Consider the following 106373-nt stretch of genomic DNA (forward strand, 5'->3'; position numbering starts at 1 on the left):
GTTGTCATTAGGTTGCCATTCTTCATCAAGGTTAACCAATTCGCTTGGTAACCATGCACCTTTATAGTCACTCGGGATTGGTTTTATTTCTACTTGCTGATCATCGCCAAGAGCAGATACCTCCAGTTGGCGGTAATTTTGCTGTACTCGCCCTTGAAACGCAGGGCCTGCAATCGTGTAGGCACCACTTTTTTGTGGCTGAATCAAATACTCACGAGTAATAACAAGGTAGCGTTTGCCATCAACTAGCTCATAACTCTCAGTTTGTTTACCTAGTTGGGTTAGCTGAGCATCTTCCATACTTGGTGTGCTTAAGCTGCCATCAAGCAGTTCTTTGGCAAGGTAGAGCTTAACAGTGTAAACACCGGCTTCTTGCACAAATAATGAATTACTTGAGAGCGACGTTTTTAAAAATATTTCGTTATTTTTATCTGCATCAACTGAGCGTTTTGCCACTTTTAATTTAATAGGTTGTGAGGTTAACCCTGCAACGCTAAATGCCGGTATCGTGTAATCACCCTCTGTACGGGTCATTAGTTTAACTGACCACGTAGTTTGTTTATTAATACTGCCATTAATAATGTTGGTACGAGAGCTTAAGCTCGTCGGGCCTACAACAAAGTCTTTTAACAGCGATGAGGTGTCTGGTTGCTCGCCTTTAACTGTATCGTCTACCGATATATTAAGCATAAAAAATTCACCCGCTAATACAGGGTTTTTATCTATGCTGGCTTCTAATTTGGTGGCAGCCCACGAAGGCATCGCACTTAATAGCAATAAACAGCAAAATAATCGCATTACCATGATTTTTCGACTCCTGTAGGGCGACGTTTATATTGTCTTTTTTGGGCTTCTAATTGCATTTTATTCCGTAATAAAATAGCCGGATCGTCCGGGACTTTTCTAAGTAGTTGATTAAGCTGTTGTGCTTTTTCTTTTTCTTCATTAGTGAGCTCACTTGCTTGGGCTTGCATCGCTTGTTGCTGAGCACTTTGTTTTTGCTCATCAGTGGCAGGTTGCTCACTTATTGCTTGTGGCTTACTTTGTTGCTGCTCATCCTCTTTAGGCTGATCAGCGTCTTTATTTTGCCCTTGTTCGCTTTGTGGCTGGGCTTGCATATCAGGTTCATTTTGCTTATCTGATTGCTCGCCAGGCTCACCTTGTTGATCTTTTGATTGTTCAGATTCTTTATCTGATTTTTCATCGCTTGAGCTTTGACTTTCGTTTTCGCCTTTTTCAGAATCGCTTTTATCACCATTTTGTTGCTGATCCTGTTTTGACTCATCAGAATTTTGCCCTTGGTTTTGCTCATCTTTTTTCTGACTATCATCTTGGTCTTGAGAGTCGTCGCCGTCGCTTTGCTGATCTTGCTGGTTTTGTTGCTCTTGTTGATTTAGTAATTGCTCAACTAAGGCTTGGTTATCGGCTGCTTGTGTAAAGTCATCTTGTAAGGTTTGGGCCTGTTTGTACGCCTCAATTGCGTCCTCAAGTTTGCCAGCTTTGGCAAGGGCATTACCGTAGTTGTATAATCCGGTAGCCGACTTATCATTACTAAACTCATTAAGTGCAGCATCAAAATTACCTTGCTGGTAAAGCGCCGCGCCTTTTAACTCACTCGATTGCGCCTGTGTTGCTGCATCGTATTCTTTATTATTGTAAGCCTCTAATGCACGTTGATCTGCATTTTGCAAAAGAGTAGGGAGCTCTACGGCATACGCATTTTGCTGCGGTAAAAAACCAAAAGCTAAAAATGCGCCTAATAAGGCAGCGCGTCTAAATAAATACAAACCAAATGGCAGTAATAACAAGAGTCCGTAAATACCTGCATCTATTCGCCAAAGCGCATGGCTTTGTTTTTCGTCTTTCAATAATTCACTCTGTGCATTTGGGGCAAACGTATTTATGTCGTTATTGCTAGGTTGGTAACTAGCAAATTTACCACCGCTGCTTGATGCTAAATTTTTAAGCTGAGAGGCATTAATTGTAGGTACTACAATTTGGCCGTATCTGTCTTTCAAAAATCCGCCTTCAGGTAACTTAATTGGTGCGCCTTGAGCGGTACCTACACCATATATATTTAATCTATATTGGGTGTTACTGGTAAAGCTACTCACGTCGCTTTGTTCTTGTTGGTCAATACCGTCGGTCACTAAAATAATGTCGCCATCAATATAACCCGCTTGCGTTAATAGCTCTTTGGCCATATCAAGACCCGCTAAAACGTTTGAGCCTTTGTCTGGCATAATTTCAGGGCTCAAGCTTGGAATTAAATTACTGAGTGTTGTGGCATCGTTTGTTAGTGGTGAAATTACATAGGCCGTGCCTGCGTAAGCTACAAGCGCGGTATCACCTTCTTTAAATAGCTCAATCATATCAAGCGCTTTAAAGCGTGATTGCATTAAACGATTTGGCAGAATATCGGTGCTGTACATTGAGTACGACATATCCATAACAATTACACGGGCACTTTTACTTTGAAATACAGGAACTTGTTTTTTCTCAAAGCTAGGCCCAGCACTAAATAAAATGCCAAGGCTGCAAAATAAAGCAACTAGCCAAAGTGGCTGGCTGGCTTTAGTGTTTGCTTCGCTCATTATAAATTGTGCTAAATGCGGTGCAATTAGCTGCTCACTGGTGGTTTTTTTATGCTTAATTAAGGCAACAAAAAATAATGCCACAGCAGGTATGAGTAACCATAAAAGAGCGGGGCGAATAAATTCAAAATCCATTAGTTTGGCTCCTTTAATGCACGCAGAGTACTAAGCATTACTTTTAAGCTAATAAGTAAAATAGCGATAAGTAACGGGTAGTAAAATAATGAGCTTTGTGGGCGAAATGTTTGTTCATCAGCGCTAATAGGTTCAAGCTTATCAAGCTCTGCGTAAATTTGTTGAAGGCCAGCTACATCTTTGGCTCTAAAGTATAACCCGCCAGTTTGCTCGGCAATCTTTTTAAGCAAGCTTTCATCTAAATTACTGCCACTAGAGCCTCCCACATTAAAGAGACTAAAGCCGCGCGGATTATCTGAGCCAACACCAATGGTGTACACTTTAATACCTTCTTCGCGAGCTAGCAGTAGGGCATCTTCTGGGTTTAAATTACCAGCGGTATTTTGTCCGTCGGTTAATAGCACCACAATTCGGTTACTTTCATCTTTATTGGCAAAGCGTTTTACCGAAAGACCCAATGCATCACCAATGGCTGTTGCGCGCCCCACTAAACCAATTTGGGCTTCGCTGAGCATTTTACTTACTGTTTTAACGTCGCGCGTGAGCGGGGTTTGTAAAAACGCGGTGTCGCCAAATAATATCAGCCCAAGCCTGTCGCCTTGACGTTGCTCTATAAAATCACTGAGTACAGCTTTTACCATGGTAAGGCGGTCAACATATTGGCCATTATAAGCCATGTCTTGTTCGGTCATCGAGCCTGATAAGTCAACTGCTAACATTATATCGCGTCCTTCATTTGGTAATGAGATTGGCTCATCTAACCATGTTGGATTGGCAGCGGCAGTCACAAGTAATAACCAAATTATCCACTCGAAAGGGTTTAAACGTCGTGCGTGTGGCTCAATGCTTTGACTGGTTAAATTGTGCTTTGCAAAACTGGGTATACGTAAACGCGTACTGGCATTACTTGCAGCGGGTTTTAATAGTAAAAGTAATAAAGGCAAGGGGAGTAATAAAAATAACCATGGCCAGCTAAATTCAAACATTTACTGACTCCTTTATTTTAAATTGCTTAATACCTTGGCGAAATTTTTCGCACAGGGTTGTATCTTTTTGGCTGGGGTTATACAAGCTTAGTATTTCTTGTTCTGTAAAGCTTAAACCGGTAATCGTATTAAGTGTTGTGCACCATTTAGAGGTAGATTGCGCAGCAAGTCGCTTGTCGTAATATTCAATCACTAAACGTTTTAAAATAATATGCAGTTGCTGAGGGTTTTGCTCACTTTGACTCAATTGTATTGCGTAGCGTTTAGGCTTTTTAAATTTATGTTTTTTATAAAATATATAAATAGCTGCGCACAGTGCTAAAAACAGCAGTGCAATAATAACCCACCAAGCAGGGGCGAGTGGCCACCAATTAACTTGGCTTGGCGCTATTATATCGTGCAGGCCATCGAGTGGATTGGTTTGCATGGTTATTTTCTCACTAATTGCAGCTCAAGCGGGGTTGCTGCATTGAATGATATTAAATTAAGACCCGATTTAGTTAGGCGATTAAAGCGTGCGCTAAATGCTTGCTCAGCATTTTTAGCAAAACGCTCTCTAAAGCTGTTATCCATTAATGGTAGGGCAAAGTCCTGACCATTTGCATTAACCGTAACGGCTTGCTTAAACGCAGGTAACTGATGCTCAAAAGGATCGCTTATGTGGCAACCAATCAGCTCGCAGTGGCGGCTTAATATTTCAAGTTGCTTAAAGCTGGCATCATCCAGAGCATTAAAATCAGACACTAAATACACTAAGCTGCCTGGTTTTGCTAAATGGTTAAGGCGCTTTAGGTTATCGCTAAAGTTGTTAGTGGCTGTTTTATCAATATTGTTAAGCGCTTGCTGGTGGTTGTCGCATAAATTATGACAAAGCTTAAGCACTGCTTTTTCACGGGCGCTGGGTTTTAGCTCTAAATGCGAATGCTGATTAAACACAATACCGCCAATTCTATCGCCGCGCTGACACGCCGACCATGCAACAAGAGCGCTTATATGCGCAGCTTGCACCGACTTTAACAGTAACTTTGAGCCAAACAGCATTGAGTTTGAAAAATCAGTGAACACAAACACAGGGCGCTCTTTTTCTTCTTGAAAGAGCTTTGTGTGAGTCTCGCCGGTACGCGCAGTAACTCGCCAATCAATAGAGCGAATATCGTCACCTTGCTGATAATGTCGCACTTCGGCAAATTCCATTCCTCGGCCTTTGTGCGGTGCAAGGTATTGTCCTGTTAAGGTATTTTTTATTTTTACCTTAGGGGCAAGTTCAAGCAATTGCGCTTTGGCTTTGTAATACATCAGCTCTTTGAGTGCTAAATTAACACCGTGGCTATGGCTCTGTTTGAGCCATGCTTGGGTTTCTAATTGTTTTTGCATAACTTATGGTACGGCTACAAGTTCAACTATACGGCTTATTACTTGATCTTTAGTAATGCCATCGGCTTGGGCTTCGTAACTTAAAATAATGCGATGACGCAGTACGTTATGCACAACAGCTTGAATGTCATCAGGTGCTACAAAGTCACGGCCTTGAAGCCATGCATGAGCACGAGCACATTTATCAAGTGCTATTGTTGCACGCGGACTTGCACCAAACTCAATCCAGCTACCTAGTTGCGCATCTAATTTAGCGCCTTCACGGGTGGCAATAATAAGTTGTACTAAATATTGCTCAAGCGGCTCTGCTAAATAAAGGCCTAATATTTCTTTACGCGCTGAAAATAAATCGCTTTGACTAATTTTTTGCAATACTGGTTGTTGTTCATTAAGCGCTTCGCCGCGTGTTAAACGCAGTATATCAAGCTCATGCTCTGCGCCTGGGTAGCCAATACTTAGGTGCAGTAAAAAGCGATCCAGCTGGGCTTCTGGTAGCGGGTAAGTCCCTTCTTGCTCTAGCGGGTTTTGCGTTGCCATAACTAAAAACAGTTCGCTAAGCGGATAGGTATTTTTACCCACGGTAACTTGTCGCTCTGCCATGGCTTCTAATAGTGCTGATTGTACTTTGGCTGGTGCGCGGTTAATTTCGTCAGCTAAAATTAGGTTATGAAAAAGAGGGCCTTTTTCAAATACAAACTCGCTAGTTTGTTGGCGGTAAATATCGGTACCTGTTACATCAGCTGGTAATAAATCTGGCGTAAACTGTACGCGCTGAAATGAGCCTTCAATGCCTTTAGCAAGTGCATTAACTGCACGTGTTTTTGCAAGCCCAGGAGGGCCTTCTACTAATAAGTGACCATCAGCTAAAATAGCAATAAGTAGCGCTTGTGTAAGCTCTGGCTGGCCAATGATTTGTGTATCTAAGTACGTTTTTAATTGTGAAAATGCGTTAGCTGCCATAATAAGTGGACTGTCCTCGTCAGCTGGGTTTGTACCTAATAGTGTTAGGTGATAAATACTGACCTATTTATAAGGTTTATAATTGGGTAACTCAAGAGTTAGACTGTATTTTTTAAAATAGTTCGTTATTTTTTAACGAATTTTAGCGTACCACAAAACTTTGTAAATGCGTCTAAAAAAGCCTATTGTGATAGTCGTAATTAAACACTGTTTATATAAATTTGTGTTTATCTATTGGCTTTAGGGCACGGGTTGTTTAGAATCGAGGAAAACAAACAGGTCAGACCTGTCAGCGGGAGAGCATAAATGTCTGAGCAAAACATACTAAAAACACCAAAGGGCGACCGTATTGCCATCGTTAGCGGCTTACGTACACCTTTTGCAAAACAAGCAACAGCGTTTCACCATGTACCAGCACTTGATATGGGTAAATTGGTGGTTAACGAAATGCTTGAACGATTAAATTTCAATAAGTCAGAAATTGATCAACTTGTATTTGGTCAAGTAGTACAAATGCCAGAAGCGCCAAATATTGCACGTGAAATTGTATTGGGTACAGGTATGCCAGTATCGGTTGATGCATATTCTGTATCGCGCGCATGTGCTACCAGCTTTCAGGCTATTGCTAATGTAGCTGAGTCTATTATGGCGGGATCTGTAAGTGTAGGTATTGCAGGTGGCGCAGATTCGTCATCAGTATTGCCAATTGGTGTAAGTAAAAAGCTAGCAGGCAGCTTAGTTGATTTAAATAAAGCGCGTACGCTTGGTCAACGCTTAAAAATATTTTCAAAACTGCGCTTAAAAGACTTATTACCAGTGCCTCCTGCAGTTGCAGAGTACTCAACAGGCCTTTCAATGGGGCAAACTGCTGAGCAAATGGCTAAAACACATAATATTAGCCGTGAAGATCAAGATGCATTAGCGCATCGTTCTCACTCACTTGCAACGCAAGCATGGGCTGATGGTAAGTTAAAAGATGAAGTAATGACGGCGCATTTACCGCCATATAAAAGCTTTATTTCAGAAGATAACAATATTCGTAAAAACTCAACGGTTGAAGGCTACGCCAAGCTTAAACCTGTTTTTGACCGTCAGCACGGTACTGTTACCGCCGCAAATGCAACACCATTAACTGATGGTGCAGCGGCCGTACTTATGATGAGCGAAAGCAAAGCAAAAGCACTTGGCTATGAAATACTAGGTTACGTACGTAGCTTTGCATTTTCGGCAATTGGCGTAGAAAAAGACATGTTAATGGGCCCAGCTCATTCAACGCCTATTGCACTAGATAGAGCGGGTATTACGCTTGCTGATTTAGACTTAATTGAAATGCACGAAGCGTTTGCATCGCAAACACTTGCCAATATGAAAATGTTTGCCTCAGACAAATTTGCACAAGAGCATTTAGGTCGCAGCAAAGCAATTGGCGAAATTAACATGGATAAGTTTAACGTTAACGGCGGCTCTTTGGCATATGGTCACCCATTTGCAGCAACAGGTGCACGCTTAATTACGCAAAGCTTACACGAGCTTAAACGTCGTGGTGGCGGTTTGGCATTAACAACAGCGTGTGCTGCTGGTGGTTTAGGTGCAGCCTTTGTATTGGAGAGCGCGTAATGACTGATTCAGTATTTAATTTAGCGGTAGATGAAAACAAAATTGCCGTAGTAACGATTGATGTGCCAGGGGAGAAAATGAATACCCTGCGCAGTAGTTTTGCCGATGACTTAAAAGCATTATTAGAAGACGCTAAGTCGCAAAATGTAAAAGGCATGGTATTTATAAGCGGAAAAAGCGATAACTTTATCGCGGGCGCCGATGTAAAAATGCTCGATAGCGTTCAAAAGCGTGATGATGCTTTAGCTATTAGCGAACTATGCCATCAAGCATTTTTTGATATGACAAAACTGCCATACACTACAGTAAGTGCGATTCATGGCGCTGCATTAGGTGGTGGTTTAGAGTTTGCTTTAGCGTGTGACTACCGTGTTGGTACCGACAGCGATTTAACAAAAATTGGCTTACCAGAAGTGCAGCTTGGTTTACTTCCTGGTGGTGGCGGTACGCAGCGCTTAACTAAAATTGTTGGTATTCAAAAAGCACTTGAGTGGATGCTAACAGGTAAACAAATTCGTCCTAAGCAAGCTAAAAAAGCAGGCGTGCTTGATGACTGTGTACCACACAGTGTGCTGCTAAAAGTTGCAAAAGAATTTGCGACTAAGAAAAAGCCACAAGCAAAAGAGCCAAAGCTCGACAATATTAGTAAATTACTAGAGTCAAACCCGTTTGGTCGTAACTTTATCTTTAAAAAAGCTAAAGAAAACGTACTTAAAAAAACGGGCGGGCACTACCCAGCACCACTCGCTATTATTAAGGCTGTGCGTGCTAGTGTAGAGCTTGATGAGCTAAAAGCGTATAAAACAGAAGCTGAAAGCTTTGCAACACTTGTAATGAGTGACGAATCGAAAGCGCTTCGCGGTATTTTCTTTGCAACCACTGAAATGAAAAAAGAGTGGCGCAATGATGACGCACCCGCAATTAGCAAAACTGCTGTTTTAGGTGGTGGACTAATGGGCGCAGGTATTGCGCATGTAAGTGCTGTTAAAGCTAAAGTACCGGTACGTATTAAAGATGTAGCAGAGCAGGGCATTAGTAATGCAATGAGCTACACCTACAAAATTTTAGACAAGCGCCTTAAGCGCCGTATTATGTCTAAAGCTGATATGCAGTTAACAATGAACCGTATTACAGGTACAACAGACTACAGCGGCTTTAAACACATTGATTTAGTAATAGAAGCGGTGTTTGAAGATCTTGCGCTTAAGCAAGGTATGGTTGCAGACGTAGAGCAGCAATGCCAAGAAAATACAATTTTTGCTAGTAACACGTCATCATTACCAATTTCGCAAATTGCAGCGCAGGCAGCTCGTCCTGAAAATGTAATTGGCTTACATTACTTTTCACCAGTAGAAAAAATGCCATTAGTGGAAATTATTCCACACGAAGGTACATCTAAAGAGACCATTGCTCGCGTTGTTAACTTTGCACGTAAGCAAGGTAAAACGCCAATTGTTGTAAAAGACATGGCCGGTTTTTACGTAAACCGTATTTTAGCGCCTTACTTAAATGAAGCTGCTAACTTAATGCTTGCGGGTGAGCCAATTGAAAAGATTGATGCAGCCCTAGTTGAGTTTGGCTTTCCGGTAGGACCGCTGGCTCTACTTGATGAAGTAGGAATTGATATTGGCTCTAAAATTGCTCCAATTCTTGAAAAAGAATTAGGTGAGCGTTTTAAAGGCCCTGATGCATTTATGCGTATGATTGATTCAAAACGCCTTGGCCGTAAGTCGGGTCGTGGTTTTTATGAATACGACAAAAAAGGCAAAAAGGTTGATGAGTCAGTTTACGAACTATTGGGTGTTACCCCAGCTCCACGTTTAAACAAAAGCGAAATTGCTAAGCGATGTGTATCAAAAATGCTTAACGAAGCAGTACGCTGTTTAGATGATGGCATTATTGCAAGCCCTCGTGATGGCGACATTGGTGCAATATTTGGTATTGGTTTCCCACCCTTTTTAGGTGGCCCGTTTAGCTATATGGATAAATTAGGCGCAAGTAAAATAAGCTCTGATATGTCTACATTGGCTAACAGCGATGCTAATTTTGCTCCATGTGAGTCACTGGTAACAATGGCAAGCTCTGGTACTACTTTTTATAATGCAGCAACTGTTGAGGTTGTAGCTCCTGAAGTACAAAGTACTGAGCCACAAGAGCAAAGTGTCACTGAGCCTGAAGTTACTAAAGAGATTGAAACAAAAGAATAAAGTTTCTACTGTTTATAAAAACCGCATTTAAATGCGGTTTTTTTATGATTTTTAATATTTAAATGAGGAGCTTAATGACATTATTTACACAAAGATTGAGCATGTACCAAATAGAAGAGTCTGATTGGCCTCTTTTTCTAGCGCTTCATCGCGATCCTCAAGTCCTTAAGTATTGTTTTGATATGCCAATGGAGTCACTGGTAAGAAACCGCTTTGAGATACGCTTACCTAAGTGGAATACTAAATCACGCCACCCACTGTGCTTACTCATTATTAATAATAAAACAAAACAACCAGTGGGTGTTACAGGCTTTGCCTATGACGGAGAAACCGCAGAGCTTGGTTATTTATTATTGCCAGAGTATTTTAATAAAGGCTACGCGACAGAGTCGTTAAGAGCTGTAATTGATTGGGCTTGGAAAGAATGTGGTATTAGGCAGTTTAAAGCAGTCGTAACGCGTGGCAATATTGGTTCTGAAAAGGTGCTTAGTAAGTGCGGCTTAACCCATACCGATACACTTTTTAAAGTGCATACAATAGGCGAAAAGTTATATGACGATTTAATTTATACGCTTAAGGTTTAAGGTTTTAATGGGCTAGTAGCCTAGCCCAAAAAGTGCTTACAAGTGAAGTGAGATAGCTTTGCGGTCTTTTTCTGGCATATTTTCTACGACTAAATTAAATGAGTTATCAATCATTCTCTCAATTTCACCTTGTGCAATTGTGCCGTCTAAAATTACTGTGTTCCATAAGCGTTTATTCATATGGTAACCAGGGATCACTGCCGGGAAAGTATCACGCAATGATATTGCTTCATCAGGATCGCATTTTAAGTTAAGCCACCAAATAACCTCACCATCATCATTAGTTTGACCGTCATTGCCAATAGCAAGAGTCGCAAACATTTTATGATTCACTTTATATACATCAACCTCTTGCGCAAATGGTTTTGTAACCTGAACAAGTGGTTTTTTAACTAAATACTCATGTACTTTTTTCTGGTCCATGATCCATTCCTTGAAGTCATACTCGGTAAAGCTACCATAGCAGTTTTTTTCACATTTGATTATATGTATTTTAGTATAAATTAAAATTTTACAAGCTAATACAACATGTAGCGTAAAACCAACGTAATTTTAGTTGAACAAAATCCAGTTCGTGGTATGTTTCTGCCAATCAAAAAAATAATAGGAATTCACACATGCCAAAGGCGAGTGATGTTAAAAAAGGTACTGCTATTGACTTCAATGGCCGCGTTTTAGTTGTAAAAGATATTGTGCGCTCTGTGCCGCAAGGTCGTGCTGGTGGTAGTTTATACCGTATGCGTTTATACGATGTGGTAACCGGTGGTAAAGTTGACGAAACATTTAAAGACAGTGACATGCTAACGCTGGCTGATTTAACACGCCGTGAAGTAATGCTATCGTACATTGATGGCGACGAGTATGTGTTCATGGATAATGAAGATTACACGCCTTACAACTTAAACAAAGATGCTATTAGCGAAGAAATTTTATTTGTTAATGAAGAAACGCAAGGCGTACATGTAATTGTTATTGATGGCGCGCCAGTAGGACTTGATTTACCATCAAGTGTTGAACTTGTTGTTGAAGAAACAGACCCATCTATTAAAGGTGCATCTGCAAGTGCTCGTTCAAAACCTGCACGTATGTCTACTGGCTTAAATATCTCTGTGCCAGAGCATATTTCAACAGGTGACCGTATCCGTATTAATACTGTTGAACACAAATTTATGGGTCGTGCTGAAAAGTAACTTGTAATACCAACCTGCATAAATCCTTGATCAATTTAACGAATTAAATTGCACTATAACGTCGTTAAAAGTTTTTTATTTACGACTGCATGGATGCAGGAGGTAGAGCAATGCAGGGAGCAATTGCCGAGAACAACTAGATATAAAAACTTTTGCCTAGTTCTAGCGTAATTTTCTTAACGTTAAATAGACCCCATATATAAGCAGATTGGTATAAATTATAATTTTAAAAGCCGAATCTGTGTTTAACAGGTTCGGCTTTTTTGTGCGCGCGGGGGATTTGTTGCTTTAAATTTAATCACGTTAGCGTTAGAATAAGCGCCGTATTTTTGAGCAACTTTAAGGCGTGATTTTGTTTATAGTTTTACTAAGCAGTGCATTTATAGCTTTAATGTATTTAGAAACCATTAAAAAAGGCATGCCAATTAAGCGATGGCTGATTTTAGGCGGTTTACTTGGACCTGTAGCCTGGTGCTTGTTTAATCTACATTATCGTCGTGCTTTAGTTAGAAATGTAGGAATAAATGCGTGTATATGGCGCCCTTAATTTATCGATGCCACATTTTTATTTTTTCTAATTAAACTTGGGGCTGCTTTAGTTTGTTGTTGCTTTAAAAATTCAGTAAATTCACTTTTTGATAGAGGCTTGGAATAATAATAACCTTGTACTGTTTCGCAATTAAGCTTTTTGAGTATATCAATTTGATGGGCTTGTTCTACACCTTCAGCAACTACATGTAAATCAAGGTTATGTGCAATAGTGACTATTGAGTCGACCATGTTACGGCCACGTTCGTTGGTCATGTCATCTATAAATGCTTTATCTACTTTAAGTGTATTAAGTGGAAATTGCTTTAAATACGCTAATGATGAATAACCAGTACCAAAATCATCCATTGCTAAATGAATACCTCGGGCACTTAACGAACGCATAATTGCAATGGCTTCTTTAGGGTCATCCATTACAGTACCTTCTGTTATTTCAAGCTCTAAAAAGTAAGAAGGTAATTCATTTTTTTGCAAAATAACGTCAATACGAGAGGTTAAATCGGGGAGGCTAAATTGCTTTGCTGATAAGTTGACAGCTACTCGGCCGCTAAATAAACCGCTATCTAGCCATTCTTTTACGTCTCTGCAGGCTTTGTTTAATACCACCTCACCAATTTCAATTATTTGGCCCGTTTCCTCGGCTATAGGTATAAAAACTCCCGGACTAATAATGCCTTTTTTGGGTGTAATAAAGCGAACTAATGCTTCCATTCCGGTTAGCTTGCCTGTTCGAATATTCATTTTTGGTTGGTAGTACACTTCAAAATGGTCTTCTTTTAAACCAAAGCGCATGAGGTTTTCAATTTGCAGTCGTTTAACGGCTTGGCGGTTCATCGTGTCGTTAAAGAATAAGTAGCTGTTACCTTTCTTTTTAGCATGATACATCGCGGTATCTGCATTTTTTAAAAGCAGTTCAGGCGTATTACCGTCTTCTGGGAATAATACAATACCTACACTTGAGGTGATTGCCAGTTCGTGGCCTGCCATTTTAAATGGTGTAGCAATGGCTGCTAAAAACTGTTTAGCCATGCGTGTAATTACATGTATGTCGTTAGTGTCAGACATTACCAGAGCAAACTCATCGCCGCCTAAACGATAAAACACATCATTTTCACGGGTTAGTTTATTTAAGCGCATTGCTAGTTTAGCTAATAAGCTGTCACCTAGCTGATGTCCTAACGAGTCATTTATTTTTTTAAAGTTATCTAAATCGAACACAAGCAAGGCGTGATGCGAATTGAGTTTTACTAGTTTATGCAAATCAGTAAAAAATAAATTTCGGTTAGGCAGACTGGTTGTGCGATCTCGATTCGATAAGTTATGTAATTGCGATTCGGCTTTTTTACGCTCTGTTAAATCTGAATATACAACGACATAATTAGTTATTTGATTTTGATCGTTTTTAATTTCATCTATGGATATTTCTATCGGTAATAAAATACGCTCACTATTACGAAGCTTCACTTCTTGTTGAATATGTTCGCGCTCTTTTACTATTTCAATAATTCTGTTTGTGTAGCTTGGCTCATACCCAGATAGGCTAAAATCTTTTCCTAAGTATTGTTCGCGTATGCCACCAAACAAGGTTAAAAAGCTAGGGTTTATATCAACCAGTTTAAAGTTTTTATCGTAAATTGCTAAGGCGTCAGTAAGCGACTCAACACATTTTGCAAAAAGGTTTAAGCGCTCTTCAGTTGATTTTAACTGTGATATATCGCGAACGGTACCTGTCATTCTAAGGGGTGATAAGTTTGCGTCTTTTTCAATTATTTTTCCGCGATCGAGCACCCAGTGCCAACGACCAAAAGTATCTTTGATTCGGTAGGTAGCTTCAAAAAAAGCAGACTGCTCTGCAAAGTGCACTTTTAGCAAGTGCTCAACGTTATTAATATCGTGAGGATGGATAAGGCCTTTATTTGGTGGAAACCCCATTAACGTAGTTGAGTCCATTAAATACTTATCGTTAATACGAATAACTTCGCCTGTTTTTATGTTCCAGTCCCAAAGTGTATCGCCGCTACCTTCTACAGTACTTTTAAGGCGTTTTTCCGAAAGTCGGAGTTGGCGGCGTGAACGTCTAAGTTTGTGGATTACAAATAACAGGTAGGGCAAAGCAAGCGCTATAATGGCGCTTGCTAGTATAAGTATATTGTCTGAGTTGTAATTAAGTGATGACTCAAAGGCAAAAAGCTCAAATGAGTAAGCAAGTACTACAAGCATGCTTAGTTTTATTATTGTTTTTATCATTTTTTGATTACTTCTAATTTACAAATGATAATTTAAAACAAGCTAAACCTAGTGTCAAAGAGATTGAGAGTAAACGGGCATATTTTGAGATTTACTGACTTTTGCCGAGCTTAAAAGCTCATATCTTGGTCTATTATCATCAAATAGGCTTAGTGCATAAACTTTTACTTCTTTTAGTGTTAGTGCGTTTAGGGCATCTAAAAGTCGCTGCTGCATATGAAATTCGTGATCTCTGTTACCAATAGCAAGCCATAACCGTTGTGAGCGCAGGCGCAAGTTTTTATCTTTTTCTGCAATATGAGTACTAAGGCCATGTTTTTGCTGTTGCCAATCGTTTTCATCAAGTGCATCAATGTTATCAAGGTATTTTTTAATAAAGCTGTTATGACGATGCAATAATGTTTTTGCATCAAACTTAGGTGACTGCACATAAAATGCTATTCCAGCACGAGTATTGAAAGGTGCATAACCTGCGCCCACTAAATAACCTAGCTGTTGTGTTGTTCGTAATTCGTTAAAGTAATCTTGATTAATTAAATGATTTAACGCCATCATTTTTACTTTTTCGGCCACGCAATCCGTTTGCGCTTGATAGTAAACTACCATGGCATGGTCGCTACAAGGAAGTTCTAACTCGTAGCGAGTTACTTTTTTAATTTCAAAAAGAGGGCGTCTTAAATCTTCAATTATGGCTGCGTTTTTTAGGTGTTCGGCGACCTTTTTTTGAAAGGCTAATGCATCACTTTGCTGCCAGTTACCATGTAAAAATGATTCAACATGTAGTGCTTTAAAAAAGTCTGTTCTGAACTCATTAAATTGCTGAAAACAAGTGTTTTTTAATGCCGATGCAAGCTCCCCAGGTTGAGGGTTCCAAGGCATTATTTTTGCGCCTAAAATACTAAACAACTCACTGACTGGTTTGTTTTGGTTGCTATTGCGCCAATGCCTTACAAGTTGTTTTTTATATTCAGCAAAGCGTTTTGCACAAATTTCTACATTAAATAAAGCATCTATTAATTGATCAACAAGCTCTAACTGGCTAGATGAAAGCCCAGCGGTATGTAGAGTTAACCCACCTTGATGCGAGGTTAAGTGGTAGCTAAGACCTGCAAGTTCTGCAGGATAAAATTGCTCGCCCACGCTATCCATAAATAAATCAGTAAATAAGCGGGTGAGTGCCATATGTTTAACATCTTTTACGGCAAAATCAGAATCCATGGCCAAATAAAAATGACCTTTAGCAACACGAAATGTGTTGTCTTGTTTAAACCAAAAGTCAAAACCGGGTTCTTTTACTAATAACTCGGGTTTCGTTTGTGGTTTTATGACATCAAATAACACCACTTCTTTTGTTAAATAAGGATTAGCGGTAGGCAGCAGCATTTCGCTCAGCGGTTTATTTATCTCGCTAAGTGCATCAAGCCAACTAGGTGAAATATGTTCTACTTTATATGGTGTGTTGTACCATGCGGTTTTATGTTCAGGCTCTACATCTGGATGTATAAGTACGATGCGCATATTATGTGGCGTTAACCACTGCATGGCCATTTCGTGGGTCGCTTTTTTAAAGCCTTCCATTAAATAGTCGCCTTGCACGTAATTTGCTTCGTCGTAATGCTGCATATTAATGCTTAAATTACTGACCCAATCAATCAAGCGTGACTTTTCTTGGTTATCGAATGCTATTTGTAATAGATTTTTTTTATCTTGGTATAAGCGCGGCAATTTTTCGGTGTTATCGTTAATTAAGCAAATGTATTCAAACACCATTTCAATAATGTCTTCGAAGTATTCAATACCTTCATCGGTAAGCGCTAAGCTAATATTAAAGTCTTTAAAGTTGCTGCCATTAATACCACCGCCAGCAGAAAGCGCGTTTATCCAGCCTTGCTCTTTTAAAATAGAATAAAGAGAACCCGCGCCTTCATAGCCAAGTAAATGGGCAATAAAACTCACTGTTTTGTGGCGATAAAAGTCGTCAATATTAGGCATAGCAAAACTTATGATAAGTTTTTGCATATGCTTATGCGGCTCAATATGGAGTATTTTTCCTATGTCTTGTTTGCGATAGAGGGGCTCACTGATCTCTGGCTTTTTGAGGTTTTTATTACCCTTAATTGCGCCAAAGTAAGTTTGTGCCCAGCTTTGTAGTGTGTCTAATGTTTCGTTTGCGCAAATAACTAAAGTCATCCACTGAGCTTGGTACTGACTATTAAAAAAGTCGCGAAGCTCATCACTAATACAGCGCTCTCTGTCAGCTAAGGTTTGTAGGTTTCCTACAGAAAATTTAGCAAATGGATGAGCTGGATTTACCGTTTCTTTGTGGGCTTGATAAATACGGCGACCATCGTCTTTTATTTTTAGTTTAAACTCGGCTTCAATTGCGTTGCGTTCTTTTTCTGTTTCGGCTGAATTTAAAAGTGGCGCAATAAAAAAACGGCTAAATTGGGTAAGCGCCTGTTCAAATTCTTGGTTATTAATATCAAAAAAGTAACAGGTATGCTCAGTGCCAGTCCACGCATTAGTGTTCCCGCCAGCTTGTGAAACAAAATTATTAAAACTGCCTGAATCTGGGTATTGGTCAGTGCCTAAAAAAAGCATGTGCTCTAAAAAGTGTGCTAGGCCTTGCCTATCAAGAGGATCGTCAAAATGCCCGGCGTTAACTGCCATTGATGCTGCCGCTTTTGTAGAATCTTTATCTTGCACTAATAGTACTTTTAGACCATTGTCCAGTGTAAAGGCGCGGTATGCTCTGTTATCATTGCGGCTGATATTCAAATGATGCTCCTGAAACTAAACGTTTACTTGTTAACAACAGATGATGGCTTCAGGAAAGCGAAATACAGCTTAAAGATTTACCTGAATCTCATGAAAGAATTATTTAGAAATAAATAGATTTATGTTGTTAATATAGCTGACAAATGGGCAAACTGGCTACTGTTTTATATTCTTTAATCGGTTGATTTTTTATGAAAACAATCCTAATAATGCGCCACGGCGAAGCAACACCCATGCAGGCTGATGATGCAGGTAGAAATTTAACCCAAGCAGGGCACGATGAAGCTGAAAAAATGGGCCTTTGGCTCAGTAAAGCACATTGTCCTGATGCACTGTTAGTTAGTCCTTACATTCGTGCACAGCAAACAGCTGCAGGTGTGGCTAAAAATAACGTATTTAAATTTAGCGAAACCACGTCCGATATTATCCCCGAAGGCAAACCTCAAATTGCTGCTGACTATCTTGAAACGCTTATTGCTACTCATCCCCAATGCAATACATGGCTTATAGTGGCACACATGCCTATTGTAAGTTATTTAGTGGATCAATTAAGCCCTGGTAATATGCCAATTTTTAATACAGGTGCTGTTGCTGTTATTAGTTATGATGAGCAAACCCAGCGTAGTAGTTATATAAGTATAAATGCCCCAGAAAACCTTTAAATAATTGAGAAAAGTAATATGACGATAGAACGCTTACAAACAGGTGCGCGCATGAGCCGCATAGTAAAACATAATGGCACTGTGTATTTATGTGGGCAGGTATGCGCCGACGCGCAAAAAGGTATTAAAGAGCAAACTCAAACTATGCTTGATAAAGTAGAGGCGCTGCTTGATGAAGCAGGGAGTTCAAAAGAACACATGCTTAGCGCGACTATTTATGTAAAGATCATGGAATACTTTGCTGATATGAATGCAGTATGGGATGCATGGGTACCCGAGGGTTATGCACCAGCACGTGCCTGCGTGGAAGCTAAAATGGCACGTGATGCACTACTTGTTGAAATTTCAGTAGTCGCAGCTTTAAAAGAATAATAGCTTTAATGAATCGCTCCCCCGTTGTACTTATCACAGGCTCTAGCCGAGGTATTGGCGCAGCTACCGCACTATATTTTGCAAAGCATGGTTATGATGTTTGCATTAATTATAAAGCTGATTTAGCTAGTGCAATATTGGTGGCAGAAAAAGTAAAGCAATTAGGAGTTGAGGCTGAAGTAATTCAAGGTGACGTGTCACTAGAGGCTGACGTTTTAGCTTTATTTATGCATATAGATAAAGTCTTTGGTCAACTTGATGTACTAATAAATAACGCCGGTATTTTAAAACCACAAATGCCTTTGTTAGGAATGAGTGCTGAGCGCATAAACGAAGTTTTGACTACAAATATTACCAGTGCTTTTTTATGTAGCCGTGAGGCAATAAAGCGAATGGGAAATAGTGGTAGTATTGTTAATGTTTCATCGGGGGCCGCTAAAACGGGCTCTCCTAATGAGTACATTGATTATGCAGCATCTAAAGGTGCAATGGACACATTTACTATTGGCTTGGCAAAAGAGGTGGCAAGTAAAGGTATTCGAGTTAACTCGGTTAGACCTGGGCTTATTTACACTGATATGCATAGCGATGGCGGTGAAGAAAATCGAGTCGATCGTCTTAAAAGTAAACTACCCCTTGGCAGAGGCGGTACACCCGAAGAGGTTGCTGCAGCAATTTACTTTTTAGCTTCAGAGCACGCTTCTTTTACAACGGGTAGCTTTGTTGATGTAGCCGGCGGTTTGTAAGCTAAAGTAATAAAGCTAGCCAAAACGTAAAGCTAATAACACTTAAGATAGTAGAAAGTACGACAGCCCCAGCAAGCGTGGCTTCATGCTGCTTTATTTGAGTCGCAATAAGATAAGCATTTACGCCAACAGGGGACGCACTTAAAAGTACCAATACATTAAGTATTTGCGTGTCTAGCTTAAATACATAAGTGCCTACCAATAAAACTAACGCAGGCAATAAAAATATTTTTAAAACTGATGCTATTAACGCCGGTTGCCAATTTGCAGCTATTTTATAAAAAGCTAAATTTGCACCAAGTACAAATAGCGCACAGGCAATTGCTGGTTTAGCTAATAGCTCCAAACTATTTGCTAAGTCGGTAAACAGTGTAACTCCTAATATGTTTAATATAAGCCCGCATCCAATACTCAGTACTATTGGGTTTAACACCATACTTTTTCCAAAGTGCGACCACGAAAATTTATCGCTGCTACCTTTAGCGCCTATTAAAAATGTAAGTGCAAATAACAATGTGCTATGAAAAGTAATGATCATAAATGCAATGGCTATCATTTCTTTGCCAAGCGAGGCAATAACAATAGGAATACCCACTAACACCATATTTGAATAGCTAGAAGCAAGTCCAAATACACCGTGTTGTTGGTAGTTTTTTAAATGTTTTTTACTTAAATAAAAGCGATCAATTAATATACCCACCCCAAATACACTCAAAACAGGTATGTAAAAGCTCAAAAATGCAAAAAGGCTAATACTTTGCTGTAAGTTAATTTGCGACATATTTAATAATAAAAAAGCAGGCAAACTAATATAAAAAGTAAACTTACTCAGGCCTGCGATATGCTGCTTGTCGAAAAATTTTAATCGGCAACAGCTATAACCAAGCGCAACAATAAAAATGAGCGGAAAAATAATTGAAAAAATATGCACGTAGTTACATCCTGGTAATAGCTAAAGTTAGCGTCTAAATTCATCACTTTGCGGTAAATTAATTAGTATGAGTACAGCGCCTCTTCCACCATATTCGAGAGGGGCTTGGTGCATCGCTATTACGTCAGGGTGTTGTACTAAGTACTGAGGCACTTTGTGCTTTAGTACGCCGCCACCAATACCATGCACTACACATGCACAATAATAATGCTGCTTTTTACATTCGTGAATGAGCCCAGCGAGTTCGTCTTTAGCAAGTTCTTTATTTAAGCCGTGTAAATCTAGCGTCAAATCGGGTGCAAAGTCACCACGGCGAAGCTGTTTAGCTAGGAAAGTATCTTGGCCAGGTTTTACATATTTAACCGTGCCGTGGGTGTCTATATCGGGAATATAAACGTCTGAGAAGAAAAATTCAGATTGAGCCTGCTTTTTTTGCTGGGCAAATTGCTTAGCTTGTGACACCTTAGGCTTTGTATCAAAACGATGAGTATCTTGTTTAAATACTTTGGCGCCTGTGATCGTTTGACGAAATAAGCTTATGTCGTCATTGCTTAGGGACGAATGTGATGGAGTGTCTTTTTTCATAACTATTACCTAAACAAAAAAACGTAAAAACGCAGCGCAAAAGGCGGTACAATACTTAAATGAGGGGCAATTGTAATTTGCCCAGCGCAGATAGGCAATGCAATCGTCTTAAAGACTCAAAACAGTCAGTAAGCTAATACAGGTAAAAATATATGAGCGATTTACAAATAGAAGAAGCAACACTCGAAGAAGCCGTTGCAGAACTGTCAACTTTACATGACTGGTTACGTTGGACTACAAGCCAATTTGCAAGTAGTAGTATATTTTTTGGACACGGTACAGATAACGCATGGGATGAAGCTGTAAGCTTATTACTGCCTGCGCTTAGCTTGCCTGTTGATGCGCCAAAAGAATTAATGCACGCGCGTTTAACAAGCACAGAAAAAAACCGACTTGCGGGTCTTATTGCAGAACGTATTAACGACTGCACACCAGTCCCTTACTTAACAAACATTGCATGGTTTGCGGGTATGCCGTTTTATGTGGATGAACGTGTACTTATACCTCGCTCACCATTTGCCGAGCTTATTAGTAATCGCTTTACGCCGTGGCTTGAAGAGCCACAATCGGTAAACCGTATATTAGATTTATGTACGGGTTCGGGTTGTATCGCAATTGCACTTGCGCAAGCTTTTGAGCAGGCACAAGTTGATGCGGTAGATATATCGTATGAAGCGCTTGAAGTGACAGACATAAACATTAACGATTACATGTTAACTGAGCGCGTGTTACCTATTCAATCTGATGTATTTAGCGGTGTACCAGGTCAAAAATACGACCTAATAGTAGCAAACCCACCATATGTTGATGCAGAAGATATGGCTGACCTGCCACGTGAGTTTCATCATGAACCAGAGCTTGGGCTTGCATCAGGCCACGATGGTTTAGATGTAACCCGTACTATATTAAGCGAAGCGAGTGAACATCTAACTGATAACGGTTTGTTATTTGTAGAAGTTGGTAACTCTATGGTACATATGGATGCACTGTATCCGGGCGCGCCGTTTGAATGGATTGAATTTGAACAAGGCGGCTTAGGTGTATTTGTAATTAGCAAAAAGCAGCTAGACGAGTATTTTGCAAAATAAGTAAAAAATGAATAGCCAAGCCCTGTGCTTGGCTATTGGTAGTCATTAGGAATGAGGAAAGTTAATGGCAGGTAATAGCATTGGGCAGTTATTTAAAGTGTCCACCTTTGGTGAGAGCCACGGCGTTGCATTAGGCGGCGTTGTTGATGGTACTCCCGCAGGTCTTGAAATCACAGAGGCCGACTTACAAATTGATTTAGATCGCCGAAAACCAGGCCAAAGCCGTTACACAACGCAGCGCCGTGAAAGCGATCAAATAAAAATATTAGCAGGCGTTTTTGAAGGTAAAACCACAGGTACCAGCATTGGTTTATTGATTGAAAATACCGATCAACGCTCGCAAGATTACGGCAAAATTAAAGATGTATTTCGCCCAGGTCATGGCGATTACACGTATTGGCATAAGTACGGCTTGCGCGATTATCGCGGTGGCGGTCGTTCATCTGCACGCGAAACCGCGATACGCGTAGCGGCAGGTGCTATTGCTAAAAAATACTTAAAGCAATTTCATGGTATTGAAGTTAAAGCATGTTTAAGTCAGCTTGGCCCTATTAAGGCGGAAACGTTTGACTGGGATGAAGTGGAAAATAACTTATTCTTCTTCCCTGATGCAAGTAAGCTTGAAGCGCTTGACGAATATATGCGTGACCTTAAAAAGCAAGGTGACTCAGTTGGCGCTAAAGTAAAAGTAGTGGCAAGCAATGTACCTGTTGGTCTTGGAGAGCCAGTATTTGACCGTCTTGACGCCGAACTTGCACATTCATTAATGAGTATTAACGCTGTTAAAGGCGTTGAGATTGGTGATGGCTTTGATGTGGTTGAGCAAAAAGGCTCTGAGCATCGTGATGAACTAACCCCTGAAGGTTTTACATCAAACCATGCAGGTGGCGTACTTGCGGGTATTTCGACAGGGCAAGATATTATTGCTTCTATCGCGCTAAAACCAACGTCGAGTATTACTATTCCAGGTAACAGCATTAATACAAGCAACGAAGCGGTAGAGATGATCACTAAAGGTCGTCACGATCCGTGTGTGGGTATTCGTGCAATCCCGATTGCTGAGGCAATGATGGCTATTACATTAATGGACCATTTACTGCGTCAACGCGGACAAAACCCACATGTAAACCACGGACACGGACCAATTAACGGCTCTGTGTAAGTATTTATTGTAAGCGCGGTTAAACCTTATGAGGCGGCCGCGCTCCTTTTAATTTAAATAAGATCAATAGCTTGTTTTGCAACCATGTAAAGCTTTTTGATCATCAAACCGAGCACCCATCTGATGAATTGCTTACTTAGCTCCTTAACTTCGTAAGTTTTTTTCCCTACAAATGCAAGCATATGACCAATTAAGCCTTTTAATTCTTCCGTTAATTCTACAAATTTGACGACAGAATCAAATAAACATCGGGCAAGAGTGTCATAGAAAGTTAGTCCGAGACCTAATCCTGCTTGGACTGAAATAAAAGCGTACTGTCCTGTTTTCTTTAAAAAAGTTATTAGGCCGTCTGTAATTATTCGTTGCCATTTGAGTGAAAAGGTTACGTTGTAACGAGATGAATATTTTAAAACAGTATGATTATGATGTAGGGTCTTCAAAGAATTTTCCATACTCGCATAATCACTGTATGCAGCAACTGTATTAACGTAACCAGGTTGACTTTTTTCCATAGAGTGTGCGGCAAGACTGAAAAAGGATCCTTCATTCATGGCTGTTTGATATTCATTAGAGGTATGGCTGAATGGCCAGGCTGGTACACAAGGTACAGGATCGGCGCCATGAGTAACTCGATATTGACCGATATTAGTTGCTGCTGAGTGTATTGAATTATTTAATACTACTCTAGGCGCACCAAAGGTATACAAATTCGTAGGTATACCTTTTTTACTAGCCCAAATAGCCGTAAGCTGAGCAATAGCACCACCTAAACTATGCCCCACAATATGCAAAAATTCTGGTTTATGTTTTTTTATATAAGAATTAAACATAGGCTCCATACTAGTGAAAGCTTTTTCAAAACCTGAATGTACCTCCAAGTTTTTAGGGCCAAGGGTTGTTGCAACATTTAAGTTGGTTAGCCAATCTGCACAAGATGAGAAAACAGTACCACGAATAGCAATAATATGGTGATTTTTGAATTGTGGTGAAGCACCTTCAGCAGTCAGAGCGAAGCCTGTCGTACGGTTTAGAAGTTGGTTTATTAACCCACCACTAACGCCCTGAATTTGATTGTTAGTCACTTTAAAGTTTCTGACAAAGTCATTATGAAACTCCCCGCTGAAGTCATAGCTTTTTCTTATGTCATAAACTCTATTTGCGACAGAAGCTGCCGTACTTGGTGATATTGTTTTATTATTCATAGCTCAACCTTTTTCCCTGTGAAACGTTCTGTTAAATCATTCAAATCGCCATTATGGACTTCGTACTTCTCTTCACCGTTTTCCATAACCCACGTTGGGTTGTAATCTTCATTCCATCTGCAAATACTTGTCGCGGTTCTATTGAGATATTTGTTGGTATTATTTTTAAATTCAAATCTGACTAATTGATTAGTTATTTCACAGTTTAAAAACTTAAGCTTTTCGGTGAATTCAGGTAGCTCTGAAATGCCTGGTTGTGTGGCCCCCCACAAACCAATAATTAAGTTGTTACCTTTCCTAATAAAAATCTTCTGGTGGACGCGATCTTCGGAAATTAATTTATTAGGGATAGAAGAAAGTATAGTTTTTCGTGGTAAATGAAAGCGTCCGTCATCACTTGTTATTACGGAATCAAGTCGTTCAACGCCATCAATATATGTTAATGAGCGTATTATTTCTAAGTCAGCAATTGGTATGCCGTTTTCTGTAACGATGCCGTTGACATCAGGACTTAAAAATACTTCTTTCTTTTTTCTGAACCAGCTAAACATATCTTCTCCTTGACTAAGGGCTGGAAAAACAATAGCACAAATAAGAATTAACAAGATGGCGAATCGAGGTAAATAAATAGATTTATTCATAGGCAATCCTTGCATAATTTCCTAGATTTTAACTAAGAAAAAAATGTATGTAAAGCAAGGGGGACTTGTTTTTATAAAGTGCTTGATAGCTATTGAAAATAAGTAATCCCCTCTCAAACTTTCCTTTTATATACATAGTCTGTATAGATTATTGATCCCGAGGTTGTTTTATTTGTTAGGTCGATTTTAATGTACTTATCATGCGGGCTTGCTAACGATTTTAATCTTAAAACCAACTTTAAGTACCAATTTATTAGTTTTATAATTCATTAAGTATTAATACTCCCTAGTGTTTATATATAACAACATTAAATAAAAGTAGCTATTATGAGTAAAAATAATCAACCTCCACTCACGTCCGCTGAATATGAATCAACACTGAAACGTTTGGAAAAGTTTAGTCATTTTACAGATAGCAGCATTGGCATTCCTTTTAGTAAATTTAATATAGGTTTGGAGGCGGTGATTGGTTTAATCCCTGTAATAGGTGATGCCGCAGGGCTAATTTTATCAAGCTATGTGCTTATAGAAGCGCAGCGTTTAGGTGTGAGTAAACGTATAAAGACTAAGATGATCATTAATATGCTCATAGATTTTGCGGGCGGTTTAGTACCATTTTTTGGTGATATTTTTGATGCATTTTTTAAAGCTAACACGCGTAATACCCGTTTGTTAAAAAACTATATAGCTAAGCAGGTAAAAGTAGAGAGCATTGAACACTAAGAAATACTGATGTCGAAATTATTTAATGGGCTAAATTATTCAAAGTGTAGAAATTACTTATACTTAAATTCGGATAATAACGACGTATTATTGATTTTGCTTTAACTTGCTTTTATTTAGCTTACTTTTAAGATGTAAGCCGTGAATTTAAAATAGGCAGATATATGTACCTTAACCACCCAAGGTATGGCAATAGACCAATAACTACAAATACCTCAGTGACAATAGAGGAGATAGAGAAAGGGCATTGGCGTTACTCGAGCCTTAAATACTTCTCTAATACGGTAATATTGGCAGATATAAAAAAGCAAAACTATGCCATTGACCCTCGGGCACTTTATGTTGATATTGAAGAGAAGTGCGAAAGTTGCTCTAAGGCATTTATTTTTTTTGCTCAAGAGCAGCAATATTGGTTTGAGGTACTTGATTTTTGGGTCGATTCACACTGTACACGTTGTTTTGAATGCCGTAAGCATGCCAGATATATACTAACTCTACGTAAACGGTACGATATGTTAACTAGCTTAGCCAATAAAACCTCAAGTGAAAAAACACAGCGTAAAGAACTTGCCAATACGCTTTACTGTTTAGGTATTATTAAAAATATCAATAAAGTGAAAGATTAATCCGCTTATATTTTACTATCCCGCCTTATTTTTACTTTAGTTATAAAAGCCCGTACAATTCGTCTCGTTTTTAGTGCGCTAATATGGCGCTGTAACCGAGACGAATTAATCAATTTTTATGCATCAAATAGCTGATCTAATTTCAATTTTTGAGCGCACTTTTTATCAAAGTCACAATACACGACTGATAAAAGGCGATTGTGAGCCTGTGTATTTACCAGCAACAGAGCAGGTGCCATATCACCAAGTTGTATTTGCGCATGGTTTTTATGCCAGTGCATTACATGAAATAGCACACTGGCTGGTGGCCGGTGATGCACGTCGGTTATTAGAAGATTACGGCTATTGGTACTGCCCAGACGGGCGCGACAAACAAAAACAAGCTGAGTTTGAAAAGGTAGAAATAAAGCCCCAAGCTATAGAGTGGTTATTAAGCACCGCAGCAGGGTTTAATTTTAATGTGTCGGTGGATAACTTAAACGGCGAACAAACGTGTCGGTTTGATTTTCAGCAGCGCGTACATGCACGGGTATTATCGCTAATCGAAAATGGCTTTAACTCTCGTACAGAGTCATTTTTAAAAGCACTGTCTGATTTTTACAATACACAGTGGCCATTAACAGCGCAGCAATTTAATTGGCAACATCCAAAGGAGCTTTGTAATGGCGTTTAAATTAGGCTTAATTGTAAACCCTGTAGCAGGTTTAGGTGGCACAGTTGCCTTAAAAGGCAGTGATGGCGCACACACAGCCGCTAAAGCAATTGAATTAGGTGCAGAGCCAAAAGCAAATAGCCGAACAAAAGCAGCGCTTGAGGTGCTATTACCTTATAAAGAACGCTTAACTATTTACACTGTTAACGGTGACATGGGTGAGCAAACAGCAAAAGCTTTGGGCTTTAATGTAGAGGTTGTATATAACACTGCAGCAATAACAACCCCAGATGACACAGAACAAGCCGCAAAAATACTTAAAAACTCTGGTGTTGATTTAGTCTTATTTGCCGGAGGCGACGGTACAGCACGTAACATTTGCCATGCGATAGAGGATACCATTCCCGTACTTGGTATTCCCGCAGGTTGTAAAATTCATTCTGGTGTTTACGCTATCACGCCAAAGGCTGCAGGGCGCGTAGTCGAAATGCTGGTTAAGGGTGAGTTAGTTACTTTAGCCGATGCAGATGTAATGGATATAGATGAAGATGCTTTCAGGCAAGGCACAGTAAAAGCCAAACGCTACGGCGAAATGCAAACACCTAGCGAAGTACGCTATATGCAAGCGGTTAAAAATGGCGGTAAAGAAACCGACGAACTCGTACTTGCCGACATTGCAGCGCATGTTGTATCGCAAATGGATGAAGACACATTTTATATTATGGGTAGCGGCTCAACGGTTGAAGCCATAATGGAAGAGATGGGGCTTGAAAATACGTTACTTGGTGTTGATTTAATAAAAGATCAAACCTTAGTTGCCCAAGATTTAACGGCTAAACAATTACTTGAGCTTACACATGATCAAAGTACTAAGTTAGTCATTACGCTCATTGGCGGGCAAGGGCATATATTTGGCCGTGGTAACCAGCAATTGAGTCCTGTGCTTATACGCGCAATTGGCAAAGAAAATATTATTGTAGTAGCAACTAAAACAAAACTACAAGCGCTTAATGGTCGCCCCCTTATTTGTGATACAGGCGATGGCGAATTAGATGATGAATTAACCGGTTATATTAAAGTAACTACCGGATTTAACGACCATATTATGTATGCAGTAGGGCACCAAAACCTTGAAAATACAGGTGCTTTGCAAAACCAGGAGATTAATAAATGAGTTTAGTGAACTATATCGATGCAGCCCAGCAGTACTTCGATGATTTAGTAATAAAAGCAACTGACGATGAGTTATTTGCTGGCGGCTATTTACGAGGTCATTTTGATCTTGCAGTTGGTTATGCCGAAGTAGAAAAGCTGACAATCAGTATAGATGAGCTAAACGAAACTGTAGAGCAAAGCTTAGTTAAAGCATATCGCAACGGCGAGCTTAACGAAGAAGACAAGGCATTAGTTGCACGCTTGTGGGATGAAGTTAAAGCCCTCGCTTAACCCTAAGTGGCAAAAAAAACACGATTTGTTTATCACTATCGTGTTTTTTTGTGCCCAAAACTTTTAAAGCACCTTCCCATGTTAATTTACTGTTTTGTTTTTATGCGATATTGTTACTAAAATAAATTTTAGGAACAATAAAAATGAATAATAATCAAGACGCTTTACCTTCAGGGGTTGTAGCGCGTTTTTTAAATTTTGTTGAGCGAGTAGGAAATAAGCTTCCAGATCCAGCCGTAATATTTCTATTTGCAATGTTATTAATTTGGTTTTTGTCGTGGTGGTTTTCAGGCGTGAGCTTTGATGCAATAGACCCACGTACCGGTGAAGCGATTATTATTAATAATATGCTGGCAAGTGATTCGCTCGCTACTTTTTTATCCTCTATGGTAAAAACCTTTACTGGCTTTGCTCCCTTAGGTGTCGTTTTAGTAGCTATGTTAGGTGTCGGTGTTGCAGAGCATTCGGGATTTATTAATACCGGCCTTAAGTTAATGCTTAAAGTTACTCCTAAAAAGCTATTAACGCCTTCAATCATTTTAGTGGCCATTGTGAGCCATACCGCTACTGACGCAGGTTATGTATTAGTTATTCCACTTGCCGGTGTTATATTTTATGCAGCAGGACGCCATCCGCTTGCGGGTATTGCAGCTGCATTTGCAGGAGTCAGTGGTGGTTTTGGGGCTAACTTTATTCCATCGGGTATCGACCCATTGCTACAAAGCTTTACCCAAAGTGCGGCGCAAATAATTAATCCTGCAATAACAATTAACCCGTTAAATAACTGGGCATTTGCTTCAGCATCTAGCTTATTTATTGTGGCATTAGGCTGGTACATTACCGATAAAATTATTGAACCACGTTTACAAAAAACAGCAGTTGATGGTGCTAAAGAGGATTTACCTGTATTTGAAGATGCACGTAGTGATGAAAAACGTGCCTTTTATATAGCCAGTACCGTGATGATTGCTGGACTTGCGTTATTAGCATTTGTCTCTGCTCCAGACGATTCTGCAATGCGCAGTAGTGACGGATCCCTTACTAATTTTAGCTCTCCTTTAATGCAATCAATTGTACCACTAATATTTTTACTTTTTTGGATCCCAGGCACTGTATATGGTTTTACGGTAGGTACCTTTAAAACTTCAAAAGATATGATTGATGCAATGAGTAAAGCGATGAGCGGCATGGCATATTATATAGTCATGGCGTTTTTCTGTTCGCTATTTATTGCTGCATTTAGTAAATCAAATTTAGGTGCACTGCTCGCAATTGAAGGTGCGCAGTTATTAAAGGCGATGGAATTGCCAAGTGCAGTAACGGTTGTAGGCATTATCTTTTTAACTGGCTTTGTTAACTTGTTTGTAGGTTCAAGTTCAGCAAAATGGGCGTTACTTGGCCCCATTTTTGTACCGATGTTAATGCAACTTGGTATTTCGCCAGACTTAACTCAAGCCGCTTATCGTGTAGGTGACTCAAGCTCTAATATTATTACACCGTTAATGCCATACTTCCCATTGGTGGTGGTGTACTGTCAAAAGTATGTCAAAGGCACCGGTATAGGCACTTTAATTGCTATTATGCTGCCGTACTCAATCGCCTTTATGATTGGCTGGAGTATTTTCTTGCTAGGTTATTGGGCACTTGGTATTCCTTTAGGTTTAGATGCTAGCTACATTTATCCAGCATTGCCTTAACCTAAACCTTTATGAACCTCACTCAATTGAGTGAGGTTTTTAAATAAAAGTCCTGTAATGTAAAAGTAATTCTAAGTTACCTTTCTAAATCTCTCACTATATAGCCAAATAAGCTGGCCTCTCCAACAATATACACATAATCATTTTTGTTGTTCATTATTGTAGACTTATCGTCATACCACCTAAAATCATGAATCTTATTCGTTTTAGGGTCTTTGAAGTATAAACGAGTACAGCTATCTTCATACTCAGTGCCACACTCTTGTACATCGGTCAGGATGTATTCTTTATACCAATAGTCGCCTTGCGTGTAGTAAGCCCATAATTTAATAGGATCAGAGATAAAAATATAGAGTATTCCATAGATTAATAAAGGGGATAATGGGTACATGAAAATGGATGCTAATTTTATTTTAGTATCCGAGAAATTATATTTAAGTGATTCTCTATATTTACTGCAGCGTTTATATTTATTGAAAATAAGTATATTTAAATAGATAAATAGTGCACAACAGATAATAGGGAGGGTTATAAAGAAAACAACGTCGTATAGTTCATTTGAGATGAATGGTGGATCTGTAAAGTCCATTAAAATAGGTATAGTGATGCATAATAAAATGGGGAGTACTATTGCTACAAAGAGCAAGTTGTCGTAAATCTTTTTCAATTTTTAATTCGTCCGTGAACTATAGCCTTTGTCTAGTTTACAGAATTTTTGTTATTTTAAAAATCAGAGAAATGTATTTATAGGCATTAAGCAACCCGAACTCAGGCTAAAAAAACTATCTCAAGCCGCTATTGAATTGACGCGAAAGTTTACTTTGTTTTCACTGTAGCAGCAGCTTAAAAACAAAAAAACCTTGTCACTTTCGTGGCAAGGTTTTTTTATTAAAGAGTCGTTGCTTATTTAGCTGTGAAGCTTACAGGGCGACGTTCTTTACGAGGACCGCTGCGCTTATCACCGCGTGCGCCGTCATCTTTATTAAAGCTGCGTTTCTTATCACCAGCTGGACGCTCAGAGCGTTCGCCACGTGGTTCAGCAGGGCCTTGATCAGTTGTAATTGTTAAGCCCATAGGGCGTTTACAAATAAACACTTTTTGGAAGTGATCAAGTACATCTTTAGGCATGTTTTGCGGTAATTGAACCGTGCTGTGATTGTCGTGTAGACGAATATCACCAATAAACTTGCTTGAGATGTCAGCTTCGTTAGCGATAGCGCCAACAATATTTTTAACCTGAACACCATGTTCACGACCTACTTCGATACGGTACGTATCCATAGGACCTGCATCACGGCTGTTACGTTCGCGAGGTTTACGCTCAGCGCGCTCTCCACCACGTTCGCCGCCACGTTCGTTACGACGTCCACGGTCACCACGATCGTTGCGTGAATTGCGGTCGTTACGCTCGTTACGTTCACGAGGTTGAATCTTAACTTCTTCAACTTTAATTGGCGACTGTTGCTGTGCTAAACACAGTAACGCACCCGCTAAGCTTTCAAGAGGAAGGTCAAGTTTTTCAGCCATGTTAGTAGCTACTTCATTGAAGAACGTGATGTCTTTGTTTTCAAGCGCAATAGTTAATTTTGCTTGTAACGCTTCAATACGTTTTTCTTCAACAATTTTTGCTGTTGGTAATTCAACTTGAGCAATTTCAGACTTCGTATGACGAATGATATTTTTAAGTAAATAACGTTCGTTATGTTTTACGAATAAGATTGCTTTACCAGTACGACCAGCACGACCTGTACGGCCGATACGGTGAACGTAGGCTTCAGAATCTTGTGGGATATCGTAGTTGATAACTAAGCTTAAACGGTCAACATCTAGACCACGTGCCGCTACATCTGTTGCAATAACAATGTTTAGCATGCCACTTTTTAAGCGATCTACAGTGCGTTCACGTGCTTGCTGGTTCATGTCACCGTTAAGTGGAGCAGCAGAGAAACCTTCGCGCTCTAATAACTCAGCAAGTTGTACTGTATCGTTACGTGTACGAACGAAAACAATAGCACCTTCATATTGCTCAGCTTCTAAGAAGCGAACAATTGCTTTATTTTTATGTACGCTTGCATTCCAAAACACTTGCTCAACAGATGATACTGTAGAGTTACGCGCAGAAATATGAACCTGTTCAGGATTGTTCATATACTTGCTGCTGATGTTTTGAATTTGCTTAGGCATAGTCGCAGAGAAAAGACATGTTTGCTTTTCGCGCGGTGTTTTTTCCATGATGCTTTCTACATCATCGATAAAGCCCATACGTAACATTTCATCGGCTTCATCAAGTACAAGTGCTTGTAGAGCATCAAACTTGATAGTGCCACGGTTAATGTGATCGATTAAACGACCTGGAGTTGCAACAATAACCTGAGCGCCACGACGAAGTGCGCTTAATTGGATACTGTAGCTTTGGCCACCATATAGTGCCAATACTTCAATACCACGAACATGTTTAGCATATTGTTCGAATGCCTCAGCAACTTGGATCGCAAGCTCACGTGTTGGTGTGAGTACAAGGATCTGTGGCTGTTTCACAGACGGGTCAATATTATTTAGTAATGGCAGTGCAAATGCTGCGGTTTTACCTGTACCCGTTTGAGCTAGTCCCAGTACGTCCTTTCTTTCTAGCAATAACGGTATACATTGAGCTTGGATTTCAGATGGTGTCTTGTAACCCAACTCTTCAACTGCCTTCAAAATTGCAGGAGAAAGATTTAGAGATTCAAACGTGACTGGTTCTGACATTAATACGCCTCAACGAATTTAAAGAGGCGCGCATTATATAGGATTCGCGAGGCAAATGCTTGTATAAATTGAAACTAATTTCTATGTGTTTGATGTTGGTCGAAATTTAACCAGTTTAATTTGGGGTTTATTAAACTGGTTAACATATTTAATACAACGCTTATTTGTACAAGCCTAGGTTTTCTTTTGCGTAAGCTTCAAATTCTGTAAATCCACCGATGTGATTTTGATCCACAAAAATTTGTGGAACGGTAGGGCAAGGTTTACCAGCTGACTTTTCAAGGTCGGCTTTACTAATGCCTTCTTTAATTATATCGATGTAGCGAAATTTAAAGTCATCACGTTCATTTGATAGTTGCTGCGCAACATCTTTTGCACGAACACAATATGGACAACCTTCACGGCCAAAAATTACAGTTAACATAGCTTTCTCCTCAATTTGATTAAAATCAGTTTAAATGATTGAAAAATTATTTAAAGCAAAAAAAATCGATTACACCATTCTAATAAAAACCATAAATCATATATTGCATAGCAATATGATTTGCAAAATGCGAATGAGAAACTAAAGCGCTGTCTATCTAATACTTAAGTATATGAATGCAAGTGTGTTTACAAGAATTAATTTGTGGCACATAACTTGATGATTAAGAGGTATACATTGGGTTAACGAGAATACTTTATGAATATTAATAGTCACGTTTTAGAAATTATCCAAGGGGTAATCGGTAAATATTGTGAAACCCAAAATCGAAATTTTTCAGTTACTTTAATTAACAAGTTGCAATGTAACTACGTTTGTTTGCAAATTCCTCTTGAGCAAATGATTGCGCAATGCGAGGAATTTCTGATTCAAGCGCTAGCATCTGTAAAGCAGAGCTTTTTACTTAACCTAGAAGCAAATAAACAAGGCGTTAGCCTTCATTGCCAGATTGATGATTCTGAGCAAGTAAGCACGCTGGATTTTCATGGGCTTTTAGCAACAAAAGAGTCTGTTAGTTTGACACTTGATATTAGCCAAAATATAGACGTTCTAACTGATTGTGAGGCGTTATTTAAAAGTTGTTTAATAACATCGGATAATACCCATGAGCGCTTTGGCTTAAATTTTAAGTTATTCAATAGCACTTTTAAGGAAACGGTACAGATTGAGGATTTACGTCACCTTAGTGGTGACGCGCTAACTAATAAACTAAATGGTGACAGCATAAATAGACACATAAAGTTATGCACTATTAGCGACATCAGTGAGCTGAGCCAAGAGAATAAACTATCTAAAAAAATATTAGGTTGGCCATTTTTTGATACTGATCTCATTACCATTTTAACAACATTTCATACGCAAACACGTTTATCTGTATTAGTGGCGGATGATAGCTTACCAAGCCAAATTGCAACAAAAGTGATGCTCGAAATGCTGGGCTGCTTAGTAACATGTGCAGAAAATGGCGCTAGTGCTTTAACGCTTGCTCAAAATGAACCATTTGATTTATTGCTCTTAGATGAGCGCATGCCTGGAATGTTTGGCAGTGACGTCGCACAGCAATTGGTGCGTCAAAATACCCCTAATAATAATACACCCAAAGTTATTTTAACTGGGCTAACAGGGGATGAGCAGATAGCTGAGTTATTTGAAAAAGGTATTACGCACTATTTACAAAAACCAGTGACCAAAGCAGTGCTCGAAAAGTTTATTAAACCTTGGCAATTAGCGTCTTAAATTGGTTAATAAGGTGGCAATGATGCATGACTTTTCTAAAACAGCGCTTATTTTGATTGGTTTTCAAAATGATTACTTTTCACCAAAAGGTATTTTGTATGACGTGGTTGAAGAGTCGTCAAGAATTACTGGCGTGGTAGAAAATACACTCTCTTTATTGGCCGCTTGCGCAGAGCAATTTGCGTTAGTTGTTAATACACCCATTCATTTTACACAAAACTACAGTGAGCTTAAAAATCCGATTGGCATATTAAAAGCTATTGCAAATGTGGGCGCATTTAAAGCAGGTTCGTTCGGCGCTCAAACCATTGAGCAGCTAGATTTTTTTAGCAATGTTATAGAAGTGGTGCCTGGGAAAAGAGGTTTAAATGCTTTTACACATACTGCTCTAGCGCAAAAGCTCAAAGAACATGGTGTCACTAATGTAATTTTAGCCGGTACGGTGACTTCTATTTGTATTGACTCAACTGCGCGAACGGCTGTTGAACTTGGTTTTAACGTCACTATTTTAAGTGACTGTACATCGAGTCGCACTCCTTTTGAACAAACTTTTTACTGTGAAGAGGTTTTTCCTCTTTATGCGCGAGTTTGTGATAGTAAAACTTTTATTAAGCATTGGAGAGAGCATGGATAACAACGATGAACTACAAGTGCAAATCCAATATGCATTGGTCGAAAAGCTCTCCAATAGTAATCGACGTCAAGCAAAGCTATTAGCTATTTTAGATGAATGTATTTTTGAGTGTGATACACATTTAAATCTTACCTATATTAACGAAGCGTGGGAGAAGAAACTAGGTTACTCAAGCGATTCATTAATCGGTTCTAATATTACTAAGTTAATGAATTGCGATGATATTATGCATTTTGTTGCATACAGTTGTTGTTTGCTTGAAGGAAAGCAGACTCCTAGTGTAGAAATACAAATACAAAATAGTCACGGACTCTTAAACTGGTTTGAGTTGAGGCTAGTTTATGATGAAAAAAGCGGTTTTATAGGTTCACTCTACGACATTCAACGTCATAAAGACTCACAACTTTTGCTTACACAACAGCAAAAATATGTAAAACGCTTATCGCTTGTTGCGAGCCATACAAATAACTTAGTGATAATTACAGATAAATTTGGCGTAATTGAGTGGGTTAACAATAGTTTTGAAGTACTTACAGGTTACACCTGTGATGAGGTTATAGGCACCAGTCCTGGTCAATTACTGCAAGGGCCAAAAACATGTGAAAAAAGCCGTAAGGTCATGTCTCATGCCGTAAAAAATGGACTTCCTTTTCAAGTTGAAACTACAAATTACGATAAAAACGGTAATATTTATTGGGTTGCTATTGATGCAAACCCAGTGCGGGATGATGAAGGCCAAGTAAAGCACTTTATCGCTATAGAAACTAATATTACGCAGCGAGTTAAAGCCGAACAAGCAATGGCAGAGATAGAATATAATTATCACTCTGTCGTTGATAATATCCCTGATATTGTTTTACGCCTTGATACATTTGGTAATCTATTATTTATAAATCAAGCATGGCAGCGAGTGCTACACAGCAAGGTAGATGAGAGCCTTGGCTTACCTATAATTAAGTTTATAGCAAAAGAAGATGTAGAAAAAATTAGTAGTACTTTACTTGATTATAAACAAGGTAAGCGTGATATACGTCGCTTTGATATACGTTTAATTAATGCACAAGGTATAAATAACTGGGTCGAAATCACACTTACTCCAATTGTTGGTGGCTACGAAAGTGATTTATCATCAATTGCTGCGACACTTGTGGATATACAAGAGCGTATTGAAAGCGAGCAAATATTACTTGAAGCTAAACATCAGGCAGAAACCCTAGCGGAGTCAAAAAGCCGATTCATGGCAAATATTAGTCATGAAATTCGCACGCCATTAAATGCTGTGATTGGATCTGCAGATATTTTGCATCATACCGGTTTAACTTCTGAACAAATGCGCTATACACAAATGATTAAAACAAGTTCTGACGCGCTATTAAGTGTATTGGACGATGTATTAACGTACTCACGTTTTGAAGCACAAGCCATAACACTAAATAATCAGCCATTTAGTATTGATACGTGTATTGAAGAAGCAATAGATATAATTTCCCAAAGCGCTTTACAAAAAGGGCTTGAGGTTATTTTTGATTTTTATCCTGATGTACCAGCTCAAGTAATTGGTGATCATGCCCGTATAAGACAAATAGTCATAAATTTATTAGCCAATGCGATTAAGTTCACTCAACATGGTGTAATAACGGTTACTGTTAAGTGCACTCATATTGAAGGTAATAATTTAAACCTTTATATATCTGTAAAAGACACGGGTATGGGAATTGCAAAAAATAAAATTGACAGTATGTTTATGCCTTTTATTCAATCCGATAATTCAATTACTCGAAAGCATGGTGGGAGTGGCTTAGGGCTTGCGATATGTAGGCAAATTTGTGATGTAGTAGGTGGAGATATTTCGGTTAGTTCTGAGTTTAATAAAGGAAGCGAGTTTATAGTTAATTACCCGCTGCAAATAGACACAACTGACTCAATTTTAAGAGAAGGGTTTGCAGCACGAAGTAAAAAGCCAAAAGTATGGATAGTAGGAAGTCACGAAATTCTAAAAACAGCCTTGGAGCATACGCTCACTCGGTTTTCTATCACTTTTGAACACTACGAAGTATGCCCAGATATACCCAAGTACGATAGTTTTCCTGATGCAATTGTACTAACTGATCCTCAAATGTTAGCCCAAACACGCGAGCGTATAAATACATACAACTCCCTTAATTCACCTTGTTTACTCATCCTAGATTTGCTAGGTAAAAGCTTATTACCGCAAAATATTAACGACAGAGAGCTTAGGTTAAATGGCCCTTATAAAGTATCGCATGTACTACGGGCAATTAGTTTATTAGAAGAGCAGTTGTTTCATTTGGATATTATATTTACCAATCGTGAGCAAAAAGAAACTTTAGAAAGCCCCTTAGGGTTAACTCAGTTAAGCGGAACCAAGGTATTGGTTGCTGAAGATAATACGAATAATCAAATTGTAATTCGGCAGTTTTTAGAGCAAAAAGGTTGCCGTGTGCATATTGTTAGTGATGGTCAAGAGGCAATAATAAAGGCGCAAAGCGGTGAAATTGATATTATTTTTATGGATATCCAAATGCCAATACTCGATGGGATTTCTGCAACTAAAGCAATCAGAAAGTTAGGTATAGCCACCCCCATAATAGCACTCACTGCAAATGCGATTCATGGTGATAAAGAGCGATTTATAGACGCGGGGATGAATGACTATTTAGCTAAGCCAATTGTAAGTGAGACACTTTATTTATTACTTGATAAATATGCCCCAGAGCAGGTTATTGAATCTAAACATTTAAAGCTCTCTCGTTTAGCGCAAGTGTGGGAAAAGCTGAGTTGAGCAATGAAGGCTAGGGTTTGTTAAACGTTTAGGGTTAAATTTGTAGCAGTGTGTTTGGTATTTAGGCAAAGTTGAGCCTATGCAGTGTGGTTATTTTCCATAAATGGGCGATAACGTAGCATTAATGCCAAACATGCGCTGCCCAAAGGGATCTTCCTAGGGACTATTTTCTCTTTGTTGCCAACATGGATGTAGGTTAGGGGCGTGAGCAGGACGCAGAAGCTTTGCTCGGTCTTACATCGATGTAAGTCAGTAGGGTAACGCAGGAGCAGTTACCGAGCCCGCTAGGTTATAAACCTCGCGCCGCGATTAAACCGCTTGTAGTTTGAACGAATTTTAATCCGCAAAGATCAACAGACAATATAAAAAGTGTGTTTGTGTTGCATAAAACTTGATAAACGGAAAAATTGACCTAGTATTTTAGGGGTAAGTTAAATTTATTTTTTAGTAATTAATGAGTGTTTTTAGTGTGTTTTTTTAATTTGATTCGCAAATTGCAATTCAAAATAAAAATAAAATGTTATGAACTTTATTTAAATACTCAATCATACCTTTAATTTATTTTAACGACATGATTTTGTAAGGTTTTTACTTTTTTGTAAAGTTGTTATCTGGTTGGCACGACTTTCGCTATATATTAAATATCAAATCAAGACGAATTTAGTTAAATATTTAAGGGGTGCAATATGCAAACAAACACAAAAGCCAAACAACAGCCTAAAGGTAACAATTGGGTACTAACACCTGAAATTATGGTTTTGTCAATTTTGCTTGTTGCCACTTTAGTAATAGGTATAACAGTTTTACGAGGTAGCGATTCGATTGAACCGCTGGCAGATATTCAGCCAATTACTTTTACACAAGCTGATGTTGAAAACGCGCAGTTGATGAGTAATACGTTTGACTCGCAAAATACCAACTATGCACAACATGTAACTGCTCCTAAAAACGAAAATAACGACACTCTTTCAAACTAGAGACTTTTGCGCAGGTAACTATATATAGTTGCCTGCGTTTTTTTATGTTCCTACCACCAATTTAATTTTTTATCCCTCCCCATAAAATTATTTATATGTTCTTAAATTTAGATGGTGCTTAACCTAAACAGGGTTTTATCAAAGCTTTCTCTTTTCTCATATACAATTGCTAATATTAGCTTTGGTCAGTATCTATTAACTGGCTTATCTGTGTTTTATAAGCTCGATTAAGCGCTCACTTACCAATTTAGCTGCATTGCAAACTGAATTGCAAAATGCGAATGAAATGGGAGAAGTAAAGTCATTTAATCTTCTAATTTAACTACTTGAATATATTGGTTTTTATTTCTGTTTTTTTGTATTTAAAATGGCCTGTAAATTGCTCTTTAATATAATAAGTCACTAATAGTGAAACCGGAGCAAAATCATGAGTGCGTTTAAATACCTAGAATCGGAAAAACCAGTCAATCTAGCAAGATGGCATGAGTTAGAGAGAATCATGTCTGATTCAATGCAAAATAATTATTTTAAAATGGTTTATCAACCGCTTGTATCATTGGGATCTGGAAAGCTGGTCGGCTTTGAGTCGCTAGTAAGGTGCCAATCACCGCGCTTTGGCATTGTTGGCCCTGATGAGTTTATCCCTCATGTAGAGCAATCGGGAATGATTTTAGAATTAGGTGACTGGATTTTTGAGCAATGTTTGTCTGATTTAAAACATATGCGGCAGTTTGGTATGACAGATATTGCTGTTTCATTAAATATTTCACCGGTACAAATCTTAGATGGTGATGTGTTTTCAAAAGTAATGTCTTTGCTAGAAAAGCACCAAATACCACCACAGGCTATTAAAGTCGAATTAACGGAAACAGCGCTCATTCATAGTCCTGATAAAATAGCTAAGGCGTTTGAAAACTTCCATAAAGAAGGCGTAAAGGTGTGGATTGATGATTTTGGCACTGGGTATGCCTCTTTAGGTTTACTTCGTCAATTTGATATTGATGGTTTAAAAATTGATCGCAGTTTTGTAAGTGGTATTGCAACTAATAATGAAGACTTCACGTTATGTAGCGCAATTATTGCGATGGCTCAACGATTGGGTTTACAAACGGTAGCAGAGGGTATTGAAGAGAATGAGCAATTACAAATATTAGAACAACTTGGTTGCGATATAGCTCAGGGATACCTGCTAGATAAGCCGCAAACGTTAACTAAAAGTATTGATACTTGGGCTTTGTAAATGTTTATATTCATTTTGATTTGCAAAATGCAAAAAACAAATTACTCTTAAACTACAACTCTTACATTTTATTAGTGTACGAAGTTTTAACTTACACGAAGGTTATCTATGCCCATATCAGAGCAGTTTGTCGATAAAAGTATTACCGAGCTAAATGTATTAACTCAACTCGAAAAGGATGTTGGGACAACTGTGTTAGCTCGTTTAATTAAATTATTTATTGATGAATTAGTTACTATGGCTAACCAATTAGATACGGCAATTAGTAGTGAAGATACTATAAAAATTAAAGAAGTAATGCATGTCTTAAAAAATTCAGCAGCTTTATATGGTGCATCTGCTTTAGCTGCGTTAGCAACACAATTACACGATTCGCCACCGTCAACTACACAAGAAAACTTGCACGCAGCGCTTGTTATTAAACACAACTTGGATAAAACCCGAGATGCGTATCAAATAATGAGTAATAGTATAGCTATCTAGGAGAAAGCCGTGTCAGATATAATCGATAAAGGTCTTGTTTATATAGTTGAAGATAGCATTGCCAGTGGTGCTTTATATGCAAGTCAGCTTGAACAGGCTGGTTTCCAATGCAAACACTTTACAGATGGGTACTCTGCTTTAGTAGGTATTAAAGAAAAAATGCCAGCGGTCATAGTACAAGACGTATGCTTGCCAGATATAAGTGGGCTTGAGGTATTACAATTTGTAAATAAGCAGAAAAATCCTGCTAATGTAGTCATGATCACCTCAAACAGCTCTATTGATATTGCAGTGGAAGCAATGCGTTTAGGCGGTTTTGATTTTTTAGAAAAACCTTTCACAAGTCAACGACTCATTAGCTCAGTAGAAAGTGCGTTGACGCCAAAAGAGCAAGTTAAAGTTCAACCATTGGTTAAAAACAGGGATAAAAATCAAGATTTTGTTGGTGAATCACTGGCAATGAAAACCGTTTTTAGATTACTTGATAGTGCAGCTAGAAGTAAAGCGTGTGTATTTATCACAGGTGAAAGTGGAACCGGTAAAGAAGTTTGCGCACAAACCCTTCATGATACAAGCCCGAGAAATACAGGACCATTTATTGCCATAAACTGTGCAGCTATCCCTGCTGAGCTATTTGAATCAGAATTTTTTGGTCATGTTAAAGGTGCGTTTAGTGGGGCATTAAGCGATCGAAAAGGGGCTGTTGAAGTGGCCAACGGCGGTACCTTATTTTTAGATGAATTATGTGAAATGGAACTTAACTTACAAGCGAAGTTATTACGCTTTTTACAAACAGGCATTTTTAGTAAGGTGGGTAGTAGTGAAGTATTACACAGCGATGTTCGTTTAGTCTGTGCAACAAACAGAAACCCAATCATAGAGGTTGCAGAAGGGCGTTTTAGAGAAGATTTATATTACCGTTTAAATGTTATCCCCGTAAAGCTCCCCCCTTTAAGAGAACGCGGAGGCGATATATTACTGCTTGCTGAGTATATTTTGAAACAAAAAAGCGATAGTAATGCAAAGCATTTCACTGGCTTTTCTGATGAAGTTAAGGCGCTTTTTTGTAATTACGATTGGCCAGGAAATATTCGCGAACTACAAAATGTAATTGAAAACACCGTCGTTATTAATGATGGCGATGTAATTGAAAAAGACATGCTACCAAGCTCATTTGGATTAGGCGCTGTTAAGCATTCGATATCTGCTAAGTCAGTTCACAATACAAACGAGCAGAGTGTTCAACTATCGCCTATGTCTGTTCACGATATAGAACCTTTGTGGCAAGTTGAAAAAAGGGCGATTGAAAATGCAATTAAAAGCTGTGAAGACAATATTCCTCTTGCTGCTGCTTATCTAGGGGTTAGTGCATCTACCATTTATAGAAAAATAAAGGGATGGTCTTAAAGTTATAATCGATTTTTAATTACACTTTTCAGGTTGAATTAATAAAAGTTACCCTAAGCTCTATGGGTAAGAGCAAATTAACTTTTAATCTGAAACAGTAAAAGGAGATCGCAATGAGTAACACGAGTTTAAAACCTGCGGATATTATGCCATCACTAGTAGTGAGTGATGTTGATGAGAATAAGGTAGATTTAGTTGATAGAGTAAGTGACTCTCCTTGGAAAATGATTGTTGTTTATCGAGGCCAGCACTGCCCTAAATGTACTGCGCAACTTAACGAGCTTGCTAAAGTTCATAAAGACTTTAAAGATGCTGGTGTTGAAGTGGTTGCGGTAAGTGGTGATAGCCATGAGCAGCTTAATAAACATCTTGAAAAAATAGATATTAACTTCCCAATTTACTATGGTTTAACAATCGAACAAATGACCGATTTAGGGCTACATATCAGCGAGCCTCGCAGTGATGCAGAAACTGATCATCCATTTGCTGAGCCAGGCATTTTTGTACTTAATGAAAAAAATCAGCTTCAAATGGTCGATATATCAAATAGCCCATTTGTTCGTCCTGATTTAGAGCAACTGCTAGGTGGAATTAAGTTTTCTAGAGAAAACGACTATCCAATCCGAGGCACATTTATTAAATAACATTCATTTTCATGGTTTCAAAAGGCACTTTTTAGTGCCTTTTTTTATTTATTTTTAATTTTTTTAAAATTAATCTCTTGAAAACAATTTTACCGTCCATATATAGTTAAGTAGGACGCCTGATGGGTCCTAAATTAAACTTAAATAATTGAAATTTATATTATTAATTAAACTTTGCTTGAGCTTGTTCAATAGAAAAGCACATGCAAAATATCGCTTAAATATGAGGATATTATTATGCGTACAGTAGACTTATCACCACTTTATCGTTCATTTATCGGCTTCGAACATTTAGCATCACTTATGGATGCGGCAGCTAATACAGATAAGCAGCCAAGTTTTCCTCCTTACAACATAGAAGCACTCGATAAAGACAAATACAGAATCACTATGGCCGTTGCCGGTTTTAGCGATAACGAATTAACCATTGAGTCAGAAAATAACACATTAAAAGTTACAGGTACTAAAGCAAATAAAGATGAAAACGCAGAGCGTAAATTTATTCATCAAGGTATTGCTGAGCGTAACTTTGAACGTAAATTCCAGTTAGGAGATCATGTAAAAGTACTTGGCGCAGATTTAGCCAATGGCTTACTAAGTATTGACTTAGAACGTGAAATCCCTGAAGCGCTAAAACCACGTAAAATTGAAATTGGTAATAGCAATCTAATAGAAGGTAAATAATCTTCTAAAGTACATATTCCCCTGATTACTTAGCCGCCTCATTCGAGGCGGCTTTTTTGTTTACAGCGCTTCTAAATTATTAAGGTAGTAGGTTGCTTGTTGCAGCGTTTGTTCTTGGAGTGTTTTTTCTTGTTTATCCCAGTTTTTATATACCATACCAATACGTGGGTTCTTTTCTAGCCTGTCTCTGTGTTTATTCATGAAATGCCAGTACAGGCTATTTAACGGGCAAGCTTTATCACCTACTTTTTGTTTAACATCGTACTGACAGCTTTTGCAATAATCGCTCATCTTATTAATGTAGTTACCGCTTGCAGCATAAGGTTTAGTCGCAATTATTCCATCATCGGCAAACTGGCTCATTCCTCGGGTGTTGGGCATCTCTACCCACTCTATGGCATCGATATAAACACCTAGGTACCAGTTATCTACGTCATCAGGGTTTATTCCTGTAAGCATGCAAAAGTTTCCAATAACCATTAGGCGTTGAATATGGTGGGCATAAGCGGTTTCAAGGCTTTGTTTTAATGAGTGGCTTAGGCAATTCATTTTTGTAGAGCTGTTCCAAAAATAAGATGGTAGTGTGTTTTTGGCTTGTAGTTGATTTTTAACAGCGTAGTCGGGCATGTTAATCCAATAAATGGCACGTACATATTCCCTCCAACCTAATATTTGCCTAGTAAAGCCCTCTACTTGCGAGAGGGATATTTCACTGGGTCTTTGTTCGTATTCTCTTATTACACGTTTGATTACATATAACGGGTGGAGTATTTTTGCGTTCAGGGCAAACGATAATCGGCTATGGTACAAGCTGGTATTATTTTTACTTTGATCTGTCATCGCATCTTGAAAGTGACCAAAGCAACTAAGTAAATGCTCGCAAAAGTATTCTAGAGATTCAATAGCTTGTTTACGCGTTGTTGGCCACTCTAGTCTCTGATCGGCTATTTCGCCAAAGTAAACGATCTTGTGCTTATTTAAGCGAGAAATGATGTTTTTAACATCATTATTGAATAGCTTAGGTTTTGGTATACACGCTAAGTCAGCTTTGGAAAATTTATTACGATTATTACTGTCAAAATTCCATTTGCCACCGGTTGGCTTAGTATCATCAACTAATATATTAAACTGCTTACGCATAGCACGATAGAAGTGCTCCATTGTTACATGCTTGTTTTTTGTAAAGCGTGTTTTTATATCGGTGAACGGTAATAAAAAATGTTCAGTATCTGTGGCAATTACATCAAATGAGCCATCACTTTTAAACTTAGCTAATTGAGACTTAAGCCTAAACTCATCAGGGTATTGATATTCAATAGTTTCGCATTGGTATTTATCGGCAATTCGCTTGAGTAATTCAATTAAATCTTTGTCGTCAGCGGTATCGTCAAGAGTTAAATGCAAAACATTAAAACCTGCCGTTTTTAATGCAGTCGCAAAGTTTTCCATAGCATTAAAAAAAGCACATAGTTTTTGAATGTGATGCTTAACGTAGTCGGTTTCTTGTTTTAATTCTGCGATGAGATAAAGCGTGTCGTCGTCTTTTTGTTTATACCATGAATGAGATGGGTTTAGCTGATCGCCTAGTATTAATCTAAGTGTTTTATGATGGGTCATAGTAAAGCCAAATTTTTTTATACGGGCATAGCTAATTAAACGATCGTTTTAATATTTTACAACAAGCAAATAGGAGTAAATAAGTGCGTAACGACAATAGTTTGCTGTTTTTAATGCTGGGGATTATTTGTTTCTTGAGTTTAATAATAGATTAGTAAAACGAATATAGGCGGTAAATAACACAATACAGTGTGCTGTTAGCAATAGGGCAAAAAAGTTTAACCGCATATCAAGGCGTTTTTGACCATGGTGTTAAAATGAGTCTAATTAAGGGGAGATTAAGTAAATTAAGTCTCCCCCTAAAAATTGAATATCTAAATTTTATTACTTTGCTTTTGCTGCATTCTTTGTTGTAACGAAACCACATTGGTAACGTTGAATAGAACATTGCTTGCAAAGCTTTCAAAGTACCTAAGCGCTTTTTTCCAAGCGAACTGACTCTCAGTAGTAAAATGCTTACCAAGGTGCTCTTCAAGGGTTTCGTAAAAAGCGTTAGATAAAAGGGCAATGTCACTGTGTGAAGCGCCGCTTTTTTTTAGATACATTAAATGGTGAGCTAAAAAAGGAGCTACCGATGCTGGTTTATCTAAATGCTTAACAATTCGTTCTAACACGCAAAAGAGGGTAAAGCTCTTTTCGTTAAACTGTAAGGCCGTCGGGTAATTCATCTCAATACTAGATTGGGCTAATTTACTATGAAATTTAGCCGTAAACGCATGAAAGTTAGGCTTAATAATTGTTAAGTTATTTAATAATGCTGATTGTTGTTGATTCATTTTTATCTCGTTGCAGTGAGTAATAACTATTATTATCAAGTAGGAATAATGTTGATTATAGCGGGCAGTTCAAATTCTGCACGTTTTTTTAGTGTGAAAGTATGGCTTTTTATTATATCTATTTACTTTCTGGTAATTAGTGAGCCTTTAAAACGTATTTTAAGAGTTATTAAACTTCAGTTTATCTGATTTTTATCCTGAAATAATAAGCTACTACATTTTATGACTCAAGTATGGGAATTTTATAAAGTTGGCTGATTACTTATGTTACTTACATATACATTAAATTAGCATCTTGACGAATTGCAAATTTTATAAACTAATTGCGTATTATAGTTGCTAATTATCCTGTACATCCTTATAATAGCGGCCATTGTTTAGCGTGTTGTATAACAGCTAACAGCGATATTAAATTAAGGTTTGATATCTATTGGCGCGGGATGGAGCAGTCTGGTAGCTCGTCGGGCTCATAACCCGAAGGTCGTCGGTTCAAATCCGGCTCCCGCAACCAATTCTACTAGTAGGTATTACCTTACTAATTTATATCGCGCATTCTAAGTAATGCGCGTTTTGCGTTTTAGGCTATGTAGTTTAATTAGGTCAGTTTACTGACTCGCAACCAAGCTTGGCCCTCGGCCACACAGTTTTATGCTTTATTGGTGTGACGCCCCGCTTGGTTCGGGGCGTTGTTGTATCTGCACCTTACGATTTGTGGCAATTGCTATCAAATTAAAATTTAAACTCAGTATTTTAGGGCTATAAGCCCTTTTTTTGTTTGTATGGAGGATTTTCGTGACAAAACTTGAACAAGATTTAGTAACCATGTTAACGCCTGCGGTAGAAATGTTAGGCTTTGAGTTGCATGGTCTTGAATTTGTACAAGCGGGTCGCCATTCTACCTTAAGAGTATATATTGCTCATGAGGATGGGATCTCAGTTGATAACTGTGCGGATGCCAGTCGCCAAATTAGTGCGATTTTAGACGTCGAAGACCCAATTACAAATGAATATGATTTGGAAGTATCGTCTCCTGGTGTTGATCGTCTATTATTCAAACAAGATCACTACGAGCAGGCGCAAGGAGAGGAAGTACGCGTGCGTACTAAACTTCCACAGGATGGTCGTCGTAATTTTAAAGGCGACTTAGTAGCAGTTAGCAGCGATATGATCACACTATCTAGCGATGGTGCAGAGCATCTGATCATGCTTAGTAACATCGAACGTGCGAATTTAATCGCGAAGTTTTAAATTCGAGTGCGAAGGAATAGGGCAAGCGAGGCATTACCCATGGCAAAAGAGATATTATTGGTTGCTGAAGCCGTTTCCAATGAGAAAGCGGTTCCAAAAGAAAAGATTTTTGAAGCTCTAGAGTTCGCTCTAGCGACAGCGACAAAGAAAAAACACGATGGCGAAATTGAAGTACGTGTAGCAATTGACCGTAAAACCGGTGATTACGATACGTTCCGTCGCTGGCAAATTGCCGCTGTATTAGAAGATGGTTCATTAGAGAACCCATACAGCGAAATCACTCTAGAAGCAGCACAGGTTGAAGAACCTGATTTGCAAATGGGTGATTATGTTGAAGAGCAAATTGACTCAATCAAATTTGACCGTATTACAACACAAATGGCTAAGCAAGTTATCGTACAAAAAGTACGTGAAGCTGAGCGCGCTTTAGTTGTTGAAGCATACAAAGATCAAGAAGGCGAGCTGGTAACGGGTGTTGTTAAAAAAGCAACTCGCGATGCAATCGTACTTGATTTAGGTAACAACGCAGAAGCGGTAATTTACCGTGATGACATGTTGCCACGTGAAAACTTCCGCCCGGGTGATCGAATCCGTGGTCTTTTATATGAAGTTAAACCTGAAGCACGCGGTGCACAATTATTTGTAACGCGCTCTAAACCTGAAATGCTAATGGAATTATTCCGCATTGAGGTGCCAGAAATTGGCGAAGAGATGATTGAGTTACGTGCAGCTGCACGTGATCCAGGTTCACGCGCTAAAATTGCTGTTAAATCTAACGACAAACGCATTGATCCAATCGGTGCATGTGTTGGTATGCGTGGCGCACGAGTTCAAGCTGTATCGTCTGAGCTTGGTGGCGAACGTGTTGATATCGTACTTTACGATGACAACCCAGCACAATTTGTTATCAATGCAATGGCGCCAGCAGAAGTTGCTTCAATCGTAATGGATGAAGACACTCACTCAATGGATATCGCTGTAGAAGCCGATAACCTAGCGCAAGCAATTGGTCGTAATGGTCAGAATGTTCGTTTAGCAAGCCAATTAACTGGCTGGGAACTAAACGTAATGACTGTTGAAGACATGCGTACTAAAAATGAAGCTGAATCTGATAAGTTACTTAACTTATTCACTGAAAATTTAGATATAGATGATGAGTTTGCATCATTACTTATTAACGAAGGTTTCTCGACACTTGAAGAAGTGGCGTATGTACCTGCGTCTGAATTTTTAGAAATTGATGGTCTTGATGAAGAGACTGTAGATTTATTGCGTTCACGCGCAAAAGATGCATTGACAACTAAAGCACTTAAAACGGAAGAAAGCTTAGATGGCGCAGAGCCAGCTGAAGACTTACTTGCGCTTGAAGGCTTAGAGCGTCACTTAGCATTTGTTATGGCAAGCAAGGGTGTTGTTACACTTGAAGACTTGGCAGAGCAAGGTATTGACGAATTAGTTGATATCACAGAACTTTCATCTGAAAAAGCGGGTGAACTGATTATGGCTGCACGAAACATTTGTTGGTTTGCAGACGAGTAATTTATTAACGGAGGTATTACACACTATGGCAGAAGTAAATGTTGAAAAACTAGCCGGCGATATAGGTACAACTGTTGATAAATTGCTACAGCAGTTTTCACAAGCAGGTATCACTAAGCAAGCAACTGATAACGTAACAGAAGCTGAAAAAGCAACGTTACTTGATCATTTAAGCAAGCATCATGGTGGTACAGGTTCAGATGGCCCAGCGCGTATGACTTTACAACGTAAGAGCAAAAGCACATTAAGTGTGACTGGTTCTACGGGTAAAGCTAAAGATGTTCAAGTTGAAGTTCGCAAAACACGTACCTACGTGAAGAAAAGCGCAATGGAACAAGAACAAGAGCAAGCACGCTTAGCCGCTGAAGAAAAAGCCCGTCTTGAACAGCAACAAAAAGCTGAACAAGAAGCCGCAGAATTAAAAGCGAAACAAGAGGCAGAACGTAAAGCGAAAGAAGAAGCTGACCGTAAAGCCAAAGAAGAAGCTAAACGCAAAGCTGATGCAGAGCGTAAAGCGAAACAAAAGCAGATGACCCCAGAGCAAAGTGCTAAGTCTGAGAAAGATCGCATAGAAGCTGAGCGTCTGCAAAAAGAAGCAGAAGAGGCCGCATTGAAGAAAGCTGAAGAAGAAGCGAAACGTCAAGCAGAAGAGGCAAGAAAGCTAGCTGAAGAGAATTCAGCACGCTGGAAGAAAGAAGAAGAAGAACGTAAGAAACGCGAAGAAACAGCCGATCACCATCTTACGACTTCGACTTATGCACGTGAAGCAGAAGATGTTGCCGATGCTCGTGATGAGCAAGGCACTCGCCGTGCTAAGAAAAAGAAAAAAGCGCCAGCAAAAGATAAATTTGCAGCGTCAAGAGGCCGTAACAAGTCTAAATTAAAAGCACCAGCATCGCTGCAGCATGGTTTCCAAAAACCAACTGTTGATGTTAAAAATGAAGTGCGTATTAGCGAAACAATTACAGTAGCTGAGCTTGCATCACGCATGGCTGTTAAAGGCGCTGAAGTTGTTAAAACAATGATGAAAATGGGTGACATGGTTACTATTAACCAAGTGATCGACCAAGAAGCTGCACAACTAGTTGCAGAAGAAATGGGTCACAAGGTTATCATTGTTAAAGAAAACGAATTAGAGCAAACAGTACTTAACGACCGCCATGAAGATGGTAAGTCAGAGCCTCGTGCTCCAGTAGTAACTGTAATGGGTCACGTTGACCATGGTAAAACATCGACTCTAGATTACATTCGTTCTGCGAAGGTTGCTTCTGGCGAAGCCGGTGGTATTACACAGCATATTGGTGCATACCATGTTGATGTAAACGGCAATATGATTACCTTCTTAGATACTCCAGGACATGCTGCATTTACATCAATGCGTGCTCGTGGTGCTAAAGCGACAGATATCGTAATCTTAGTGGTTGCAGCAGATGATGGTGTTATGCCACAAACTAAAGAAGCGGTACAGCACGCACGTGCAGCTGGCGTTCCTTTAATCATTGCTGTAAACAAAATGGATAAAGAAGGCGCAGATCCAGATCGCGTTAAAAACGAACTAGCTCAGCTAGACGTTATCCCTGAAGAATGGGGCGGCGATACGCAGTACGTTCATATCTCAGCTAAAACTGGTCTAGGTATTGATGACCTTCTTGAAGCCGTACTTATGCAATCTGAGCTTTTAGAGCTTTCAGCACCTACCGAAGGTATGGCTGCAGGTGTTGTTATTGAATCTCGTCTTGATAAAGGCCGTGGTCCAGTTGCATCAGTACTTGTTCAATCTGGTACGCTTAACCAAGGTGACATTGTATTATGTGGTCTTGAGTATGGCCGTGTTCGTGCAATGCGCGATGAAAACGGTAAAGACATCAAGTCGGCAGGTCCATCGATTCCAGTGGAAATTTTAGGTCTTTCTGGTATTCCAGCTGCGGGCGACGAAGCAACTGTTGTTAAAGACGAGCGTAAAGCGCGTGAAGTTGCTTTATACCGTCAAGGTAAGTTCCGCGATGTTAAACTAGCACGTCAACAAAAAGCTAAGCTTGAAAACATGTTTACTAACATGACTGAAGGTGATGTTTCTGAAGTTAACGTGGTACTTAAAGCAGACGTTCAAGGTTCTATCGAAGCAATCTCTGATTCACTAACTAAACTTTCTACTGATGAAGTAAAAGTGAAGATTGTAGGCTCTGGTGTTGGTGGTATTACTGAGACTGATGCGACACTAGCTGCAGCGTCTAACGCAATTGTAGTTGGCTTTAACGTTCGTGCTGATGCTTCTGCTCGTAAAGTGATTGATACTGAAAACTTAGACCTTCGTTATTACAGCGTAATTTATGCCTTAATCGAAGAAGTTAAGCAAGCAATGTCAGGCATGCTAGCACCTGAGTTTAAACAAGAAATCATTGGTCTTGCGCAAGTTCGTGACGTATTCAAGTCTCCAAAAATTGGCGCAATTGCTGGTTGTATGGTTACTGAAGGTGTTATTAAACGTAGCGCTCCAATCCGTGTACTACGTGAAAACGTGGTTATCTATGAAGGTGAACTTGAGTCACTTCGTCGCTTTAAAGACGATGTTGCTGATGTTCGTAACGGCATGGAATGTGGTATCGGCGTTAAGAACTACAATGACGTACGTGTTGGTGACCAAATCGAAGTATTTGAAACAGTTGAAGTACAACGTACTCTTTAATTGTTAGCTCGCTAAACTAATAAATGGGGGCTTAGCCCCCATTTGTGTATCCATTATTTAATTAGCTTATTATTAAATTTCAATAAGTTATGATTTTAGGACAAATGCAATGAGAGAATTTTCTCGCACTGATCGTGTTGCACAGCAAATCCAAAAAGAAATTGCTGTAATTTTACAACGCGAAATTAAAGATCCACGCTTAGGTATGGTGACAGTGTCAGCGGTAGAAGTATCGCGTGATTTATCTTATGCCAAAATTTTCATCACTGTGTTTAACACACAAGATGAAGATGCAGCTAAGCAAAGCGCTAAAGTACTTAATGAAGCAACGGGTTATATTCGCTCGTTACTTGGTAAGCGTATTCGTGCTCGTATAATGCCTGAGTTAAAGTTTGTAGTTGATAATTCACTGATGGAAGGTATGCGTATTTCTAATTTAGTGGATTCTATTATCCGCGAAGATAACGCAAAGCATGTCGATGAAGATGTAGAAAGTGTTGATGCTGATATTTCAGATAGTGAACAAAGTACTAAGCACGTAGAAGATACAGATAGCGAAGAAGGCACTGATACAGATGGCAAAGCGCAGTAAAGGCCGTGCAGTTGACGGTATTTTGTTGTTAAACAAACCGCAAGGCATTTCATCAAATAAAGCTCTGCAGCAAGCGAAAGGTGTTTATTTTGCACAAAAAGCTGGCCACACTGGGGCTTTAGACCCGCTTGCTACAGGTATGCTGCCAATTTGTTTTGGTGAGGCGACTAAGTTTACGCAGTTTTTACTCGATACAGATAAAACCTATATTGTTCGTGCAAAACTGGGTGAGCGTACAACGACATCAGATTCTGATGGCGAAATCGTAAGCACGAAAGATGTGAATGTGACGCGTGAGCAGTTAACAAAAGAAATTGCTGCTTTTGTTGGTGAGTCAGATCAATATCCATCAATGTACTCAGCACTTAAGTATCAAGGTAGACCATTATATAAGTACGCACGAGAGGGTATTGAAGTCCCTCGTAAATGCAGAAAAATAAATGTGTTTAGCTTATCGTTTGACGAATTTGATGAACAAAACAACGTATTACAAATGACGGCTCATGTATCAAAAGGGACGTATATTCGTACAATCGTTGATGATTTGGGCGAAAACCTAGGGTGTGGCGCACACGTTATAATGCTTCACAGAACTGCTGTTGGTCAGTATCCGGCAGATAAAATGGTTTCGCTTGATGAAATTGAAGCGTTGCTTGCTAAAGCGAAAGCAGAAGAGCTTGCGCCTTCTACTTATTTAGACTCGTTGTTATTACCTATAGACACTGCTTTAACTGATTTACCTGTTATTGAAATTTCGAAAGAGCAGGGCAAAGTATTTAGTCATGGGCAAGCAGTCGAGTTACCTGAAGCTTTACCTGAGGGGGCAATTAAAGTTGTTGCGGATGGTGTGTTTATTGGTACTGGCGAGCGCAACTCAAGTGGCCATTTAAAGGTTAAACGTGGTCTTGCTAGCCAGCAAGATGATTACGTAAAGCCTGAATAAGCAATTAGTGTGCCCAGCAGTGGCTTATTAGTTGTAGATGGGAATAATTAACTTGTAGTTATTCCCACAGTTGGTAGAATACGCCGGCTTAATCGTTTTGGCTGAATTAGTGATCGGCTAAGACACCTTTTAAATTTAATTTTTGGAGTTACTATGTCACTAAGCAATCAAGAAAAAATCGATATCATTGCTAAATTTGCACGTGCAGAAGGCGATACAGGTTCATCAGAAGTACAAGTAGCATTACTTACTTATGATATCAACAAGCTTCAAGGTCACTTTGCTGATCACAAGCATGACTTCCACTCACGTCGTGGTCTGCTTCGTAAAGTAAGCACTCGCCGTAAACTACTTGATTACCTTAAAGGTAAAGATATCACTAGTTATACTGCACTAATCAAAGAACTTGGCCTACGTCGTTAAGAACTAGATTATAGAAATGGGAGCTTTTTAGCTCCTTTTTTTGTGCCTAAAATTTGTGTTTGAAAATAAAACAAATATATAAACTTATTGAATTATATTATAAAACTCCTATTTCATAGCTTATCAAGCATCGTTGTATTTACCCGCTCATTAGCCCAGCTTAAATCTAGTAGCTAGTGTGTGTTGACCTTTCGTGATTAATTTTGCAGCTGTATGTTTGGTCTTTAGGCAAGGCAGCGCCTATGTAGTGTGGTTATTCCCCATAAATAGGCGATAACGCAGCATAAATGCCAAACATGCGCTGCCCTGCGGGTTCATCCTAGGGGCGATTAACTCTTTGTTGCTCGATTTTTACTTAGCCCACTAGGTTACAAGTCTCGCGCCGTGATTAAATCGCCCCTAGATTGAACAAATTTCAATCCACAAAGATCAACACACCCTAGACTCGCATTTTGAAGTAGCTTTGGTATATACTATGCGCGTAGGTAAAAAGGTTTATCTGCAATTATTCACATCATTGCCAATTGTAGTACTTAATTGATTTCCAACTGAATACAATTATGTACTGTAATTGGTACTTTGATGACAACTTATTAGAATACATTTAAGGAATATTTTAAGTGCAAGCAATTATTAAAGAATTCAAACTAGGTCAACATACAGTGACTCTAGAAACTGGTGCAATCGCTCGTCAAGCAGACGGCGCTGTACTTGCAAGCATTGGCGACACTTCAGTTTTAGTAACTGTTGTTGGTAAGCGTGAAGCACAACCTGGTCAAGACTTTTTCCCACTAACAGTTAACTACCAAGAGCGTATGTACGCTGCTGGTCGTATCCCTGGTGGTTTCTTAAAGCGTGAAGGTCGTCCTAACGATGGCGAAACTCTTATTGCACGTCTTATTGACCGTCCAATTCGTCCACTTTTCCCAAGCGGCTTTGTAAACGAAGTACAAGTTATTGCTACTGTTGTTTCTGTTAACCCTGAAATCCAACCTGATATGGTTGCGATGATTGGTACTTCAGCAGCACTTGCTATCTCTGGTATCCCGTTCAGTGGTCCAATTGGTGCATCTCGTGTTGGTTACATCAACGGCGAATACGTACTTAACCCTACATTAAAAGAGCTTGAAGAAAGCCAACTTGATTTAGTGGTAGCCGGTACTGATAAAGCGGTACTTATGGTTGAATCAGAAGCTAACGTACTTGCAGAAGACGTAATGCTTGGCGCTGTTGTATATGGTCATGAGCAATCTCAAGCGATCATTACTGCAATCGAAGAATTTAAAGCGCAAGCAGGCAAGCCTACTTGGGATTGGACTGCACCTGAGAAAAATGTTGCATTAGAAGATAAAGTAGCAACTATTGCTGCTGAAAAAGTAGGCGCAGCTTACTTAATCACTGATAAAGTAGCGCGTAAAGAAGCTCTTGGTGAAGCTAAAGATGAAGTTGTTGCAGTATTAACAGCTGAACTTGCTGAAGGCGAGTCTTTAGACAAGCAAGAAATTGGCAAAATCTTCGGTTCACTTGAGAAGAAAATCGTTCGTGGCCGTATCGCTGCTGGCGAAAAACGTATCGATGGTCGTGAACCAGATATGATTCGTGCACTAGACGTAATGACTGGCGTATTACCGCGTACTCACGGTTCTGCTATCTTTACACGTGGTGAAACTCAAGCGTTAGTAACAGCGACACTTGGTACAGAACGTGATTCACAGTTAATCGACGATTTAACTGGTACTCATAAAAACCACTTTATGCTTAACTACAACTTCCCTCCATTCTGTGTAGGTGAAACTGGTTTTGTTGGTTCTCCTAAGCGTCGTGAAATCGGCCATGGTAACCTTGCTAAGCGTGGTATTTCAGCTGTAATGCCTACACTTACTGAGTTCCCTTACTCAATCCGTGTAGTATCTGAAATCACTGAATCAAACGGTTCTTCTTCAATGGCGTCTGTTTGTGGTACTTCTCTAGCACTTATGAACGCGGGTGTGCCAATTAAAGCATCTGTTGCCGGTATTGCGATGGGTCTAGTTAAAGAAGACGATAAATTCGTTGTTCTTTCTGACATTTTAGGTGATGAAGATCACTTAGGTGACATGGACTTTAAAGTTGCTGGTACAGCTGCAGGTATTACTGCACTTCAAATGGATATCAAAATCGAAGGTATCACTCAAGAAATCATGCAAATTGCGCTTAAACAAGCAAAAGCTGCACGTTTACATATCTTAGAAGTGATGGATGAAGCGATTTCTGCTCCTTCTGAAGAGCTATCAATGTTTGCTCCTCGCATATACACAATGAAAATCCCACAGAAGAAAATCGCTGAAGTTATTGGTAAAGGTGGCGCAACTATTCGTCAGCTTACTGAAGAAACTGGTACAACGATTGAAATCGGTGACGACGGTACAATTAAAATTGCCGCTACAGATGGCGAAAGTGCAGCTAATGCAATTAGCCGTATTGAGCAATTAACAGCTGAACTTGAAGTAGGTACTATCTACGAAGGTAAAGTTGTACGTATCGTAGACTTCGGTGCGTTTGTAAACATTCTTCCTGGTAAAGATGGTCTAGTACATATTTCTCAAATTAGTACTGAGCGCGTTAATAACGTGGCTGATCACCTTTCTGAAGGTCAAGAAGTTAAAGTTAAAGTACTAGAAGTAGATCGCCAAGGCCGTGTACGTCTAAGTATTAAAGAAGCAATGGAATCAGCAGCACCTGCAGCTGACGCGCCAACTGACGCGTAATTGCTAACTTATTAATCTAGTTATATTAGCTAGATAGTAAAAAAGGGGCTGTTTAGCCCCTTTTTTTATGCTTTAATGAAACCTTATTGGACAAGGTCTGTCTTATATTAATCGCGATATATCTTGGTATTAAGGATTTTAATGATACTCAAACATTTAGCTTTGGCATCTTTTGCTATTTTGTCTTTAAGCGCTTGCCAAACTACAACAGAATCAGAACCAACCCCGATTGTTAATGTGCCATTTACTGCACCTTTAGCTTCTGACTTTAGAAGTGAAATTGCTATTGCACGCTACTCAGAGCTATTAAATAGAGCCGACTTAAGCGAAGAGCAACAAGCTAAGCTTTATTACGACCGTGGTGTACTTTTTGATAGTCTAGGTATGACAACTCTTTCGCGTATTGATTTTAATCGCGCAGTAAAGCTTAAGCCTGATTTAGCTGAAGTGTATAATTTTTTAGGTATTCAACATACGCTTATGCAGCAGTATGAAAAAGCCTATGAGTTTTTCGATTCTGCCCTAGAACTTGATGAAGAGCATGAATACGCCTATTTAAATCGTGGTATCGCACTGTATTACGGCGACAGAGCAGGCCTTGCTAAAAATGATTTTAATGAATTTTTAGCTCGCTCTCCAAAAGATCCGTACCGAGTTTTATGGGTTTATTTAGCACAAGCACAAGAGGATAAAGCCGTTGCGCTTGATGCACTTAAACAAAATGCCACTGCGCTTGATGAATCACAATGGGCGTACCAGTTAATTTCTCTTTATACGGGGGATATGAGTGAACATGCATTTTTATCTGGCATTAGTGATGGTGTTAGAACTGAGCAAGAATATGCGCAGCGTTTATGCGAAGCTTATTTTTATTTAGCTAAAATGCATCAAGCAGCAGGTGAGCTGTATTTAGCATCAGACTACTTTAGGCTTGCGCTAGCAACTAATGTACACGAGTTTATTGAGTACAAATATGCGCGTTTAGAGCTTGAGTTGATGCAAGGTGTTGACGCAAGTTAAGCGTTTTAAATTAATAGGTGTATTACTATGTTGTTTGTTAATTACAGGCTCGAGTAATCACCTAGGCGCTATTGGCTTTTGGCATGTTTTAAACGCAAAAGCTAATGTGCTACAAAGTTATTGGAAATCACCTGGTTATTTTTCTGATCACTTAGAGCAGTTACCAAATACCTCTTTAGCTATACTCGCCCGCAGTAAAATTTCTTCAGCCCAATATATGTATTCTCTTAAGCTTATTAAAAACAGTCAGAGCGATACTGCAAAACAATTTTGGCTCAGATCATTAAATGACTTAACAATCCCAGAGCGTAAAATATTAGCAGCAAAGTTACTTGAGCACTCACGTTGGAGCGATTTAAAGTTACTCGCTAGTAAAAACAAATTACCAGCAGGGGATGTGCTAAATCATCTAAAACTTCGGTTAAAAACACCACAGAGTAAAGTATCTAGTGAGTTTATCCACGCTCTTGGTTTTTCATCCTTAAGAAATATAAGCAAACCTAATAAGCAATGTATGTTTAACGTGCTGACTATGAGCGATCATCGTAGGGGCTTATATAAACTCACCGAGTTTATTAATGCTTATAATAAACAACCAGAGCCTCGTGAAAATATTTTTTGCTTTTCAAAACCAGTTTACGTTGCAGGTATGCTTGAGTGTAAAAGTAGCATTAATCAAATAGCAAAGTGTGACTGGCAATCAGCTAAACTCAATAACCAGCTTCCTAACAATTTTGATTTTATAGTAATGATGCCAAAAGATGGAACGGCTAATGTTACTAAAGGAACAATGCTAATAAACTCAAAAGCAAAATACAGTGTGTTTTTGCATGAGTTGATGCATTTTAACGGTTTTGAAGATGAATATGCGCTACCTAAAGCTAAACAAGCATGGTTGTGTGCAAAAACGGGTTTTGTGGCACCTAATTTATTTATTTCTCATGATGAGTCGCCCCCAATAGGCTGGCATAAAGCAAAGAGTTGCCAGATAGGTGGTGTTGCATATAAACCTAGTGAAAATTGGTCTATTATGCAATATCAGCAGTTAGGGCTCTCGGCGCAGTATAGAGAGATTTGGTTGAAGCATTTAGATATGACCAATGGTAATTCTTATCGCCACTCCAGCGCGCTTACATTTGCAAATAAGGCCATATTAAATTAACAATTATCAGTATTAATTAATTGTTTTTGTAGGCTTAATAAATTGTTAGTACATGTTTAAAAAACACCCATACAGAACCGCTTTTTATAGACAAAATCAGTGTTTTTCAGTATAACTATAGTCATTAATGTCGTTTAAAAACAGGCAGTAAAAGCATCCCTTAGTATTAAAAAGAGATGCCCTGATAAACTTATGATTATAAAAGGCCCTACATTATGACTTTGCTCTGGATACCCTTGTTATCCTTAATTGGCAGTGTTATTTCTGCATGCACAGGTAAGTTATCCCGCAATTTAAGCACTAGTTTAACGGCTCTTGCGCCTTTAACGGCTTTGGGAATAACTTTATACCATGCACCTGCAGTTTTAGCGGGCGAAACCATTCTTTACTCTTTCGCTTGGATCCCGTCAATAGGGCTCGACCTATCTCTGCGGTTAGACGGCCTCAGTTTATTGTTTATGTTTATGATTTTAGGCATAGGCTTGCTCGTTATCCTCTACACGCGTTACTACCTCAGTGCCAACGACTCAATGGCTAAGTTATATAGTTATTTAATGCTGTTTATGACCGCAATGCTTGGCATTGTTATGTCTAACAATGTTATTCAGCTGTGGTTGTTTTGGGAATTAACGAGCATCAGCTCATTTTTATTAATTAGTTTTTGGTGGCATAAGTCTGAAGCGCGAAAGGGTGCTCGTATGGCTCTTGCTGTAACAGGCGCGGGCGGCTTAGCGTTACTTGCAGGCTTAATGCTATTAGGTGATATTGTTGGTAGTTATGACCTAGATGTTATCCTAGCGAGTAAAGCGATAATTCAATCTCACGATTTATACGAAGTAGCATTAGTATTGGTGCTATTGGGTGCGTTTACTAAATCGGCACAATTTCCATTTCATTTTTGGCTTCCTCATGCAATGGCAGCGCCTACGCCAGTGAGCGCGTATTTACATTCTGCAACCATGGTAAAAGCCGGTATATTTTTGTTAGCACGTTTTCATCCGGCTTTAGCTGGCACTGATACGTGGTTCTTACTTGTTGGATTAACAGGTTTAGCTACGCTGTTGTTTGGTGCTTACATAGCATTATTCAAACACGATTTAAAAGGATTGTTAGCCTACTCAACAATAAGCCATTTGGGTTTAATAACGCTATTACTCGGGCTTGATACTGAGCTTGCGACTGTTGCTGCTATATTTCATATAATTAACCATGCAACGTTTAAAGCGTCGTTATTTATGGCCGTTGGTATTATTGATCACGAAACGGGCACGCGCGATATGCGTAAATTAAATGGTATGTGGCGATACTTACCATACACTGCAACGCTTGCAATGGTCGCGGCGGCTGCAATGGCAGGGGTTCCATTACTTAATGGCTTCTTGTCTAAAGAGATGTTTTTTGCAGAAACGCTGCATCAGCAAGTGCTTGGTTCTATGTCGTGGTTAATTCCAGTACTGGCAACGGTTGCAGGCGCATTAGCTGTTGCGTACTCCGCACGCTTTATTCATGACGTGTTCTTTAATGGTGAGCCAATCGATTTACCTCGCACGCCGCACGAACCGCCACGTTATATGCGAGTACCAATAGAAATATTAGTTGTGATTTGTTTGCTAGTGGGTATGTTCCCACACTTTACAATTGATGGCATTTTATCTGCGGCCTCTTTAGCTGTACTTGGAAAAGAAATGCCAGTTTACGAATTGGCTATTTGGCACGGGTTTAACTTGCCTCTATTAATGAGTGCAATGGCGATTGCTGGCGGTTTATTTATTTATATTAATCGTAAATATCTATTTCAGTTTCAAGCGTCATTACCACCTTTAAATGCTAAAAAAACCTTTGAACGTGTAATTTTAAGTGTTGTTGCTTGGTGTCAGTCAAAGGTAAGCAGTATCGAAAATGGATCGCTGCAGCGCTACCTAGTAATTATGTTAGCGGTAGTCTTACTGTGTGCCGGTTGGCCATTATTTGAAATGCAACAACTTGCTGGCAGCATGCCACTTACCCCTGTTGATGTTCACAATGCAATTGGTGCGGGCTTATTGATTATTGGTGCTCTTGCTACCGTTATTTGGCATCGCTCTCGAATGGTATCGTTGTTAATGCTCTCAATTGTAGGGTTAATGGTATCGGTTGTGTTCACACGTTTTTCTGCTCCAGATTTAGCGCTTACACAGTTAACTGTTGAGGTTGTTACTATTATTTTACTTATGCTGGCATTGTTTTTCTTGCCCCAGCATACGCCAAAAGAATCAAGTTCATTACGCGTACTTCGAGATTTAGGGATTGCCTCTACGTTAGGTGTAGTTATAGCGAGTATCTGTTATGCATTACTTACACGCCCGCTAGATTCAATCTCAGACTTCTTTATTGCTAACGCTAAAATTGGTGGCGGTGGTACTAATGTAGTTAACGTTATTTTAGTCGACTTTAGGGGCTTTGATACGCTTGGTGAAATTACCGTATTAGGCATTGCCGCATTAGGTATATTTAAAGTACTTTCTCGAATCCCATTATTTATGCCAGCAAGTGACAGCGAAGGGCGCCCATGGGCACGAGAGCGCCATCCAATATTATTGGCGAGTATTTCACAAAGTTTATTACCGCTTGCGTTATTGGTTTCTGCATATATTTTCTTACGCGGACATAACTTACCTGGCGGTGGCTTTATTGCAGGACTGGTAACGTCAATCGCGTTTATTTTGCAATACATGGCGCATGGTACAGCATGGATAAACGGACGTTTTGATGTTAATTATCGTAAAATCATAGCTTCAGGCATTGGTATTTCACTGTTCACTGGTGTGGGTAGCTGGTTCTTTGATAAGCCATTTTTAACAACTTGGTTTGACTACTTTGATATTCCGTTTGTCGGTAAAACAGAGCTTGCCAGCGCGATTGCATTTGACCTAGGTGTTTACTTAACGGTTGTAGGCGCTACGCTAATGATTTTGGCAAGCTTAGGTAATATGACGGCAGATACCCAGAAAAAAGAGGTAAATATTTAATGGAATTATTGTACGCATCTTGCGTTGGAGTATTGGTCAGTTGCGGTGTGTTTTTACTGCTAAGAGCTCGTACGTTCCCTGTAGTACTTGGGCTTACTATGATTTCATATGCTGTTAACTTATTTTTGTTTTCAGCAGGTCGTCTTACTATTAATAAAGCGGTAGTGCTTGGTACTGGTACAGAATACGCCGATCCTCTACCTCAAGCTTTAGTGCTTACAGCTATTGTTATTGGTTTTGCGATGACCGCATTCGTGGTTATTTTGGCAATACGTGGACGCGCCGATTTAGGTAGCGACCATGTTGATGGTTATGTGCCTAACACCTCTGCAGATAATAAGGAGCAAAAATGATCCAACATTTAGCTTCGCTCCCTATTTTATTACCTATGCTGACGGCCGTTATTTTATTGCTGCCACCATGTGGTAAAAGCGTTAAAATTCGCCGCTTAGTTTCAATTGTAATGGCAATAGCTACTTTTGCCATTAGTGTGCTTTTACTTGTACATGTTAATAATACGGGTATTAACGTTTACGCTATTGGTAATTGGTCTGCACCATTTGGAATAGTCTTAGTAGCCGATATGTTGTCTACCTTATTGGTTACGTTAACTTCATTTTTAGGTTTGGGCGCTATTTTATATGGTAGTGCTGGCGATGATGAAAAAGGCAGCTTTTATCACCCACTTGTTCACTTTTTGATATTAGGTGTAAATGGCGCGTTTTTAACTGGCGATTTATTTAATCTATTTGTATTTTTTGAAGTGCTACTGATTGCATCTTATGCATTGTTAATGCATGCAGGTGATAAACAAAACACTCGTGCGGCATTGCAATATGTAATATTGAATTTAGTTGGCTCAAGCGTATTTTTAATCGGTTTGGGTATTTTGTACGGTGTGCTTGGTACGCTTAATATTGCAGATATGACGCAAAAGGTATCACTACTTACAGGTGATGATGTATATCTAGCAAAAGCAGGTGGCTTACTACTATTAATAGTATTTGCTTTAAAAGGCGCACTATTACCTCTGCATTTATGGCTTCCAAATACTTACGCAAGTGCTAAACCTGTGGTTGCTGCATTGTTTGCGATTATGACCAAAGTAGGCGTTTACGCTATGCTTCGTGTTTATACGGTGATATTTGGTGAACAAGCCGGAGCGCTTGAACACATGGCGCAGCCTTGGCTTTGGGGCTTAGCAATTGCGACCATTATAGTAGGTGCAATTGGTGTGATGGCTGCACAAGACTTACGTAAACTCACCTCTAACTTAGTATTAGTATCGGTAGGTACGCTGGTTGCGCTAATCGCGTTACAAAATGTAAATGCCACTGCTGCACTTTTATATTATTTAGTGCATTCAACACTTGTTAGTGCCGCACTATTTTTACTAGCAGACTTAGTTTCAATCCAGCGCGGTAAAGTTGGCGATAGACTAGTAGCTGGTCGCTCTGTAAAACAGCCATTTTTATTAGGTGTGTGCTTTATTATTGCGTCCTTAACGGTAGTTGGTATGCCACCACTGTCAGGCTTTGTAGGTAAAATTTGGATACTTAAAGCGACATTAAATAGTGAGCAAGCTTTACTATTTTGGCCAGTATATTTAGTAACAAGTTTTGCGTTGTTAGTAGCGCTTTCGCGCGCTGGCACAACTTTGTTCTGGGAGCATAGAAGCAAAAATAGCGAAAATGCCGATTGTGCAAGTGCACATCCGTTGCAGGTAACAGTAATTATAGCTTTACTTGCGTGTTCGCCATTGCTCGTTATTTTGGGCGGACCAATAAGTGAATATATGCTAAATGCTGCTACTCAGTTACATGATCTAAGCGGCGGTATTAATGCTGTACTTAAAGGAGGCATGTGATGAGATTACAAGCCCGTTTTCGTTGGTTACCAACGCCATTTCGTAGCTTATTTTTGTTTATGGTTTGGTTATTGTTAAACAATAGCGTATCGGTAGGGCACTTAGTATTAGCGACTATTTTTGCGATACTTATCCCTATTCTAAGTTTTTCGTTTCGAGACCCTCAGCCACTGATTTTAAAGCCAGGCTTGGCGCTTAAGCAGTTACTTATAGTGCTGTACGATATTGTTGTTGCAAATTTACAAGTGGCTTTACTTATACTTGGACCATCAAAAAAATTGCGTCCGGCCTTTATAAAAGTTCCTATAGATTTAACACACGACATGCCAATTACTATATTGGCTAGTTGTGTATCGCTTACACCTGGTACTGTGAGTGCAGAGGTTTATCCAATTGCTGAGTCGCTACCTGAAGGTGAAGAGCCAACGCAACGCTACTTACTGATACATGTGCTTGATCTTAAAGATGAAGAAGCACTTATCAAACAAATAAAACAACGCTACGAAGCTCCACTAAAGGAGATATTTCAATGTTAGATACTGTATTACTCATTGTTTTTTCGATGATTGGCTTATCATTATTGCTTAATTTATGGCGATTGATCATCGGTCCGTCAGTGCCTGACCGTGTTTTAGCGCTCGACACTATGTACATTAACGTCATCGCACTGATTATTTTATACAGCATTAGTATGGATACAGGGCTTTATTTTGAAGCTGCACTGCTTATTGCCATGCTCGGTTTTATAAGTACGGTTGCAGTGTGTAAGTATTTACTACGTGGCGATATAATTGAATAAGGTGAAAACATGATCAGCGAATGGGTTGTATCAATATTATTGTTATTTGGTGGTACGTTTATTTTAATTGGCTCAATAGGTTTAATTAAACTACCTGACTTTTTTATGCGTTTACATGGACCAACTAAAGCAACCACGTTGGGCATGGCGAGTATGTTAATTGCTGCTATGGTTTATTTTGCAAATTCAGGGCATGGCCTAAGTGTTAAAGAAATACTCATTACTATATTTTTACTAATTACGGCACCGATTAGTGGTTACATGCTAATAAAGTCAGCTATTCATCATAAGCTAAAAGCCAAAGAAGGCACTAAAGGCCTAGATAATGTAGAAGACGACTAACGCAAAAATTAATTTATAAAAGGCCGAATAAATACATTTTATTCGGCCTTTTTAATGATTGCTTGTACCCTTTACAATACAAACTATTCATGTGACTATAAATCCATTATTTATATGAAAGGATATTATTATGGGTAAGGTACTACTTTTATCATTGCTAATTTTTTCTAGTAGTTTATATGCTGAACAAAATACTAAGCAGCAAAAAATAGATGAACTCATTAAAGTAATGAATTTAGATTCAATGGTCGATTCTATGTACGGCCAGGTTGAAGGTATGATGAAAGGCATGTCAGACCAAATGGGTGTTAAGCCTTCTGAGCAAGCAATTTTTGATAAGTACTACGGCGACATGACGACGGTATTAAAAACTGAGATGAGTTGGGCTAAAATGCAGCCAATGATGGTCAATGTATACGACAAGCATTTTAGTGAGCAAGAAATTGCCGATATGCTAGCGTTTTATAAAACAGATACAGGGCAAAAAATACTTGAAAAAATGCCTGTTGTAATGCAAGAGTCTATGCAAATGTCACAAAGCTTAATGAAAGATGCTATGCCTAAAATACAAACTTTAGCGCAGCAACTAAGCGACGAATTAGAGCAAAGCCGTAGCGAATCAAACTAGGGCAGCGCATGTTTGGTATTTATGCTGCGTTATCGCCTATTTATGGAGAATAACCACACTACATAGGCTCTGCCTTGCCTAAAGACCAAACAGTCTGCATAAATTAAATCACCAATGATCAACACGCCCTTAGATTAATACGCGCCTTACTTAGGCGCTTCTCTGCTAAATTACGCCCCCTCCAGATAATACACGCCCGATATCAGCTTAAGTTAATTATGTTTGTGTCATTATATTAATGAGCAACAATACTTAATCAATTTGAGGGATTAAATTCGGCGTTAACTGCGTTAAACATTTTGATATACGACTGCATGGATGCAGAGGCAATTAGTGATAAGAACTAAATAACGAAACCTTTGCCTTGTTATCAATACGATTTTATTGTCTTAAATAGGTTACTTAATTAAGCGAATTGGTATTATTTTATTAGTTTTAAAATAGTCATTGACCTATGTGTTGCACCTAGGTTTATTATGAAGCTACTGAAACACGACGGAGCTAAATTATGTATGTTAAACAACTCGCTAAGTTAATGGGCGTGACTGCCGATACTGTTCGTCATTACACACGTATTGGGTTACTTAACCCAATACGCAGTGAAGAAAATGGCTATCAAGAGTATACAAAGCAAGACCAGCAGCGTTTAAGGTTTATTATTAGCTCTCGTCAACTAGGTTTTTCACTTAAAGATATTCAACACATTATAGGCGAGTCAGAGCATGGGAATTGTCCTTGTCCGTTAACGCGTAAACTCATTACTAAACGCCTAGAAGAAACCGAAGCACTATTTCAAGAAACATTAAAATTACGAAACAGAATGCATGCAGCTCTGGCGCAATGGGATACATCAGCCGATGGTGCAAATGCCAGTGACGTATGTAGTTTAATAGAATCTTTTGTTGATCCAATAAACGATTCTGCAAATAAGGAGCAGCGTAATGACGACTAATACAAAAGACACCGCGCAAAACTTTATTATTGAGGGTGCTAATTGCGGCAGTTGTGTGGCTAAAATTGAAAAAGCTCTTAATAGCGTGCAAGGCGCGCAAAACGTGGAAATGAACTTTGCACAGCGTACTGTCCGTGTAGAAGGTAAAGCCCGCGAAAGCACGCTTATTAAAGCAGTCGAAAACATTGGTTATTCAGCTAAGCCAATGAGTAACGAGTCTGATCAAGATGCACTTGATGAAAAAGCAAAGTCGGATGAGGCACATTATAAAAAGCTAATGCGTAATATGATATTAGCGTTAGGGGTCGGTGCGCCGTTAATGATATACGGGCTTATTTTTGACATGAGTGTGACCACCGACACACAACGAATAGCCTGGTTTTTAGTGGGTATAGTCACGCTTGTGGTTATGGCTATATCAGGTAAACAATTTTACAACGGTGCATGGCAGGCATTCAAAAACCATGCTGCCAATATGGATACATTAATAGCGCTTGGTACAGGTACTGCGTGGCTGTATTCAATGTTTGTGGTAATAGCACCAAACTTATTACCACAAGTTGCAAGACACGTATATTTTGAAGCATCATCGATGATCATCGGTTTAATTAGTTTAGGGCTCGCTTTTGAAGTAAAAGCACGTGGGCGCACCTCACAAGCAATTAAACGCTTAATTGGCCTGCAACCAAAAACTGCACGCGTAATTCGCGATGGTCAAGAGCAAGACATCGACATTAGTGATGTTGTAAAAAATGATGAAGTACGCGTACGCCCGGGTGAAAAAATCCCTGTGGATGGCAATGTTATTGAAGGCAGCAGTACGGTTGATGAGTCAATGCTTACTGGTGAGCCAATGGCTGTAAGCAAAAAAACGGGCGACAAAGTCGTTGCCGGAAGTATTAATAAAAGTGGCACTTTATTATTTAAAGCCACGCACATTGGTAGCGAAACCACACTTGCCAATATTATCAATATGGTAAAGCGTGCACAAAACTCAAAGCCATCAATAGGGCGCTTAGCTGATGTTATATCAGGAATATTTGTACCAACAGTCATGATTATTGCGGTGCTTGCAGGCCTTGCATGGTTAAACTTCGGACCTGAGCCATCAATTGCTTATGCCGTTGTTGCGGTTACCACTGTACTTATTATTGCTTGTCCTTGTGCGCTAGGACTCGCAACCCCTATGTCAGTTATGGTGGGTATTGGTAAAGCTGCAGAGTCAGGAATATTAATTCGAAATGGTGAGTCGCTGCAAACAACATCTAAAATCACCACCATGATTTTAGATAAAACAGGCACTATTACTCAAGGCACACCGCAAGTTACCGATGTAGTTACCTTTAATAACAGTGATGAAAATACAGTAATGCAACTTGTTGCAAGCCTTGAAAGTAGCTCAGAGCATCCACTGGCCCAAGCAATTACGGCACACGCTAAAAAGCAGGGCTTAGCTTTAAGTAAAGTAGCCGACTTTAACGCAATTACAGGTAAAGGTGTCACTGGCAGTGTTGACGGGCAAACATTGTTGTTTGGCAATAAAGCGCTAATGGATAAATACAACGTGGCCGTTGATGATGCAATCGAGCAAGCTCAAACACTTGCCAGTGATGCTAAAACACCCATGTATTTTGCAAGTAATAATAAGCTCCACGCTATTATTGCAGTAGCCGATCCAATTAAAGAGGATTCAGTTGAAGCTATTAAACGCCTGCAAGATAAAGGTATCCACCTAGTTATGCTAACAGGTGACAACAAAGCCACTGCACAAGCCGTTGCTAAGCAAGTCGGTATTGATGACTTTATTGCAGAAGTAATGCCCGATGACAAAGTAAACGAAGTAACAAAGCGCCAAGCAAACGGTGAAATAGTGGGTATGACAGGTGACGGTATTAACGATGCTCCCGCACTTGCACAAGCCGACGTAGGATTTGCAATTGGTACAGGTACCGATGTTGCAATAGAAAGTGCAGACATTACCTTAATGCGTGGTTCATTACATGGTCTTGCTGATGCAATTGCAGTGAGTAATGCAACTATTTCAAATATTAAACAAAACCTATTTGGTGCCTTTATTTATAACGTGGCGGGTATTCCGATTGCAGCCGGCGTGTTGTATCCATTTTTTGGCATACTACTTAACCCTGTTGTTGCAGGTGCAGCTATGGCACTTTCATCGCTTACAGTGGTAAGTAACGCTAATCGCTTACGTTTTTTCAAACCAAATAAATCGTAATTTAAGCTAAGGAGTACATTATGTTGATGATTAATATAGGTGGTGCACTGTTAATAGCCGCAATTATTTATTGGTTTTGGCTATACAAACCAGAGCAAACACAAAGTGATGACAACAAAGTAACGATAGTCGTTGATAACGGTGTTTATAAGCCAGGACATATTATAGTGGCAGCCAACAAAGAGGTTGTACTTACCTTTGATAGAAAAGACAGCGCGCCGTGCGCCGAAACAGTGGTATTTCCACAGCTTGATATAAGTAAAACGCTGGCAATGGGTGATGGCAATACAGTTAAACTACCTGCGCTTGAAGCCGGTGAATACGACTTTCATTGCCAAATGCAAATGTATAAGGGCAAGCTAGTTGCTCAGTAACCTGAACTAAGTAGGTGTTGGGGTCGTATAGTTGCCTTACATAAGCTGTATAAATAGATGAGTAGGAGTCGTTATACTAAATGAATAAACTAAACCCTAAAAAATTATTGAATAGTAAATGGACCGCAACACCTGCTATAAATAAAGAAAAACACTTCATTATTGTTGAGGTGGAATTTGATGAAGACGGTAATGTAATTGAATGTATTACCGAGGCTGTTATGTCAAATAATCAATATCCAATTAGTTGGCGAGATTTAAAAGATAACCAAAAGTGGCTGCAAGGGTGGAAGTAGTTTAAATCTATATAATTTACCTCACTCCAATAGCTGGCACACGATGTAGGTTTGCTTAACTCAAGCGAACCTATGTTTTACAGCGCATTAAACTATGAGTTGAATGCTACAACTTAGCTTTAGCATTGAAACCTTCCTAAATAAATTCGCCATTTGGCAACAAAACAGTTAATTTCAAAATATCTTTCCAAAATTTTTATAATAAATTTCAAAAACAATGTAACTTACTGATTATAAGTAAATTAATTATTTAATAGCCGCAAATAAATCCGATGTAATTTCCATGTTCATATTCAGTTTATTTTGAAGGCTAACCTAAACGCCCCCTTATTGGCTTTTTAGCAAAAGTGTGTCTTTTTAATTAAACTTAACCAATTGATTTTTATGGGTTTATTTTTTTTAGTTAAATGACTGTTGCTAAATAGCAACAATAACACCTCCCCAAATTAAGCTTTTCTCGCTTTATATCATTTAACTCATTGTTTTTAAATAATAAATAAAAAGTGGCACCGAAGTTGTAATACCTACAGTGTATTAAGCAAAACGTGATGAAAGCCAGAGGCCTTAATCGCAACAACCCAATGAAGGAATACTATTATGAAAACATTTCAATCAACATTAGTACTAATGGCGCTAGCTTCTTCATCAGCGGCTTTTGCAGCAACAGATTTTGATACGTTAGACGTAGATGGTAATGGCGCAATCAGCCAAGCCGAAGCTTCAGTAGATGCTGAGCTTTTAAGCAAATTTGAAGAACTCGATACAAACCAAGATGGTGAGCTATCTGAAGATGAGTTTTCTAAGGCCTAAAATTAAAGCCTTAAGCAGTTAATGCTCTGTGATGTTATCTAAATTCTGAGTTGCCAAAGACAACCTAAGTAGGCAAGGGAGCCTACTAAAAAGAATAACCAGGAAGTGACTAGAGAGCACTATAGAGCAAATTTATTTAGGACACCGCATACTTTTGAAGGATTAAATTATGAAAAAGCTACAATCAACATTTGTACTTATGGCTATTGTTTCTTCGTCAGTAGTATTTGCAAACACAGACTTTGAAACACGCGACGCAGACGACAACGCTTCAATTAGCCAAGCTGAAGAATCGGCGCAAGTGATAGAGCAATTTGACGAGCTGAATGTTCAAAGTAGCGGTGGTCCGACAGAAAATGATTTTTTTGAATATTAATTTATAGACACTTTACTCCTAAAGGATCTTTGAAAAGGACTTCTTACCCCTAATCAGGCCCAAAGCCTAAGGAAACGATTATGAAAACATTACATAAAACTCTAGCTCTTGTAGCCCTAGCTTCTTCTTCAGCGGCGTTTGCTGCGGTAGATTTTGATTCTTTTGATACAGATGGCGACGGCGTAATTAGCAAAACAGAAGCCCAAGTAAACTCGCAACTAGTACAGCTTTTTGATCAATTAGATACAGATGGAAATGGCGAGTTATCTAAAGAAGAGTTTTCGAAGGTTCAGTAATAAGCTCTATGTAGAGCCTTACCAGTCATACTCACAAAGCAGCTAAGTAATTAATACTTAGCTGCTTTTTTGTGCATTTAATTTAATATATTACTATGTAGTCACCAAAGTAGTGCAAAAGTTGAGTTTGAATAGTGTCAAGTTACTGATTGTTAAGTTATTTTATTGTTGGTTTTAAACTTGCAAATCTATTTATAACTTAGGTTAATGAGTATTTAAAATGGCGCGAATGAGTTATATCAGTAGTGTTGAACGCTACCACGAATATGAGCATGTAATACACAGTTTACTTGAATCTATTTTAATGAGTATTGAGGACGGATTAACTAAAGAACGTGATACTCGCTATCTGATTAAGCAGTACCCATTTTTAGAATTACAATATTGTTTAAATGCAGAAGGTTTGCAGCAGGGTAATAACGTCTGCTTTAAACACGCATACAGCAAAAAATTAGGTGAAAGTGGTAATCAACAAGATTTAAGTGAGCGACCCTATTTTTTGAACGCTAAAACAAGTGATAGAGTGTGCTTTACTGATCCCTACATTTCTATAGCGACTAACCATTTATGTATATCGGCGATTAAAGAACTAAAAAAACCAATTAATAATCAACATTACTTGGTCGTCGATGTGAGCTTAACGCAGCTTATTGAGTTTGTAATGGGTGATACTGCGCGCGCTAATATGTCGCCTTACTTTAAAGCGGGTTACGGTATTATTGTGGCGTGCTTATTTTGCTTAGTATTATTTTTACTGAATATCGTTTTTAGTGATATATACGCGCTATTAACCCATGTAGATACCTCATCAGATCCACTTGAACCCTTTAGTATCATTATTTACATCACCCTAGCATTAGCAGTATTCGATTTAGGTAAAACAATACTCGAAGAAGAAATCCTGATGCATAAGGATATTTTTAGGCACTCATCTACGCGGCGCACTATTACACGGTTTATATCTACCGTGTTAATTGCTATATCAATTGAGGCGCTGTTAACTATGTTTAAAGCGGCGTTGGGGCAATCGGAGTATTTAATGCCTGCAATAGCGATGATGCTTGCAGTAGTGGGGCTTTTAATTGCACTGGCTATTTATGTTTATTTAGGGGCAAAGGCCGAAACGCTATTAATGCGCGCTCGTTTAAAACAAAAATCCTCCAAGTAGGAGGATTTTTATATTACATAACTATTTAATAGCTATTTATTGCTTATCTTGCGCGCGTTTGGCTTTAAAGTCAGACTCGCTCGTCCACTTTGGCCAATCGCCATTATTTGCAAGCTGTGTGGCTATATCAACAATAAGATCTATATCTTGCTTAACACCACCTAACGACCAATCAGCTGAGTAGTCGTCTGCTTCTTTATGGTATTTATGCGCAATGTACTCAGGATCGGTATCACCCAGACTCATAAATAATAAACTAGGCACGCCTTGCTTAGAAAGCGAGAAATGATCAGATCTAAAAAACAAGCCATTTTGCGGGCGAGGGTCCATTTTAACAACACGGCCTTGTGATTTTGCAGCCTTTGCTAAATAGTTTTCCATTGTCGATAAATCTTTACCGTATTGTAAAATGTAGTCAGTGCCATCAAGCACGTTCATGCCATCAATATTTAATAGACCGACCATTTGTTTTGTAGGTACAACCGCACCCGATGCAAATTCTTCAGAACCAATTAACCCCGTTTCTTCTGCTGTAAAGTTAGCAAAAATAATTGAGCGTTTAAATGGTTTTTGCTTGTTCATTTTGCTCATTATACGTGCTATTTCAAGCGTGGCTGCAGTGCCTGAAGCGTTATCTACCGCGCCGTTATAAATCTTAGGGCCGGTATCAGTTTGTTTAGTACCAAAGTGGTCCCAGTGAGCGCTAATAACAACGTATTCGTCAGGTGATTCGCTACCTGTAATTTGTGCAACTACGTTATGCGATTTTGCATGTGATACTTCGTTTTTAAAGGCAAGGTTTGCTTTTAAGTTAAGTGGCGTCGCTTTAAAGTCATCATTTAATGCTGCTTGTTTTAAATCTTGGTAGTTAAGCTTTGCGGCGTTAAACATTTTCTCAGTCGCATCAAGTGTTAGCCAGCCCATAACCGGTAATTTAGACGCGTTTAAATTGTTATCCATTAACGTGTATTTAGTGCCGGTGTTTGAACTTTCAACTACGCCCCAAGGATATGCCGCAGGTGCTGTTTCATGAACAATAAATACAGCCTTTGCACCTTGGCGAGCGGCTTCTTCATATTTATAAGTCCAACGACCATAGTAGGTCATTGCATTACCAGTAAAAAGGGCGTCGTTTTGAGTAGCAAAGCCTGGATCGTTAACTAGCACAACCACAGTTTTACCAGTTACATCAATATTTTTATAGTCATTCCAGTTATATTCTGGTGCATTAATACCATAGCCAACAAATACAATGTCAGAATTGCGTACATCAATTAATGGCTGAAGTTGCTCGGTACGTGCGGTAAAGTCTTTACCTGATTCAAAGCTTAAATCACCTACCTTTAACTGCATATCCTGATTAGCTGTCACCATTGCCATTTTTACAGGCTGTAAGTATTTACCTTTATAAGCACCGGTTAAACCTAGCGCTTTATATTGCTCGCTTAAGTAGCCTACGGTTTTTACTTCACCATGAGTAAGTGGGCCTCGGCCTTCAAAGTCATCAGAGGCTAGCGTTCTAATATGCTGTTTAATATTGCTAAGGCTTACACCTGCTGTATTTTCTAATGGAGTTTTCTCGCTTGCAGGCTCTGAGCAGCCAAAGAGGGCAACTAGCAAGCTTAGGCTAGCGCTTTTTATAAGAGTAGATGCCATAGTCTTCATATTGTTATTTAATTAGGCTTTCAATATAAAGGAAGCACCGCAGCGATGTCGAATTTTTATAGAGAACTTTTCATTCAATTGCAGATTGATTTTATAAGGTGTATAAATAACGAACAATCTAAAGGAGCACATAATGGGCCAATGTAAAAAAAGCGGGTATTTATTTTTAGCTAGTGGCATTGCATTTTTTGCTGCTACAATATTAGCTGAGCAGGAGACATTTTTTGTGCTGTCTGCTTCTTTTATAATACAGGGCACTATAAGTATAAAAAAAGCGATTTAATAACCGCTTAGTTTTTTAGCTAAATATAAAGCTTAAATACGATACTTGGCACTAAAAGCAAAAAACCAGCATTAGCTGGTTTTTTAGCATAAGTTGCAGTTAGCTTTATGCGTCTGCAAGTTTTACGCGGATCTTACTTTTATCAACAGTAGATTGGTTAAGTGCAGTAATTGCGCTTTTACTTTCTATGTCGTTTGGCATTTCTACAAAGGCAAAACCTTTAGATTGACCAGTTTCTTTATCAAGTACCAAGTTACAGGTAGTCACTTTACCGTGCTCTGCAAATAAAGTACGAAGCTCATGCTCAGTGGTAGCACGAGACAAGTTACGAACTAATAGTTTCATAATGAACCTAAATAATTATGTCAGTATTAATTATCTCAAGTAACTCAGGTTTAACCTAATTTTATTTTAAAACAAATATAAATAAACGCTCTATAGAAATAGTTTTTTGTATCACTATGAAAATAATAGATTTTATAATTAAATTTGAAACACCAGTAAATTGGTAATATTAATTGGTAATTGAATTGTGGTTATTTGTACAATAAATTGGTAAATTCATATTTAATTAACTTACTATTAACCACAGAGCTACTCATGTCTAAATATACCCTTAAACCGTGCAATACAGTTACAGCTATACTTCTATCTTGTTTAGTTGCTGGTTGTGGCAGCTCAGGCTCTGATACTACGGTACAAAATAATGAAGCGATTTCTTCACAAACTCCTGCAACAATTGCTGGTAACACTCTAGGTGAAGTTATTAGCGATAGTAATGATGCAATAACAGGCTCATTAACTATTACGGATCAACAATCAGGTGAAGCTGCTTTTGTAGCACAAGAAAATAGCGCTACAAGCTATGGTTTTTTTAGCTTAAATGCTGGTGGAGATTGGTCATACACACTTGACGATTTAAACGCATCAATAACATCTTTAAGTGAAGGTGAAACACTACAAGATACAATAACAGTAAACTCTGTAGATGGTACTAGCGCACAAATTATCATAACAATTGTAGGTGCACCAATAGCTCAAGCTGATGGCTTTGAGAAAATATCACACGTTTTATTGCAATCAGATGGCGTTAATTCGGGGCTTGACGCATACACACTTATTGAAAATGCCTTCGGCGAAGGGTCAATTGAATCTCCAGACCTATATGCTGGCAATCATCAAAGTGTTGTCCATATTCTTGAAGATACCGATACGATAATTGGTAACCATTTTGTCTTTTTAGCTCACCGAGATGATGACCAAGATAAAGACAAAGGCGTAAGTGATAGACAACGTAACGAAATAAAGACCTACGATAAATCACCACAAGAAACACTGGCGTTTGAGGGTGAGACATTTCAATATAGCTGGAAATTTAAAGTAAGCAGCGAGCTTGAGCTTACGAGTAAGTTTAGCCATTTTTTTCAAATAAAAGCCCGAAATGACAGCAACGATAATACTAATGGTAATGACGATCAGCCTATTATTACGCTCTCTGGAGCACAAAAAAACAGTACAGGTAATCAGCTGCAAGTGCGATATAGTGCAGGCTTTGATGAAAACGGTAACAGCACGGGGCTTGATAAAAACCTCATTGAAACCGACTGGTCACTCATTACAGATGAATGGGTCGAGGTATTTGTACAAGCTACATTTAGTGAAAATGGCAAGTTTGATATGACGTTAACGCGCTTAAGCGATAATGCAGAGATATTTAATATAAGCGAGCAAAACATAGATATGTGGCGCGGCTTTAGTGATGAGGATTTTGCTCGTCCTAAGTGGGGAATTTACCGCTCAATTGTTGAAACCGACAGCCTTCGCGCTGATGAAGAACGTGTTAGGTTTGCTGATTTATCTATTACAAAAGGTAAGATAGCGCAGTAAGCTATTTTATCAATTAGCATGAAAAAGCCGTTAATGATTATGCATCATTAACGGCTTTTTTAATTTTTTGAGAAAGTGATTACTTCACTTCTTTACCCGCTGCTTGTTGATCAGCATGGTAGCTTGAACGTACAAACGGGCCAGAAGCCGCGTGAGTAAAGCCAATTTCGTCTGCATACGCTTTTAAGCCGTCAAACTCTACTGGTGGCACGTAGCGCTTAACCGGTAAGTGATGCTTAGAAGGTTGTAGGTATTGGCCTACAGTTAGCATGTCAACGTTGTGAGCACGTAAATCGCGAAGTACTTCTTCAATTTCGCTAATTTCTTCACCTAAACCAACCATTAAGCCTGATTTAGTTTTTACTTCTGGGTGAGCTTCTTTAAAGCGACGAAGTAACTCTAATGACCATTTGTAGTCAGCACCTGGACGAGCTAGTTTGTATAAACGTGGCGCAGTTTCAAGATTGTGGTTAAACACATCTGGTGGCGTCTCGATTAATATCTCTAGTGCGCGGTCCATACGACCACGAAAATCAGGTACTAAAATTTCGATAGTGATAGTTGGATTATGTTTACGAATCTCGCGAATACAATCTGCAAAATGCTGTGCACCACCATCACGTAAATCATCACGGTCAACTGAAGTGATTACAACGTAGCTTAGCTTCATATCTTTAATAGTAAGTGCTAGCTTTTCAGGTTCAGTGGCATCAGGTTTTAATGGGCGACCATGAGCAACATCACAAAATGGGCAACGACGAGTACAAATAGCACCTAAAATCATAAAGGTAGCTGTACCGTGGTTAAAACATTCAGATAGGTTAGGGCACGAAGCTTCTTCACATACCGAGTGTAAGCCATGCTTACGTAGCGCTTTTTTAATACCGTCAATACGATCGGTTGATTTAGGTAAGCGAATTTTTAACCATTCTGGCTTACGCAACATTTCAGTTTTTTCTGTAGGTAAAACTTTTACTGGGATCAACGCCATTTTTTCTGCGTCGCGTAGTTTTACACCTGGTTCCATTTTGACTGGTTTATTCATTCGTTTTCAAACCCTTCAGTATGCTTAACCTGTGTTGCATTAAGCTTCTTGATCATGTGTTTCACCAATCCTTCACCCGCACTTTCTAGGTTTTGAGGACCATCTAATTCTTTAGTTTGCACCATATTCATTCCCGCATACCCACATGGGTTAATGCGTAAAAATGGACTTAGGTCCATGTTAACATTTAATGCTAAGCCATGAAACGAGCAACCACGACGAACCCTTAAACCAAGGGATGCAATTTTACTGTCATTAACGTATACACCTGGTGCATCAGCTTTAGCATAAGCTTCAATACCATACTCGGCGAGTGATTCAATAATGCACTCTTCAAGCCAAGTAACCAGTTCACGTACACCAATCTTTAAACGACGTAGATTAAATAATACATACATCATTTGCTGGCCAGGGCCGTGGTAAGTTACTTGCCCGCCACGGTCAACTTTAATCACCTCAATGTCGCCAGGAGCTAGTAAGTGTTCGTCCTTACCAGCCTGACCTTGGGTGAATACACTCTCGTGCTCTACAAGCCAAATTTCATCTGGCGTATTTTCATCACGGGTGTCGGTAAAGTCCTGCATTTTTTGCCAAATTGGCATATAACGCTGACGACCCAGTTGGCGTACGATCAAAGTGTTTTCGTTCACAACAAATCTCAACTATGGATTAAAGCATGTGGCGTACGTCATCAATATTGCTGATCACGTTGTAAATTTCTTCAATGTGTTTGCCACTAGTAACTGTTGCTACAAGGCTTACTGACTCGTAATTACCTTTGCTGCTTGGTTTTACTTTAGGGGCATAATCGCCAGGTGCTATTGGTTGTAACTTAGCTAAAATTTGATCAGTTAAGTTTACGTTAGCTAAACCCATTATTCTGAATGTAAATGGGCAAGGGTACTCTAGGTACTCATCAAATTTAGTATCTTTAACAGGTTGAACCACGACGGTGACTCCTCATACAAAAGTGTGGACTCTATGCAAGCTTGAAGCTTAATACAGATAGGCAATTAGCAGTCTTGCTTATATGGGGCGCATTCTAACATTTTTCAAGCAAAAAAAAACGCCTCACAGCGGAGACGTTTAAATTAGTTACCTAGTTAATAGGGGAGATATAAATTACTGCATGATCTGTAAACGTAAGTAATCATAAATTTTGCTAAAGAAGCTGCCTTCTTCCACTTCCTCAAGTGTTACTAGTGGGTATTGAGCAATATCTTCGCCCTCTAGTTGCAAGAATAACGTACCTACTTTAGTACCTTTAGCAAGTGGTGCTTCAAGCGTATTATCTAGCTCAAAGTTAGCTTTAAGGTTTTTATGCTGACCACGTGGGATAGTAATTGGTGTATCTTCTAAAATACCTAAAGATACGTTCTCTTTGTTACCCATCCAAATACGTTGTTCTGCAAAGCTATCGCCTGCTTTGTACGGAGTAATTGTTTCATAAAAACGAAAACCATAGTTAAGTAGCTTTTTACTTTCTACTTTACGCGCTCGTTCGCTTGAGGTACCCATAACAACAGCAATTAAACGCATATCGTTTTTAGTTGCTGAGGTAACTAGGCTGTAACCAGCTTCTGATGTATGCCCTGTTTTAATGCCGTCAACATCTAAGCTTTCATCCCATAATAATGAGTTACGGTTATATTGCTTAATGCCGTTATAAGTAAATGACTTTTGCTTATAAAGTGCATATTCATCTGGCACATCACGAATAAGAGCAGCACCAAGTGTCGCCATATCGCGTGGAGTTGTGAAGTGCTCGTCAGTATCAAGGCCGTGGCTGTTGATAAAGTGACTGTTGCTCATACCTAATTTAGCAGCATGGGCATTCATTAAATCAGCAAATGCGCTTTCGCTTCCAGCAATATGCTCAGCCATTGCTACACATGCATCATTACCTGATTGAATAATAATACCGTGGTTAAGCTCATCAACACTAATTTGCTTACCTACTTCAATAAACATCTTTGAAGATTCTGGAAAGTTTTTAGCCCATGCTTTTTCGCTTACCGTTACCATATCGGTAGTGGCAATATTACCTGCTTTAATTTCAGTACCAATTACATAACTGGTCATCATTTTAGTTAAACTTGCAGGTGCAAGCTGTGTATCGGCTTCACCTTCAGCAATAACTTTACCTGTTGTAAAGTCGACTAAAAAATAACCTTTCGCATTAACTTGAGGTGGTGCCGGAATAATTTGGGCGCTGGCTGAGAATACGGCGGCTGTACAAACTAGGCCGCATACACCTTTGAGGATTTTATGTTTAATAGATTTCATCATACTCATTAATGGTTAAAGTTAAAGATTCGCGTTACGCCATTCTATACCCAAACTACCCCGAGATGCGAGCGTCGTTGGAGTTAAAAACGATTTAGGCAAGGCATTGATTGCAAATAATAGTTACTCTATTGTTCAAATCAATAACGCAGTATAAATCGTTTTTAAACCAACCCTTAGGGCGTTTCACTGGAGCTTACTCTCTGTGTTGTTACTTTTTAAAAGGGATTACCATTTTTACAAAGTAACGCCTAGATATTAAGCCCCAGTGTAACGCTGAATTCTGCATTCTGGAGTAGTTTGGGTATTCGTCTTACTGAGTGTAAAGCAAGAACGCGTTTTGAAATTGATTTTCTTTTAATTTTTTTAATACTTCGTTTGCATGAGGGGTATCTTTTATTGGCCCTAAATGCAGTCTGTAAATATCGTCTTTTTGCACAATATTTGTTGGTAATTTGTATTGCTCTCGCAATGTGCTGGCAAGTGCTTCAATATTAGCAAGTGTACTACCTGCAGCTACCTGAATATAGGTTTGACGCGCAGTTGCGCCCGCAAGCGTAACGGCCTCTAGCTTAACCTTTGCTGTACCATGGGTGTAGTAGCCAAGCTTATAAGCGGCTGCGTACGAAAGATCAATTATTCTATCGTCATGAAATGGGCCACGGTCGTTCACGCGTACGATTACCGATTTACCATTTGCTGTATTGGTTACTTTAACAAAGCTAGGTAGTGGCAGCGTTTTATGCGCTGCGGTCATGGCAAACATATCATACGTTTCACCATTTGAGGTGTGATAACCATGAAATTTACGACCATACCAAGAGGCAATGCCTTCCTCACTATAACCCGTCTCATCAAGCATGGGCGAATAGCTTTTACCAAGCACTGTGTATGGGCGGCTAGCGCTAGCACTTTTAGTGGTTTCGGTAACTATAGCGTCTTGCATCTCAAGTGTAGTTGGAGCTCTTAATGGCGCTGCATCATGACGCATACTATAACGGCTACTTGGCCCACTACTACAAGCACTTAAAAGCAAAATTAATAACGTGGTAAATATAAACTGATTTGTGTGTCGCATTATTTTAAAAGCATCCTTTTATCTGTCGCGATTGACATAATAATGCCAAATCCTGCCATTAACGTCACCATCGATGTACCACCATAACTAATCAGTGGTAAAGGTACGCCTACAACAGGTAATAAACCCGATACCATGCCTATGTTTACGAATACATATACAAAAAAGGTGAGGGTGAGTGCGCCTGCGAGCAATTTACCAAATGCATCTTGTGCATTAACAGCAATGTATAAACCACGACCAATAATAAATAAGTACAGGCTAAGTAAAACACATACGCCGAATAAGCCAAATTCTTCGCTTAAAACCGAAAATATAAAGTCGGTGTGGCGCTCTGGCAAAAACTCTAATTGCGATTGTGTACCAAGCAACCAGCCTTTACCTTCTATGCCGCCTGATCCAATAGCAATTTTCGATTGAATAATATGATAACCCGAACCAAGCGGATCGCTCTCAGGGTCTAAAAAGGTGAGTACACGTTGTTTTTGATAATCGTGCATACCGTAGTGCCAAAATGGCCATGCAGCAAGCGCTACAATCGAGCTTAAAAAGCCTATTAAACGCCAACTCAAACCAGACAAAAATAATACAAATATACCTGAGCTTGCAATAAGTATAGCGGTACCTAAGTCGGGTTGTTCTTTAATTAATAATGTAGGGAGCATTACAATCATAAAACCAATAATTAAATGTAGCGGGCGAGGTGGTAAGTGGTTTCTACCTATATACCAAGCTACCATCATCGGGACTGCCAACTTCATTAATTCTGCAGGTTGAAACCGTGTCACCCCTAAATTGAGCCAACGCTGCGCGCCTTTTGAGCTTACGCCAAATAAAAGTACACCGACTAGCATTAATAACCCAACACAATAAAGTGGGATCACTAACCGCTTTAACGTGGCAGGCGAAAACTGGGCTAAAACAATCATAGCAAAAATCGCACCGCCCATGCGGGTCATGTGCCTAATCATCATAGAAGACTCTTGCCCGCTTGCGCTGTAAACAACCATTATGCTGCCAGCCATCATTATAAGTAGTGCAATAAGCAGCGGTAGGTCTAGGTGCATACGCATCCAAATAGAGCGTTTATCGTGCAAAGCGGTCATGGTGTCTCGTTCCTTGCAAGATTAACAGGGTTGGCTGCAAAGTAGTAATCCATAAGTTGGCGAGCTATTTGAATACCGCCGTGGTTGTTTTCTAACACAACAGAAACCACAATTTTAGGATCGCTATAAGGTGCAAAGCCTACATAAATTGTATTATCGCGTTGGCGCTCTTTAAGAGATTCTGCATCGTAACGCTCACCTTGGGCAATACTAACTACTTGCGCGGTACCGGTTTTACCAGCCGAGTCGTAGTTAGTCCCTTTAAATGCTTTGTGGGCTGTGCCTGATATTTTTTGTACTGTATTATGCATTGCATCTAACGATACTTGCCAATGGCGCGGATCTTTTAAAATAACAGGAGGTTTTTCTTCGTTGTTAATTTGCGTTATGTCGTTATCTTTTTTTATCACTTGCACCAAATGAGGGGGATGATTAATACCACGATTAACTAATATGTTAGTTGCATTTGCAATTTGAATAGGTGTGGCAGTCCAGTAACCTTGGCCAATGCCTACCGAAATAGTATCACCGCGCCACCAAGACTCTTTAAAACGTCCTTCTTTCCATTCTTTTGAAGGTAGAATAGCAGTAGTTTCTTCGTGAATATCAATACCTGACAAATCACCGTAGCCAAAACGGGCCATAAAATCGCTTATTTTAGTAATGCCTAATCGATAAGCCGCATCGTAAAAATAGGTATCACACGACTCTTCAATCGCTTTATATACATCTACATGACCATGGCCCCAACGTTTCCAATCTCGCCATTTATGTTCAACATTTGGAATTTGAAAAAAGCCAGGATCCCACATTGATGTTGACTCATTTACTATATTTTCTTCAAGCGCTAATACAGCCATTAAGGGCTTTACCGTAGAGGCCGGCGCATAACGACCTTGCGTAGTACGGTTTATTAATGGTCGGTCTTGGTTAAGCAGCGCTTTATAATTTTTGCTGCTAATGCCGTGTACAAATAAGTTTGGATCGTAACTTGGGTTTGAATAAAGTGCCAGCACGCCGCCATCTTTGGCGTCCATAACTACAACAGCGCCACGCATATCTTTAAGCGCATGTTGTGCTATTTGTTGCAAGCCCACGTCTAAAGTAAGTACTAAGTCGCTACCAGGTTGCGGTTGGGTCATGCTCAGGGTGCGTATTACACGGCCACGGTTATTAACTTCTACCCGTTGTGAGCCTACTTTACCGTGCAGTGTTTCTTCGTAATATTTTTCTATGCCGAGTTTGCCAATATCATGTGTGGCGCGGTAATTGGTTGCACGGTCTTCTTGTTCTAATTGGTTTAGCTCTTTTCTATTAAGCTTGGCAACGTAACCGAGCGCATGCGTTAGTGTGTCGCCAAATGGGTAGTAGCGTGCAAGGCGTGCCTCAATGCTAAAACCAGGGAATTTATGTTGATTAACCGAAAATTTCGCCACTTCTGTTTCGTCTAAGCGGGCTTTTAATACTTGTGATTTAAAACGACGGGTGTGTTTTATATCTTTTAAAAAGTCTTGTTTGTCTTGCTCTGTAATCGCAATTATTTTACTTATTTGATCAAGCGATTCGTCAAGGTCGTCTACCTCTTCGGGGATGACCTCAAGGTTGTAAACAGGTTTGTTTTCAGCAAGTAGCACACCGTTACGGTCGTAAATTAAACCACGGTTGGGTGCAATAGGGATAACTTTAATGCGGTTATCGTTGGAGCGGGTTTGGTAGTCTTGGTGATCTTCTACTTGAATAGTATAAAGATTAGAAAGCAATACTGCGACTAATCCTAATACAAAAACAAAACCCACGAATGCTCGCCTAGCAAATAAGTTTGCTTCTGCGGAGTGGTCACGAATAGTGGGTCTATGTTTTAGCATGGCAAGGGGTTACTCGCGATGATAAGGATGGTTGTTATTTAAGCTCCAGCCTCGGTAAAGGCTCTCTGCAACAATTATACGCACCAAAGGATGCGGCAATGTTAAATTAGATAACGACCATTTTTGCTCAGACGCTGCAATACACTCTGGAGCAAGTCCTTCAGGTCCGCCAATAAGTAAACTTACATCGCGGCCATCGAGTTGCCATTTTTCCATATTTTTAGCAAGTTGGTGAGTATCCAGTGCTTTCCCTGTTACCTCTAACGTTACAATACGATTGCCTTTTGGAATAGCCGCTAATGTTTTTTCACCTTCAATGTGTAAAATACGCTTTATATCTGCATTTTTACCACGTTTACCGGCTGGAATTTCGATTAACTCTAGCGCCATATCTTTAGGGAAACGGCGCTGATATTCTGCAAATCCCGTTTCTACCCATGCTGGCATTTTAGTACCAACAGCAATCATTTGTATTTTCACGTATTACTTCCAAGCATTGTCTAAAATGAGTGAGCGTTTAGCCCCACAGTTTTTCTAGATCGTAGTAGCTACGTGCTTCGTTTTGCATCACGTGTACAACCACATCACCTAAATCAACCAGTGCCCATTCGCCGTCGCCTTCACCTTCATAACCTAGTGGCTCTGAATCTGCATGACGCGCTTCTTTTGCTAAGTGATCGGCAATTGACTGTACGTGGCGTTTAGAAGTACCAGAACAAATTACCATGTAATCTGTAATATCTGATGTTTCAGTTACGTCAATATGAACGATGTCACGCGCTTTCATATCGTCAATTTTGTCCATAGCAAAGGCGAGTAGTTGTTTTGAATCCAAGGTTTTGTCTCAATTTAAAAATTTAATGGCGCGCATTTTAACACGCTAGGAGTTTTTAAGCATCAATTTGATAGAGCTGATGCACTTCTATGTAATGACTCACTGCGTCGGGCAATAGTTCATTCTTTTTATTACTTTTTTTTAGCTGCTTGCGAATTGTACTTGAGGCTGCATCGAGCATTTCACCCGGTAAAAAATAAAGTTTACCTGCAAGTGAGTGTTTAAGTGCCGCGACTTCGCCAGCATTTGCGTGTTGCATATAGCTTTTGAGCTCACCTTTTACAGTGCAATGTTGAGCAGGGCGCTGGTACACCACAATATGACAAAGCTGAGTTATTGCCTTCCACTCAAACCACTTATCGAGATTGTTAAACGAGTCCATACCAATTAAAAATAAAATAGGTGTAGTGGGGTGCTCTTTACGAAGTTCTTGCAAACTAAGTAGCGAATACGATGGACCAGCTCGGTTAAGCTCTCTTAAATCGAGTTCAAAATGAGGATAAGGTGCAATGGCTGCGTTTAGCATATTAATACGGTGCTGAGTACTAATTCCCGGCGCTGCTTTATGTGCAGGGAGTGCACAGGGCATAAAATAAAGCGTATCTAAATTAAACGCATTAACGCATTGCTGCGCCATATTTAGATGGCCTAAATGGACGGGGTCGAAAGTGCCACCAAAAATTGCGATCATTTAACACCCATTATTTATTAATTAACCGCGTGGCAAGGCATAGGAATGTTGAGCGGCTGGCAAAATTTAATACAAATATGAGCAAGCGCTTGGTAAGGTGCAATTAAATTACCTTGCTTGTAACTGGCATCAAACAACGCAACATCACTGTTTATTTGTTCTAGTGTGTGCATATTTAAACGGTTAATTGCGTTTTGAACTGGACCTTGTTGGTTTTTCCAAATTGCTTTTTGTTTAAATAAATTTGCTATAGGTTCGCCATTTAATAAACCAAGTTGCACGCTTATAAGTGTATTAAGCTCTTTGGTTATAGCCCACAAAATACTCACCACTTCGGTGTTATCGCTGGCAAGTTTGTTTAATACTTTTATAGCTTGTTTAGCGTGACCATTTAATAGCGCATCGCTTAAATCAAAAATATCAAACTTGGCTTGATTTAACAGCCCTTGCATAACTAATTGCTGAGTAATTAATGCATTGCCGTGCAGTAGCGAAAGCTTCTCAAGTTCCTGAAAACAGGCTAACAAGTTGCCTTCGGTGGCATTTATTAAGCTTACCTTGGCGTCACTTTGCATATTAAGTGATAAACGTTGGCATTGCTCATCAAGCCATCGTTTTACATGAGAGCCCGTAAGTGGGTAGCAAGGTACGAACACGCCTAGTTTATCAAGGGCTTTAAACCATGCACCGCGTTGTACTTCTTGACTGGCTTTAGCGCCTTTAACAATTAAAATAGTATCGGGATTAACCAGCTCAACTACTTTTTTAAAGGTATTGCTGCCAATAACGCCTGGCTTTTGTTGGTTTAAATCAAGCTCAATAATAGTGCGGGCGCTAAACAGCGACATGCTCTGATACTGGGCTATGATTTCTTGCCAATCGAATCCTTGCATTAAAGTAAACTTAATTACTTCATCAAAACCTTGTTGTTTAGCACTGTCGCGAATTTGTTGTACGCATTGCGCTTCTTGAAAAGGCTCTTCACCAAATACTAAATAAAAGGGCTTTAGCCCTTTATTTAATTCATTCGGTAGTTGATTAGCGTAGCAGCGCATTATAGTTGCGACAGCTCTCTAACAATACGACGACTGGCTTGCTCACGAATCTCGCTAATGAGTAGCTCAAGCTCTTTTGCTTTTGCTAATGCATGATCCGGATCGTCTTGGTAATTACGATAAAGCTCAAAACGTTTTTCTATCGCTTTTTCACCAGGGAGTTTAACTACATACGACACGCCATAAGCAAGTTCGTATTCAGCAACCTGACCATTTTGAAACAGCGAAAGTGTTTGGCGTTCAATACTTTCTTTGCGTAAATACAATTGGGCTTTATCTTTAGCTGACGATACAAGCTCTACGTTACTCGCTTTAAGCTCTTTTTTAAGCTCAGTAAATAAAGTCGATTTTTCATCATCGCCTACAAGTGTTAGCTGTTTTAAGTTATCAGGCAAGCTAGAGGCTTTTTTTAAATGAAAGCCACAGCTTGATAACAAAAAACAGACTAGCACTAAGGCTAGTCCATTTTTAATGGCGTTAAATGCAGCCATATTAGTTAGCTACCACGTTAAGTAGTTTACCTGGTACGTAAATGATTTTACGAATAGTTGCGCCATCCGTAAATTTAGTTACGTTAGATTCTGCAAACGCAAGGGCTTCTACTTGCTCTTGAGTGGCATCAGCTGCAACTGTTAACTTAGCGCGAAGCTTGCCGTTTACTTGAACGATGATTAGTTTTTCATCTTCAACAAGTGCCGACTCGTCAACTTTTGGCCATGCTGCATCTAAAATCTCGCCTTCTTTACCAAGCTCTTTCCAAAGCTCATGTGATAAATGCGGAGTAATAGGTGCAAGCATAATAACTAATGCTTCAAGTGCTTCGTTAGCAATCGCTACATCTTGTTTGTCGCTCAGTGGTGCTTTTAATAACTTATTAGAAAGCTCCATAATGGCTGCAATAGCGGTGTTAAAGGTTTGACGACGTTCAACATCATCAGTCACTTTAGCAATTGCTTTGTGTAAGTCACGACGTAGTACTTTTTGCGGGTTAGTGAGCGCTGATTTATCAAGTGCTTGGTAACCTACTGTTTTAACATCTACTGCGTATTTCCATACACGTTTTAAGAAGCGATGTGCGCCTTCAACACCTGAGTCTGACCATTCAAGCGTTTGCTCTGGTGGTGCTGTAAACATCATAAATAAACGCACTGTATCTGCACCGTATTGGGCAATTACTTGTTGTGGGTCTATACCGTTGTTTTTAGACTTCGACATTTTACTCATGCCAGATGAGAATACCGGCTCACCGTCTTCTTTATGCCACGCTTTAGTTACGCGACCCTTGTCGTCGGTTTCGGTATTTACATCGCTTGGCGAAATCCATACATCGCCGCCTTTTTCATCTTTACGATAAAATGTTTCAGCAAGCACCATACCTTGACAAAGTAAGCGGTCGAACGGCTCGTCTGAATTTACTAAACCAAAGTCACGTAATAATTTATGGAAAAATCGCGAGTACAATAAGTGTAAAATAGCGTGCTCAATACCACCAATGTATTGGTTTACTGGTAACCAATAGTTAGCAGCCGCTGGATCTAGCATGCCTTCGTCGTAGCGTGGGCTACAGTAGCGTGCGTAGTACCAAGATGATTCCATAAAGGTGTCAAACGTATCAGTTTCGTGAAACGCAGGTGCGCCATTTACTGTTGTTTTAGCCCATTCTGGGTCTGCTTTAAGAGGTGACGTTACACCGTTCATTACCACATCTTCTGGTAAGCGAACTGGTAGCATATCTTCTGTTGCTGCAAGTTCTTTGCCTTCTTCGTCGCTAAGCATTGGGATTGGAGAACCCCAATAACGCTGACGGCTCACACCCCAGTCACGTAGACGGAAGTTTACTTTACGCTCCCCAACACCGAGTGCTTCAAGCTTGTCGGCAATAGCTTTAAACGCAGCGTCAAAATCAAGACCGTCAAATTCACCTGAATTTACAAGTACACCTTTGTCGGTAAATGCTTCTTGCTCAAGGTTTACTTCAAGATCTGAGCCTTCAACCGGTGCAATTACTTGTTTAATATCTAGGCCGTAAGCCGTTGCAAATTCAAAATCGCGTTGGTCGTGTGCAGGTACCGCCATAACAGCGCCTGAGCCGTAATGCATTAATACAAAGTTAGCGACCCAAATTGGTACTTGCTCGCCCGTTAATGGGTGAGTTGCGTAAAAGCCTGTTGCTATGCCTTTTTTCTCCATTGTTGCCATGTCTGCTTCGGCAATTTTGGTGTTTTTGCATTCTTCAACAAACATTGCAACAGCATCGCTATTTTTAGCGGCTTCTTGTGCAATAGGGTGACCACCAGCAACAGCAACATACGTAACACCCATAAAGGTGTCTGGACGAGTTGTGTATACGCTAAAAGTTTCGTCGTTATCGGTGCGTTTAAATTCAATATCACACCCTTCAGAGCGGCCAATCCAGTTACGCTGCATTGTTTTAACTTGCTCTGGCCAATCTTCCAACTTGTCTAAATCGTCAAGTAGTTCTTGTGCGTAGTCGGTAATTTTAATAAACCACTGTGGAATTTCTTTTTGCTCAACCACAGCGCCTGAACGCCAACCGCGACCGTCAATAACTTGCTCGTTAGCTAATACTGTTTGATCCACTGGATCCCAGTTAACCGTCGACATTTTTTTATACACTAAGCCTTTTTCGTAAAGCTTAGTGAAAAACCACTGCTCCCACTTGTAGTATTCTGGATGACACGTCGCAATTTCGCGATCCCAGTCATAACCAAAACCTAATTGCTTAAGCTGTGTACGCATGTAATCAATATTTTCGTATGTCCACTTAGCAGGTGCTGTTTTGTTTTTAATAGCAGCGTTTTCTGCAGGTAAACCAAACGCATCCCAACCCATAGGTTGCATTACGTTTTTGCCTTGCAGGCGCTGGAAACGAGAAACAACATCACCAATGGTGTAGTTACGTACATGACCCATATGCAGTCGACCACTCGGATAAGGAAACATAGAAAGGCAATAATACTTTTCTTTGCTCTCATCTTCAGTGACTTTAAATACCTGGTTTTCTTCCCAGTAGCTTTGTACTTTTGACTCTATATCTTGCGGGTTATATTGCTCTTGCATCTATGGTTCCAGACTTCTTGCAAACTAATAAAAAATTGCCATTAGGATACCCCAAATAAAGTGCTATTCACAGCGTCAAAAACGCGGTTTTGATAAATTCTAACCTTCAGTTCAGGTTAACCTATACTTATCTAAGTTATAGGGTGATTTAACAGCAATTTTGAAGGAGTAAAAAATGGCAGATTATAAAGCATGGCTTGGCGATTTAACCAAATGGCTAAAAGATGTAAAAGATCATGAAGTAAAAGACGCAGTTACTCGATTTGTTGAATCTGAGCAGGCACTTAAAGATTTAGGGCAAGAAAGATACGCTTTATATAAAAGTTATTTACAGCGCGATATAGAACATGTCCAAGAAAACGAATCGCACTATAATTCGCTTGCATGGCAAGAGCTTAAAGAATCATTATGGTTTGAGCTTTCGCACATAGAAGATAAAACTCAGCTTGAGTGGCAATCACTTAGTCAAGATTTTAAGCACAATGGTGTGTATCACGCAGGCGAATGGATAGCCATGGGCACATTAGTATGTAAGAATTGCACTCATAGTTACGATGTTTATCACGCGACACAAATTACACCGTGTATTGAATGTGATGGAATCTATTTTAGTCGTAAGGCGCTGCACCCTTAAATATAAGTATTAAGTGGCTGCGGGCCACTTAATACGCCCAAAGGCCAGCGAATATGTTGGTAAAAAAAGAAGTTAGAATGACGAAAAAATTGCTGCCACTATCTGTTTCAAAGCTCGCACCGAGTATTTCTACTAATCACGTACATACGTGTATGAGCAATCCATACCCCGAGCAACTAACATTTATAGGCCAACAACGCGCCCAAAGTGCCTTAGATTTCTCTTTAGGGATGGAACTGCCGGGTTATAACGTTTATGTAATGGGCGAGGCTGCCCATGGGCGCTTTACGCTTGTTAAAGATAAACTTAAGCAACATGCAAAAGACCGCCCAACCCCAAACGAATGGTTATACGTAAATAATTACGATGACCACAGAGAGCCTATCGCGCTGTTTATGCATGCAGGGCAAAGCAAGCAACTTAGTGACGACATAGATTCATTTTTAGATGAAGTACTCGACACATTTCCTGCTGCATTTGATAACCCAGGATATCAACGCAAAAAAAAATCAATCGACCGTGAATTTAACGATGCCTACGACAGCGCTATTACCGCAGTAGAAATTGCGGCATTTGAGCAAAGTGTTGCATTAGTCGAAGAAAAAAATTCAGTTGGGTTTGCACCGCTTGTAGATGGTAAACAATTAAGCGATAGCGAATTTGGCGAACTTGAAGAAACGTTACGCGAAGAGTTTTTTGAAAAAATTGAAAAGCTAGAAGATGCATTAATAGAAGCGTTAATTGAGCTGCCACGCTGGAAGCGCGAATCAAAAGAAAAACAGCGTAATCTTAAAAAGTCGACTGCAGAGCAGGCCACAAAACCGCTTTTAAAAGACTTAGAACATAAATATGCAACTCATATTGGTGTACTGCGTTATTTAAAAGATATACGCGTTGAAATTATAGACGCGGTACTTGAATGGCTCGATGACGAAGACGAAAGCGAAGAAAGCAAAGAAGACTTTGATCGTAAAGGCATGCTTACCGACTTTTTTGCACCTAATATTTTAGTTGAGTTTAAAGAAGACGATGCAGCACCCGTGGTGTACGAGCCCAATCCAACATTTGGTAATATATTTGGTAAAATTGAGTATTCCACATCGCAAGGGTCTTTAATTACCAGTTATCGTTCTATTCAGCCAGGAGCATTGCACCGTGCTAATGGCGGTTATTTAATTATGGATGCTGAAAAGGTAATGGCTAACCCTCAAGTGTGGGATGGTTTAAAACTTTCGCTTAAAACGCATCAAATTAAAAACGACTTACCGTATCAAGATAGCTCAGTAGGCAGTAGTTTTACACTTCGCCCGCAGCTTATACCGCTTGATGTAAAAATTATTTTATTAGGCTCGCGCGAACTGTATTACACCATAGGTGAATACGATGAAGAGTTTGCAGAGTTATTTAGAGTATTAGCTGACTTTGATTACTACTTACCAAGTAGCGATAAATTACAGTACCAATTTATAACTAAAGTTACCGAGTACTGCGAGCAAACATTAAAGTGCACTACCACACAAGCAGCTATGGTGCGTTTACTTAAGTTTAGCTACCGCCAAGCAGAGCATCACAATAAGCTTTCTGCGCGCTTTGCTGATGTACTTGAATTAGTTGCAGAGGCAAGTTACTACGCAAAACAAGATAAATTAACTGTTATAGATGCGCATCATATTGATGAAGCCATTGAAGGTAAGCAATACCGTACCGGCCAAATTAGTGAAAACATGCTAAGCGATATAAAAGAAGGTCATACACTTATTGCAACCGACGGCCAAGCCATTGGTAAAGTAAATGGTTTAACCGTATTACACATTGGCGATACCTCATTTGGTACCCCTGCGCGTATTACGGCAACGGTTTATGCTGGCGCCGATGGCGTAATAGATGTTGAACGTGAAGCCGAGCTTGGTAAAGCAATTCACTCAAAAGGGGTAATGCTACTTACCGGTTATTTAGGTAATAAATACGCGCAGCACTTTAGCTTAACGCTTAGCGCTAATATCGCTATTGAGCAAAGCTACGGTTATATAGATGGCGATAGCGCATCTTTGGCAGAGTTGTGTGCGCTTATTTCGTCTATTACAAGCCTACCTATTAGCCAATCAATTGCACTGACAGGTTCTATTAACCAACATGGTGATGTGCAGGCTATTGGTGGCGTAAACGAAAAAATAGAAGGCTTTTTCAAACTGTGTAAAATGCGTGGTTTAACAGGTTCGCAAGGCGTTATCATTCCTAAATCAAACCAAGTTAACTTAGTGCTTGATGACGAAATACTTAATGCAGTTGAAGCGGGTAAATTTAATATTTACGCAGTTGAAACCGTAGACCAAGCGCTTAACCTGTTAATGGATATAGAAGCTGGCGATATTATTGATGACCAGTATCCAGAAAACTCAGTAAACGGAATTGCGCTTGCTCGCCTTAAAGAAATTGCCGACATAGTTAATGGCGATAACGATGACGAAAAAGACGAAGAACTAGATAACGAAAAAGGTTAATAATGATCAATATAATTTTGGCGGTGGTTATCGCCATTTTTTGTTTTTTAATATTTCAAAATAGTAAAAAAGCAAAACAACAAGCAGGCATAAATGCACAAATAGGGGCAGATTACTTAGCCGCTAACGCAAAAGTAGAAGGTGTAGTAGAAACAGCTTCTGGCTTGCAGTACAAAATAGTAAACAAAGGTGAGAGTGAAAACACACCAAGCCCAACAAGTATGGTTAACGTGCATTACCACGGCACACTAATCGACGGCACGGTATTTGACAGCTCAGTAGAGCGTAAAACACCGATTAGCTTTGGCTTGCACCAAGTGATTAAAGGCTGGACTGAGGGCTTACAACTGATGAGCCCAGGCGATAAATACACCTTTTATGTACCGCACCAATTAGCGTACGGCGAAAAACGTGTAGGAAGTATTCCTCCTGCTTCAGTACTTATTTTTGAAGTAGAGCTACTGGCAATTGAGTCTTAGTGATTAAATAACAAGGAAGTAAATTATGAATAAAGATGAATTACTTAAAATAGCCAAAGGTGATATTAACTTTACCTTTCAATCTATTATTTATGCATTAGCGCTGTGCTTACTCGTTGCAGCTGTTTTTTTACTAGAGATGAGCGTTAACCTACAAATGGGTTTAATAGTTTGTATTATCGGTGTGTTTGGAATGACTATTTATAATAATTTAAATACTCGTCTAAATGCAGCCCTTGCTCTTATTGCGCTCTCACAAGATAACCAAAGCACTAAGTAAGCAACGCGTTAGTTTGATAAATTGGTATAAGCCCTACTTTAATAAAGTGGGGCTTTTTGCTTTTAGCTAACAATAAAATTTACTCAAGGATTTTAATACGAGGTCGATACCCATAATAGTTACAAAGCTATTTTAGGGATAAAATAATGAAGATTTTAGCGGCTCCCATTCCATACCAAGTACACAGCTCAAATACTCAACCTTTAGCGCAATCAGATAAACTACCTGTTGAAAAAGCGAGTGAAGAAAAGAGCGAGGAAGAGAATGAGGAAAAGCCAAAATATGTGTTATCAAAGTTTCTAGATACCAAAGCCGAAGAGTATAGTGAAGATAACGCTACATTTGGCAATCAATATAAAAACCTAGAAAAAGTATACAAGCACTTCACTGGGCGAGTTATTGCGCTGCAAGAGCAAATTAATAAACTTAAACAAAGCCCCGTACAACGTAGTATAACTATAAATACTTCTGCAAGTGAGCTAAATAAAAGTGATGCGAGTTTAACTTTAGATGCAGAGCACCTAGGCTCTAAAAAATATAAAAGCACGCAGCAACAAGAGCAGATAGATATGTTAGAGCTGCAATTAGGGGAGTTAAAGTCAGAGCAAGCAGCAATAAAACAACAAATGGTTGAGCTGGTTATTAGTGAACTAAAGAGGCGGGGCGACGACTATACTATTTAGCGCCACCAACATGCTGGTGGGCTAGCTTTTAAACTCAATTTTACCCACTTCAAGTTTAAACTTACCTTCTTGCTTGCCTGCAATCATAAAGCCTAGCTGCTTTATATCATCAAAATCAATAATCGGTTGTTGCTCAAGCACGCGACCGCGATACGTTAAAGTAAAATCACTCGGAGCAAAGTTTATATCTACCCATTCATTTTTTACTGTTTTAAATGAGTGGGTGTACGCTGCGCCATCAAGGTAATTGGTAGTTCTGAGTCTAAGCTGATAGGTTTGTCCATCACCTTTAACACGCAGTGCTATAGCTTTAGTATTTTGGCTTTGTGTACTTAGCTCTGTACGTATTGATGCAAAACCGCCGTTATTATCAAGCGAAACATTGCCTGTAAAAAGCAAACTTTCTTGAGTTTGTGTTACTTGGCTATTAGATACACCGCCCATTACTGAGTCGTTAATAACGTACCAGCGCTGGTTTGCATTCGCTTGTGCACTTACAACTAATAAATTAAATACAAAAAGTGAGGATAGTTGTTTGGTGATCATGGCTTACTCCTAATTACTTTAAGCTTATCAATACGGATAAACATATTATTTGTTCACTTATTTAAAGCTAATTATTTTTACGGCTCCATTTTTTCATGATTTTTTCAAACATAATTTCTTTATCAGTTTTATCCTCAGGACAGGGTTTACCGCTACCTTGAGGCATGCCATTACTACCAAATACGGTGGAAGTATCAATTAAATAGCATTTACCGTTAAATTTTTCTAATCGTCGTGTGCCTGTTGTATTTTGGCTAATAACTTCTGAATTATCAGATTTTACTGGCGTTTTAATAGTGGGCTTATTGTTTATCTCTTTATTTTCAGAGTTTTTATCTTCACCAAAGGAGACCATTTTTTTATGAGTCATATTATTTACAGGAGAGCCAAATAGAGGCGCGTATGGATTTAGCTTTTTAAATGTATGAGAAGCTTTTGTTGTAGGCTCTGAAGGCGTGGCTAACTGGGGTTCAACAGGTTTTACAGGGGCTTTTTTAAGCTCTGTTTGTGTCTTTGGTAACGTGATGGTTTTGGCTTGCGTTTTTTTAGTTACCCTTACTTTGGCTTTTGTAGAATCTTTTTTTATAGGTGTAGTGTTAGAGGTCGCTGAATTTGGTGCATCAGTTTTAGTGTTTACAGGTTTTATATCAGGCGCATTGGTTGTTGTAACAACTGAGCTTGGCTTAGGTAGGCTTACTAAATTAACCGTAACATAGGCCTGTATTATTGCGTTTTTTTCCTCCTTTGGCGGCGCAACTTTAATAGATTGCGAAAACAAAAAGTACAACACAATAGCGTGTATACACAACGAGATAACCCACGGCCATGCATTCCCTTTATTCACATCAAACCCTCAACTTAATAGTGCTGTTAAGAGTCAATAAAGTACATTTAGTTCACCTAAAGTTAATGTGTTTTACTTTGTGGCTTTATTGCAGATACAACAAAACTATTTTGCAGTTTTTGTTGTTTTTGCATGTGCTTGGTTACGTTATTATAAGCGCAATCAAACTTAGGAGGCATTATGACATTACTTTTTGAACCAATAGAACTTGCAGGTAAAACATTAAAAAACCGTATTGTTATGCCCCCAATGACTCGCTCGCGTTCAACACAGCCTGGCGATATAGCCAACGACTTAATGGCAACATATTACGCACAGCGCGCAAGTGCCGGACTAATTGTAAGCGAAGGCACACAAATTAGTGAGCTCGGTAAAGGTTACGCTTGGACTCCGGGTATTTATTCAAATGAGCAAGTTGCAGGCTGGAGTAAAGTAACAAGCGCAGTACATAGCGCTGGTGGAGTGATGTTTGCTCAGCTTTGGCATGTTGGCCGTGTTACCCACAGTGACAACACTGGTGGCATACAGCCTATTTCTGCATCGGCCATTGCTGCAAAAGACGTAAAAGTATTTGTAGATACAAACGGCGCACCGGGGTTTGTAGACACCCAACTTCCACGCGAAATGAGCAAACAAGATATTACGCATGTCATAGGCGAATTTCGCCAAGCAGCTAAAAATGCAGTTAATGCAGGGTTTGATGGCATAGAGCTTCATGCTGCAAATGGTTACCTTATTAATCAATTTTTAGACTCAGAGTCAAATGCTCGCACCGATGAATACGGTGGCAGTGTGCAAAACCGAATACGCTTTTTAATTGAAGTGGTACATGCTGTTAGCGACGAAATTGGTAGCAGCAAAGTAGGCGTAAGACTTGCCCCGTTAACAACTCTTAATGGCACAGTAGACGAAAACCCTGAGGAAACTTACTTAGCGGTTTCTGAGGCATTAAATAAAGCCGGTGTAGGTTACATGCATATAGCCGAAGCCGATTGGGATGACGCACCTTTAATGAGTGTTGAATTTAAAAAATCGATTCGCAAAACCTACAGTGGTGTATTAATTTACGCAGGCAAGTACACCAAAGAGCGCGCAGACAAAGCACTTATCGAAGGCTGGGCCGACATGATTGGCTTTGGTCGCCCGTTCGTATCAAACCCAGACTTACCAGCACGCTTAAAGCAAGGCAAGCCTCTTAACAGCCACAACCCCGACACTTTGTTTGGTGGTGCAGAGCAAGGCTATACCGATTATCCAACGGTATAATTGCTAGTAAGTAATAAACATTGAGTAAAAAATGAAGGGCTGCATTTTATGCAGCCCTTTTTTGTGCACTGATTCTATTAGCTTTATCTTGAGCAAAAAATAAAAAACGCGTAAGTTAACCGGGTTACCTATTTTAATAACAAGAAAATAAATGAAAGCCAAAGAGATAGAACAATTAGAATTATCAAATTCTGAAACCCGAGAAGTTATTACACCCTACGCCTTTAAAATTGACAGTGCTTTACTGGGCTTGCCTTTAGCTACGCCAATTCGGCGTGCACTAGCGATTATTATTGATGTTGCACTGATATTTTTAGCAGCCAAACTCAGCGCGGCTTTAATAGCATTTGTTGCTGCAATGGCTTTTTATAAAGGTACGGCACAGCAATACCTTCCAAAAATGTCGAATGTGTGGCGAAGAATCTTAAAAATAACGGCAGCAAGTATTTTATTTGTAAGCGCACTTACTGTGCTTTCAATTGGCATAGATTACCTAGAAGACGATAACACTGATCAAGGTTTAGCTGTTCAGGGCGTAAAAATACAAGATGAAATTCAGCTTACCGCCACAGAAAAACAACAGGTAAATACTTATTTAGCGCAAACAGCCGATGAAAGCTGTGAGCAACCTTGCCAACAAAACGCGCTTGATAATTTAATTTGGCAAGTTCCCAAATTAGCAGAAATGGATGACCTACAAAACCCACAACTTGCTACCGTACTTTTACAGCTATTGGTGCTCAGTGAAAATAACGAAATAAAGCCTGCACAGTTAATAGAAGAAAAACCTGCACAAACAAGCACAAATAGTATTTTGCAGTGGAGTAAAGGCATTATTCAAGACTTGGGCTTAGGTTTTGGCTGGGCTGCTGTTTACTTTACGTTGTTCTCGTTACTTTGGCGCGGCCAAACACCGGGTAAAAAGGTATGTAATATTCGTGTGGTTGCCTTAAGCGGTGAGCCATTAGGTTTATTAGATTGTTTTGGTCGCTACGGCGGCTACGGTGCAGGCTTTGCCACAGGCTTGTTAGGGTTTTTACAGATATACTGGGACCCAAACAGACAAGCCATTCAAGATAAAATATCTGCGACGGTGGTTATTAAAGGTAACTTGAATCAAGTTGTAAATGTTGAAACGGTAGAAGAAGCAGTGAAGGACTAACTCCAATTAACATAATTTAATTAAACTATAGGTATATCTATTTGGAAGTCTTACTTGAAGGATTAAATAATGAAAATGAAAGTAATCATTTTTTGAGATCTTTATGGGCAAGTATTAGAGATCACTTTGGTAAGTGTGCTTGGCATTACTCTCCGTATAAAAAGCTAGGTTCTAAACAAATAATTTTAGGACGTATGAACTATAAAGCTAAAGGTTCTTTCGAGGTTTCGGTCAGGTATAAACAAAAAGGAAATTTAGTCGCGGTCATGTTCTCTGATTATATCGAAAGTGATGAAATTATAAGCGACTTAAAAGTTATTAGAGAGCTAGTTAAAAATAGTTTAGATTATAAAAAACTGATTTCTAAATTCAGATTTAGTACTTCTCTTGAAGTTATTAGGGGTTCTATTGCCGCATACTCAGGTAAAAGTTTTGTTTTAAAACCAACAGGTAATAGCTCAATTAAATTGATAGTTGATATTAATGGTTATGATGCTGTAGATGCAGAAGCTAAAGCAGCAGAAAAAATTAAAACGATTATTGAAATTTTAACTGTTAGTACAAACTGTTTGATTATTCGAGATACTCAAAGTGACAATGATTCATCGTTTTCAAGTATTGAAATTAATAAATACTCTAGAGATATAAGTTGGATTGATGCTAAACCAATAGCTGATGGCTTAGTTCAAATCTCAGAAAAAACCTGTTTCCTTATTGATTACATACTGAGTAATGATATTTACTCTTATGAAATTCAATTACTCTTGAATTCTTATGCTCATTTTTCATCAGGCAGATCTTTAGATTCATTTACCTTAGATACATATTCCCCAACTCCGAGAATAGGGGAGGCAAGTGATGAGGGGAATACTGACTTTCAGAGCGATTTAAGATTCTCTAATGCAGCTAAACTTCATCCATCATCAAGTGAAGATGCAATGATACTTTATATGTCTTCATTAGAAGTTGCGTCGTTGATTGGAGCTTCGAAGAGTAAAAAGTGTGATAGTTGTGGTCAACAAGTACATTCAATCTCAAATAGAGTGAGAAGTTATGTGGGAAAAGATAGCAATAATGACCCATTAGTTAAAATAATTAATTCATATTACGGTTTAAGATCAAGATACCTTCACCAAGGAACTAGGTTTGTCGATAATTCATATTCAGGCAGTGTGGTACCACTATTAGATAGCAATACAATGAGTAACGCTAGAGAGTACTACCAAGTTAGTCTGCTAAATTTAAGGGAATGGTGTAGCTACTTACTAAGGTTATCTTTAGAAGAAATGGCTTTAGAAGCTAATTAAACACTTTAAAAATGTAGAGCTAAATATGTAGGCCCTACATCTTAAATAGCGAGCTTAACTTCTAAACCTAACCCCAAAACCACCAAGACCCATCAACAACACAAATCCCCACACAAATATGTTGCCGTACAGGCTGTACACGCTGTCGCCTTTTATAAGCTTAATGTTGGCTTTCAATATGGTAGCTTCAAACTGAGGCATGGTTTGTTGTGCGTGGCTTATGGGGTCGTATACGGCGCTTACACCATTGTTAGTAACACGCACTAGGGGGCGTTGTAGTTCGAGCGCGCGCATACGTGCTATTTGCATGTGTTGCAAAGGCCCAATAGAGTCACCAAACCAGGCATCGTTACTTACTGTAAAGAGTAGGTCGGAATTGCTTTTGTAATTACCGCGCACTAAGTCGGCAAAAACAATTTCGTAGCAAATAGCAGGGAGTAAGTTATAGCCGTTGGCGCGCAAGTTGTTTTGCATTTTTTCGCCACGCGTAAACGACGACATAGGTAAATCGAATAGTGGGGCAATAGGGCGCAAAAAATCTTGAAACGGCACAAATTCGCCAATAGGTAATAGCTGGTGTTTTTGATAGCGGTTTTTATCAAGGTAATGATAATGCCCGTGCTCGTCGGCGCGTTCTTTATTACCGACCACAATAAGTGTGTTAAATATGTTTTTGGTGTCTCGCTGGTAGTCAACAATACCGGTTACAAGGGCGGTTTTATTAAACGAGGCTGCACTGTCTAAATTGGCTAGGTAGGAATCAGCAAGCATTTCTATTTCAGGCACTGCAGCTTCTGGCCATACTATTAAGTCTGCATCCCAATGTGGGCGTGTCAGGTCTTGGTATTTGCTCATTGTGGTCCAAAACTCACTTGGCTCAAAGCGCAGGTGTTGCTGTATGTTCCCTTGTACGAGCAATACTGACATGTTTTTATCTGTGTAATGAATACTACCTGTGGTGTTTGCGCCTGTAAAAATAAGCGCAACAGCTGTAGCAGTAACCGTTGGGGTTTTAAAATCTTTTTGGGTAAGTCTATATAGTGCAAAGCCAATAGCGACACAGGTAAGTGTTAAGCCAAACTCGCCAATATAAGGGGCAAGCCGCCTTAAAGGTCCGTCGGTTTGTGTGTAGCCAAAACTTAACCACGGGAAACCGGTAAGTACGGTGCCACGTAAATACTCACTAATTGCAAAGCAGGCAATTAGTAATGCGCCAAAGCTTTTAGGGCCACTGGCAAAGCGTGTAGTTGCCCAAAAGGCAAGTGCGGGAAATAACGCTAAGTAGGCGCACAAAAATGCCATTAACGAGACTGACGCAATAAGCGGCATACCGCCAAAGGTGGCAATAGAAACATGTACCCAGCTTATACCTGCACCAAACCAGCCTAGGCCAAATATAAAGCCATATTTAGCGGCGGTTTTTGCGTGTGCTTTACCTGTATTATTGGGATTAATGCAAAAAATTATGGCGCCAAGACTAATAAATACGATGGGCCAAATTTCAAAAGGGGCATAGCCAAAAGTTAAAACAAGGCCCGCAACGAGTGCGAGCCATGCTTTTTTATCTTTTGCTAATAGGGTAAGTCTAGTTAGCAGTTTCTTCACTGTCGTTATCATCAGCCTTAGGAACGGTGACTTGCAGTTGCAAAATACGACGATTGTCGGCGTTGGTTACTTTAAATTGGTAACCTTCTATGTCAATCGTTTCACCACGGCTTGGCATATGGCCAAATGCGTGCAGTACAGTTCCGCCAATAGTATCGGCTTCGTCTGTGCTGTAGCCTGTTTTAAAATGCTCGTTAAAGTCATCTACAGGAGTGAGTGCTTGCACTACGTGGACATGTTTAGCAAGTTGACGAATATCTTGATGTTCTTCTTCTTCGTCGTGCTCATCTTCGATTTCGCCAACAATTATTTCAAGAATATCTTCAATCGTTACTAAGCCAGATACGCCGCCGTATTCGTCAATAACAACAGCCATATGGTAGCGTTGCTGACGGAATTCGTTTAGCAATGTATCAACACGTTTGCTTTCAGGTACTACCATTGCTGGGCGTAAATAATCGCGTATTGATGGTAAATGCTCGTCTTTATTTAAGATCAGTGGCAATAAATCTTTAGCGAGTAAAAAACCTTCTACATGATCTTTGTCTTCAATCACCACTGGAAAACGTGAGTGAGTTGAGTCAACCATCATTGGAATTAGTTCTTCAAGCGGGCTGTCGATCTCAAGAGTGATCATTTGTGAGCGCGGAACCATTATGTCTCGCACTTTAAGCTCAGACACGCCAAGCACACCTTCTATCATCTCTTTTGTTTCTGGATCGATTACGTCTCGTTCTTGCGCATCGGCAATAACTTCGACCAGCTCTTCTCTATTCTGGGGTTCCCCTTGCAACATTTGGGCTATTCTGCCCAACCACGTTTTGCCAGAAGAACCCTGGCTAGATTGCGAGTTACCGTCGCTCATTGCGTCTAATTGCTCCGTTAATTTAAATATCGTCCCGGTATGGGTCTGCTATGTTTAGCTCTGCAAGTAATTGCTTTTCGATGCTTTCCATCTCTAAAGCATCGTCACTCTTTATATGGTCAAATCCAAGCAAATGCAAGCATCCGTGAATAACCATGTGAGCAAAGTGGTCATGAAATGACTTCTCTTGCTCAATTGCTTCAGCTAATACAATGGCTGGGCAAATAATTAAATCACCAACCAAAGGAATATCTATTCCTAGTGGTGCTTCAAATTCGAACGACAGTACGTTGGTCGGTTTATTTTTACCGCGATAGTCGTTATTAAGTTGTTGCGATTGCGCTTCGTCGCTAATAACGATACTGAGTTCGGACTCGTCACGGTATTGGCTAAGGGCTTTGTCGGCCCATAGTGCAAATTGTTCTTCGCTTGGGAGGTTGTCAAACTCACAGGCTATTTGTAAATCAAGTTCGGTTGTCAAAGTATTACTCTTTAGTAGTAGGCTGTTGAAGAGCAGCGAGTGCGTCTTTTGCATTTTGCTTTTCAATGCGCTTAAGTCGCTCGCTTTCGTCGTTACGCTCGTAGGCTTCAACTATGCGTGCTACAACAGGGTGACGTACTACGTCGTGGGCTTTGAAGTAGTTAAAGCTAATTTCGTTTACGCCATCAAGTACTTCAATTGCATGGCGAAGGCCTGAGCGTGTGCCACGAGGTAAATCGACCTGTGTAATATCGCCTGTAATCACCGCTTTTGAGTTAAACCCTATACGGGTTAAAAACATTTTCATTTGCTCGGCGGTAGTATTTTGGCTTTCATCTAAAATAATAAAGGCATCGTTTAAAGTACGTCCGCGCATGTAAGCAAGCGGTGCGACTTCGATGATATTTTTTTCGATGAGCTTTTCTACTTTTTCAAAACCTAGCATTTCAAAAAGAGCATCGTAAAGAGGGCGCAGGTATGGGTCTATTTTTTGACTTAAATCGCCAGGTAAAAAGCCAAGCTTCTCGCCAGCCTCTACAGCAGGGCGCGTTAGTAATATACGGCGTATTTCTTGGCGCTCAAGAGCGTCGACGGCGGCTGCAACTGCAAGGTAAGTTTTACCAGTACCTGCAGGGCCAATACCAAAGGTAATGTCGTGGTTTAAAATATTAGCCACATAAACACCTTGGTTGTCGTTACGTGGTTTAATAACACCACGGCGGGTTTTAATAACCATTTCTTTGCCATAAGCGCTGCTGGATGCATCTTGCTCTAAGGCTTTTGATTCGGTAATAGCTAAATGAACGGCGTCGGGTTCTATTTCGCCTAAAACACCACGAACTGGCTGAGTATCAACATAAAGGTTTTTTAAGATTTCTACAGCGCCGGCGCAGTTGTGTAGTTTACCGGTTACTTTAAAAAAGTTGTCACGGTGAATTATTTCAACAGCCAGGTGGCGTTCAATTTGTTTGATGTTTTCGTCAAACGGGCCACATAAAGAAGATAGGCGTTTGTTATCGGCAGGTTCTAAATAAATCTCTAATGTTTTTAACTGATTACTCAAAATTGCTTCCTATAGTACTGCGCCAGGGTTAACTGGCGCTAATTGTGTGACTAAGGAACGAAAGTAGCTACGCCAATTTCGTTAACAGTGTCTGGTTTTGGCTCTGCAGCTGCAGCTTTAGTTAAAATAGCTGAAGGAGCGACTTCACGTCGTAAGTTCATTTCTGATTCTGTACGAATTAAGTCACCACGTAAAGAGTTAGGTAGTGCTTCGGTAATACGTACATCAACAAACTGTCCGATCACAGTGTGCGGGCCAACAAAGTTTACTACACGGTTGTTTTCTGTACGGCCACGTAATTCCATAGGGTTCTTCTTAGAAGGACCTTCAACAAGTATACGTTGCTCTGTATCGAACATTTGACGACTAATTTGCTGCGCCATTTGTGTAATACGGTTTTGTAGTAAGTATAAGCGTTCTTTTTTCTCTTGCTCTGTTACGTCATCTGGCAAATCTGCCGCTGGCGTACCTGGGCGTGCACTGTAAATAAAGCTAAAGCTCATATCAAAACCAATGTCGCTAATAAGCTTCATGGTTGCTTCAAAGTCTTCTTTACTTTCGCCTGGGAAACCAATAATGAAATCTGACGACATGCTTAAGTTAGGACGAATTTTGCGTAACTTACGAATTGTCGATTTGTACTCAATTGCCGTATGACCACGTTTCATTAGGTTTAATATACGGTCTGAACCACTTTGTACTGGTAAATGTAAGTGATCTACAAGCTCTGGTACATCGGCGTAAACGTCGATTATATCTGGGGTAAATTCTACCGGGTGCGATGTGGTGTAACGAATACGGTCAATACCATCAATAGCTGCAATAAGACGAATTAAATCAGAGAAGTAACAAATTTCGCCATCGTGCGTATCACCGCGGTATGCGTTTACGTTTTGACCTAAAAGATTTACTTCACGTACGCCTTGCTCTGCAAGTTGTGCAACTTCAAGTAGTACGTCATCTACTGGGCGACTAACTTCTTCACCGCGAGTATAAGGTACAACACAAAAAGTACAGTACTTAGAACAGCCTTCCATAATTGATACGAAAGCAGATGGGCCATCTGCTTTTGGCTCTGGCAGGCGGTCAAATTTTTCAATCTCTGGGAATGAAATATCAACAACCGATGAGCCTTTGTCGCCTTGCACTTGTTTAATCATTTCTGGTAAACGGTGTAGCGTTTGCGGACCAAAAATAACATCTACAAATGGCGCACGTTGGCGAATAGAGTCACCTTCTTGTGAGGCAACACAACCACCTACACCAATTATTAAATCTGGTTTGTCGTCTTTTAATAATTTCCAACGACCTAATTGGTGAAATACTTTTTCTTGTGCTTTTTCACGAATTGAACAGGTGTTAAGTAAGATTACGTCGGCATCTGTTGCATCTTCAGTTAGCTGGTAGCCGTTGGTGGCATCTAAAAGTTCAGCCATTTTCTGAGAGTCGTATTCGTTCATCTGACAACCCCAGGTTTTAATATGCAGCTTTTTGCTCATTGAAATATAGCCTCGTGTTCAATTCGATAGTGGCACAAAAATGTGCTTGAAACAGGATTAAGGAGCAAGCATGCTCACTTAAAGGAGGCGTATTTTAGCTGGATACCCGTCCAGATCCAAGTATAGTTTTCATGTTTGTGATCTCAAATCAATACGAGGCGAGTTTAATCAGCTGTTAGGGATATCCTCTGGTATAAAACAAATTAATTTTGATACAATCAAAACAGACTCAAGTAATAATAAAATGATGAAAAACATGACTAAAAATAATGTGATAGTAGTTGGTGGTGGCATGGTTGGCGCGGCTATGGCGATAAAGCTTGCTCAACAGGGCTTTGGCGTACGCATAATCGAAAAACACCTAATAGACCCATCACAGATTCTTAGTAGTGATAAGGTTGATATTAGAGTGTCGGCTATTAATCGTTTTTCAGAAAATTTACTTGATGAATTAGGAGCAATGCCGCTTTTAAGGCAAAACCGCATAGCGCCTTATCAGCAATTAGAGGCATTTGAGCGCGGTGGTGATAATTTATTGTTTGACTGCGCCGATATAAACACCACGCATTTAGGCCACTTAATTGAAAATAGTTTAATTCAAGCAAGTTTATGGCAGCAATTTGATCATTATAAAATTGAGGTTATTGAGCAAGCCACACCTATTACTAAAATAGAGCAAACGGATGATTTAATTACGCTTGTGTATGGAGCTCAAACCTATACCGCTGATTTAGTGATTGCAGCCGATGGCGGACAATCGCAGCTGCGTGCTAAAGCTAATATAGGAATTACCGGCTGGCAGTATCAGCAACATTGCATGGGGGTATTAATTAAACTCGATGCGCCGCAACAAATTAAAACATGGCAGCAGTTTACGCCAAGTGGGCCACTCGCATTTTTGCCAATGCAGGCACCATACGCTAATTTAATTTGGTACGACGATGCAAATACACTGCAAGCATTTAAAGGGTTAAACCCAGCTGAGCTAAAAATGCACATACTTAATAAATTTCCTGAACTTGCTGGAGACTTTGAAGTACAAACTCATGCAATATTTCCGCTTACTCGCCAACATGCTAACAACTATTCACAAGGGCGCTTAGTTTTAGTAGGCGATGCAGCTCATACAATAAATCCGCTTGCAGGGCAGGGCGTTAATTTAGGTTTTCAGGACGTAGTGGCACTTGCTGAAGTTTTAGACAATGCAGCGGATATAGGGTGCCCGTTAACGCTTAAAGAATACGAGCGAGCTCGCCGTAAGGCTAATTTATTAATGATGAGCATGATGGACGCGTGTTACTTTGGCTTTTCTAACCAAGTTGCGCCACTTAAATGGGCACGTAGCCAGTTTTTAAAAATGGCTAATAATACAGGCCCTATAAAAAACTGGGTTTTAAAATACGCAATTAGCGGTGATTTAGGCTAAATTTAAAGTAGAGATTAAAAAGGCTCATTTATGAGCCTTTTTTTATGTCTGTTTTTTAAGTGAACAAATAGTGACCCAGTTATATTAAATAAAATTTTAATTTGACTAGGGTTATATCACTAAACCGCAATTTAATAATTTTAAAGAGCCTATGTGTGGATAATTTTTTTTCAGTAATAATTATTTTAGGTGCGCTACTGCTAGTTGCTAGCTTAAAAACAACCTTTAAAGTTTGTAAAAAAACATCGCAAAGAGCGTGGAGTGTACTTTTATGCGCTATTGTCTGTTTTATTTTAGGGTATTGGTGGATACTTTATTACTTTTCAAATTACGATACGGCACCAATAATAAGAAATGCAGTTGCCACAATATTATTTGGTGGTGCAGGGTTTGTTTTCTTAGTTGTCAAACTGAGTTTAAAAAGCATCCTTAAAATAGAGCAAGCAACGCAGTATCAAAAATATCAAACTGAGCACGATAACTTAACAACCTTACCTAACCGCAATAACTTTTTTAAATCCTTGAGTAAACAAGTCGATTACCCTTCTTCATTTGCATTATTTTATATTGATTTAAATAATTTTAAACAAATTAATGATGCGTTTGGTCATCAATGTGGTGATCAACTACTGGCTGCTTTTGCTAATAAGTTAAGCAAAGAACTATGTGGCATTGCTAAGTTATATCGAATAGGGGGTGATGAGTTTGCGTTCTTACTGAATACCGATACTGATGAAAGCATGGCTCACTGTGTAAATATTATAAACTCAGCCGTCAAAGCTCCGTTTTGTACACATGAGCAAATGGTTAAAATACAATTAAGTATAGGCGTAAGCCGTTTCCCAGATGATAGCCGATTAGCCGACCAGTTACTAAAAAAAGCCAACTTGGCACTGCATGAAGCAAAAAAGACATTTCAACCTTTAGTAAATTACTCATCTGAAATAGGTAAACGAGCAGAGGACTTTTTTGATTTATCAGTCAAAATTAAAGCCGCGTTACACAAAGGGGAGTTCGAGCTTTATTTACAACCAATAATGGACTCCAAAGATATTCAATTGCATGGCCTAGAAGCGCTGATCCGATGGCCGCAAGCTGATGGTAGCTTTATTAGTCCTGAAAAGTTTATAAGTGTAGCTGAGCGTACAGGGCTTATTTTTGTTTTATCGAAATGGGTTGTACAAGAAGCAGTTAACCATATTAGAAAACTTAAACTCTTTGGGTTCACCGGTACTATTCATGTCAACTTATCAACGAAAGATATTGAAAGCAGCGAGTTTTACGAATTTATAATTAGCTTACTTACTACTGACCCGACTTTAAGTGATTCACTAATATTTGAAATTACAGAAGGGGCAATGATGACAAACATACCCGCAGCAAGAAAAATGATGCAGCAGTTAAGTATGCGTGGATTTAAATTTAGTGTTGATGATTTTGGTACGGGGTTTTCGTCACTGTCGTTATTAAGGGAGTTGCCCATAAACCAGATAAAAATAGATCAATCGTTTATCAAAGACATGCTCATTAATCCGCCTGATTACGCTATTGTAGAATCTACGTTGTTTTTGGCGAGCCGATTAAATTGCGATGTAGTAGCTGAAGGAATAGAAACCAAAGAAGTGGAGCAAGCGCTATTGAGTATGAACTGTGGTTATTTACAAGGGTATTTATATAGCAAACCAATAAATATAGATGAATTTATAAATGTATATTTAAGTACAGAAAAAGTAAGCTGAATTTAATGAATATTGAGAAGTTTTAGAGAAGGAAGTCAAATTGGCTGGGATACCAGGATTTGAACCTGGGAATGCCAGGATCAAAACCTGGTGCCTTACCGCTTGGCGATATCCCAA

The 106373-nt window shown here is 39.4% G+C and carries 100 protein-coding genes and 2 tRNA genes (1 of these 102 cut by a window edge); 61 read left to right on the forward strand and 41 right to left on the reverse strand.

Annotated features, from left to right (window positions below):
- The 6 genes in view from QMA08_RS10270 to QMA08_RS10295 are tightly spaced (at most 3 nt apart) and all read right to left on the reverse strand, a layout consistent with a single transcriptional unit that may run on beyond the window.
- Window positions 1-804 carry the 5' end (the start) of a BatD family protein gene (locus QMA08_RS10270; protein WP_290174469.1) on the reverse strand. Its footprint begins 855 nt before the window's first position, so the window shows 804 of its 1659 coding nt (coding positions 1-804); it begins with the start codon at window positions 802-804; the stop codon falls past the left edge of the window.
- A complete protein-coding gene (locus QMA08_RS10275; protein ID WP_290174470.1) occupies window positions 798-2729 on the reverse strand; it encodes a VWA domain-containing protein in 1932 nt (643 codons plus the stop codon). The genes QMA08_RS10270 and QMA08_RS10275 overlap by 7 nt, the downstream gene beginning before the upstream one ends.
- Window positions 2729-3715, reverse strand: a complete 987-nt coding sequence (locus tag QMA08_RS10280; RefSeq protein ID WP_024608909.1) for a VWA domain-containing protein — start codon at window positions 3713-3715, stop codon at window positions 2729-2731. The genes QMA08_RS10275 and QMA08_RS10280 overlap by 1 nt, the downstream gene beginning before the upstream one ends.
- Window positions 3708-4142 carry a DUF4381 domain-containing protein gene (locus QMA08_RS10285; protein ID WP_290174471.1) on the reverse strand — a complete coding sequence of 145 codons (435 nt, stop codon included), beginning with the start codon at window positions 4140-4142 and terminating at the stop codon, window positions 3708-3710. Before QMA08_RS10285 ends, QMA08_RS10280 begins: the two co-directional genes overlap by 8 nt.
- Before the next feature lie 2 nt (window positions 4143-4144).
- Complete coding sequence (locus QMA08_RS10290) at window positions 4145-5089, reverse strand: DUF58 domain-containing protein (protein ID WP_004335626.1); 945 nt, start codon at window positions 5087-5089, stop codon at window positions 4145-4147.
- Between the two features lie 3 nt (window positions 5090-5092).
- Window positions 5093-6049, reverse strand: a complete 957-nt coding sequence (locus tag QMA08_RS10295; protein WP_138489424.1) for a MoxR family ATPase — start codon at window positions 6047-6049, stop codon at window positions 5093-5095.
- Between the two features lie 306 nt (window positions 6050-6355).
- Here QMA08_RS10295 and fadI point away from each other — a divergent pair, with 306 nt between their 5' ends.
- From fadI to QMA08_RS10310, 3 genes are all read left to right on the forward strand, one after another.
- Complete coding sequence (gene fadI / locus QMA08_RS10300; RefSeq protein ID WP_004335629.1) at window positions 6356-7666, forward strand: acetyl-CoA C-acyltransferase FadI; 1311 nt, start codon at window positions 6356-6358, stop codon at window positions 7664-7666.
- Window positions 7666-9873, forward strand: coding sequence for a fatty acid oxidation complex subunit alpha FadJ (fadJ, locus tag QMA08_RS10305; protein WP_182673903.1), 2208 nt, complete (start codon window positions 7666-7668; stop codon window positions 9871-9873). Before fadI ends, fadJ begins: the two co-directional genes overlap by 1 nt.
- Before the next feature lie 74 nt (window positions 9874-9947).
- Window positions 9948-10457 carry a GNAT family N-acetyltransferase gene (locus QMA08_RS10310; protein WP_290174472.1) on the forward strand — a complete coding sequence of 170 codons (510 nt, stop codon included), beginning with the start codon at window positions 9948-9950 and terminating at the stop codon, window positions 10455-10457.
- A gap of 36 nt (window positions 10458-10493) precedes the next feature.
- On the opposite strand, the gene QMA08_RS10315 is transcribed toward QMA08_RS10310, so the two are convergent.
- The gene (locus QMA08_RS10315; protein ID WP_002962151.1) at window positions 10494-10880 is read right to left on the reverse strand and encodes an MmcQ/YjbR family DNA-binding protein; all 387 of its coding nucleotides are present in this window, start codon (window positions 10878-10880) and stop codon (window positions 10494-10496) included.
- 194 nt (window positions 10881-11074) lie between these two features.
- Here QMA08_RS10315 and yeiP point away from each other — a divergent pair, with 194 nt between their 5' ends.
- Together yeiP and QMA08_RS10325 are read left to right on the forward strand one after the other, a co-directional pair.
- A complete protein-coding gene (gene yeiP / locus QMA08_RS10320) occupies window positions 11075-11647 on the forward strand; it encodes an elongation factor P-like protein YeiP (protein WP_002962153.1) in 573 nt (190 codons plus the stop codon).
- A gap of 352 nt (window positions 11648-11999) precedes the next feature.
- A complete protein-coding gene (locus tag QMA08_RS10325; protein WP_024604473.1) occupies window positions 12000-12194 on the forward strand; it encodes a hypothetical protein in 195 nt (64 codons plus the stop codon).
- On the opposite strand, the gene QMA08_RS10330 is transcribed toward QMA08_RS10325, so the two are convergent.
- Window positions 12191-14443, reverse strand: coding sequence for an EAL domain-containing protein (locus QMA08_RS10330; RefSeq protein WP_149602982.1), 2253 nt, complete (start codon window positions 14441-14443; stop codon window positions 12191-12193). The two genes, QMA08_RS10325 and QMA08_RS10330, sit on opposite strands and share 4 nt — an antisense overlap.
- Before the next feature lie 54 nt (window positions 14444-14497).
- Window positions 14498-17221 carry an insulinase family protein gene (locus QMA08_RS10335; protein ID WP_149602981.1) on the reverse strand — a complete coding sequence of 908 codons (2724 nt, stop codon included), beginning with the start codon at window positions 17219-17221 and terminating at the stop codon, window positions 14498-14500.
- Window positions 17222-17412: 191 nt separating this feature from the next.
- On the opposite strand from QMA08_RS10335, the gene sixA reads away from it, so the two are divergent.
- Genes sixA through QMA08_RS10350 form a run of 3 tightly spaced genes read left to right on the forward strand, consistent with a single transcriptional unit; the run spans window position 17413 to window position 19001 of the window.
- Window positions 17413-17883 (forward strand): phosphohistidine phosphatase SixA, encoded by a 471-nt coding sequence (gene sixA / locus QMA08_RS10340; RefSeq protein WP_024593905.1) that lies wholly within the window; start codon window positions 17413-17415, stop codon window positions 17881-17883.
- 18 nt (window positions 17884-17901) lie between these two features.
- The gene (locus QMA08_RS10345; protein ID WP_290174473.1) at window positions 17902-18255 is read left to right on the forward strand and encodes a RidA family protein; all 354 of its coding nucleotides are present in this window, start codon (window positions 17902-17904) and stop codon (window positions 18253-18255) included.
- A gap of 8 nt (window positions 18256-18263) precedes the next feature.
- A complete protein-coding gene (locus tag QMA08_RS10350) occupies window positions 18264-19001 on the forward strand; it encodes an SDR family oxidoreductase (protein ID WP_039489246.1) in 738 nt (245 codons plus the stop codon).
- Between the two features lies 1 nt (window position 19002).
- Here QMA08_RS10350 and QMA08_RS10355 read toward each other — a convergent pair whose 3' ends face one another.
- Both QMA08_RS10355 and smrB read right to left on the reverse strand, forming a co-directional pair.
- Window positions 19003-19932 (reverse strand): AEC family transporter, encoded by a 930-nt coding sequence (locus QMA08_RS10355; RefSeq protein WP_138489420.1) that lies wholly within the window; start codon window positions 19930-19932, stop codon window positions 19003-19005.
- Between the two features lie 27 nt (window positions 19933-19959).
- Window positions 19960-20517 carry an endonuclease SmrB gene (smrB, locus tag QMA08_RS10360; RefSeq protein ID WP_007377742.1) on the reverse strand — a complete coding sequence of 186 codons (558 nt, stop codon included), beginning with the start codon at window positions 20515-20517 and terminating at the stop codon, window positions 19960-19962.
- 152 nt (window positions 20518-20669) lie between these two features.
- On the opposite strand from smrB, the gene prmB reads away from it, so the two are divergent.
- Together prmB and aroC are read left to right on the forward strand one after the other, a co-directional pair.
- On the forward strand, window positions 20670-21605 hold the full coding sequence (gene prmB / locus QMA08_RS10365) for a 50S ribosomal protein L3 N(5)-glutamine methyltransferase (protein ID WP_002962167.1): 936 nt from the start codon (window positions 20670-20672) through the stop codon (window positions 21603-21605).
- A 64-nt stretch (window positions 21606-21669) separates the two neighbouring features.
- A complete protein-coding gene (aroC, locus tag QMA08_RS10370) occupies window positions 21670-22767 on the forward strand; it encodes a chorismate synthase (RefSeq protein ID WP_278380539.1) in 1098 nt (365 codons plus the stop codon).
- Window positions 22768-22820: 53 nt separating this feature from the next.
- Here aroC and QMA08_RS10375 read toward each other — a convergent pair whose 3' ends face one another.
- Entirely contained in the window at window positions 22821-23969 is a 1149-nt protein-coding gene (locus tag QMA08_RS10375; RefSeq protein ID WP_278380540.1) for a lipase family protein, read from the reverse strand.
- Window positions 23966-24610: a DUF6795 domain-containing protein gene (locus QMA08_RS10380; protein ID WP_278380541.1), complete on the reverse strand. Its 645-nt coding sequence runs from the start codon at window positions 24608-24610 to the stop codon at window positions 23966-23968. Before QMA08_RS10380 ends, QMA08_RS10375 begins: the two co-directional genes overlap by 4 nt.
- Before the next feature lie 327 nt (window positions 24611-24937).
- On the opposite strand from QMA08_RS10380, the gene QMA08_RS10385 reads away from it, so the two are divergent.
- From QMA08_RS10385 to QMA08_RS10410, 6 genes are all read left to right on the forward strand, one after another.
- A complete protein-coding gene (locus tag QMA08_RS10385) occupies window positions 24938-25333 on the forward strand; it encodes a DUF4112 domain-containing protein (RefSeq protein WP_278380542.1) in 396 nt (131 codons plus the stop codon).
- 164 nt (window positions 25334-25497) lie between these two features.
- Window positions 25498-25959, forward strand: coding sequence for a zinc-ribbon domain containing protein (locus QMA08_RS10390; RefSeq protein WP_278380544.1), 462 nt, complete (start codon window positions 25498-25500; stop codon window positions 25957-25959).
- Window positions 25960-26077: 118 nt separating this feature from the next.
- Window positions 26078-26632 carry an elongation factor P hydroxylase gene (locus tag QMA08_RS10395; RefSeq protein WP_138489419.1) on the forward strand — a complete coding sequence of 185 codons (555 nt, stop codon included), beginning with the start codon at window positions 26078-26080 and terminating at the stop codon, window positions 26630-26632.
- Window positions 26622-27785: an ATP-NAD kinase family protein gene (locus QMA08_RS10400; RefSeq protein ID WP_200219335.1), complete on the forward strand. Its 1164-nt coding sequence runs from the start codon at window positions 26622-26624 to the stop codon at window positions 27783-27785. The genes QMA08_RS10395 and QMA08_RS10400 overlap by 11 nt, the downstream gene beginning before the upstream one ends.
- Entirely contained in the window at window positions 27782-28057 is a 276-nt protein-coding gene (locus QMA08_RS10405; protein WP_024596509.1) for a YfcL family protein, read from the forward strand. The genes QMA08_RS10400 and QMA08_RS10405 overlap by 4 nt, the downstream gene beginning before the upstream one ends.
- Window positions 28058-28200: 143 nt before the next feature.
- Window positions 28201-29754, forward strand: a complete 1554-nt coding sequence (locus QMA08_RS10410) for an AbgT family transporter (protein WP_039489264.1) — start codon at window positions 28201-28203, stop codon at window positions 29752-29754.
- Between the two features lie 76 nt (window positions 29755-29830).
- Here the strand turns inward: QMA08_RS10410 and QMA08_RS10415 are convergent, their stop codons facing one another.
- From QMA08_RS10415 to QMA08_RS10425, 3 genes are all read right to left on the reverse strand, one after another.
- Window positions 29831-30145 (reverse strand): hypothetical protein, encoded by a 315-nt coding sequence (locus QMA08_RS10415; RefSeq protein ID WP_278380548.1) that lies wholly within the window; start codon window positions 30143-30145, stop codon window positions 29831-29833.
- 512 nt (window positions 30146-30657) lie between these two features.
- On the reverse strand, window positions 30658-32502 hold the full coding sequence (locus tag QMA08_RS10420; RefSeq protein WP_024606656.1) for a DEAD/DEAH box helicase: 1845 nt from the start codon (window positions 32500-32502) through the stop codon (window positions 30658-30660).
- Between the two features lie 160 nt (window positions 32503-32662).
- A complete protein-coding gene (locus QMA08_RS10425; RefSeq protein ID WP_024605333.1) occupies window positions 32663-32926 on the reverse strand; it encodes a GrxA family glutaredoxin in 264 nt (87 codons plus the stop codon).
- A 258-nt stretch (window positions 32927-33184) separates the two neighbouring features.
- Here QMA08_RS10425 and QMA08_RS10430 point away from each other — a divergent pair, with 258 nt between their 5' ends.
- The 9 genes from QMA08_RS10430 to QMA08_RS10470 all read left to right on the forward strand — a co-directional run bounded on the left by QMA08_RS10430 (window position 33185) and on the right by QMA08_RS10470 (window position 43094).
- Complete coding sequence (locus tag QMA08_RS10430; protein ID WP_290174475.1) at window positions 33185-34222, forward strand: response regulator; 1038 nt, start codon at window positions 33185-33187, stop codon at window positions 34220-34222.
- A 22-nt stretch (window positions 34223-34244) separates the two neighbouring features.
- Window positions 34245-34856: an isochorismatase family cysteine hydrolase gene (locus QMA08_RS10435; RefSeq protein WP_290174476.1), complete on the forward strand. Its 612-nt coding sequence runs from the start codon at window positions 34245-34247 to the stop codon at window positions 34854-34856.
- Complete coding sequence (locus QMA08_RS10440; protein ID WP_290174477.1) at window positions 34849-37659, forward strand: PAS domain-containing hybrid sensor histidine kinase/response regulator; 2811 nt, start codon at window positions 34849-34851, stop codon at window positions 37657-37659. The genes QMA08_RS10435 and QMA08_RS10440 overlap by 8 nt, the downstream gene beginning before the upstream one ends.
- A gap of 686 nt (window positions 37660-38345) precedes the next feature.
- Window positions 38346-38636, forward strand: coding sequence for a hypothetical protein (locus QMA08_RS10445; RefSeq protein ID WP_272451405.1), 291 nt, complete (start codon window positions 38346-38348; stop codon window positions 38634-38636).
- Window positions 38637-39135: 499 nt separating this feature from the next.
- Window positions 39136-39876, forward strand: coding sequence for an EAL domain-containing protein (locus QMA08_RS10450; protein WP_039489281.1), 741 nt, complete (start codon window positions 39136-39138; stop codon window positions 39874-39876).
- Window positions 39877-39984: 108 nt separating this feature from the next.
- The gene (locus QMA08_RS10455) at window positions 39985-40359 is read left to right on the forward strand and encodes an Hpt domain-containing protein (protein ID WP_039489282.1); all 375 of its coding nucleotides are present in this window, start codon (window positions 39985-39987) and stop codon (window positions 40357-40359) included.
- Window positions 40360-40368: 9 nt separating this feature from the next.
- The gene (locus tag QMA08_RS10460) at window positions 40369-41766 is read left to right on the forward strand and encodes a sigma-54 dependent transcriptional regulator (protein ID WP_082007326.1); all 1398 of its coding nucleotides are present in this window, start codon (window positions 40369-40371) and stop codon (window positions 41764-41766) included.
- Window positions 41767-41879: 113 nt separating this feature from the next.
- Window positions 41880-42410, forward strand: coding sequence for a peroxiredoxin-like family protein (locus QMA08_RS10465; RefSeq protein ID WP_039489283.1), 531 nt, complete (start codon window positions 41880-41882; stop codon window positions 42408-42410).
- Window positions 42411-42647: 237 nt separating this feature from the next.
- Window positions 42648-43094 carry an Hsp20 family protein gene (locus tag QMA08_RS10470; RefSeq protein ID WP_024595972.1) on the forward strand — a complete coding sequence of 149 codons (447 nt, stop codon included), beginning with the start codon at window positions 42648-42650 and terminating at the stop codon, window positions 43092-43094.
- A 60-nt stretch (window positions 43095-43154) separates the two neighbouring features.
- Here the strand turns inward: QMA08_RS10470 and QMA08_RS10475 are convergent, their stop codons facing one another.
- Both QMA08_RS10475 and QMA08_RS10480 read right to left on the reverse strand, forming a co-directional pair.
- Complete coding sequence (locus tag QMA08_RS10475) at window positions 43155-44711, reverse strand: cryptochrome/photolyase family protein (protein ID WP_290174478.1); 1557 nt, start codon at window positions 44709-44711, stop codon at window positions 43155-43157.
- 314 nt (window positions 44712-45025) lie between these two features.
- Entirely contained in the window at window positions 45026-45487 is a 462-nt protein-coding gene (locus tag QMA08_RS10480; RefSeq protein ID WP_200219309.1) for a globin domain-containing protein, read from the reverse strand.
- A 434-nt stretch (window positions 45488-45921) separates the two neighbouring features.
- On the opposite strand from QMA08_RS10480, the gene QMA08_RS10485 reads away from it, so the two are divergent.
- The 25 genes from QMA08_RS10485 (at window position 45922) to QMA08_RS10605 (ending at window position 70999) form a co-directional block, all read left to right on the forward strand.
- Window positions 45922-45998, forward strand: a tRNA-Met gene (locus QMA08_RS10485).
- 281 nt (window positions 45999-46279) lie between these two features.
- Complete coding sequence (gene rimP, locus QMA08_RS10490) at window positions 46280-46735, forward strand: ribosome maturation factor RimP (RefSeq protein ID WP_002958482.1); 456 nt, start codon at window positions 46280-46282, stop codon at window positions 46733-46735.
- 39 nt (window positions 46736-46774) lie between these two features.
- The gene (gene nusA, locus QMA08_RS10495) at window positions 46775-48274 is read left to right on the forward strand and encodes a transcription termination factor NusA (RefSeq protein WP_002958483.1); all 1500 of its coding nucleotides are present in this window, start codon (window positions 46775-46777) and stop codon (window positions 48272-48274) included.
- Between the two features lie 25 nt (window positions 48275-48299).
- Complete coding sequence (infB, locus tag QMA08_RS10500; protein WP_002958484.1) at window positions 48300-50960, forward strand: translation initiation factor IF-2; 2661 nt, start codon at window positions 48300-48302, stop codon at window positions 50958-50960.
- Between the two features lie 109 nt (window positions 50961-51069).
- Complete coding sequence (gene rbfA, locus QMA08_RS10505) at window positions 51070-51552, forward strand: 30S ribosome-binding factor RbfA (protein ID WP_002958487.1); 483 nt, start codon at window positions 51070-51072, stop codon at window positions 51550-51552.
- Entirely contained in the window at window positions 51536-52495 is a 960-nt protein-coding gene (gene truB / locus QMA08_RS10510) for a tRNA pseudouridine(55) synthase TruB (RefSeq protein WP_002958489.1), read from the forward strand. The genes rbfA and truB overlap by 17 nt, the downstream gene beginning before the upstream one ends.
- A 153-nt stretch (window positions 52496-52648) precedes the next feature.
- On the forward strand, window positions 52649-52918 hold the full coding sequence (gene rpsO / locus QMA08_RS10515) for a 30S ribosomal protein S15 (protein ID WP_002958490.1): 270 nt from the start codon (window positions 52649-52651) through the stop codon (window positions 52916-52918).
- Window positions 52919-53538: 620 nt separating this feature from the next.
- Window positions 53539-55665 (forward strand): polyribonucleotide nucleotidyltransferase, encoded by a 2127-nt coding sequence (gene pnp, locus QMA08_RS10520; RefSeq protein WP_002958491.1) that lies wholly within the window; start codon window positions 53539-53541, stop codon window positions 55663-55665.
- Between the two features lie 141 nt (window positions 55666-55806).
- Window positions 55807-56685: a lipoprotein NlpI gene (nlpI, locus tag QMA08_RS10525; RefSeq protein WP_002958493.1), complete on the forward strand. Its 879-nt coding sequence runs from the start codon at window positions 55807-55809 to the stop codon at window positions 56683-56685.
- Window positions 56672-57847, forward strand: a complete 1176-nt coding sequence (locus QMA08_RS10530; protein WP_290174498.1) for a hypothetical protein — start codon at window positions 56672-56674, stop codon at window positions 57845-57847. The genes nlpI and QMA08_RS10530 overlap by 14 nt, the downstream gene beginning before the upstream one ends.
- Before the next feature lie 215 nt (window positions 57848-58062).
- The gene (locus QMA08_RS10535) at window positions 58063-60855 is read left to right on the forward strand and encodes a monovalent cation/H+ antiporter subunit A (RefSeq protein WP_290174479.1); all 2793 of its coding nucleotides are present in this window, start codon (window positions 58063-58065) and stop codon (window positions 60853-60855) included.
- Entirely contained in the window at window positions 60855-61208 is a 354-nt protein-coding gene (locus QMA08_RS10540; RefSeq protein ID WP_010554685.1) for a Na+/H+ antiporter subunit C, read from the forward strand. Before QMA08_RS10535 ends, QMA08_RS10540 begins: the two co-directional genes overlap by 1 nt.
- Window positions 61205-62722 carry a monovalent cation/H+ antiporter subunit D gene (locus QMA08_RS10545; RefSeq protein ID WP_182673884.1) on the forward strand — a complete coding sequence of 506 codons (1518 nt, stop codon included), beginning with the start codon at window positions 61205-61207 and terminating at the stop codon, window positions 62720-62722. Before QMA08_RS10540 ends, QMA08_RS10545 begins: the two co-directional genes overlap by 4 nt.
- Entirely contained in the window at window positions 62722-63258 is a 537-nt protein-coding gene (locus tag QMA08_RS10550) for a Na+/H+ antiporter subunit E (protein WP_002958499.1), read from the forward strand. Before QMA08_RS10545 ends, QMA08_RS10550 begins: the two co-directional genes overlap by 1 nt.
- Window positions 63252-63521, forward strand: coding sequence for a K+/H+ antiporter subunit F (locus tag QMA08_RS10555; RefSeq protein WP_007378493.1), 270 nt, complete (start codon window positions 63252-63254; stop codon window positions 63519-63521). The genes QMA08_RS10550 and QMA08_RS10555 overlap by 7 nt, the downstream gene beginning before the upstream one ends.
- A 9-nt stretch (window positions 63522-63530) precedes the next feature.
- On the forward strand, window positions 63531-63863 hold the full coding sequence (locus tag QMA08_RS10560) for a Na+/H+ antiporter subunit G (protein WP_007378492.1): 333 nt from the start codon (window positions 63531-63533) through the stop codon (window positions 63861-63863).
- Window positions 63864-63993: 130 nt separating this feature from the next.
- Window positions 63994-64491 (forward strand): DUF2059 domain-containing protein, encoded by a 498-nt coding sequence (locus QMA08_RS10565; RefSeq protein WP_182673883.1) that lies wholly within the window; start codon window positions 63994-63996, stop codon window positions 64489-64491.
- Between the two features lie 508 nt (window positions 64492-64999).
- Entirely contained in the window at window positions 65000-65443 is a 444-nt protein-coding gene (locus QMA08_RS10570) for a MerR family transcriptional regulator (RefSeq protein WP_290174480.1), read from the forward strand.
- Window positions 65433-67679, forward strand: coding sequence for a heavy metal translocating P-type ATPase (locus QMA08_RS10575; RefSeq protein WP_290174481.1), 2247 nt, complete (start codon window positions 65433-65435; stop codon window positions 67677-67679). Before QMA08_RS10570 ends, QMA08_RS10575 begins: the two co-directional genes overlap by 11 nt.
- Window positions 67680-67699: 20 nt before the next feature.
- Entirely contained in the window at window positions 67700-68053 is a 354-nt protein-coding gene (locus QMA08_RS10580) for a cupredoxin domain-containing protein (protein WP_290174482.1), read from the forward strand.
- A gap of 80 nt (window positions 68054-68133) precedes the next feature.
- On the forward strand, window positions 68134-68349 hold the full coding sequence (locus tag QMA08_RS10585) for a TIGR02450 family Trp-rich protein (protein ID WP_290174483.1): 216 nt from the start codon (window positions 68134-68136) through the stop codon (window positions 68347-68349).
- 597 nt (window positions 68350-68946) lie between these two features.
- Window positions 68947-69159, forward strand: a complete 213-nt coding sequence (locus QMA08_RS10590; protein WP_007585535.1) for a calmodulin — start codon at window positions 68947-68949, stop codon at window positions 69157-69159.
- A 169-nt stretch (window positions 69160-69328) separates the two neighbouring features.
- Complete coding sequence (locus QMA08_RS10595) at window positions 69329-69535, forward strand: calmodulin (protein ID WP_290174484.1); 207 nt, start codon at window positions 69329-69331, stop codon at window positions 69533-69535.
- 80 nt (window positions 69536-69615) lie between these two features.
- On the forward strand, window positions 69616-69831 hold the full coding sequence (locus tag QMA08_RS10600) for an EF-hand domain-containing protein (protein WP_024597051.1): 216 nt from the start codon (window positions 69616-69618) through the stop codon (window positions 69829-69831).
- A 220-nt stretch (window positions 69832-70051) separates the two neighbouring features.
- The gene (locus tag QMA08_RS10605; RefSeq protein ID WP_290174485.1) at window positions 70052-70999 is read left to right on the forward strand and encodes a PDC sensor domain-containing protein; all 948 of its coding nucleotides are present in this window, start codon (window positions 70052-70054) and stop codon (window positions 70997-70999) included.
- A gap of 36 nt (window positions 71000-71035) precedes the next feature.
- Here QMA08_RS10605 and QMA08_RS10610 read toward each other — a convergent pair whose 3' ends face one another.
- Both QMA08_RS10610 and QMA08_RS10615 read right to left on the reverse strand, forming a co-directional pair.
- Window positions 71036-72655 carry a M28 family metallopeptidase gene (locus tag QMA08_RS10610; protein WP_290174486.1) on the reverse strand — a complete coding sequence of 540 codons (1620 nt, stop codon included), beginning with the start codon at window positions 72653-72655 and terminating at the stop codon, window positions 71036-71038.
- Window positions 72656-73052: 397 nt separating this feature from the next.
- On the reverse strand, window positions 73053-73292 hold the full coding sequence (locus tag QMA08_RS10615; RefSeq protein ID WP_002958513.1) for an RNA-binding protein: 240 nt from the start codon (window positions 73290-73292) through the stop codon (window positions 73053-73055).
- 255 nt (window positions 73293-73547) lie between these two features.
- Here QMA08_RS10615 and QMA08_RS10620 point away from each other — a divergent pair, with 255 nt between their 5' ends.
- The gene (locus QMA08_RS10620; protein ID WP_290174487.1) at window positions 73548-74834 is read left to right on the forward strand and encodes a VCBS domain-containing protein; all 1287 of its coding nucleotides are present in this window, start codon (window positions 73548-73550) and stop codon (window positions 74832-74834) included.
- A 79-nt stretch (window positions 74835-74913) separates the two neighbouring features.
- Here QMA08_RS10620 and lipA read toward each other — a convergent pair whose 3' ends face one another.
- The 13 genes from lipA to leuS all read right to left on the reverse strand — a co-directional run bounded on the left by lipA (window position 74914) and on the right by leuS (window position 87876).
- Window positions 74914-75879 (reverse strand): lipoyl synthase, encoded by a 966-nt coding sequence (lipA, locus tag QMA08_RS10625; RefSeq protein WP_002958515.1) that lies wholly within the window; start codon window positions 75877-75879, stop codon window positions 74914-74916.
- Window positions 75876-76529, reverse strand: a complete 654-nt coding sequence (lipB, locus tag QMA08_RS10630; protein WP_010554695.1) for a lipoyl(octanoyl) transferase LipB — start codon at window positions 76527-76529, stop codon at window positions 75876-75878. The genes lipA and lipB overlap by 4 nt, the downstream gene beginning before the upstream one ends.
- Before the next feature lie 19 nt (window positions 76530-76548).
- Window positions 76549-76827 (reverse strand): DUF493 family protein YbeD, encoded by a 279-nt coding sequence (gene ybeD / locus QMA08_RS10635; protein WP_002958517.1) that lies wholly within the window; start codon window positions 76825-76827, stop codon window positions 76549-76551.
- 174 nt (window positions 76828-77001) lie between these two features.
- Window positions 77002-78165 (reverse strand): serine hydrolase, encoded by a 1164-nt coding sequence (locus tag QMA08_RS10640; protein ID WP_002958518.1) that lies wholly within the window; start codon window positions 78163-78165, stop codon window positions 77002-77004.
- Between the two features lie 313 nt (window positions 78166-78478).
- The gene (locus QMA08_RS10645) at window positions 78479-79243 is read right to left on the reverse strand and encodes a septal ring lytic transglycosylase RlpA family protein (protein WP_024603580.1); all 765 of its coding nucleotides are present in this window, start codon (window positions 79241-79243) and stop codon (window positions 78479-78481) included.
- Window positions 79243-80349: a rod shape-determining protein RodA gene (gene rodA / locus QMA08_RS10650; RefSeq protein WP_039489315.1), complete on the reverse strand. Its 1107-nt coding sequence runs from the start codon at window positions 80347-80349 to the stop codon at window positions 79243-79245. Before rodA ends, QMA08_RS10645 begins: the two co-directional genes overlap by 1 nt.
- Complete coding sequence (mrdA, locus tag QMA08_RS10655; RefSeq protein WP_033020633.1) at window positions 80346-82214, reverse strand: penicillin-binding protein 2; 1869 nt, start codon at window positions 82212-82214, stop codon at window positions 80346-80348. Before mrdA ends, rodA begins: the two co-directional genes overlap by 4 nt.
- A gap of 9 nt (window positions 82215-82223) precedes the next feature.
- On the reverse strand, window positions 82224-82694 hold the full coding sequence (gene rlmH, locus QMA08_RS10660; protein WP_002958522.1) for a 23S rRNA (pseudouridine(1915)-N(3))-methyltransferase RlmH: 471 nt from the start codon (window positions 82692-82694) through the stop codon (window positions 82224-82226).
- A gap of 37 nt (window positions 82695-82731) precedes the next feature.
- The gene (rsfS, locus tag QMA08_RS10665; RefSeq protein WP_002958523.1) at window positions 82732-83049 is read right to left on the reverse strand and encodes a ribosome silencing factor; all 318 of its coding nucleotides are present in this window, start codon (window positions 83047-83049) and stop codon (window positions 82732-82734) included.
- Between the two features lie 55 nt (window positions 83050-83104).
- A complete protein-coding gene (nadD, locus tag QMA08_RS10670; RefSeq protein ID WP_024594705.1) occupies window positions 83105-83740 on the reverse strand; it encodes a nicotinate-nucleotide adenylyltransferase in 636 nt (211 codons plus the stop codon).
- Between the two features lie 17 nt (window positions 83741-83757).
- Window positions 83758-84795, reverse strand: coding sequence for a DNA polymerase III subunit delta (gene holA, locus QMA08_RS10675; RefSeq protein WP_039489323.1), 1038 nt, complete (start codon window positions 84793-84795; stop codon window positions 83758-83760).
- Window positions 84795-85286 (reverse strand): LPS assembly lipoprotein LptE, encoded by a 492-nt coding sequence (lptE, locus tag QMA08_RS10680; protein WP_024594704.1) that lies wholly within the window; start codon window positions 85284-85286, stop codon window positions 84795-84797. The genes holA and lptE overlap by 1 nt, the downstream gene beginning before the upstream one ends.
- A gap of 1 nt (window position 85287) precedes the next feature.
- Complete coding sequence (leuS, locus tag QMA08_RS10685; protein WP_002958527.1) at window positions 85288-87876, reverse strand: leucine--tRNA ligase; 2589 nt, start codon at window positions 87874-87876, stop codon at window positions 85288-85290.
- 175 nt (window positions 87877-88051) lie between these two features.
- Between leuS and QMA08_RS10690 the strand changes: the two genes are divergently transcribed.
- The 5 genes from QMA08_RS10690 to QMA08_RS10710 all read left to right on the forward strand — a co-directional run bounded on the left by QMA08_RS10690 (window position 88052) and on the right by QMA08_RS10710 (window position 92453).
- Complete coding sequence (locus tag QMA08_RS10690; protein ID WP_002958528.1) at window positions 88052-88510, forward strand: hypothetical protein; 459 nt, start codon at window positions 88052-88054, stop codon at window positions 88508-88510.
- A 77-nt stretch (window positions 88511-88587) separates the two neighbouring features.
- Entirely contained in the window at window positions 88588-91011 is a 2424-nt protein-coding gene (locus QMA08_RS10695; protein ID WP_223231687.1) for an AAA family ATPase, read from the forward strand.
- A 2-nt stretch (window positions 91012-91013) separates the two neighbouring features.
- Window positions 91014-91490 (forward strand): FKBP-type peptidyl-prolyl cis-trans isomerase, encoded by a 477-nt coding sequence (locus QMA08_RS10700; protein ID WP_290174488.1) that lies wholly within the window; start codon window positions 91014-91016, stop codon window positions 91488-91490.
- 25 nt (window positions 91491-91515) lie between these two features.
- A complete protein-coding gene (locus tag QMA08_RS10705; RefSeq protein ID WP_002958531.1) occupies window positions 91516-91770 on the forward strand; it encodes a hypothetical protein in 255 nt (84 codons plus the stop codon).
- 146 nt (window positions 91771-91916) lie between these two features.
- Window positions 91917-92453, forward strand: coding sequence for a hypothetical protein (locus QMA08_RS10710; RefSeq protein WP_290174489.1), 537 nt, complete (start codon window positions 91917-91919; stop codon window positions 92451-92453).
- A gap of 21 nt (window positions 92454-92474) precedes the next feature.
- Here the strand turns inward: QMA08_RS10710 and QMA08_RS10715 are convergent, their stop codons facing one another.
- Both QMA08_RS10715 and QMA08_RS10720 read right to left on the reverse strand, forming a co-directional pair.
- A complete protein-coding gene (locus QMA08_RS10715; RefSeq protein WP_290174490.1) occupies window positions 92475-92999 on the reverse strand; it encodes a CIA30 family protein in 525 nt (174 codons plus the stop codon).
- 67 nt (window positions 93000-93066) lie between these two features.
- Window positions 93067-93843 carry a hypothetical protein gene (locus tag QMA08_RS10720; RefSeq protein ID WP_290174491.1) on the reverse strand — a complete coding sequence of 259 codons (777 nt, stop codon included), beginning with the start codon at window positions 93841-93843 and terminating at the stop codon, window positions 93067-93069.
- Between the two features lie 180 nt (window positions 93844-94023).
- On the opposite strand from QMA08_RS10720, the gene QMA08_RS10725 reads away from it, so the two are divergent.
- From QMA08_RS10725 to QMA08_RS10735, 3 genes are all read left to right on the forward strand, one after another.
- Window positions 94024-95109 (forward strand): alkene reductase, encoded by a 1086-nt coding sequence (locus tag QMA08_RS10725; protein WP_290174492.1) that lies wholly within the window; start codon window positions 94024-94026, stop codon window positions 95107-95109.
- 151 nt (window positions 95110-95260) lie between these two features.
- Window positions 95261-96271 carry an RDD family protein gene (locus tag QMA08_RS10730; protein ID WP_290174493.1) on the forward strand — a complete coding sequence of 337 codons (1011 nt, stop codon included), beginning with the start codon at window positions 95261-95263 and terminating at the stop codon, window positions 96269-96271.
- A 41-nt stretch (window positions 96272-96312) separates the two neighbouring features.
- Window positions 96313-97578, forward strand: coding sequence for a hypothetical protein (locus tag QMA08_RS10735; RefSeq protein ID WP_290174494.1), 1266 nt, complete (start codon window positions 96313-96315; stop codon window positions 97576-97578).
- Between the two features lie 54 nt (window positions 97579-97632).
- Here QMA08_RS10735 and lnt read toward each other — a convergent pair whose 3' ends face one another.
- From lnt to miaB, 5 genes are read right to left on the reverse strand one after another with little or no spacing between them, the layout of a single operon-like run.
- The gene (gene lnt, locus QMA08_RS10740) at window positions 97633-99183 is read right to left on the reverse strand and encodes an apolipoprotein N-acyltransferase (protein WP_290174495.1); all 1551 of its coding nucleotides are present in this window, start codon (window positions 99181-99183) and stop codon (window positions 97633-97635) included.
- Window positions 99164-100048, reverse strand: a complete 885-nt coding sequence (gene corC / locus QMA08_RS10745) for a CNNM family magnesium/cobalt transport protein CorC (RefSeq protein WP_002958541.1) — start codon at window positions 100046-100048, stop codon at window positions 99164-99166. Before corC ends, lnt begins: the two co-directional genes overlap by 20 nt.
- A gap of 22 nt (window positions 100049-100070) precedes the next feature.
- On the reverse strand, window positions 100071-100529 hold the full coding sequence (ybeY, locus tag QMA08_RS10750) for an rRNA maturation RNase YbeY (protein WP_290174496.1): 459 nt from the start codon (window positions 100527-100529) through the stop codon (window positions 100071-100073).
- Window positions 100530-100533: 4 nt separating this feature from the next.
- Complete coding sequence (locus QMA08_RS10755) at window positions 100534-101592, reverse strand: PhoH family protein (RefSeq protein ID WP_002958543.1); 1059 nt, start codon at window positions 101590-101592, stop codon at window positions 100534-100536.
- Between the two features lie 50 nt (window positions 101593-101642).
- Window positions 101643-103091: a tRNA (N6-isopentenyl adenosine(37)-C2)-methylthiotransferase MiaB gene (gene miaB / locus QMA08_RS10760; RefSeq protein ID WP_002958544.1), complete on the reverse strand. Its 1449-nt coding sequence runs from the start codon at window positions 103089-103091 to the stop codon at window positions 101643-101645.
- 256 nt (window positions 103092-103347) lie between these two features.
- On the opposite strand from miaB, the gene QMA08_RS10765 reads away from it, so the two are divergent.
- Window positions 103348-104517 (forward strand): FAD-dependent monooxygenase, encoded by a 1170-nt coding sequence (locus QMA08_RS10765; protein ID WP_259418318.1) that lies wholly within the window; start codon window positions 103348-103350, stop codon window positions 104515-104517.
- Window positions 104518-104672: 155 nt separating this feature from the next.
- Window positions 104673-106256, forward strand: coding sequence for a bifunctional diguanylate cyclase/phosphodiesterase (locus tag QMA08_RS10770; protein WP_290174497.1), 1584 nt, complete (start codon window positions 104673-104675; stop codon window positions 106254-106256).
- A gap of 41 nt (window positions 106257-106297) precedes the next feature.
- Here QMA08_RS10770 and QMA08_RS10775 read toward each other — a convergent pair.
- Window positions 106298-106372, reverse strand: a tRNA-Gln gene (locus tag QMA08_RS10775).
- Between the last annotated feature and the right edge of the window lies 1 nt (window position 106373).

The sequence above is a fragment of the Pseudoalteromonas sp. APC 3355 genome (assembly GCF_030407615.1).
Taxonomy (GTDB): domain Bacteria; phylum Pseudomonadota; class Gammaproteobacteria; order Enterobacterales; family Alteromonadaceae; genus Pseudoalteromonas; species Pseudoalteromonas distincta.

Excerpts from the sequence above, each read along its gene's own strand:
- QMA08_RS10730 (WP_290174493.1), top strand. The coding sequence starts at position 95,261 with ATGAAAGCCAAAGAGATAGAACAATTAGAATTATCAAATTCTGAAACC.
- lptE (WP_024594704.1), bottom strand. The coding sequence starts at position 85,286 with ATGGCTGCATTTAACGCCATTAAAAATGGACTAGCCTTAGTGCTAGTC.
- QMA08_RS10395 (WP_138489419.1), top strand. The coding sequence starts at position 26,078 with ATGCATCAAATAGCTGATCTAATTTCAATTTTTGAGCGCACTTTTTAT.
- QMA08_RS10285 (WP_290174471.1), bottom strand. The coding sequence starts at position 4,142 with ATGCAAACCAATCCACTCGATGGCCTGCACGATATAATAGCGCCAAGC.
- QMA08_RS10590 (WP_007585535.1), top strand. The coding sequence starts at position 68,947 with ATGAAAACATTTCAATCAACATTAGTACTAATGGCGCTAGCTTCTTCA.
- QMA08_RS10570 (WP_290174480.1), top strand. The coding sequence starts at position 65,000 with ATGTATGTTAAACAACTCGCTAAGTTAATGGGCGTGACTGCCGATACT.
- QMA08_RS10465 (WP_039489283.1), top strand. The coding sequence starts at position 41,880 with ATGAGTAACACGAGTTTAAAACCTGCGGATATTATGCCATCACTAGTA.
- QMA08_RS10280 (WP_024608909.1), bottom strand. The coding sequence starts at position 3,715 with ATGTTTGAATTTAGCTGGCCATGGTTATTTTTATTACTCCCCTTGCCT.
- QMA08_RS10540 (WP_010554685.1), top strand. The coding sequence starts at position 60,855 with ATGGAATTATTGTACGCATCTTGCGTTGGAGTATTGGTCAGTTGCGGT.
- QMA08_RS10310 (WP_290174472.1), top strand. The coding sequence starts at position 9,948 with ATGACATTATTTACACAAAGATTGAGCATGTACCAAATAGAAGAGTCT.
- QMA08_RS10560 (WP_007378492.1), top strand. The coding sequence starts at position 63,531 with ATGATCAGCGAATGGGTTGTATCAATATTATTGTTATTTGGTGGTACG.
- QMA08_RS10610 (WP_290174486.1), bottom strand. The coding sequence starts at position 72,655 with ATGGCATCTACTCTTATAAAAAGCGCTAGCCTAAGCTTGCTAGTTGCC.
- QMA08_RS10470 (WP_024595972.1), top strand. The coding sequence starts at position 42,648 with ATGCGTACAGTAGACTTATCACCACTTTATCGTTCATTTATCGGCTTC.
- QMA08_RS10585 (WP_290174483.1), top strand. The coding sequence starts at position 68,134 with ATGAATAAACTAAACCCTAAAAAATTATTGAATAGTAAATGGACCGCA.
- nlpI (WP_002958493.1), top strand. The coding sequence starts at position 55,807 with ATGATACTCAAACATTTAGCTTTGGCATCTTTTGCTATTTTGTCTTTA.
- QMA08_RS10705 (WP_002958531.1), top strand. The coding sequence starts at position 91,516 with ATGAATAAAGATGAATTACTTAAAATAGCCAAAGGTGATATTAACTTT.
- QMA08_RS10295 (WP_138489424.1), bottom strand. The coding sequence starts at position 6,049 with ATGGCAGCTAACGCATTTTCACAATTAAAAACGTACTTAGATACACAA.
- QMA08_RS10330 (WP_149602982.1), bottom strand. The coding sequence starts at position 14,443 with ATGATAAAAACAATAATAAAACTAAGCATGCTTGTAGTACTTGCTTAC.
- QMA08_RS10290 (WP_004335626.1), bottom strand. The coding sequence starts at position 5,089 with ATGCAAAAACAATTAGAAACCCAAGCATGGCTCAAACAGAGCCATAGC.
- QMA08_RS10420 (WP_024606656.1), bottom strand. The coding sequence starts at position 32,502 with ATGTCAGAACCAGTCACGTTTGAATCTCTAAATCTTTCTCCTGCAATT.
- sixA (WP_024593905.1), top strand. The coding sequence starts at position 17,413 with ATGAAAACAATCCTAATAATGCGCCACGGCGAAGCAACACCCATGCAG.
- QMA08_RS10565 (WP_182673883.1), top strand. The coding sequence starts at position 63,994 with ATGGGTAAGGTACTACTTTTATCATTGCTAATTTTTTCTAGTAGTTTA.
- QMA08_RS10475 (WP_290174478.1), bottom strand. The coding sequence starts at position 44,711 with ATGACCCATCATAAAACACTTAGATTAATACTAGGCGATCAGCTAAAC.
- QMA08_RS10605 (WP_290174485.1), top strand. The coding sequence starts at position 70,052 with ATGGCGCGAATGAGTTATATCAGTAGTGTTGAACGCTACCACGAATAT.
- QMA08_RS10345 (WP_290174473.1), top strand. The coding sequence starts at position 17,902 with ATGACGATAGAACGCTTACAAACAGGTGCGCGCATGAGCCGCATAGTA.
- fadJ (WP_182673903.1), top strand. The coding sequence starts at position 7,666 with ATGACTGATTCAGTATTTAATTTAGCGGTAGATGAAAACAAAATTGCC.
- QMA08_RS10550 (WP_002958499.1), top strand. The coding sequence starts at position 62,722 with ATGAGATTACAAGCCCGTTTTCGTTGGTTACCAACGCCATTTCGTAGC.
- QMA08_RS10410 (WP_039489264.1), top strand. The coding sequence starts at position 28,201 with ATGAATAATAATCAAGACGCTTTACCTTCAGGGGTTGTAGCGCGTTTT.
- fadI (WP_004335629.1), top strand. The coding sequence starts at position 6,356 with ATGTCTGAGCAAAACATACTAAAAACACCAAAGGGCGACCGTATTGCC.
- QMA08_RS10765 (WP_259418318.1), top strand. The coding sequence starts at position 103,348 with ATGACTAAAAATAATGTGATAGTAGTTGGTGGTGGCATGGTTGGCGCG.
- rbfA (WP_002958487.1), top strand. The coding sequence starts at position 51,070 with ATGAGAGAATTTTCTCGCACTGATCGTGTTGCACAGCAAATCCAAAAA.
- QMA08_RS10275 (WP_290174470.1), bottom strand. The coding sequence starts at position 2,729 with ATGGATTTTGAATTTATTCGCCCCGCTCTTTTATGGTTACTCATACCT.
- QMA08_RS10695 (WP_223231687.1), top strand. The coding sequence starts at position 88,588 with ATGACGAAAAAATTGCTGCCACTATCTGTTTCAAAGCTCGCACCGAGT.
- QMA08_RS10715 (WP_290174490.1), bottom strand. The coding sequence starts at position 92,999 with ATGATCACCAAACAACTATCCTCACTTTTTGTATTTAATTTATTAGTT.
- QMA08_RS10400 (WP_200219335.1), top strand. The coding sequence starts at position 26,622 with ATGGCGTTTAAATTAGGCTTAATTGTAAACCCTGTAGCAGGTTTAGGT.
- QMA08_RS10430 (WP_290174475.1), top strand. The coding sequence starts at position 33,185 with ATGAATATTAATAGTCACGTTTTAGAAATTATCCAAGGGGTAATCGGT.
- QMA08_RS10640 (WP_002958518.1), bottom strand. The coding sequence starts at position 78,165 with ATGAAATCTATTAAACATAAAATCCTCAAAGGTGTATGCGGCCTAGTT.
- QMA08_RS10390 (WP_278380544.1), top strand. The coding sequence starts at position 25,498 with ATGTACCTTAACCACCCAAGGTATGGCAATAGACCAATAACTACAAAT.
- QMA08_RS10620 (WP_290174487.1), top strand. The coding sequence starts at position 73,548 with ATGTCTAAATATACCCTTAAACCGTGCAATACAGTTACAGCTATACTT.
- QMA08_RS10690 (WP_002958528.1), top strand. The coding sequence starts at position 88,052 with ATGGCAGATTATAAAGCATGGCTTGGCGATTTAACCAAATGGCTAAAA.
- QMA08_RS10575 (WP_290174481.1), top strand. The coding sequence starts at position 65,433 with ATGACGACTAATACAAAAGACACCGCGCAAAACTTTATTATTGAGGGT.
- QMA08_RS10535 (WP_290174479.1), top strand. The coding sequence starts at position 58,063 with ATGACTTTGCTCTGGATACCCTTGTTATCCTTAATTGGCAGTGTTATT.
- yeiP (WP_002962153.1), top strand. The coding sequence starts at position 11,075 with ATGCCAAAGGCGAGTGATGTTAAAAAAGGTACTGCTATTGACTTCAAT.
- QMA08_RS10440 (WP_290174477.1), top strand. The coding sequence starts at position 34,849 with ATGGATAACAACGATGAACTACAAGTGCAAATCCAATATGCATTGGTC.
- QMA08_RS10545 (WP_182673884.1), top strand. The coding sequence starts at position 61,205 with ATGATCCAACATTTAGCTTCGCTCCCTATTTTATTACCTATGCTGACG.
- rodA (WP_039489315.1), bottom strand. The coding sequence starts at position 80,349 with ATGACCGCTTTGCACGATAAACGCTCTATTTGGATGCGTATGCACCTA.
- QMA08_RS10450 (WP_039489281.1), top strand. The coding sequence starts at position 39,136 with ATGTCTGATTCAATGCAAAATAATTATTTTAAAATGGTTTATCAACCG.
- QMA08_RS10435 (WP_290174476.1), top strand. The coding sequence starts at position 34,245 with ATGCATGACTTTTCTAAAACAGCGCTTATTTTGATTGGTTTTCAAAAT.
- QMA08_RS10595 (WP_290174484.1), top strand. The coding sequence starts at position 69,329 with ATGAAAAAGCTACAATCAACATTTGTACTTATGGCTATTGTTTCTTCG.
- mrdA (WP_033020633.1), bottom strand. The coding sequence starts at position 82,214 with ATGCTAAAACATAGACCCACTATTCGTGACCACTCCGCAGAAGCAAAC.
- nadD (WP_024594705.1), bottom strand. The coding sequence starts at position 83,740 with ATGATCGCAATTTTTGGTGGCACTTTCGACCCCGTCCATTTAGGCCAT.
- QMA08_RS10405 (WP_024596509.1), top strand. The coding sequence starts at position 27,782 with ATGAGTTTAGTGAACTATATCGATGCAGCCCAGCAGTACTTCGATGAT.
- prmB (WP_002962167.1), top strand. The coding sequence starts at position 20,670 with ATGAGCGATTTACAAATAGAAGAAGCAACACTCGAAGAAGCCGTTGCA.
- holA (WP_039489323.1), bottom strand. The coding sequence starts at position 84,795 with ATGCGCTGCTACGCTAATCAACTACCGAATGAATTAAATAAAGGGCTA.
- QMA08_RS10375 (WP_278380540.1), bottom strand. The coding sequence starts at position 23,969 with ATGAATAATAAAACAATATCACCAAGTACGGCAGCTTCTGTCGCAAAT.
- nusA (WP_002958483.1), top strand. The coding sequence starts at position 46,775 with ATGGCAAAAGAGATATTATTGGTTGCTGAAGCCGTTTCCAATGAGAAA.
- QMA08_RS10415 (WP_278380548.1), bottom strand. The coding sequence starts at position 30,145 with ATGTACCCATTATCCCCTTTATTAATCTATGGAATACTCTATATTTTT.
- QMA08_RS10580 (WP_290174482.1), top strand. The coding sequence starts at position 67,700 with ATGTTGATGATTAATATAGGTGGTGCACTGTTAATAGCCGCAATTATT.
- infB (WP_002958484.1), top strand. The coding sequence starts at position 48,300 with ATGGCAGAAGTAAATGTTGAAAAACTAGCCGGCGATATAGGTACAACT.
- QMA08_RS10725 (WP_290174492.1), top strand. The coding sequence starts at position 94,024 with ATGACATTACTTTTTGAACCAATAGAACTTGCAGGTAAAACATTAAAA.
- lipA (WP_002958515.1), bottom strand. The coding sequence starts at position 75,879 with ATGAATAAACCAGTCAAAATGGAACCAGGTGTAAAACTACGCGACGCA.
- QMA08_RS10380 (WP_278380541.1), bottom strand. The coding sequence starts at position 24,610 with ATGAATAAATCTATTTATTTACCTCGATTCGCCATCTTGTTAATTCTT.
- QMA08_RS10615 (WP_002958513.1), bottom strand. The coding sequence starts at position 73,292 with ATGAAACTATTAGTTCGTAACTTGTCTCGTGCTACCACTGAGCATGAG.
- QMA08_RS10445 (WP_272451405.1), top strand. The coding sequence starts at position 38,346 with ATGCAAACAAACACAAAAGCCAAACAACAGCCTAAAGGTAACAATTGG.
- leuS (WP_002958527.1), bottom strand. The coding sequence starts at position 87,876 with ATGCAAGAGCAATATAACCCGCAAGATATAGAGTCAAAAGTACAAAGC.
- QMA08_RS10600 (WP_024597051.1), top strand. The coding sequence starts at position 69,616 with ATGAAAACATTACATAAAACTCTAGCTCTTGTAGCCCTAGCTTCTTCT.
- miaB (WP_002958544.1), bottom strand. The coding sequence starts at position 103,091 with ATGAGCAAAAAGCTGCATATTAAAACCTGGGGTTGTCAGATGAACGAA.
- QMA08_RS10315 (WP_002962151.1), bottom strand. The coding sequence starts at position 10,880 with ATGGACCAGAAAAAAGTACATGAGTATTTAGTTAAAAAACCACTTGTT.
- smrB (WP_007377742.1), bottom strand. The coding sequence starts at position 20,517 with ATGAAAAAAGACACTCCATCACATTCGTCCCTAAGCAATGACGACATA.
- corC (WP_002958541.1), bottom strand. The coding sequence starts at position 100,048 with ATGAGCGACGGTAACTCGCAATCTAGCCAGGGTTCTTCTGGCAAAACG.
- QMA08_RS10480 (WP_200219309.1), bottom strand. The coding sequence starts at position 45,487 with ATGAATCAACAACAATCAGCATTATTAAATAACTTAACAATTATTAAG.
- QMA08_RS10645 (WP_024603580.1), bottom strand. The coding sequence starts at position 79,243 with ATGCGACACACAAATCAGTTTATATTTACCACGTTATTAATTTTGCTT.
- QMA08_RS10555 (WP_007378493.1), top strand. The coding sequence starts at position 63,252 with ATGTTAGATACTGTATTACTCATTGTTTTTTCGATGATTGGCTTATCA.
- truB (WP_002958489.1), top strand. The coding sequence starts at position 51,536 with ATGGCAAAGCGCAGTAAAGGCCGTGCAGTTGACGGTATTTTGTTGTTA.
- QMA08_RS10385 (WP_278380542.1), top strand. The coding sequence starts at position 24,938 with ATGAGTAAAAATAATCAACCTCCACTCACGTCCGCTGAATATGAATCA.
- QMA08_RS10700 (WP_290174488.1), top strand. The coding sequence starts at position 91,014 with ATGATCAATATAATTTTGGCGGTGGTTATCGCCATTTTTTGTTTTTTA.
- QMA08_RS10350 (WP_039489246.1), top strand. The coding sequence starts at position 18,264 with ATGAATCGCTCCCCCGTTGTACTTATCACAGGCTCTAGCCGAGGTATT.
- QMA08_RS10455 (WP_039489282.1), top strand. The coding sequence starts at position 39,985 with ATGCCCATATCAGAGCAGTTTGTCGATAAAAGTATTACCGAGCTAAAT.
- rpsO (WP_002958490.1), top strand. The coding sequence starts at position 52,649 with ATGTCACTAAGCAATCAAGAAAAAATCGATATCATTGCTAAATTTGCA.
- QMA08_RS10425 (WP_024605333.1), bottom strand. The coding sequence starts at position 32,926 with ATGTTAACTGTAATTTTTGGCCGTGAAGGTTGTCCATATTGTGTTCGT.
- aroC (WP_278380539.1), top strand. The coding sequence starts at position 21,670 with ATGGCAGGTAATAGCATTGGGCAGTTATTTAAAGTGTCCACCTTTGGT.
- QMA08_RS10710 (WP_290174489.1), top strand. The coding sequence starts at position 91,917 with ATGAAGATTTTAGCGGCTCCCATTCCATACCAAGTACACAGCTCAAAT.